Origin of the sequence: Paenibacillus sp. PL91, from assembly GCF_012935325.2 — a bacterium.
Taxonomy (GTDB): domain Bacteria; phylum Bacillota; class Bacilli; order Paenibacillales; family Paenibacillaceae; genus Pristimantibacillus.
Genome location: NZ_JABBYG020000003.1, coordinates 57,672 through 173,014 on the forward strand (window position 1 = coordinate 57,672; position 115,343 = coordinate 173,014).

Here is a 115,343-nt window from a genome sequence, read left to right on the forward strand (position 1 = left end):
TGGCTAAACATCTTCTGCGCGTACATTTGGTAGGGACGACTGATGTAGAATTGGGTAAGAAGTTCGTTATTGTGAATAGCATAGTACCCCACTACGTTAGATCCCTCTTGGATCATGTAAAAGGTCGATGCTAGAATATGCTCCTCCAAGAAGGAATCAAAAGGTGAAGCTAGCTCGTGGATGTATTCGTCAATAAGATATTGAATTTCATTGATAAGACATTTTTTTGTAATCATCCCAAACCATCCTTTCATGTCGGACTACTATTAATTCATAATAACCAAAACGCAGCCCTGTTTCGCCCCGCTCCCAAATGGGTAATAACCTAATATCCTATTGAAAAGGAGATGTTGAGCATGAACGACCACAATGGACTTAGCGACAAAATCAAAAGCGGCGTATCCAAGGCCAAGGGTGAAATTAAGGACCAGATAGGGAACGCCACAGGCAACTCCCGTCTTCAAGCAGAAGGTAAAAAAGATAAATTAAAAGGCGAGGTCCAAGAAAAAATCGGCGAACTGAAAAGCCGGTGACGGCAAGCAGCCACACCCGCAAGGCCTTCCGCCTTGCGGGTGTTTTAATGTTGTAAATTGCGAAATAAACAAAGGCTTAAGCGGTACGCTGCCCTTAATCGAGAAAAAAGCAGCCCGTTCTAATAGCTAGCCCCCCGTTAGTTAGGCGATGTCTCTGTGATTGAAACTAATGCTTTTCGCTATTTAGTGTTTGAAACAAACGCAACAAATTCGTCTTTCGTTAGACCAAACAGGATGGAATCATAATATCGTCCATTCGTAAAAAAGACTTGGCGACGAACTCCTTCTTGAACACATCCGACTTTTCTCAGCATTGCAGCCGAGGCTTCGTTTCCTTCAAGAACGTAATTGTTGAACTTATTTAGTCTTCGCTCGAAGAAAGCATATTTTAAAAGTATAGTTACGGCCCTTGTACCGTAACCCTTCCCTCGGTGGTCTCTATCTATTTGAATACCGATGCTAAACGTGCCGTTTCTTTCGTCGATACTGTTTAGATTAATCCCACCAACATTGTCACCGTCCAAGTTTTCAATAATAAACATGAGACGATTCGATGAGAAGTCAGTAAATTTTTCTGCAAAAGATTTTGCCTCTGTAACTGTAGGCGGCAATTCAACTGCACACTCTAAAAGGCGCCGTGCAGGGGTATCAAAACGGTTGATATAGTGATCTTCCCAATCCTCTGGTCGTATTGCACGCAATCTTAACGCTTCATCCTGCCAAAAATAATTGCTGTAATCGATATCTCGCATGGTGTGCCTCCAATCCGTTTCATGTTACTAATAATAACATACCCGATAGAGTCTAGTATTTCCATGGAAACGTTTCAACGTGGCAATACTAGCTTTTTTCTATATTTTACAAGATTCAAGGATAAACGAGAGGTTTATTATAAAGACATATGTAATTTGAGTTTAACTAGGTTGGGAGGCGGATCAAATGACTAAAAAACGAGCCGTATTATTGCTGATGATACTAATAATGGGGCTGTGTGGCTGTACCAGCGAATCGTCTACCGACGAAAGGAAAGTGCTTACGCTTTGGTACTGGAACCGCGGTTTGGATGACGAGCTTATAGCGTCCGTTGAGAAACAATTTCCTAATGTGCGAATCAACGCCCAGAAAATTGGAGGCGATTTCAAATCGAAGCTGAAAACGACGTTGGCCGCAGGATCAGGCGGACCCGACATCGTAGCCTTTAACGACTGGGTAACCGAGATGTTTCCCAATTCGGATCGCTTCTACGATTTATATGAGCTAGGCGCCAAAGATATTGAGAAAGATTTTCTGGAGTGGAAATGGCAGCTCGGGGTAACACCGGATGGTAAAATGATTGCGCTTCCGATCGACACTGGACCTACAGGCTTATATTACCGGGCTGATCTGTTCGAGAAAGCAGGAATTCCTAGCGATCCAGATGAGGTAACTCGTACGGTACGTACGTGGGAGGATTATTTTGCGCTGGGCGAGAAACTACAGGCTGCTCTAGGGGAAGACGTTAAGCTGACCGACAACATCGGCAGCATATATACGCAGGTTAACGCACAGAGCGATACGATTTATTTCTCCAAAGACGATACCTTTATCGGAGAAGATCCATCTTCATCGATGAAGAATGCCTGGGACCTGGCGGCTAAGGCGTCCCAATTGGGACTGCTCGCAGACGCCAACGGCGGTTCGTCCGAGTGGAACGCAGCGATGAGTAACGGTAAAATCGCTTCTTTTGTCGGGGCGGTCTGGAATAAAGAAGTGCTTCAACAAGCTGCGCCTGATACAGCCGGAAAATGGCGGGTAGCCCGTGCGCCTGGAGGCGACGGCAATAATGGCGGATCCTTTCTAGCCATCATGAAGACAAGCAAGCATCCCAAGGAAGCGTTTGAGGTTATGAAATGGATACAGAGTGCTGAGAATCAGGTCCAGACATTCCGCAATATCAACTTGTTCCCATCAACTATTGAATCTCTTGAGGACAGTGCGTTTCTGAAGAAAGAAGAATTTTTCGGCGGTCAGGCAACCGGTGAAATCTTTACCGAATCTGCCAGGAATGTAAAGCCTGCTTACTTCGGGCCAAAATACGCAAATATCAACGGTATTGTAAACCGGCAGCTTCAGTCCGTAGCTCTTCAGGGAAAAGATCCCGATGAAGCATGGGAAGATGCTCTTGCGCGTGTCAAGAAAGAACTTCTGCGCTAATTAAATGTTGTTTGTCTGGATAGTTAACTAACGAGGAGGTTGAAGCAAATGGCACAATCCTTGCATAACCGGCCACAGCACACATCAGGTCGACATGTTGGTCTGACTGAACGGAAAACCGGGCTCGCCTCTGAAATATGGAAGCACCGCAAAGAGTATATGGCCATCTCCCCTTTCTATTTGTTGTTTGCTATATTTGGGCTTTTTCCGATAGCCTTTTCCATGTACCTTTCTTTTCAGAAATGGGACGGAATCGGTAACATGACCTTTAACGGCTTGAACAATTATCAATTCATGCTCACGGATGCCGAGTTCTGGAAAGCCGTCGGAAACACTTTCCTAATCTGGCTATTCTCGACGATTCCGATGCTGTTCTCAGCTCTCGTAATTGCTTTCCTGCTGAATTCGACGTTGGTGAAATTCCGCACCTTCTTTCGTATCGGATATTTCATTCCGAACGTCACTTCACTGGTTGCTGTAGCGATTATATTCAGCACTTTATTTTCCAACAATTACGGTTTGCTGAACTACATTCTCTCTTTATTCGGCTTGTCATCGGTTGAATGGCTTAACAAAGCTTGGGGAATCCAAATTGCCGTTTCCCTAATGGTAATATGGCGATGGGTCGGCTATAATGCAGTCATCTTTCTGGCAGGTTTGCAAAGTATTCCGACCGTATTATATGAAGCAGCCAAAATGGATGGGGCATCCGGAGTACAATCCTTCTTCCGGATTACGGTTCCGATTCTGAAACCGATCATTTTGTTCACCGTCATCACCTCAACGATTGGCGGCATGCAAATATTCACAGAACCGCAAGTGCTGGTCGGCAACGACGGCGGCGTTAACGGCGGCGGGCTTACCATCGTGCTTTATTTGTATCGGGAGGCATTTATTAATAACTATTTCGGATATGGTGCAGCCGTCGGCTGGGGCATGTTCGTGCTGATCGCTTTGTTTTCAATCGTTAACTGGAAGCTCGTCCAAGGTAAATCGGATAATAACTAACAATCGGGGTGATAGATATGCCAACCAACAAATGGAAAACAACGCTGCTCCATCTCGGATTGATAGCCGGCTTTATCCTTTCTATTTTTCCTTTCTACTGGCTACTCGTGATGTCAACGCATACAACGCCAGAAATTTATAGCTATCCTCCAAAAATATGGTTCGGGAGCCATCTCTTCGATAATATATCGAGGGTGATGGCAAACATTGATTTTTTCGGCGCGTTTTTGAATACGCTGTTCGTTGCAGCCGCTTGCACCTTGCTGGTTCTATTCTTTGACTCACTAGCTGGAATAACCTTCGCCAAATACCGTTTTCCAGGGAAAAAGTGGCTCTTTATTCTTCTTCTCGCAACGATGATGGCACCGGCCCAGCTATCGCTCGTCCCTTCATTCGTCATCATGGCCAAGTTCGGATGGGTAGGAACGTACAAGGCCTTGATTATTCCGGGCATGGTAAATGCGTTCGGTATTTTCTGGATCAAGCAATATGCCGAGGATTCGATCCCATCTGAACTGATGGATGCCGGTAGAATTGACGGCTGCGGTTTTTTTCGCATCTACTGGAACATAACGCTGCCTATTCTGCGGCCCGCGCTATCCTTCCTGGGCGCCTTCACATTTATCGGTGTGTGGAATGATTATCTCTGGCCGCTCATTATCCTGACAGATGAGAGCAAGTTCACGCTGCAGGTTGCCCTATCTTCATTAAATGGAATATACACGACGGACTATTCCATGGTTATCGCAGGGACGCTCCTTGCTGTTGTTCCGTTAATTGTGCTGTTTCTCTTCATCAGCAAGCAGTTTATATCCGATATTGCAGCCGGTGCAGTCAAGAGCTGAATACGCCAAAGGCAGCTTGTAAAGCGTTGAAACCAGTATTCGAAAATAAATATTGCTTTGACTAAACAAAAGGGCTGCCGATATGATCGGCAGCCTCTCGTCATTACGCTATCGTGTCCCGTTGCTTGAATCAAGAACAAGGATTTCTTTTGCTTCAAAAGCTTTGCAGTTTTTTACTACCAATAGATTGTAAAAGGTGGCTTGCCGCTTACGTCAATGGGAACTTCCTTAGAAGAAATGCCTGCGGCGGCGCCGGTTATAATATCTTTTTCGAAGCCGATGCTGTCCAGCTTCATCGTACGCGTTGCTTTTAGAAGAAATTTGGGCTCGCCTTCTACGGGAAAGGTCAAGCTGCCGCCAGCTTTGCCCTTGTTAGCCGCAACGGCTTCTCTCGCAGCCGCTTCAACCTGTCCAGCCTCACGCCTAATGACATCGTATAGAAGCTCGCCATTCTTTCGCGCTGTGTATTCATCCGCGAAGTAGCTCTCCTTGGCAACAAGCAGCCAATGCTCTTCCTTATCAAAAGTTTCATCCTTAATCAAACCGCGCAGCTCTGGGCTGTCGATCAAGTCTTCAAGCTTAAGCGCCGGCACCGGCGGAATAACTGGGCCAGATGAACCGCCTTCAGCTTCGCTTCCACTCTCAGGCAATGGGGATTCTGCCTCTGTGTCAGGCACGGCAGGCTTAAGCAGCTCGCTGTATTCCAGAAGAAAGGCTTCAATTTCATTCTCCGCCTTGTCCTGCATAGCCTCCTCATATTCCTCCCGTATCGTCTGAACAGCAGTGAGCGATGCTGCATCGGCGATGTTTTGGGCTTGGCGCTTCTCAATAAAAACAGTAAAAAAATAAAATAAATAAACGCTGACGATGATTACAAGCGCCAAGGTGCCTATCGCTAGCAGCGACATGCTTCCGCGCTCATTCTTCACGGTTGCAACGATACCGCTCCGACAGGAATCTCCCTTCACTTTAAGCAACACCCTTCTTACTGTTCGTTCTTGTCGCTGTACGATACGATCCATTGCGCCGCTTCCGCTCTCGTTACCGATCCTTGCGGATTCAGCTTCGGCGTTTTGCCGAACACGGCGGTGTACGAAACATCTTCATTGGTTAAATATTGATCAACAGCCCTTATGAATATTTGGCCTACCTTATCCCCGTCTCCATAAGGCTTCAAGCTAAGCTCCGCAGATGCGAGCGGAATAATCGGATCGATTACGCTATCGGCGCTTTGATACCAAGCCCATAGCAAGCACAGCTCTTCGCGCGTTAGCTCCTTATCCAGCTTCATCGATTGATCCGGGAATCCGGTAATGACTCCGGCTTGGTGCAGCCCTTCTACCAGCTCAAAGTCTGCATGCTCCTTCGGCACGTCGATGAAGCTCGGTGCCGAAGGCTTATAAGGCTTAATTCCTTTGTTGTCATATCCGTACATCCAATGAATGAATTCCGATCTTGTAATTGCCTCGTTCGGCCGGAAATTGCCGTTCGTATCCGGTTTAATACTCCCGCTTTGCAGCAGGTCCGAAATGAACGTCTCAGACGGATGACCTGCGATATCATTAACCTGAACAGGCTCCGGCTGTACCGATTCCTCCGGCGTCTCCGTGTTTTGCTCCTCTTGACCGGACGGAACAGTGTCCGTCGTAGGAACAGGCGATTGCGCTTCGACGACAACGTCGTTTGAAGGCACTTCGCCTTCCTTGGTCTCAGCCCCTCCGAAGCAGCCTGCAAGCATAACGGAAGCAAGGCTCATGGATAAAAATAAGAAAGCCATTCTTTTATGCAACGATGATACACATCCTTTTCTCCGGCTGACGCTAATTCATATACCTCCACACCGCTATAATTACGCCGGCGGCTGCGACTAATCCGATTCGCAGGTTATAGGCTTTTCGCGTTTCAGCATCTGCTTTGACATACATAGCCAGCAAAAGCAACAGGCCTGGAATGTAAACGACAATCAATATTAGGACTGCGGCTTGGAAGCTCACATAATCATGATCGCCGGCCAAATAGCACATTATAAGAAAAACAACTGCAAAAATACCGGTATTCCACCATAAACCGCGAAGCAGCTGCTTATCCTCCAGCTCCCGGATCCGCTTCAGCATCCCATTCACTTCCCTAGTCCGAATTTATCCTTAACCGGCTCCTCTATCGCTTTCTCCGTCAATTTCTCGACGATTTTCTGCTTGTTTTCCATCTGTGTCAGCTTATCTTGGTTCTCCAGCAGCCTGTCAAACTGGTTTTGGGTAACCTGATGTCCGTCTTGGCCCCAGTGACGAACCGAATTCGGGTTCGCACCGTTATTCCAAAGCCGATCAAGCTGCACATTCGTCATTTTTTTGTTGCCAATGTTCGAGGAATCTACCGTGATGCCTCTGGCCTCAAGATCAGAAAGCGCCGTGCCTACCTGTTCATTCGTCCGCCAGCGATTTAACCGCAATCCAAGCAGCGGCTGCAGAATAAATGCTTTAAAAAAGCCAACCTGCGACGCATTCCCAGCATCCGCGTTCTCTCGCTTAAGCAGCACATTGATCGTCATTGACTCAAACGCGCTCGCAACAAAGGAGGACAGCCGTTTCCCAAGCTTGCTCAGAGCTTGCTTGCCGACGATATCTCCGATTTTATCAAAAATAAGCGCCCCCGCAACACTTTCCGCGAGCATCAAAGCACCTTCCTGCAGACCAGGCATTTCTCCTTCAAAAGCAAGCTTGCTGAATACGCTCGTTCCCATATTAAGCAAAACCGTAAAACCAAACGTTTTCGAAACGATCGCCGATTTGAGCGTTGCGACCGGCGCATGCGCTAATGCCGAAATACCGCTTCTAAGCGCGCTGAATGCCCCCTTCGCGAAGGTTGCTATTCGCGTGCCTGCGGCCCGCATAGCTCCCCGCACCCCAACATTCGTAATGAGCTGCCAACCGCCGCGGAAAGCCGCGGCAATTCCCGCTTGACCGATAGAAATAACCGATACCGCTGCCAGTCCGCCAATCCCGATCCCTTTCAGGAAATTAAAGGAATCCCCTGCATATAAAGCATATACAGCTCCCGCGATTATACCCGCGGCAGCCGCCACAATCAACAAAGGTACGCCAATCGTTACTCCAAGCACTGCCGCAACCGCTACGACGACAACAATGACGATAGCAGCTCCAATGGCGCCGGCCAATCCTCCCGTCGCCGCCTGCTTTACATGACCAAAGAAGGTCTCATACCATGGCTTGCTCTTTGGGTCTTTCGTGCTCTGCTCATCGGTATCCGACGTTTGGGTATCCGACGTTTCAGTATCCGATGTCTCCGTATTCTCTGTTCCTGTATTCTCTGTTCCTGTATTCTCTGTTCCTGTACTCCCTGTTCCTGTTTGACCCGTACCGCCAGCCTCACCAGTCTGCGGATCGGTGCCGCCTGGCGTGCTGCCGCCTCCGCTTGTTCCCGGCAACTGCGGACCCTGAGGATCTTTCGTTCCTTCGGGCGTCCCCTTGCTGCCTGGCTGCTCCGGGGATTGAGGCTTTGCTCCTTCTATACCGCCGACTTCCGGAGGCCCTTCCCCTTTACCGTCAACGGCTCCTCCGTCCGTACCGCCACCCGAATCATGGCCTGGAAGGTGACCGCTTCCGCCAGGTGAATCGGGCAATCCGCCCTTGCCAGAGCCAGGATCGGTATCGCCTACTTCATAGGTTGGGGGATTGCCTTTGGTGCCATCCGGTACGGCTGTATCCACAATAATTGGAGCCGCTGGGACGCTTTTGTCCGGAATCGTGTAGGAATCAAGCTGCGAATCAATATCAGCCTCTTCCGCAAAAGCGGAAGGAACAGCTGCACATATCCAAATTAGGATTGTCAACGCAAGAAAGAAGCGCTGTTTCAAGCTTCTTCGCACCGTAATCACAACCTCTCAGCCAGCGGGCTATTTCAACTCTTCCTTGCGCACCGTCACCTCTGACGAGACGGGAAGCGATATGCCGGAGGATCGAAATAATCCTCCTGTCACGATGGGAGATTCCAGCGTAACCTTGACGGTTACAAAGGTATCTGACCCAGAATTATACTCATGCTTAGATAGGCTGTTCACCTTATATTTGCCTGCTGCGTTGCGAACTGCAGCCTCGTAGTTCGCTCCAGACGTAAGTTCAACCATTGCAGCGCGCGCGCCTTCCATTGCAACTTGCTTAGCAACGACAACGGTCACGCCTGCATAGACGAATTGGGTAACGATGAGTATCATCAACAGAAATAAAGGCAGCACTCCAACAAATTCAATCGCTTGGGAGCCCTGCTCATTTCCTGTAAGCCGCCTCAAACGGCCGAGATGGTTTTCTCGGCCTCTTTTGCGGTTAAAGACTGATTTTATCGATAAAGTCCTTAAGTTTGTCAACCAGTTTTTTCGCAATTCCATCACCGTCGCTTCCAAACAGCTTAATCATCGCGAGAATGAGTACGACGGCAAGGGCAGCAACCCCGATGTATTCAATGGCTTGCGCGCCGCGCTGATTTTTTGTATGATTCCATATTTGAACTGATTTGCCGTATAGTTTGATTCCAAAATTCGTCAGCATGATCCGTTCACCTCCTCTCCTTATTACATGTTGAATGCATCCCAAGAAATGCCAAGACCTTCCGGGTTATACATAAAGTTAAGAACGAGCAATCCGATTACGCACAGGATGACAGCCGGTAGGATAACAAAGGTCGTAATAAGCGTTACCTTAGGACCGGCCTTCGCAGCCCTTTCCTTGATTCGCCCGATACGCGATTCGCGCATGTCCTCAGCAAGCAGCTTGAACGTATTGGCTATCGGTACGCCCAGCTTGCTGCCTTGAATCAAGGACAGGATAAGGGTCTCCAAATCCTTGCATTGATTGCGGTGCATTAAGCGCAGATAAGCCTGCTCTCGCGGCACCCCGATATCCAGCTCCTGCTGGAAGCGGCTCATTTCCTCCTGCAGAGGCCCATCCATCGTCTTCACGATTTGCTTCATCGCAGGATCCAATGGCACACCAGCCTGCAGCGTCACGCTCATGGCATCCATAAAATCTGGAAGCTCAATCGCGATTTGCTCCTGTCGCCGTGCGGCAGCCGAGCGAATCCACATCGGCGGAAACACAAGGCCTGCTGCAAACAAAACAAGAATCGTACCGCCGCCGCCTATGCCGAGCCAAGACAAAACCGTCCCTCCGAACAGACCGGCGAACAGGCACAAAAAGCGAAAGCCGTAATAGGAATCGAGCTGCAAGCCTCCCGGATAGCCGGCTAGCGCTATTTTCCGCTCCAGCTCCTCCTCATTCGAGAACATTCGAAAGCGGCGCCCGATCGGCGCAAGCTGCTTAGACCATGCGAAAATGCGCACAGAAATGCGATTTGTCCATTTTTCTTTCTTTTTCCGCTCCAGCTTGATCAAGCCCAGCCGCTTGAGCAGTGCTATGCGATGCAGGCGATATCGCCAAAATAACAGCATAGATAAGCACCAAACTGCGAATCCCGCATACAACAATGCTTCAGTCCACTCATTCATATCGTCACGCCTTTATATTGGATACTTTGCGAATCATCAGGAAACCTACCGTCATTAGCAGCAGCACTACAGCTATAAGGACCATGCCGGGCACAGTGAATATCGGCATAATAAATCCTTTAAACACCATATTGAACACGACGATCAGGAATACCGGCATTAACGCAAGCGTGAGCGCTATATAACGCGATTCCGCTGTCTGATTGCTAATCTCTTTGTTCATGCGCTCGCGCTCCTCAAGCGTTTTCGCCAAGTGGTCAAGCGCCTGACCAAGATTGCCTCCCGCCTGCCGCTGCACGATAATCGTCTGCGTTAGCAAGCGAATATCCTTGCTGGTAAAACGCTCATGCACGCGCTCGAGCACCAAATGCAGCGTCGTACCCATTTTGAGCTCCCTGGACATGGTTTGAAACAATAATCCCGCAGGCGGCTTCAGCTCTTTCGCTACGATATCAATTCCTTGCTGTACGCTCATGCCGGCGCGAATGCAGCTTGACAGCATGCGGCATACCTCGGGCAGCTGCCGGTTAATTAACTGACTGAACTTACTGCTTCGGGACTTGAGCCATTGCTTCGAGCCCAAATTGGTAACAAAGTAAGCAGCAAGCATATTGTAAGGCATGCCAAGTCCCATCATCCGTTCTACGAGTATAGAAAGCACGGCCCACAAAACGATCAAAATGAGCAGCCAATCGAGCGGGCTCAGCTTTAAATTAGAGGCTGTCAAACGGTCCTCTAGGCTCCGTCCAAACTCCGTTTGCTTAAAACGGAGAGATAGCCGATGATACGTTCCGCGCGAGGCCTTGGCCTCCTCCGTATGCAGCTCATCCAGCTTGCGGTAAAGGCCATTCATCCGCTTGCGCACGCTGCCTAGCTCATAAATGCCGAGCGTGCCGAGTGCTACCGTGAGAAATAAAACGATGCATAACCAAAGCTCGTTAGACATGAGTTACTTCCTCCTGGCCCGGGGCAAAAAAATCAATGCCAAGGTCATATCCGTACGCCTTCAGCTTCTCATAGCATTTCGGAACGTAGCCCGTAGTTTCGTACCGTCCGATGCTTTTTCCGTTTGTGCTCGTGCCAGTTCTAACATAGCGAAAAATATCCACGAGCTTCAGTTCGCCCGCTTCATCGACCGCCTCAGCGATGGATACGACCTTTCGCGAGCCGTCGGACAAACGAAGCGTTTGAACGACGATCTGGATTGCGGCGGCAATGAACGGCCTTACGACCTCCGCCGTCATCGAGGTATTGCTCATCAGAATCATCGCCTCCAAACGCGACATGGCATCGCGAGGCGTATTGGCATGCACCGTCGTCAGCGAGCCTTCATGACCGGTATTCATCGCTTGCAGCATATCCATCGCTTCGCCGCCTCGCACCTCACCGACAATAATGCGGTCCGGCCGCATCCTAAGCGCGTTGCGCACAAGATGGCGTATCGTAATTTCACCGCTGCCCTCCATATTTGCAGGCCTTGCCTCCAAGGAAACGCAGTTTTTGCGGCCCAGTCTAAGCTCAGCCATATCCTCGATCGTAATGACGCGTTCTCCGACGGGAATGGCTGCGGAGACGACGTTCAAGAGCGTTGTCTTTCCGCTGCCCGTACCGCCGGAAATCAGAATATTCATCTTTCCGGCCGTCGCTGCCTCAAGAAACTCGGACATTTTTTTCGACAGTGATTGAAATTCAAGCAGGTTGTGCATCGCGTACGGGTCCTTCTTGAACTTTCGTATGGTCAGCACAGGACCGTACAAAGCAATCGGAGGAATCGCGGCGTTAATCCGGCTGCCGTCTTCAAGCCTTCCATCTACAAGAGGCGAGCTTTCATCAATCCGTCTGCCGATCGGAGCGACGATTCGGTCAATAATATGGCGAATATGCTCTTGATTTTTGAACGATATGTTCGAAAGCGTTATGGTGCCTTTTTTTTCTATGTACACTTCATTCGGACCGTTTACCATAATTTCAGTAATATCCTCGTCCTGCAGCAGCGGCTCAAGCGGTCCATAGCCGACCGAATCATTTAGAATCATATCCAGCAGCTTCGTTTTGTCGAGCTGTGTAATGATGACTTTCTCCTGCTCCAGCATATCGGTTATGAGCTTCTCGATCGTCCGCCGCTTCTGAAAGTTGGGTAGCTTAATTAATTGATCCAGATTCGTTTCTTTTAAGAGCCTTTCCTTGTAATGGTTGAACAAGAAGTCAATATAATCTTGCGCGGTCTTTTCAATTTTCGGCGAATCCTCAAGACGACTGCTTAGCTGATGGAAGATGGACACGGTTCACGCCCCCTTCTTGCTTAAGCAATGCTGCAGCCAGAGTCATGTAATCCTTCGCAGGACCTTTGAGTCCCTTCACCTTCTTCTCGGTCAGAAGCGGCTTTCCAAGATTCATAGACGTTTGTACGTTGCGCTTTACGTCCTCTGACAAAACGCCGACAACAGGAATCATCGTCATCTTCTCCAGATGCTCCAGCGTGACGTCATTTTTTTTGCTGTGCCTGTTCACCACAATGGAAAGCTTCTCCTCGTGGGTCAAATGGTAGCGCTCCAGAATATCAAAAACGCCTTTCATCCTCACAATCGACGGCCGGTCCAAATGCAGCAAATACAGCACGCGGTCAGCCTGGCCCAACGCGCAGATCGATATTTCGTTCAGCTCCTTCGGTAAATCCAGCACGATATAATCAAAATGCGCGCGGCAAGCGGCGAATAAAAGCTCGATATCCTCGCCCTTAAAGTTTTCAGCCTCCTGCGGGTGAGCCGGCGACAGCAGCAGATGCACATCGGAAGGAGCCAGCTTATACAGGACATTATCCAACTGGCTGTAAGTCAGTTCCCTTAGCACAGACTTCAAATCGCCTAAATTGCGTTCGAACTGTATGTCGAGATATTGCTGCAAGCCGCCAAATTGCATGTTTAGGTCGATGAGCAGGACGCGGGCTCCGGACTGAATCGCAAGCCCTTGCGCCAAATTAATGCCTGCCGTTGTCGTACCCGAGCCGCCCTTGGCGCTATAAAGAGCAATAACCTCGCCGCCTTCTGAGCCGGTTGAGCCGGAGGATCTGCTCCGGTCCCGGTTATCCGAAGTTTGACGTACGGTTTTTTCCAGCAGCAGCTCGAGCTGCCCAAGCTCATCCGGAACGCGGAGAACGTCGGAAACTCCGCAACGGTACAGCTCGCGTATTTGCTCAAACTTGCCCTCGCGCGACATGAAAATGATAGGCGCGCTGCTGTTAACTTTTTTTAACTGCTGGATGATTTGCGGAATGCTCATCTCCTCGAGAGGTTCGGCAAGGAGCACGACTCGCGGCTCCAGCGGATGCAGATGCATATAGGCCTCTCTTGGCTTATCAATGGTTTCTCCAATGCTTAGGTTGAGAAAGTTGACATGCTGGACGAGCTGCTGCATCAGGCGGCTGTCATCTGTAATGATCGATATTTTGGCAGTGTTCACAGGCTTATTCTCCTCCCTTCGGCGGCGTAACGGCAGCTGGCGGCGTCTTTACAACAGGCTTGGCGGTTGCGGCTGCCGCTGGCTTGGCCGTTGGCTTCGGACTTGGGGCAGGCAACCCGGAGCCGGGTGCTGACGCCGAATCTGCAGCTATAGGCTCGTCGGCCTGAAGCGTCTCTTGAGAGGCTTTTGCATTGCCTGTTTTGAGCAGCCGCACCTCTTTGCCATAATTAAGTGCCCATATTAAGCTCTTCGTGTCCGCAAGCTTAAGGAGCACGCCAACGGCTACCGTTTCGTCTCCGCTCTTATGGACACTGCTTACCGTCACCCCTTTTAGGAGCACCTTCGTCGTTCTGCGGTCCGCCGCAGCTTCCTTGGCGCCGCCCTCCTGCTCGTAGGAAACAAGAATATCAACCTCGTCATAAGCGTCGATCTGATCATCAAATACGGACATGGGCGCGCGAAGCATAACCTGGCGGTACTCCCCCGACACGAGACTGTTGTCCCTAAGCATGACAGAGGTGATAACCGCACCTTTGGCGATCGGGACCATCGATACCTTCCCAACAAGCTCAGCAGGCGATTGAATTAAAGACTCCAGCATATACTTGCGAGGAATTTGCTCTTCTGTCAGCAGGTCTTCGGTTATGAGCTGCCCGGCAGGAATGTTATTTCCCGCGACCTGGACCATAACCAATTCTCCCAAGCTTTCTTTCGTTTCCTGCATATACGTGGAGAATAAAATAACGGCGACCAAACCTAACGCAATGGATACGAATAATAATAGAAATGCGCGTCTTTTTGACTCAAACATAGATTTCCAACACCCCTGGCTCTAGTAATAAGCTTAATCTCTTTTCTCATTCTCTTTTCATTCTTATGTAAATCTAGCTGTTTGACGGCCTCGCATCAGTAAGCCAAGGCAATCATAAGCATAGCGCTGAAGGCGATGAATGGCGCCATCGGCAGCTCCTTTACTTTACGCTTTTGAGGCAGCAGCTTCTGAAGCAGCAGAATCGGCCAAGCGATAAAGGCTGCAGCCAAAAAAGTAAGCATAAAAACCCATATACCTATTGACCAGCCTAAGCATGCGCCGATCATCATAAAAAGCTTGATGTCACCGCCGCCGAACTGCCCCTTGCTGACTACTGCGACAAGCAAAGCGATCACCCCCAGACCTGCTGCTCCTGCGAGCGGCTCAAGCATGGAAATATCCTTCGCTATGAGATGAAAAACTAGAAAGGCCACTGTGCCCGGCAGGGTCACCCAATCATAAATCATACGGCTTCTTAAATCGGTTGCGACACAAAACACTAATAGGCAGACCAGCAGTGTGATTAACGCCATTTGCATATACCAAACATCATCCTAACTTGCACCCAGGCAATATGTATCCCTTTATGTAATGATATTAAATAAATACAATAAATGTATGTTTTTTCAGAAGACGCAGGTTTAGCTTTTGTTTATTAAACAGATTATCGAAGTTTGAAACACCTAAAATCATTTTTATTGTAGAAATTCGAGTAGGCACATTCGATCCACGAATATCCAAGCGTCATTTAAAGAAATCATGCAGAGATTTTTCTGCATAATAATTCACACCTTTATAGTATTCGATAGGATGACTATATATTAGTCCGTGGTGGCTATCTAGTACTAAATTTCCATAGTACCTGTGATATAACCTTTACCAATCGATTGAATAATCTCCCTGATTATGGTTCAAATGTAACTATACGGTTCAGGACGGTTCAAGCCCCTTCCTTATTATGGAGCCTATTGCATTCAATCTAAGGATGATAGACTGGTTATATATAGTAAGAATGGAATGGTGAATCGATGAACGAAAAAATTATGGTCATTGAAGATGAAAGAAAAATTGCGGATGCAATTGCCTACGCCTTAAGAAGAGAAGGATATACCGTCGAGGTTGTTGATCATGGAACAGCAGCTCTGGAAAGGTTATATGCGTTTCGTCCGGATGCCATCATTTTGGATGTGATGCTTCCCGGCATGGATGGCTATGACATTTTAAAGAAGCTTCAGGATAAAGGACGTATCGGCGTGATTATGCTGACTGCCAAAGAGGATATTGTCAACAAAATTTTAGGGCTTGAGCTGGGAGCAGACGATTATATCACAAAGCCTTTTGATATGCGGGAGCTGCTTGCGCGTTTAAAGTCATTACTTAGAAGAATGCAGGCTGCAGGAGAAAAGCAAGAGCTTGACGAGATTAGGCTGGGTGAAATCGTGCTGCATGTAAGTAAACGAACGGCTTTGGCAAGCGAAAAGAAGCTGGACTTGACACCTAAAGAATACGATTTGTTGGCTCTACTAGTATCCAGCCCCGACAGGGTCTTTACAAGGGAGCAGCTTTTGGATTTGGTCTGGGGGATGGATTATATAGGCGGCACGCGAACCGTGGATATTCATATACAAAGAGTGAGGAAAAAGCTGGGATCGGATATCAGCGAAATAATACAAACCGTTCACGGTATCGGTTATAAAGCCTTGGGAGGTTACGGTGAGAATCAGCATAAAAATTAAATTCAGTATTTTTTTGGCTGCCCTATTGCTTCTTACTGTATTTATTTTAAGCTTGCTGGTGCTGGAAGGCATTAAAAAAAATCAGCAGGTAGAGGTTGAGCAGTATTTTGCCCAGCAAGCGACAACTGCAAACGTATATTTTATCCAGACCATTATGGCCGAGTCTAATAAGGTGCCTCAAACTTTCCTGGCATCGAAAGGCAAGGAATTTGCGGGACAATTGGAATTGATTAGCGGGCAATCGGTCGTGTTGTATGATCAGGATGGGACAATCGTTAATAAAGATAGATCGATTATTACATCCGATAGCATAAAAAAAACGTTAGCATTTGCACTAAATAATAAAACAGCCTATTTGACTGATAAAGATTCGTTATATTACATGACCCCATTACGAACAGGCAATGAGCAAGTGGGCGTTGTACAGTTCAATTACTCCCTGTCGAAGAATCTTGCATTTTACAATCAGATCAAGCAGTTGTTTATCTATATAGGAACGGGTGTATTTTTACTCAGCTTTATTCTGGCTTATTTTTATTTTAATTCGTTTGCCAGTGGAATCATCAGACTCAACGAAACGGTGGACAGAATTCGGGAAGGACATTTTGCAACAGACACGCTCGCACGAAAGGATGAAATCGGTGAGCTGAGCGAGGGTATTCGCGTTATGAGCGAGCAAATTATGAAAACGATGCGGGATAAGGATCAAGAACGTGAAAAATTAACACTGGCAGTCCATAAATTATCCCGGCTTGATAAGCAGCAAAAGGAGTTTATTGGCAACGTTACCCACGAATTTAAAACACCGTTAACATCAATCAAAGCCTATATCGATTTGCTCGAAATGTATCCTGATGATGAGAAGCTGATGGAAACAGCAAAAATAAATATCCAAAGTGAAACAAGGCGGCTTTATGAAATGGTTGAAAAGGTATTGCAATTGGCTGCTCTGGAAAAATATGATTTTGAATTTAGCAAGGAAAAGGTCGATGTACAGCAGGCTATCCAATTGGTACTGAGCAGCCTGAAAGGTAAACTGGATAAGTTTGGCATACGACTGGAAACGGATTTAACCGAAGCCTATGTCGAAGCTGACAAAGACTGTATGACCATTGTGCTTGTCAATCTCATGGATAATGCCATTAAGTACAACAAAGCAAGGGGCCATATTTTTGTAAAAAATGATTTGAAGGATGGTCAGGTTATCATTGAAATTGCCGATACAGGCATTGGCATCCCGGGAGAAGTGGTACACAAGATTTTTGAGCCATTCTACACCGTTGATAGAAACAGATCACGGGAAAACGGCGGCGCAGGACTTGGACTTTCTCTTGCTAAAAAGTATGCGGAAACACAAGGAGGCTCTATAGCTCTTGTGAGCACAGATAGGGCAGGAACCGTATTCAGAATCTCCTTTCCAGCTTATGAGCCGACGAAAACGAGAAAATAATTAACATTTTCGATGCTTTTGTTTACATGTTGGAAACATTCGTTTGTATTTTTGGAACAATTTCTTGATATTGTAGGTATCGAGGAGGCAATATATATGAAAAAAACAAAAATGGTCATTATGGGGTTTGTTACAGCGTTGCTTTTATTCGTTACAGCCTGTAGTTCAGAAGAGGATGCTAACAGGGTAATCATCAAAGAGCCCGGAGAAACGATAACGGTCATTGATGATGCCGGCAAGGAGGCAGGCGAGCCTGCTGTATCCGTGGAAAAAATGGAGCGTTATGAAAATGTGGAAATGACTGACTGGTTGGATGAGGAAACCGTCATCGTTTCAAAAGAAAACACGTCATTAGACAAAATGAAGCTGGAAGAATTGTCGGATTCATATCCTAGAAGCCTGTATTTGTACAACCTTAATACGAAACAATACGAGCTGCTAAAAGAACAGGATCATGTGTTTTTGGGAGGTGCGTCTTTATCTTCTGATAAAAAGAATTTGCTGTATCATGAATTCGAATTAGGTGATCCTGTCTATTATGTGTTGAACCTGGATACGTTGGATTCATTCGGTATCATTGGCAATCCTATTGGGGGGGCCGCCAGCGCCAAATGGGCTGATGACCAAACGATTATTGGCGCAGCTTACAGCGGGGGTGCTTATACGGCAAGTACCACAGGGAGCATCGCTCCAATAGCCGACTTAAATGAGGAAGCTTTGTTTATCGTTGAAAAAATGAAGGATAAGGTTTATTACAATACTAATTCCGATGAGTCCTTAAAGATGCTGAACCTGGCTACAAAGGAAAAGGCAAGTTTGAATATTGATCATGTTTACGGTATAGCCCCCTCGCCGGATGGGAATCAAATGCTGGTTTTGCAATCAAATGGCTCCAAAAGTGTTCTGATTCTTTGTGACGCAGATGGGGGAAATCGAAATACGATTGCTGAAGGCACGGAGCTTGGCGGGGTTTCATGGTCGCCGGATCAGCGGATGATTGCATTCAGCGAGAAGGCCGATGTAAACGGAATGACCGTGAAAGGGCTTTATCTCTACGATATGTTAACCGGCAAATCCACCCAATTAGCGGTAGATATCGAAAATGCAGTGACCTCTTGGAGCCCTTCCGGCAAAACGCTGGTTTATACAGAATGGAATGGCAATCAATATAACAGCAATATTGTCCATTTAAAGTATTCGTTACAAAAATAAAAAAACGATCTTTATTTGCATAACTTTTTGGGGCATACAGGCACAAAGGCAATTCATGCAGCAATTCTCGCAAGCACACATGTAATTATCAAAATGAATTGGATAAAACATGATCCGGCTGCCCGCTAATAACAGGGGCAGCTTTATTTGTATCCTCCATCAGCGCTTCGCCCCAGATACTTACAGGTTGCTTAACAATCGACGATCAAACGTATTTAGACAAAATGACGGTAATCGTTCAATTTTACCGATAATTTTGGTCTTTTATTTGGTATGCTTAGGTAACAAAACTCGATATAGTACCCCAATGTCTCCCCTGAATCCGAAATAAACTTCTTCCTATCGGCTTCACAGCAGTTGGTAGATGTCAGAATAAAATCATATTGCTTGTAAGGAGGCGTTTTGCTTATGATTCGAATGTTCAACAGGAACAATTGGTTTATGCGTCTGCTCATTCCTTATGTCCTCTTCTTGCTTCTGGCCTTATCATTGGGTTGGCTCATTTACGAGAAGACGCTTGAATTGGTCGGCAATGAGGCCAGAAACAGCAATCTGCACATGCTGGAACAGGTCAAATCGACGCTGGACGGAAGGCTCGCGGAAATGGATACCATCATCATGCAAGTGGCGAATGATCCGAAGGTCCTTCGATTCCAGCAGGTAAACGAACCATTCGAAGGAACGAATACTTACAAAGTTTTAGCTACCCAAAAAGACCTCTACAACTACAGCGTTTCCAACAAATTTATTTTGAATTATTTGATTTATTATCGCAACAGCGATTTCATTATTGCACCTTCCCTGATGTATGAATCGGACAAATTTTACCGGCTTGTACTGCAATATGAAGGGATGGATTACGAGCAATGGCATGCAGCTTTTTTCGAAGGAAACAACCGTAAGCGCTTTCTACCGGCAACAAACGCGACTTATTTGGGCAATCCGCGGTCGATTGTGACGTACAGCCATCCCCTGGGAAATCCGCCTGGCAAAGCTCAAGGCAGCATTGTGGTACTGATCAACAACAATGAGATCATGAAGCTTATTGGCGGTCTGGATATCAAGGACGGTGGATGGGCTTACATCGCAGACGAACAAGGGAACATCATCTCCTCGACAGGCACTTACACGAAGCTGGATCCAGCCTCAATGAGCAGCCAGTCAGGGTTTATTGCCGAATCCCGGCATACGGAGGGCAACATGATTACGTATACCCGCTCCACTTCGAACGGCTGGTATTACGTGCTTGCCCAGTCTCCGCATGTCGTGCTTGAGAAAGCGAATTACGTCAAACGAATTACTTTCAGTATGACATTGGTGTTTCTGGTCATCGGAATTGTTCTCGCCTACTTCTTCACTTCCCGCAACAGCAGAAAGTTATCGTACGTACTAGATAACAACCTAGTGCTGCAAGAAGAAATCGAGAAACAGGCGCCTTTGCTTAGAGCGACCCTTATCGATCGGCTTTTGAAAGGAGAACTTGTCGCAGGCGGTGAAATGGAGAAGCTGTTGAAGCATCAACAATTATCCACTCAGATTACATTCGCTGCCGCAGCAATCGTGCAGTTTGCCCCAGGTGACAGCTATGAAGGGGAACGTTTGAAGGAATTGGACAGGCTGAGGGTCATTATCAAGGAAATGCTCCGGAATGAGCACGCTTATCCGATTCATCATGATGTCGCAGAGGATAAGATCGTTCTGCTTTTTTTGGAGAACGATATCTCCACTGATGCCTGTATGCACCGAATGGGAGCGCTGTTCAATAAGATCACGGACGTATTCCTCTCCCAATTCCATCTCAGCCTGAATATCGCTTCAGGAGGTGTGTACACCTCCATGCTCGACGTATCCCGCTCATACGGAGAAGCCAAGCACGCACTGAACTATTCATTAAGAAAACAGCTACAGGGCATCGTATGGTTTCATCAGCTTCCGGATCTCTCGGACAGCCACTACTACCCGGGCGAAATTGAGACACGTCTGATGAACCACGCCAAAGCCGGTGACCTGAACGAGGTGAACCTGCTGATTGACGATATTTACGAGCGAAATTTCGTTAAGCGCAACCTGGTTCCATCTATTCAAAGGCTTCTCCTATACGATATGGCCGGCAGTCTGATGAAGCTAAGGCAGCAGTTATCGTTGGAGGAGGAAATCGATGTCCTGACGCTGCTAAGAAATGCCAACGATTCAGATGACCTTGCTTCAGTATTCCGGTACATCAAGCAACTGTATTCCAATATCTGCAAGGTACTGCTTGAGCGCAGGAAAAGTCAGAACGTCCGGCTCCTTCAGAGCATTCAGCACAGTCTGCAAACGATGTACATAAACGCCGATCTTAATTTGGATACCATCGCGGACCAGACCGGAATTTCCAAAGTTTATATATCCAGCTTCTTCAAGGAGCAGACCGGCGTTAATTTCTCGGATTATCTGGAAAACCTGCGTATGGATAAAGCACGTGTCATGCTTTCCGATACCGGGCTTACCGTCAATGAAATCGCCCAGCAAACCGGCTATAGTTCAACGAATTCATTCTGCCGGGCATTTAAACGGATCAATGGGATCAGCCCAACGGCATACCGCAGCTCGAACCCGAGTTATCCATGAAATCTTAACGATTGTATAACAGATACGCAAGTGCATATAACCAAATCGTAACGAATGAATATAAAAAAGCGAGTGTCGATATCCTCACTCTCTTCCTCCCGGTATAGTGAGAACCAAGAGAGGGGGGTGAAAAAATGAAAGCGCTACGATTATCAACCGAGCCTAAACGTTCTTCCATCCATGCTGCAACGCCTATCAAAAAAATGCACCGAGTCTGGCAGCTGTATGTCCTTATTGCTCTACCGCTGCTCTACATCATTGTCTTCAAGTATATACCCATGTATGGCGCTCAGATTGCCTTTAAGGATTTTGTCGTGTCCAAAGGCATCTGGGGAAGCGAATGGGTCGGTCTTAAGCATTTCGACCGATTTGTCCATTCCTATGAGTTCGGAAAGGTAATGAAAAACACATTGCTGCTCAACTTCTACAACCTGATCGCCGGATTTCCGTTCCCGCTCATGCTCGCGCTCAGTCTTAACTATGTGAGGCACCGCTGGTTCAAGAAATCGGTACAAATGGTAACCTATGCGCCTCACTTCATTTCAACAGTCGTCATGGTCGGGATGATGTTCGAGCTGCTGGATCCGCGAAACGGACTGATTAACAACATCCTGCAGGCGTTCGGCTTTGACGCGATCAATTTCATGGGCAATCCGGATTACTTCAAATCTATTTATGTCTGGTCTGGCGTCTGGCAAAGCGCAGGTTTTAACTGCATTATTTTTTTGGCGGCTCTCTCGAGTATCGACCCTTCGCTGCATGAGGCGGCCGTGGTGGACGGAGCCAGTCAGCGTCAGCGTGTATGGCACATCGATCTGCCCGGGATCTTGCCGGTAGCCATCATACTGCTTATTCTCAACATGGGCAATATGCTGGATGTCGGCTATGAGAAGGTGTTGCTGATGCAGAATCCGCTTAACCTGCGAACCTCGGAGGTCATCGATACGTACGTCTACAAGGTCGGTCTTGTATCACAAGCGATGAATTACTCCTACTCAGCAGCAATCGGGTTGTTTAAGTCGGTCATCGGCTTCCTACTCATTATTACCGTGAATCAGATCGCCCGTAAAACTAACCAAGCAAGCTTGTGGTAAGGAGGACTTCTACTTGGATTATGCCAGCATTAAACCGTCCGTCGGCGACCGCGTGTTTACCGTCATCAATTATTCGCTGCTGTCGTTGTTTTTTCTACTCGTTTTCTATCCTTTAATCTATATTTTAAGCGCTTCCATCAGTGATCCTTCTGCAGTCGTTGCTGGGAAGGTATGGCTCTGGCCGGTCAATCCGAATCTGATGGGCTACGAAGCCGTTTTCAAGCACAAGCTGATCGGTTCCGGATTTCTCAACTCGTTTTACTATACGGTGTTCGGTACGGCGATAAACATCGTTATGACGCTGCTTGCGGCTTATCCGCTTTCCCGCAAGGATCTTTACGGCAAGAACATCATAATGTTTCTGCTTGTATTCACGACGATGTTCTCCGGCGGTCTCATTCCCGGCTACCTCATCGTCAAGGATTTAAATATGCTGAACACGGTTTGGGCCATGGTGCTTCCGGGTGCGCTAAGCGTCTGGAACGTCATCATTACACGCACCTATTTTCAAACCTCTATCCCGCCGGAAATGCTGGAGGCTGCTCAGATGGACGGATGCAACGATTTTAAATTCGTCTGGAAAATCATCATCCCGCTTTCAGGACCGATTATCGCGGTCATCACCTTATTCTACGCAGTGGGACATTGGAATCAATATTTCAGCGCCTTGATTTTCCTAGACCGACAGCATATGTATCCTCTGCAGATCATCCTGCGGGACATTCTCATTCAGAACGACGTGAGTGCGCTTATGCTTTCTGATGTCGAGAATGCCGCAAGACGTGAAGCGCTCCGCGTGCTGTTGAAATATTCGTTGATCGTCGTCTCTACTTTGCCGCTTATGCTCGTTTACCCGTTTGTGCAAAAACATTTTGTAAAAGGTGTAATGATTGGCTCCTTGAAGGGCTAAATCACCACGTATGGGAGGGTCATGAAATTGAGAAAAAAGCTGACGCAATTCTGTATGATGATCGTTCTTGCCGCAATCATACTTAGCGCATGCTCGAAATCGGGCAACACGAATAATGAACCGGATACAACGAATTCTACGGTTGGCACGGAAACCGGTGAAGATCCGGTCAGCCCGGCCGGCCAACTGCCGATCACGAAGGAAAAAACGACGATACGCGTCATGGTCCCGGCCAATTCGGTCGTTGAAGATTTTGCAACCAATGAATTTACGAAGTATTTGGAAGAAAAGACGAATATTCATATCGAATGGGATGTCATCCCAAGCACATCGGCGGCGGAGAAGCTGAATCTCGTCATGTCGAGCGGCGAGGACTTGCCCGACGTCATCATGGGCTTCGGTGTGTCAAGCGCCCAGCAAATGATCTACGGCAGCCAAGGCGTTATCCTTCCGCTCAATAGTATGATCGACAAGTACGGCTTCGAGACCAAAAAAATGTTCGAGCAGATGCCTGTCGTGAAGGATACGATCACCTCGCCGGACGGCAATATTTATGCTTTGCCTCATACGAACGAATGTTTTCACTGCACGCTTCCACGCAGAATGTGGATCTATCAGCCTTGGCTCGATAAGCTTGGTCTAGCCATGCCGACCACAACGGATGAGTATTATGAGGTGCTCAAAGCGTTTAAGGAGAATGATCCGAACGGAAACGGTAAAGCCGATGAAATCCCAATGTCAGGATCTCCGACCGGATTCTATGCCAGTATCGATTCCTTCCTTATGAATGCCTTTATCTACAACCCTGGCGGTGATCGGTTGTATCTGCAGGAAGGCAAAGTCGTCGTGCCGTTCGACAAGCCGGAATGGCGGGAAGGGCTGCGCTTTCTCAATAAGCTGTATGAGGAGAAATTACTTGATCCTCAAGCTCTAACGCAGGACGAGAACCAATTGAAGCAGCTCGGAGAGAATCCCGATATCGCCATTCTAGGCGCTACCTCCGGCATGCATATGGGCGTATTCAGCGAATTTTACGGGGCAAGCAACCGTTGGCTGGAATACAAGACGATTCCACCGCTCAAAGGCCCTAATGGCGTGCAAATCGCTCCTTTCGAAGCGTATCATCTTGTTGGAGGCGGATCCTACCTGATTACGAAATCAAGCAAACATCCCGAAGCGGCATTCCGATTAGCGGATTACTTGTACAATGAAGAGGTCACGCTTCGCTCTGTCATCGGCCGTCCAGGTACGGAATGGGTGAAAGCGGAAGAAGGGGAAGTCGGCATCAACGGCAAACCAGCCGTATGGAAGCAAATCGCCGATTGGGGACAAGTTCAGAACTTCAACTGGGGCCAAACAGGACCATCCCTGCGCACGAACGATCTGCGGCTCGGAGAAGTGGCCAACCCCGACAAACCGCTCGAGATTGTGATGTATGAGGAAGCAAAAACCAAATATGAGCCTTATAAGCAAGAGCTTGAAAACGTACTGCCACCGCTGTTCTTTACGAACGATCAGGCGATCGAGATTGCGGATATGTCCAAGACGATCAACGATTATGTAAACGAGATGATCGCCCGTTTCGTTATCGGGGATGCCGACCTGGATAAGGATTGGGACGTCTATCTTGATAATCTCCAAAATATGCGACTGGAGAATTACTTGTCCATCTATCAAGACGTATTCGACAGCAAATATAAGTAAGATGTTATTAATCAGAAATCCATCGACGATACCAGACAATCGGCTGCTCATCTAAAATAAAAAAGAACCAGGGAACCACGTTAGTGGTTCCCTGGAGTCTTTAAAACATATTCACTTTCTAGATAACCAGTTTTCTGGAATGGTATCGATATCAACAGGGTGTCGATATCGTTCTCCAATTTCTTTAAATCGGTCCAAAACATTTGCGTCTAACAAGCCTTGCTGATTGGGTGCTCCATTTAATAAAAAGGATACGTAATGATTGTTCGCATCATAAATTTCATCCAGTGCCCAGTCAGCCGTTTTAAGCTCCATCGTCGGATCAGATGCTCTCCAGAACCATGTTTTCGTTAAAATATTACAGCTCGCCCCCGGACCTGCAAATGAGTCTTCAATTTCCTGCCCGGCAGCATTTTCATAAAAAACAACATCCGTATGATCCAGATTGGATTCACAGCTAATATTCATCAATAAACATCTCGGCTGCAGCCGCTTTACCCATTTATCGATTTCTTCGAAAGGAAGATCCTCGTATAAAGGGCCACCCCAATGGGCGTTCCAGCCGTCAATGATCAGGAACGGAATTTCACCGTAACCTGTTAACAGTTCTTCGAGCTGACTTTTAATAAATTGTTTGTCTTCCGAGGTACATTTTTTCCGGCCGATTTGATGATGCAAGTCCAGCATAGAGAAATAAAGTCCCGCTTCAATCCCTTCCTGTCTGAACGCATCGAGATATTCCCTTACGACATCCCTTTGATTAGTTGCATTCTTGACGCAATGCTCCGTGTATCCAGAAGGCCATAAGCTGAATCCTTCATGATGCTTCGCCGTAAGCGCGGCAAATTTCATCCCTGCAGATTTAGCGGCTTTCGCCCATTGTGCACAATCCAGCCGATCCGGGTTCCAGTCTATGGGATCAAATTTGAACATGCGAGGTTCATCATTATTCTCATGCCCGTATTCCCAATCTTGTATTTCCGTATCAGCAAATTGAAACGTAGCGCTATTGAAGTGTATGAACATCCCTAACCTTTGATTAACAAACCATTGCTGCCTAAGTACTAATTCTTTATTACCCATGTAGTCAGCCTCCCTAAATTGTTAAGTTAATATCATATGATATCTACCACTTTAAAGGATCGTTAACGATTGTACATCTGACAAAGACGACTACTTATAGTACAATTTCTATATTTGAAGCGGGAGGTGATGGCATGCTCGTACTTGAACTGAAGGTTCCGCCGCTTCCACTGCTGTCTACGATCGGCTATACATTATGGCAACCGGGAGTTGTTCATGCCAGACGTCAATTTGAAGTATTCGATATGATTGTTTGCACCAAGGGTACGTTGTATATGGAGGAGAACGGCGTTAAATATAAGGTAGAGCAAGGCATGATATTAGTTCTTGAACCTGGAAAAATACACCACGGCTACCGTCCGACCGTGACGGAAACTGAGGTGTATTGGATCCATTTTCAATATCCGTCGTCCTTTCAGCCTATGCTCGTAGAGAAAAATAACTGGCAGCAGCCCCTGCTTAGGCCAACGGATCAGGATACAGAATCCCTTTCGGCAATGATAGATATTCCGAAATTCGCCGCCGTAGATTTGCGAACCATCGTGCCGCTATTGACGGACATGCTTAAATTGCATAGCGTGCTTACGGAATACCGTTCCTTCGAGTTGCATATTCTGTTCGAACAGTTTCTCATGCAGTTGCATAACGGGATGAGAAAGAGCAATCCACAAGCTCGATCCTATTTTCTTGGCGAAATGGTGGCTTCCTATTTGGCGGGCCACTTGGAGCAGCCCTTCAATTCTGTACAGATGGAGATCGACTTGCATTATCATTTCGATTATTTGGCACGATGTTTGAAGCAATATTCGGGAATGAGCCCGCTGCAATACAGGCATCAATTGCAAATTGATCGGGCCAAACGGCTGTTGTCCCACTCGGACCTGACCCTGATCAAAATAGGGGAACAATGCGGTTTCCAGGATATCAACTATTTTATACGTTTGTTCAAACGTCAAACTTCATTCACACCGGGAGAGTACCGGAAGCAATTTCAGGTGTTCCAAGTGGAATAAGTAAGGGCATGGGGCTGCATTTTTTATTATGCTAACTACTGTCCTACACAGCAATTGGAACAGATTCTTGACATTCAATTGTGTCATGAATCTGTTCCGATTAAAGAACTGAAATATGAAATGACTATCGTTGCCCGTTAGTGAGGCAACTGATTAACCTTAGGTTTATAAGAAGCAACAATCATACAAATCAACACGCTTATCACACCACAGATGATATAGGTATGCGTGTAGTAAGGCGCTGCTTCACCACGGATGAACATCATCGTTGTTATCCCATTCATCGATCCGTCACCGCCTCCAAGCACTAATAAATAGCCAATTAGATAAATCAACAATCGCTCACAAAGGACAGGAATTATACTTACCCATAGTGCGGCAGAGCGTTTATTGACAAAAACTTTACTCGTATACACTCCAGCTAAGAGATATGGAATGATCAGCAGCGGTATGCCAGCAAAGGTACCAGATAAATCCCAATTATAGTCTATAGGTTCTTTAAAGATGGCCCTATACAACGTAAACATTGCATACATCGTAAGAAAATAACTAAACGTAATAACCATCCAGCCAGCAACTATCTTGCCTACCATTTATACACCTCCACTACTCCATTTTCTTTCTATACTATACCCTACCATATCTAGAAAATGCCAAACGACCGCTCCCCGGTGGAAAACCGAGAATCGGTCGCAGCATAGTCTTTAGAATGAAATTTAATATTATCGATTACTTGCTAGCCTGCAGCAAATTCAAAATGATTGTAATCGCCTCGGCCCTTGTTGCTTGCGCATTGGGCGCAAACTTGTTGCCTGTTCTGCCCTTCAAGATTTCCGCTTCCTTCATGGCGTATACAGCACTCTTAGCCCAGATCGGGATTTCGCTGTCGTCTGCAAAGCCGGTCGTCTCCACGTCTGGAAACTTCACCCCTCCAGCTCTGGCAATCATGACCGCCAGCTCCGCACGCGTTACACTTGCCGCAGGACGGAAGCTTCCGTCGTTATAGCCGGTTATGATTCCTGCTTGCAGCGCTTGCGCGATTGCTTCCTGAGACCAGGCGCCGATCTTTTCACCATCGATAAAGCTGAGCTCGGCCTTGCTGTCAGCTAGCTTCAGACCGTTCATGAGCATGACTACAAACTCGGCACGTGTCACAGTTGCATTAGGCTTAAACGTACCATCCGTGTAGCCTTTGACGATGCCTAACTTCACGGCTGCCGCAATGCTCGCTTGCCCCCAATGACCGTTAACATCTGTGAACTTAGGAGCTTCCTCCGTACCATCATTTTCCTCAGTTTCACCGTTTGACTGATTGCCGTTATTGCCGTTATTGCCTCCATTATTACTTCCGTTATTGCCTCCGTTGTTGCCTCCGTTATTGCCACCGTTATCGCCGCCACTGGTATTAATAACTTGTACTTCGAGATTGGCGTCTTGTCCTTCGCTAAACGTAAAAGTAAGGTTGGCGGTACCTACTCCAAGAGCTGCCAAATACGATTTCAATATCGTTACCTTATCATTAAGCAGAATATAGTCTACATTAGCTGTCAGCTGTACCTCTCCATTATTCACTCCGATCAGCATATTTCCGTTTAATTCCATATCTATCACGGCGTCCAGCTGCTGTGAAGGATTCTTGTCAAAAACGACAGACGTCGGGCTAATTGAGGAATCAGATGCTGCCGCTTCTTTAAAAGTAAATACATTGAAATCGTAAACGCTCGCCCCGTTTCCACTCGAATCCGTTATATTCAACCGAATATATCTGGCTGAAACGGCTGCTTCCTTCCGATCCTCATTTATTTGTTGTGTCGTGGCTGCACTGGTTTTGTCAGCATACGTTGTCCAGCTACTGCCGTCTGTGGAGTAATCAATTTTGTATTTGTATCCCGCGTTCAACTCAAAGCTGGTTTTAATGCCTGTTATGTTGTAGGCATCGCCAAGATCAACCTTCAGCCACTGAGGCACGGTTAAGCCTTCCTGCTGAGTCCATCTGGTGGTTGGGTCTCCATCTACAGCAAATAACGGGCTTTTGCTTTGTGAAGATGCAACAACCGATTTACTTAAAGCGATATCGATTTCTTCACCGCTTATTTCGATCACGCTTACCTCTAAATGCTTGTTATCGCCTGAACTGAATTCAAAAGTCAGGTTGTTCTTTCCTTCGCCTAGCGTTGCAAGATACGCCTGATGGATTTTGATCTCATTCCCTGTAACACTGTAGTCGACATCAGGGCGCAGGTAGAGCGATCTATTTTTGATGCCAGTTAACGTATTGCCGTGAAGATCCATTCCAACGGTTATATCTGACTGGCTATTCGGATTTTTGTTAAAAGCAGCTGATGTTTTATCAATGGTAGAACTAGGATTTATCTGGGTACCAAACACGCTAAACTCAAATATACTTGGGCCCAGACTATACAACGCCTTTATTTTCATATACCTTGCCGAAACAGCATTTTCGTTGTTGTCCTGATAGGTTTGCTGCGTCGTTTCACTTGCTGTTCGGTCTGCATAGGTGTGCCAGCTTTGCCCATCCATGGAATACTCGATTTTGTACTTATATCCACTAGGCAATTCGAACATAGTCGTAACGGATTTCACGGCATACACGCCCTGCAAATCAACCATAAACCAACCTTCGGTATTCCATATCCCTTCTTGCTGAGCCCATCTTGTACTTGTATTCCCATCGACGGCATTAGCAGGCTCCAAGCTTTGCGACGAAGCCGTTACCGGCTTGTTAAGAGCGACATTGACGGATCCGTCATCTTCAATGACATTCACCTTCAGGACAGGGTCTTCTCCGGCTGCAAAATCAAACGTCAGGTTATTTTCCCCAGTTGGCAGTGAATGGAGATAGGATTTATAAATCACTACCTGATCCCAAAATAATTTGTAGTCTTGATCAGGAATCAACTGGGCCGCCCCGTTTTTGATTCCATCCAGCTTCCCGCCGTTTAATACCATTTTGACCTGCACGTCAACTTGCCTTAATGGATTTTTATCGAAGGTGACTTCATTCCGCTGAATCAATGAATTGGATTCGGGAGGCGTGCCGCCTTCTCCAGGATACACGCTGAATTCATAAATGCTTCCACCCCAATCGTGAGACAGCGTAATTCGCATATACCGCGCCATTACGTCATTTTCATCCTGATTGGTTTGCTGGGTCGTGGCAATTGCTGTCTTGTCGGCAAACAGCTCCCAATTCTCACCGTCCGCCGAGTATTCAATTTTATATTTGTAGCCTGTGTTTAACTCAAACATCGTACTTGTCGAAGCGATGGAATATACGTCTCCCAGGTCTACCGTCAACCACTGGGCATCGGTTCTTCCTTCTTCCTGCGCCCATCTCGTGCTCGTATCGCCATCCACCGCAAATGCCGGGTCTTTGCTTTGCGAGAATGCCGTTACCGGTTTTTTCAATGCGAGATTAACAGGCTCTTGAGGTGCCGGAAGCGGAGCTTTCCAAGGGCCTGCCGCTGCTATAATGTCCTGCGCTTCCTGCGGCCAGTTTTGGCCTGCAACGCTTATGTTCCCATAAGCCGTGCTTGATGAATTCACTCCGCCAAAGTCAACATTGTAATAGTTATACCTGATGATATTGTCGTGCGCGGACCCCGAGAAAGCATGCTCCGTATTATCGATCACGTTTCGCTCAACCATCCTGTAACTCGTTTGCCCATCCAAATAGACGCCCATGATATGGTTCCAGGCCGCATATTCACCTTGCCTCATGTTTTTTATATAGTTGTGGTAGATATTGGAGTATCCATCCATACGGCCTAGCGTGTATATGCCGCCTCCGTCCTGTATAAGCCTTACTGAATCATGGATGTAATTGTTATGCACCTGATTATTCGTCATTCCATGACCGGTATCCGACCAGTTCCAGCCGATACTAATGCCGGAATACGGCAGGTTACTGATCTCATTATTTGCGATTGTCATGTTTTGGGGCAGCATGGCTCCAATCCCAACCATATCGCCGTAATCGAGCCCTACATGATCGATTGTGTTGTTTGTAATGGTATCATATTGGCTTTGGCCATCAGGCAGCGTATAAGAAGGATCTTTTCCTTCGTTGTCATCCCACAGATCGCCAACAATGCCCATAGCAACGCCGCCCCCGGCATTATCGCTAAATTTGTTCCCGTTTATCGAGGTGTGATCGGTGCCTTCATACCCCATAATGCCCCAGCTTCCCGCATATTGAAAAATATTGTTACTGATCGTAATATGGCTCGTGTATTTTAACTCAAGCATTGCTCTGGATGCGGTATAACGGGCTGTATTTCTAATTTCAGTGTTATTGCCTCCAGTGACGGACTGATATCTGAAGCCAGCCTGCACGTCTACATAGCCATAACTCGACGGTGCCAGCCAATTGCTGTGCATAAATGTGATGCCTGAAAATTCGATGTCATGAACTTTGCTGCCAGGATTGCCTTCCACATTTATAACCGTCTCCAGCTTAGGAGCGATGATTCGAGTGGTATTGATCGTTTCACTGCTTCTTGGTTTGTAATATACCGTTTCTTCAGCAGTATCCAGATACCATTCTCCTTCTGCGTCCAGCAAAGATAAAGCGTTTTCAAAGAAGTAAGGCGAATTCCCCTGACTATGATGATTATACGAAAACCCACTTTCAGGGAATTTAAAGTCTACTTGGCCTGTCGTTTCGTTAATGCTGTCAATTCGGCCACGTACTTGACTCCAGCTTTGCAAAACAACCATTTCAGCAGCTGTCCCGCTTAATTCGCTGGCCCACGAGCGTGCATCCTCATCAATAGCATAAGGATATTCGCCGTTCTTTGCCCTGTAATATGGACCTTTGACTATATCGTTCGTCATATTGGGCTGCCGAGCCCGGATTCCCCGATCCTCGCCAACATATATCTGCCTGAAATTCCAGTCTACACCTGTCTTTTTATAGATGTTTTTATCACTGTCGTATAGTTCCCAGCCAGCACTAATGTCGACGCCGCCGCTAATGACAGGAGTCGCTCCCGCTGCTGCCGTATAGATAACTTTGTATCCGTTGTTACCGGAATCTAAGCTGTCGAACGTTAAGGTTTCATCTAACGGATATTCACCATCCTGCAAATAGACATAAATATCATTTGTCATTGTGCTGTTTATTTCGCGTACAGCTTCTCTTGCTTTTTCAATTGTCCTAAATGGTAAATCTGAGGTCCCGCTGTTGCTGTCATCTCCGAGCGGCGATACGTAAAAGCTCTGCTGTTCAGCGGCTTGAACCGGTTCAATCGCACCTGAGAGTGAAAAGCTTGTAAACATCATATATATGGCTATTAGCAAAGCCAGCTTTCTTTTCATAGATAGACGCCTCCTATGTTTCTTCACGTTTTTTATTGCTACCCCTTCAATGAGCCTTCCGTCAGTCCCGCAATAAACTGCCGTTGCATGAACAGATAGAGCAGAAAAATCGGCGCCGAAGCCAATACGACCAGGGCAAACACATCCTCCCAGTTCGTGCTGTACTGCCCAACGGCTTGAAAGATTCCCGTCGTTACGGTATAGCTCTTCGTAGAGCCTAAAATAATGACCGGATTAATAAAATCATTCCAAATCCATAAACATAGGAAAATGACAGCTGAGGCAGTCGCAGGACGCAGCAGCGGAAATAATATTTTCCAAAAAATCGTAAATTGGCTTGCTCCGTCAATCTTGGCGGACTCATCCAGTTCCCTCGACAGCGTACGGATAAAGCCTACAAATATAAATACCGTAAAAGGAACATAAAAACCGATATTATAAAGAATCAACCCCTGTGGCGTGAACATCAGCCCAAGCTTCGCAAGTACCTTCACAAGCGGAATCAAAATCACCTGCGGCGGAATCATTAAACCTGACAGAAGCAGCAAATAACATACGGACAGGAAGCGGTTGCTCACGCGGGCAAAGACAAAGGACATCATAGAGCACAATACGATAAGCAGAACAACCGATACCGATGTAATGAGAACAGACGTCCCATATGCCTTAAAAATATTAAAGGATGGCGTCACTGCCGATCTTATAAAATTGTCTAGCGTCAGGTTGAGCACGGGCAAAGAAAAAGGGTTGTTCAAAATGTCCGTTCTTGTCTTGAATGCATTGACGACAGCGATATAGAACGGAACAAGCAATAACAGAGACAAAGGCATGAGGAATAGATGCCTGATAGAATGAGAGAAATTTCTCCTCATAGCAGCCTCTCCTCTCTTCTTCGCAAATAGATCGTCAAGGAAACCGATAATAGGCTTACGATAATCAGCATATAGACTGCAAGACTTGCAGAGTAGCTCAGCCGGTTGGCGCTAAACCCAACCTTGACCACCTGGTAGGCGATCGTTTCAGTCGCTCCGGCCGGTCCGCCAGAAGTAAGGATGGCGACGCGGTCGTATTCCCTCATAGAACCGGTAAACATAAATATAATGCTCATCGTAAATGCAGGTGCCAGCATGGGAAATGTAATATGTCTGAACTGCTGCCATCGATTGGCCCCGTCCATTTTGACCGCCTCATACAAGCTGCCCGGAATCGATTGAAGCCCTGCCAAATAAATGACAATAATAAATCCGGTAGACTGCCAGATGGCGAGAAAGGTAATCGTCCATACAGCCAGATCCGGATTCCCGAAAAACTCGATACGCTCCGCCCCAAGCTTCTCCAGCAGGTTATTAAGCAAGCCGTTATAGCTCAGAATGCTCTTCCAAATAAAGCCGATCGAGACGGTGCTCAGCAGCAGCGGGAAGAAGAAGACGGATCTATAAAAGTTAGTCATCCGGCCTTTATGGTTCAGGAGAACCGCAAAGCCGATTCCAAGCATATTCACGACCAGGGTTGCCACAACCGTTATAAACAAGGTGACCAGCAACGCCCGTGCAAAGGCCTTGTCATGAAAGGCTTCCACATAATTGCTTAATCCCGCAAATGGATAGGAAGGGCTGAGGCCATCCCAATCGTAAAAAGAATAATAAACTAACAGGATGATAGGGATCAGCAGGAAACAGAAGTAAATGATAATTCCAGGTGAAAACATTAACGCATAAGACCATCGATCATTTTTAAGCAAATTGTATCACCGCCAAGTATCTTAATGATGCCATTGGGATCGGGGCGAGACCTGTTGTTCGCCCCTTCTGCCGCAGCTTTATTTATTGTTTTTATCCCAATATTCGTCTAGTGATTTCATCCCCTTCTCCACGTCTAAATCACCGAGCATCATGCTTTGTGCAACTTTGTTGTATTGGTCCTGAATGCCTGCAACAGGCACTTTGCCGACTTTATTGTTCATATGGCCAACCATCGGAGGATTGTTAAGCAGCAGCTCGTAAATCTCCGTTTGCAAAGGGGACATTTCCCATTTGAGCGGCTCCTTCAAATTCGAGAACAAAGCATCTGCCTGCAGAAAGCCTTTATGGGCTTCCGGGTCGAGCATCATAAATTTAGCAAATTTCAGAGCTTCTTCCGGGTGATTGCTGTTTTTGGCAACCGCATAGCCGCCCGCATTCTCTCCGCCCAGCAAATATTGCGTGCCATCCTTTGTAGGTGTTGCAAATACGCCTACCTCAAAATCCTTGTCCGCAACGGCTTCAGCCGCACTGAACCATGAGCCCATCGGATACATAGCTCCCTTACCCTTCAAGAACTCCTGCTCAACCGCCGTGTAGTCGATGCTTAAAGCACCTTTGTTGAAATAACCCTTCTCAACAAGATTGGTATAATAACTGGCTGCTTCCTTCCAATTCGCATCTGTAAACTTCACTTTATTGTCGAAGCGATCTGCGTACCAGTTTTTATTGTCCTTATAAACGGTAGGCGATGTCATTACCGAAAACGTAAATCCAGCCGTCCAATCGCCCGCTGTAAGCAGCGGCGTAATATTTTTTGCTTTCAGTTTCTCAGCAGCCGCTTCCAGTTCCGCCCATGACTTCGGAGTAGAGGCAATACCTGCTTCAGCAAATAGCTTTTTATTATAGAAAATAAGAGATTGCGGCTGTCTGATTGCCGAAATATTGTAGAGCTTGCCATCAATCATCTCAGCCTCGTAGTTATTAATTTTCTTAATGTCATCGTCAATCGGAATTTCAAGCAATGCGTCGGCGTCTACGAACATTTGGATCGTTGCGTTCTGGACAACGTCAGGGAAGTCGCCGGATGCAAGCAATGTTTTCAGGTAGCTGTCAGGCGATCCTTCATTTGCTGGAGGTTGAATACGCTTCACTTTGATGCCAGGGTTGGCGCTTTCAAACTTTTTAATCAATTGATCGTAATATTCAACCGTCAGATTCGGAGTAATCCATGATTGAAATACGATTTCAACATCCTTGGCCGCTTCATTATCCGTACCCTTCTCCCCGCTGTTGTTAGCGGACTCAGTTGGTGCGGACTCCTTCTCGCCAGAGCTATTATCGCTATTGCCGCCGCAAGCCGCCAATACCGTAACCAGCATCATGATCATACAAAGCGCAAACCACTTTCTCATTTCGACCACCTCTTCTTCTCTTTTAATAACCTCAAATCTATTATAGGAAGATGCTGCTAAACGTTGCCACAGTATAAATTCTACTTTAACTAGACCAATTAAACTCCTTTTTTCGGGTTCAATATACACGCCATTCCGTTCTTAAGCGCACGCTGCCCCCACTGCAATTAAATGTTGTCCTATTAAAACGATTTACAACAATCGCTAGAGTAAAAAACATATTTTCACTGGAAAAATTGTATGTCCACGACTCTCGCGTTCGTAAGAATAAAGAGAAATAGCACCAGACTCCCGCCTTTCCTTGCATTAGCTGCTTACGGCTGAACAGTTGACAGCGCTTTAAATTTGTTCATAAAATGACGGTAGATGAGTTAGCATTCGCTAGCAAACCTGAATCTGTCAACACGAAGGAGCCGGCTCCATGTGGATGAAGAACTTGTACCGTGAATGGATCGGCAGATTTATATTTCGTAAGCTCAATATTGGTATTGGCGCAGCCTTGCTTATCGTATTTTTGCTGCTTGGCCTCGTCATCTACAATAACTTCTACTCGATTCTGGAGAAAAAAGAGCATGAACTGCTGACCTTTCGCACAGAGAAGCTAAAAATTCAATTAGTTGATATCATGGAGCGGTTCAACTATGATTCCATGAGCATCTATCAGAGCAGTAACATGCAGACGAGTGTGTACGAGTTGTTCCTCCCTGACAATATTCCTAGTAATATGGAGGACAGGAGAGCGGTAACCGAACAAAATCATCTTAAAAACGTGATGACGCATATGCTTTCCCGTAACCCCTATACTTCCGCAGTTATGATGTATCGACTGCAGGATGAACGATTATTTGTAGAATCACAGCAGCAAAAGTATCGTGTCAATCCCTCATATCCGTATAAGCAGTTTTTTGAATCATTCCCAAAGTCTTATCGGCATCCCTATTTCGGAAGCGCCGATCATTTGTTGGCACCCGCTGACAGCATGCTTTATATCGTCAATCCCATTTATAATCCAACGAGCATTCATCCCGATCAAGTGTACGGTTACCATCTCGTTACCTTAAATACACGCACCATGACGAATGAGTTCGATTCCCAAAGCTCGGACTACAGACTTATTATTAAGCAAAAAGACGTCTTGCTGCTGGATAGCAGGCCGGATGAACCATCCGCTTGGAACGAATCCGGTGATTTAATCTCTCACCTCTCGATTGATAAATACCAAATAGAGATTATAGGCATTAGCTACAAATCCAATTTGCAAAGCAAGCTATCGGACATCGCGGTACGCGTATTATTCATTCTTGGCCTAAGCTGGCTCGTCTGCATCATTATCATTCATCTCATTCAGCGGTTTATCGTTGGGCGATTTAACCAGATGAGCAAACACTTCAAAAAGGTGCAGCGTAATCCGTTTACTCCTCTAATGTCCGTAAACGGTGAAGACGAAATCAGCGAACTGATGCTTCGTTTCAACCGGATGACGCAGGAGCTGCAAAACCATATCAGTCAGGTGTACATAGCCGAAATACGGAAGCGCAATGCAGAGTTTATCGCATTAAAAACCCAGATCCATCCTCATTTTTTGTACAATACATTGGAATCCCTGCGCATGCAGGCCGTCATTAGCGAGCAGCCCTCTCTGGCTGAGAAGCTCTACCATCTTGGAAGGCTGTATCGCTGGATGCTACAGCCAACTGACGACCTCATCTCGGTGCAGGAGGAGCTCGCGCATACGAATTACTATTTGGAGCTGCTTATGCTTGGCAAGTCCAACCGCATCGCGCTTCGGGTAATCTCTGAGCTCAATTTGGAAAACTGCTTCATGCTCAAATTCACATTACAGCCTGTCATTGAGAACGCGATACAGCATGGCAAGCTGGAGCAATATGATGATCCTGTGATTACGGTAACGATCAAGAAAGAATCCAATCTGCTCATAATCGAAATTCATAACAACGGCAAATATATTTCCGCTGAGGAGCACAGCCGGTTGCAGCAGCTGCTGGAGATGGCAAATACATTTCCCGAGCAGCATCTGGGACTTAAAAATATTCACGAGCGCATCAAGCATTATTACGGTAATGAGTACGGCTTGTCTCTGCCGGAGCAGCAAGCTGAAGCTAAGCCCTTTCGGCTGATTATGATTTTCCCCTATAAACGTTAGCCAGCTTTCTTGAGGAGGTTTACGATGACAAGTCTACTAATTGTCGATGACGATCAATATATAAGAGAAGGCTTGAAGCGGTTAATTAATTGGAAGGCGCTTAATATTACGCAACTATCCGAGGCAGAGGGCGCTTATGAAGCACTGGCGCTTATGGAGGTGCATAAGCCCCATATTGTGCTTACAGATATTCGTATGCCCAAGGGGGACGGGCTGCATCTGATCGAGCAGATCAGACTAAGGAACTGGAATACCTCTATCGTCGTGCTGAGCGGGTACAACGAATATGCTTACGTGCGGCAGGCAATGAAGCATCAAGTCGAAGATTATTTGCTCAAGCCAATTGATGCATCAGAGCTTACTGAAATTATAGCATCCTGCACCGAACGCTTTCAGGGACAATATATGGCTGAGCAAATGCAGCGCGAGTCGTTTCAATTATTAAAAAATAATATATTGCTTCGCTGGGTGCAAAACCGGATTCAGCATGATCAGCTGCGTGAGAAGCTGAAATTTCTGCAATTGCCTCTGCTGATGAATGAACAATACCAAATTTGCATCATTGATTGGCGTGATCGGCAGGAAGGGGAGCTAACCCAGAATGAGGAACAATATCGTTCATTTGCTATCCTCAATAGTGTGGAAGAGGTGCTGCAGGAAAGCGGACGTGGAATTGCCTTTCTAAATGAGAACAGGCAAATTATTGTCCTGCTCACAGACGAGGGTAATGATGCTGACTACTTCAGCGCTAGCAATCATAGCTGGATGACTGACATTTCCAAACGGTATGGAGAGATACTGAAAACACCATGGATCAATTATTTTGGGAATGTCACCTGCCTGCCTAGTCAATTGTATGAATCGTATAAAGAAGCGCTGGCTCTTTGCAATAATAAAGAATGGTTAGATACAGACCAGGAAATTAACTTGATCTCACAGAACCCGATAACTAGACAGGTTGAACGATTTGTACAGAATAATTATAGTGCGGAGCTATCCTTGCAGCTGCTATCGCTGCACTTCAATGTAAACAATGTCTATCTAGGAAGATTATTCAAGAAGGAAACAGGACAATATTTCAACGATTATCTAAACCGTGTCAGATTGACCCATGCCAAGAAGATGCTGGCCGTTACAGCATTAAAGGCCTCAGAAATCGCTACTGCAGTCGGTTTTCTTGATCCTAATTATTTCTATCGCAAATTCAAGCTGGTGCACGGCATCTCCCCCTCTGATTATCGGTTATCTGTTAACAACCATACGGAGCATTAGTGGATTGCGGTTTCAAAAAAACTCATTAGATGCTAGCAAACACAACGGCAGCCACTTGGATCGGCTGCCGTCTCTATCTCTGAATATGAAGCTAAATCCGGAAACTATCTTTATTTACTAGCCAAAAACTCATCCAATTGACGCTGTATCTCAGCTACATATTCATCGATCCCTGCTGCTTTTAGCTTCTTAATAGCCTTCGGATACCCCGTTTCAAAATCGACAAAGCCTGAGCGTATAGCAGCTAAGTCCTTGCCTGCGACTTCTTTTAGGGCAGTTTCAATCAATTTTACTTTCTCATTATTAAATCGGAAACCCAATGAAGCGGATAAAATCGCCTTGTCATCCCAGCTTTTATAATTATCTATAGACTCTTGTGCGACATCCGGTCCAAACATTTGATAATTCTGGTTTCTAAACATCCATTCATAGAAAAACTCACTAGGGGTCAGCTTTTTGATTCTTCCATCTACTATCTCGTAATCCTTGCCTTCGACACCATAAAGTGCTAATTGATAATTTTCTTTGGATTTATAAATCCAATTCACAAATTTTATAGCACCTTCTGGGTTAGGGGCAGTTACAGGTATGCCTAAAACTTCTCCACCTGTTGCTGTGATATAACGAGGTTTATCGTCTGCCAAAAGATAAGTTTTAACTCTGGCATCCGGTGCATTGGCTTTTATTGCATCAATAATTTCCATTTCCTTACCTAGAGATCCTTCAACCCATAAGTATAAACCTGTCTGCATGCGAGAGTCTCTTTCATTATATTTAATGGTCAGATCCTCCGAATATAGCCCTGCATCATACATACTGCGGTTAAATTTCGCTACTTCCTGGAAAGCCTCCGACTCATAATAACTATATGCTTTTTTGCTATCTTCCCCAAATACAACTAAATCTTCCACTGCGATCCAGTTATATTGCTCATCGGCAAAATACCTGGTTAGAGGTTTGAAGACAATATCAGCAGGCCCTTTCATTTCCGGAAACTTTTCTGCCGCCCTTGTTGCAAACTCCTTTAAATCATCAGGTGTTTTCACTTCGCTCATGCCAACTGCCTCTAGTATATCCTGACGTACAGCTACCAGCTGATACATGGCGGATGATGGAGCATACGCAGATGGAATGCCTTGAATTTTGCCATCAATCATTGCACCTTGAAACTGTTCCATTGGCAACACTTTAAGCATATCCTGGCCATATTCCTTAATTAGATCATCTAACGGCATACTTTGCTTCTTATTAACAATTGTAGAAAGGTCAGGAAGGCCATCCCAGTATAGATCAATAGGTTCATTTGCAGCCAGCATGATGTCTTTTTGTTCCCAATACTGGGCCCATGGTACAAATATAACTTTCACCTTTAATCCAAGATCAGCTGCCATCTTCTCTGAAAATTCATTTTCAAGAAATTCAGTCATACGATCATTTTCGTCCCCAGGGTACAAAATGGTTAGTGTTTCAAGCTTCCCCTCAACCTCCTTCTTGTCACTGCAGGCTGCTAGTATAGAAATGGACACTAGCATTAAAACCAAAAAGATGAGCATTTTCCTTGTTTTCATTGATAACCCTCCCTTTATAATGGTTAATATATGTGAAGCCTAATAGGCTGCAAACCATATATCGCTTATTCTTTTACTGCGCCAGCCATAATACCATGAACGAAATACTTTTGTATAAAAGGAAATAGAAAAATAATAGGTCCAATTGTGATAACGGTTATAGCCATTTTCACTGTTTCTGCGGGCAGCGTTATGTTGCCTGAAGCACCCGATGGAATACGGCCGGAGCTGATCGCATTTACGTTGGATAAGATATTGTAAAGATAGTATTGCAACGGAAACAAATCTTTATCGTTAATGAAAATGAGTGCATTCCACCAATCATTCCAATAATTAAGCGCATACATTAAACCCACCGTAAGCAGTGCGGTCTTGCTTAAAGGAAGGGCAATTTTAATATAAATAGTAAAATAATTAGCTCCATCCATCTCCGCAGCTTCATATAAAGACGGTGAAATGCTTGCAAAATACGTACGCATCAAAAACATATTCCAAACGCTAAAAACAGAAGGAATGATTAATGCCAAAATACTATTTTTCAATCCGTAATAATTCACGCTAACCATGTACCATGGAATCAAGCCTGCTGAAAAAATAATCGTAAAATTACTGATAAAGGCGATTATATTGCGAAACCTCAGCTTTTTTATGGATATCGAGAATGCAATCATACTTGTTATCAGCAATGCGGATACCGTGCCTACTACTGTTACAAAGATGGTTACGCCATAAGATTTCAGTATCTTCATTCCACTATTAACAAATATATATTTATACGTATCCAGACTTGGAGTTAGAGGGATGATTGAATAGCCATTTCTAACAATTTCCTGTTCGGATGAAAAAGAAACGCTAAGTGTTAATACAAGTGGGTATAGACAAACGAGTGCAAATAAGCCAATAAAACAGTATGCCACGCTCTTTACGAGTCTATCTCCAAGCAATCGATTAGTTTCCATTATTAAAATAGACCCTCTCCATCGTTTATTTTCTTAGCCGATTTATTTGCTGCAGTAATTAGAATTAATCCCATAAGCGATTGAAATAATCCGATTGCAGTCGAATAAGAAAAGCCCAGAGTACGCATAGACTGGTAAACATAGGTATCTATTACCGTCACCTCGTCAATTAATACCGGGTTATTACCGACAATGCCATAAATCATGCCAAAGTCACCATAAAAGATCCGTCCAACACTCAGTAATGTTAAGACAATGATAGTCGGTTTTAACATAGGAATCGTTAAGAAAACAATACGCTGCAGTTTATTAGCGCCATCTACTTTAGCTGCTTCATACAAGCTTCCATCAAAGTTAGCCATTGCAGCCATATAAAGAATAGAACTATACCCGCTCCACTTCCAAACACTCGAAAAAATAATGATCCATTTCCAATACTTTGGTTCTGAATACCATCGGATTGGATCAGCTCCAAAGAACTCCAAAACATGGTTAGCAACACCCACATCCGTCGAGAAGATCCCGTAGAGTATAGCTCCAACTACAACCCATGAAATGAAATATGGAAAAAACATCATGCTTTGAGCAACTCGTCTAAATGCTTGATGCCTGATCTCGTTTAAGAAAACGGCAATACTGACTGGAACAATAATGCCTAATATAAGGCTGAAAAAATTTATATATAAGGTGTTATAGGTAACCTTCCACCCCATGCTGTTTTTAGAAAAAAAATAGGTGAAATTATCCAGGCCAACAAATTTGCTGCCAAATATTCCATCAACTACATTAAAATCAGTAAATGCCATCCATATCCCTGCAAAAGGGATATAGCAGAACATAATTAGCACAATAAGAGCAGGCACACACATGAGATACAATATGCTGTTTTTCTTTAACTCATATAGAAATCCTTTCACCATTAAACTCATTACATCACTACCTTTGCATCGTTATTCAGCGACTACCCTCAATTGTTCTTGCAGCTCTTTCTTAAGATGGTCGATATCAATCACAGTACCAGTAACCCTTGCCTTTTCAGCTGCATATGCCATAATATGACTTTCTACGGACCTATCTATGGAAGATCTGCTATTGCTGTCTTGGTTTTCTAAGTTATCCAGGAAGTCGATCATCAGTCCGGTATCGCCGCCATTATGTCCGCCTGTCATGGCAGCCGGCCGGATGACTGTTTGCTCGCATTGTTCAGCTATATTAGAGGTAAATCGGGTTACTTCAATAACATTTAAGCTGTCATCTCCTCTAATTTCTCCATGCTCACACATAATTTTAATCGTTCGATACATTTTATTTGTAAATCCGCTTAAATTAAAAGTTACCGTGACGCCATTTTTAAACTCAATTACGGTTGCCTGATGATCACAAACATTATTATCAGATCGATAAACACAGCGTCCGTATGGACTTGTTTCGAAAGCCTTCAACAATCCTTCTTCTGTCTGATCCACTGAGATGGTAGTAGCCGGCCATTGTCCTCTTATTGGGAGATATGCTTTTCTTGCATCGAATCGGCAATCTGCAGCAGCCTTACAGTCTAAGCATCGATCAGCGCTATTGGCTGGTGCATTCTCTTCTTTAAAATAAGTCAGGTTACCGTAAGAGGAAATCCGCTTCGCATCACTGTCTACTAACCAAGATAGAATATCCATGTCATGGCAGGACTTCTGCATAATGATAGGGCTAGCCAGGTCGCTTCTTCTCCAATTGCCTCTTACAAATGAATGAGCCATATGATAATTTCCGACGTTCTCATTATGTTGAATGGTTATTACCTTTCCAAGCTCATTGCTAGCAATGATTTTCTTTATTTCCGCAAAGAAATTTGTATATCTGAGTACATGACAAACGATAACTTTGCGTCCTTTTTCATTCGCTTTTTGTTGTATTCTTAAACATTCCTCAGGGCTCGGTGAAATTGGCTTTTCCAAAAGAATGTCATAGCCAAGGTCAAGCGCCTCCATCGTCTGCGTATAATGATCTCTGTCCATAGAAGCAATAATTAGGGCATCGCAAATTTTCCCTAATCTATAAAATTCATCTACTGATCCAAATTGTTTCTCCAGAGGGATTCCAAACTCATCTGCTGCAGCCTTTCTTCTGGTGTCATTCGGTTCAACCACCGCCACAATTTCTGCTCGTTTGCTTGCGTACTCTGAGTAGATCATACCTCTTTGCCCTGCTCCGATTAATGCTAATTTCAAATCAACTACCTCCAGCGTATGATTTTTTGCCTTAGATAACCTCTATTTCTACTCCGGCACTTTAGGGTCTTCCAGTGGATAATATCCTTCCGGATAGTACGTATCCCAAATATTCAAAAGTGGATCTTCACTTGTTATTTCGACTTTTACGGTACCTGCCTCATAGTACCCATCCTGTTCGTTGCTTTGCATATTTAGGCTGATATAGGATCGGTCTCTGTAAAATAACGCCAGGCTTAGTGTGTAATTTCCCGGCTGCATATCCGGCAACTGTATAATCTCGTTATGGACAAGGTCTCCTGTTAACCATGATTGTGTTGCAGCATGCGTTGGGAGTTCATAAGATACATCCCCTTGCTCCAATTTCACCCATAGGCTGAATTTACGGTAAATCCTAGTGCTCCCAGTGTTAACAAACCAGAATCGAAGCGGCAAGCTGCCCCGACTTGAAACGGTCTCTGGATAAGTCAGCCTACGTAGGGCAAGGTCACATCCAAGCTCTATATTGAGATTTGAAAGACTTGCATGCCATCGATATGCCTCGCGTCTAATATTTGGACCGCATACATTATCGGTCACATGAAGGACAACCGGGTAACTCTTCCATACATGTTGCAGCTTTTGTTTGGCAAATGCTTCGCAGCATGCAATCCAATTATCTTCACTGCCCTTTACCAGCAAACCAAATCCACGGCTATGTTCTCTTAAATAATGAATCAGTCTAAAATTGTGCAGATCCGCAAGAAGTGTTAGTGCATCAAACGAATCCATATAGGCATTCCATTCTTCCTTCCCGTCAGCCAGTGTCGATATAACAACGCCCGCAAGGCGACTGTCTGGATCTATATAACTCCCAACTTTTCTTATTAAAGCAGCAAAACAGTCATTAGCATGGCCCTTTACCCATAAAGGCAAATCCGGCTTGAGTACAAGTATAGGATTTATTGCTGTGTTAATGGCTTCCTTTACCTTTTCGAGTCTATACGCTCCTCTAGTTGGCTCCAGCTCTTTCCATGAAAATGAAACATAATGGAACTGACCATTTCTTGAATGATTTTCATTCCTCGGTAATGGATAAGGCCGGACTTTTATTGCTTTATACTTCTCGTAGTTTTCAAGCGAATATTTACCCATCCAATTGCCTCCCTTACAAATGGCTGTCTACTGTTTCAAGAAATTTTTCGATATCGGGAGCTGATATATATGGCATGCTTCCAATCTTTTTGATATCTTCCTTCAATACGATCATGCTTAATGTATTAAATCGGGCTCCGGTCTTCATATACTCTGCAGCTGCTTTTTGCAACGAAGTTGTTAATCGGTCAGGGTTGCGACCAGGATCAGCCTCCCGGTCTCCAAAAGCTTCATAACGCAGCATGCCGTCCCCTTCAAATGTTGGATAATTATAAAACTGCCTTTGGACTAGCACGATATTGCTTTTTTCATTGTCTAGCAGGAGTGATAATCTAGTATCATAAAGCCAGCTTGCGCTCCAGAAGCCTTTTATAGATAGCTCGGGATAATATTGGGCATAGAAATCGATTGCCATTGCCATTGAATTTTTCAGCCTGTCGGGTGTATAACCTGGCCCAGATGGAATGTGAAGCGCTAATAGGGTATCCCCTTGCTGAAGAATCGGTTCCCATTCCTTCTTTTCTATAGATGTCGGTTCTCTTTCAACGAATCCCATTGGATTAATCCGATTAGCTGTGATGCGATCAGCATTTTCGTCCCATATAGAAGTGAAATGTCCTCGATGATCAAAAACATCATTGATCCCATTCCTTTGACCATCGCTGCGAAACTCTTCTCCCGCATGCCGAAGTGCAATGACTTTTTGCGTTTTTACATGGCGAAACATGGTGAAGTGATCTTCGAATCGGTGCGGTATAAACAGAAATCTATCTAATCGAAAGATGGAACAAGTATAAAAATTCATATCCCACGGGAAGTCACGGACTTTAGAATCACCATGTGCAACTAATTTTTCTAATTGGGCGACAAGGGGCTGATGAGGTATCTTCTCGTAATACTCGCTCGGTATTCCGCGCTTTTCCAACCTTTCCATTGAAGGGGCCATACAGGCTAGCAGCAAAAGAAACGAATATAAATCTCCATATTGCTTCATACATCCCGGAGTCATATTCGTATAAAAGTCTTCATCACAGCGATTACGCGCAGAGCATATATCTTCCACTAAAAATGTGGTAAAAAGAAATAATACTTTGTCATTTTCTATTGCTTCAATCCCCTGAACCAGCAATTGCTGTGTATGCTCAGGGATTTGATAGTGCTCAAAAATATCAGATAAAAATTTTCGTGGAATTAGTATGGTCTTGTTATCCGGTTTATAGCGTTTATATTTTTCTTCTAAGCCTTCAGGCAGATAATCAAAATTGCAGTACGCAACAGACTCTTTGAAATCCAATCTAATCGCCATTCATTACTCATCCCCTCTTATGAATAGTTTTCCCATTTGGTAATAGCCGTCCGCATTTCCTTCGATCGCAAGCTTTATATTTCCGATCTCTTTCACACCGGTTTCTATGCCAATTTCTAAAATATAATCTCCTTCTGGAACATCGCTCGGTATAGAGAAGCTTTCCTCCCAAGCAATATCTTCATCCGGCAACCATTCTCTTATATCTTCTCTACTAAAAAGCGTATACGTCTGATCATTGCCTGTAAGCTTCAATACAAGCGGATAGTGATTATAAATAGGAGCGACTCCTACATTAGCCCACAAAGCAGTAATGTCCAGATTCCCGCCCGCCTTCACTTCAGAGTCATAAGTGAACTTTCTTAATTCGAAGCGGTACCCCATCTTTTTTAACCATTGCGTTACATTTTCTTTCCAAGGTTCCGGTACGATCGTTCCTTTGTTATTGAAGGAAGAAATATGCCATTTGAGCGTTTCCTGAATGATATAATCAATATCCCAGCCCTGAAGATACCAGTCATTCATATGCCAGCAAGCTTCAAATAAAATCGGTGCTTTCTCCCAAGCATCTTCCATTTTAAAATTCTGTATATTCTGAGGGTAGAAGTCGGTCATATGTGACCATTCTTCTCCATGAAAACCGCCCATATCTCCTAAGCAATCAACACGAAAGCCCACTTTGGCCTTTCGATCCGTAATAATCTTCATAGACAGCGGGTCATGCAGAAGTGCTTGGAGAGGCGTTATTTTAAATCCATCCAAATAGGCATCTGTAATACATTGAATGGCCTCCGGCTTTAAAAACTCAGTTCCTCCTCCTTCCCCCCATGCCCCTACAATCGTCAAATCGATAGAGCTTATAACGGGATGCCCGTCATACTTTAAAGCAAAAGCTTTTATAAAGTCAGACCAATAGTCAACATATCGCGTTGTCAGAGGATCTACTCTCCAAAACGGAAATTCGGGCTCCTCCGGGTTTTCCGCTCGGAACCATTCCGGTATGTCATCTTCTTCGCTTAGCGCGTACGGCGAGCAGCGTACCACTGCGGTACAGCCAATGGATTTAGCATAGTCCAATTTATTTTCCAGCAACCCCCACCTGTACACGCCTTTCGCGACTTCTATATCCTTCCAGCGCACACTGCAGAAATATACTTTGCTATCCGGATGATTGTAAGTGCTGCTGTCTTCAGTAAACTTAAATTTCTCTTTCTTTTCCCCTCTATTGTCGTACACATCACCGATGTCGCCCATTAATCCAGGTGCTGAAGTAAAACCAATGCCGGGATTGCTTATTAAGCTATCGATTATTGCAGGGTACACCGTTACTGATTTATTCATGTCCCATCATCTCCCAAACAGGAATTTTCTAAAGTAAACAGCATTTGCAATTTTGTTACGTTATATGTTACGTTATATGTGTGTTTTGTTTAGTAATCTTATGGTGCAATTATAACATTTCTAACCAAACCTGCAAGTGAAATTTACATTAGGCTAAAACTAATTTTATGATGACATAGACTATCGTCCGTATGTTACTATATAGTTTAATAGGTATACATAAGGACAAGCTTGTACCAACGTAATTTTTACGCAACAAAACACAAAAAGGCTAATGACGGTTCACAACGTAACATTGCGATCATTAGCAATAAAGGAGACTATGCATTTTTATGAGTACGATTAGGGATGTTGCTAAATTAGCAAATGTGTCCACTGCCACCGTATCTAGAGTTTTAAACAATGATACGAAATATAAAATCACAGATGAAACTCGCGAAAGAGTCTGGCAGGCTGTTACACAGCTTAACTATAAAATCAATGTGAGCCCCAAGCGACAAGCAGCAACAAAGAATACTCCCACAAACAAAGCGCACATCAAAATTGGGTGTGTGTTAAGCGTTACAAAAAATAAGTATAACGATCCTTATTTCATGTCTATATTATCCGGTGTAGAAGAGCGATTGCTTCAAGCAGGGTATAATATTGCCTTTATTCGGACTGGACCTGAATTAGATGATAAAAAGATATTGTTTAATACATTTAGTGAATCCATTACAGGCCTTATCCTAATGGAATCCTTAAATAGCGAAACATACGAGTATGTTCGCAAACAGGTCCCGCATATTGTTGGTATCGATACAGAACGCTGGGATATCGATAATGTAGGCTATGATCATTACAATGTTGCTTCACTGGCAGTAAGCCATCTTATTGAAAAAGGTCATACGAATATTGGATATATAGGTGGAAGCGGAATAAAGAGTAACTTAAAAGAAAGCCGGCGATATCAAGGCTACTATTCCACCATGCATGCTGCCGGAATGTCCGTAAATCCCGATTGGGTAATTGATTGCTTGTGGGATGAAGTTGTCTGTATAGAAAAAGTCAATCATTTATGCAAAACAAATCATTTACCTACTGCCTTTTTCGCTGCCAGCGATTTGATGGCTATGGCAGCCCTTAACAGCTTATATAACAACGGCGTCTCTGTGCCTGATGAAGTGGCCGTAATAGGCTTATCCAATATTGAAGTATCTAAGTACTCCAATCCTCCTTTATCTACGATTGATGTGCCCACGGAGGAAATTGGCATGGTCGCCGTCGACCTTTTATTAGATCGAATAAATGGAAATACACTGCTGCCGAAAAAGGTTATTTTACCTACACACTTGGTCATACGCAGTTCAACTTAAACAAAAATCACACACATCTGTTTCAATTTTTAGTGAAATGGTTAATTAATATAGTTACATCTATTATCAAATCCTAGAATGGTATAAGTATAAAACGCTCTCACGTTGGATCGAGGATTAAGCCAAATAAAAAAGCATATGGAGGCCAACCGTGCATCGAGTCAATCTAGACCCTAACTCTTTTAATGAACAGGTATTTAAGCATGCTTCCTTTGGAATTGCTCTTGTAGCAGTAGATGGATCTATCCTCACAGTGAATCCTGCTATCACTAAAATTTTAGGATACTCCAAGAAGGAATGTCTTACCCTTAAATTTGGCCAGCTCTCCCATCCTGATGATCCCATACAGGGAATCGAAGATGTTGAACATTTAATGGGAGACGCAAAATCGGAAATTCAGATCGAGAATCGATGCGTCGGTAAGCATGGCAAGATCCTGTGGGCACTCATATCCATTCGGGTTTTCAGGGACGATGCCGGAAAGCCGCTGTACTATCTTTTACAACTCGTTGACATTTCTAGTCAAAAAGAATCGGAGCAGAAGCTTCAGGAAACGGTTGAACGGTATACTTCTCTCAAAAAGTATAATCACGATGCCGTCATCTCGCTGGATCTGCAGGGTAGAGTTATTAACGCCAACAATATGGCCGAATCGCTTACGCGCTATAACGTTCAAACCGAGTTAATCGGTATGGAGCTCGCACTCTTAATCGGTCAAGCCAATGTCACCCGGATTATCGAGAACGCACTTCACGACACCACGGTTGAACAAGATATTACTTATTTGATGATCAAAGGAGGCGAAACGGTAGATGTGCTTACTAGTATCGCCCCTATTTTCGTGAATAGGCAAAACATTGGCTTTTATTTGATATGCAAAGATATTACGGAACAAAAGCAGTTACTCATTGCCAAGGAATCAGCGGAAAATACCAACAAAGCTAAAAGCGAGTTTTTGGCCATGATGAGCCATGAAATCCGAACGCCGATGAACGGTGTAATCGGGATGACGGATCTGTTGCTAGAGACAACCACCTTGGATGAAGAGCAGCGGAGCTACGTTGAGATTATTCGCACAAGCGGGGATACGCTTCTTGGCATCATTAACGACATCCTGGACCTGTCTAAAATCGAGGCAGGAAAGAGCGAATTGCAAGAAATGACTTTTGAGCTTCGAAACTGTATAAGCGACACCTTTACGGTTATCTCCCCAAAAGCTGTCGAAAAGAATCTGGAATTGACCTGTACGATCGGACACGATGTACCCGAATTCATCTATGCCGATGCGGACCGTCTTAAGCAGGTCCTTCTCAATCTTGTTGGCAATGCGGTGAAGTTCACACCAAGCGGCTCGGTCTCGGTGTCCGTAAGAAAAGTAATCAAGGAATTTCAAGATCCCCTTCTTGCCATTACCGTATCAGACACCGGAATCGGCATCCCGCCGGAGAAGTTATCTGATATCTTTGAGCCCTTTACCCAGCTCGATCATTTTATGACCCGGAAGCACGAAGGGACGGGTCTCGGTCTTGCGATCAGCAAAAGAATTGTTGATCTTATGGGCGGCGAGATTCATGCGGAAAGCGACGGCAAGCACGGTTCTACCTTTACGTTCCATATTAGGTACGGAGCGCAAACTCAAGCTCAGCAGGGCAGCTCATCAGATGCCAAGATCGCTAGTAATCGGAATGCGAAGATCCTGCTAGCGGAAGATAACCCAACCAATCAATTGGTGATTACCAAAATGATTGAAAGTCTGGGACATACCGTAACGATTGTTGAGAACGGGCGGCATGCGGTCGAAGTGGCTGTTCATAACCACTTTGATTTGATTCTGATGGATCTCCATATGCCTGTAATTAATGGGGTAGACGCTACCATAGCTATCAAAAAAAAACTGCATCCAAACCAGACCCCTCCAATTATCGCCATTACTGCAAATGCCCTAAAAGGCGATCGAGAAAAATGTCTAGCAGCAGGGATGGATGATTACATCAGCAAACCAGTTAGAAGAGATGTCATTCTTAAACTGCTAACCCAATATCTCAGCTACAATAAAACCTACAGTTAACGATAGTTTCAAAGAAAACGGCTCGGGTATGACCTCTCTTTAATGCCGCTATCGTCGGCAAAATTTATTCTGTATATCCAAGAACTTGGAGACCTGATGCTTGAATGAGATTACATATTTAAAATGAGTAAGGGAGACAATGTAATTTGAATTTAAAAACAAGGAGGTTGAATATATGTCTCGAGAAAACAATCCGCAGAAAAAACCAAGCCCAGGCAATAACAAAGACTCAGAGGTAGCTGAATCAAAAAAAGCTAAAAAATAAACGACAAAACTGGCATTGAATATGCCAGTTTTTTAATACTCATACAAACTGCTGTGTCGAGAATGCCTGCATATATTTTAGTTAGGATACGCACAATAAAATGTATGCAAGCAAAATATAAAAGGAGGCTTATTCCGATATGACAAATAACGAGAACCAAAAAAATAATAAGCATGAACGTACAGATAATAATGGGCAAAGACAGAATAAAGTTCATGGCGGTGAATTTCGTAATGGACGACTGAGCCAGATAAAGAATAATAACCCGAATGGCGAAAATGTGCCTAATGAGTTTATTAGTGAACAATAATATACCAGGTTTTATATAAAGTTCAACCCTTTACTGTTAATCTTAACAAGCTATTAGCAGGCATAGCTTAATAAAATGAGCAGGCCACCGAAGCGCCTGCTCATTCATGTTCTGGTTTTTAATCTAGAGCTAATTTCATACCTTCGTGACTAGATACAAACCCTAGTCGTTCATAGAATCGATGAGCATCATTGCGTTTTTTATCCGTTGTTAATTGAACTAGTCCACAGCCGTATGCCTTTGCGGAATCAATGGCGTGGCGAAAGAGAGCTTCCCCCACACCCTTTCTACGATATGCTTTGTCCACACGTACACCCTCTCTGAGCACGTGTCATTCCTAATCGAGCAAGTCCAGGTATGAATGTCAGTTGAAGACAGCCGATGGCTCCTGATTGCCTAAGACAACACCGGAATTTCACTTAGATCGCGGTATATCCTTTTGCCCAATGCCTCACCCGTTTTAACCATCTCATCAGCTCCCTTGGACGGTCCTCCTATTCTAAGTACCGCATCGCAGTGGGATAACAGTCGAACTGCCGATGAATGAAACATGCGGTTGAAAATCTCATCACCGATCCGCTTTGACCCAGCCGTTTCCATTAAGGAAAGGGCATACCACTCACCGAGAACAGGCATATGTCCTATTTCATAAACACGTAGTGCCGTTTCATTCATTAGCTGCAAATTGGCCTCGATTAGCATCGAATCATCCCCCGTGTTGGAACGGTAAGGCCCCGCTACCAGAATATGCTGAGGCTTGCTCATAGGCTGAAGCAAACCGTGAAGCTGGGCATGCTGGAGCAGCATAATCGTTTTTGCATCTCGTATTTCACCGTTTTCCACCATATCCAGCGCTTGCCCGAAAGGCAGCTCCAGCACTTCGATCTCCTCCTGTTCTTTTTCTGCGCCTCCGCCCAGGCCCGTTTGCATATGCGAGGCATATTCCGCTACAAAGAAATATAATATTTCCGTGACCGATCCCGGAGACATGTAAGCCTCCCCAACCTTGTGAACGTTAGTCACCCGAAATCCGGTCTCTTCCTCTGTTTCACGGCGAATGCAATCCTCCGGTGAGTCCTTATCCAGTAGTCCGGCGCAAGCCTCGATAAGTATCCCGGTTTCATTACCATTCATATAAGTCGGCATACGAAATTGCCGGGTCAGAATGACGGTTTGCTTTTCCCGGTTATACAGCAGAATCGCAGCGCCGTTACCGCGGTCATACGCTTCTCTGGCTTGCGTTTCCCAGCTGCCGTCGCGTTTTTGATACTTGAAGGTCATTTTCTTCAACACATACCAATTATTCGATAGAATCTCTTCTTTCACCAATTCAATGTTCGGTTTCATAAGTATTTCTCCTTATCCTCATACCTTTTTTTGGCTCTAAAGAATCCCGAATCCTTCGTAATGTAGAGACTTCCTTTTTCCGCTATCTTATCCCGCAAATAAGTTGTGAACTGTTCGAGCTTCGCGCCGACAAGAACCTTCCTTGCGTTCATCGGCGTTGAAGTAATGTATTGGATGAGAGGCTGCTCATCGTTAATCTTCATGTAATCCTCAAAGCGGGCCTGTTCGATTTCCGTAAAATAGTCCTGCAGCATTTCTCTGCCATTATCCAGATGATAACGCTCCATCACAGGATCCAATACCTGAATATGTGGATCGAAAGCTTGAGTCAACTGCTCGATTTCTTGCAAATGGCTCTTGCTCATCGTTGAGGTGTACAAGCATCCGCCAGGCTTTAGAATACGGTGCATCTCCGATACGGCCCGGTCAATATCGAGCACATGATAGAGCATGTGATTAGCAATTACGATATCGAACTCATTGTCGTGATAAGGAATCGCCTGGGCGTCCGCAATCAGTAATTTGAACCGTCCGCTGTGCGCCCCCAAACTCATCTTGGCTTCCTCTAGCATCCCTGGCGACAGATCCGTAAGCGTGATGCTCCAGGTTTCGGGGATGAGGTCCGCATTTCTTCGCCATAATGCTGCATCACCGCAACCGAGCTCCAGTATTTTTAGACCGGGAGACGAACCCAGCTGCTCAAAGAACCACCGGTGCCATCCGATTTTGTTCCAACTAAACTGATCGTACAGCTGTATTCTCGCCTGCAGCCGAAACGCGTTATGGTACTGCTCGCTCCAATCCTTTTCCTTATGAATCGTTTGGATGATGAGCGCTAAACCTTCCCAATCCACTTCCTTTCCCTGCTCATCCACCATATTCAGCGCTTCTTCAATCGTTTTAGATACGTACAGCATATGAGCAATCTTGTGCTGGATGATGTCTTTTTGCATCTTCAATGAGCTTCTCAGATCTCGTTCAGGGGCGGTATCGTTCAGGATGATTTGACTGATCTCGGATAGGGATAACCCGATGTACTTAAGCATTTGGATCTTTTGCAGCCGTGCCACATCTTCTTTACTGTAGAGACGGAAGGAAGCATCGTTGTATTTTGCAGGCTTTAGCAAGCCAATCTTGTCGTAGTAGCGGAGCGTTCTAGTAGTCATCCCTGTTCGCTGCGCCAGCTGACCTGTGGTCAAATATTGGAGTTCCCCTGGCTTCAAGCACTCGTCCTCCTTTCGTGATTTCTATTATATCTGGTGACGTTACGTCACCTTCAAGGGAAATTAAAAATATTCAAAACGCGAACTAAATGGTATATTATTACTCGAAATGAATAATTAGTGAAATGAAGGAGGATGTCATGAAAACGTTTCGATTAAGAATGCCGAACTTGCTCATTATAAGCTTTTTGATGATGCTTTTCATTCCCCAGTTTGCTTATGCGCAAGAGAGCGGAGACATACGGGAAGCAGCCGATCCATCAACGATTATCGGTGGGGTTAGTCCGGCAGACGGCGCAATGATTACCGAGAGCTTTACGATCATCAGCTTTGCACTTGGGATTCCACTAGCAGATACGGGCTCGATCAATATTATAGTTGATGGCCAACAGCTTATTGAACCGAATTATTTGCATGGTATGGTGTTTACCTATTGCTCTAATTTGCAAGAAGGCAAACACTCCTTAATCATTCGTGTCTTAGATCATGATAGGAATTTATTGCAGGAATACAGCGGAAGCTTCAATGTGCAGCTTTCGTTATGGCAAGACAGCATCTTGGAAGCCTCGAATATCGAAGCGACTTCACTCCGTTTATCGTGGACGCCCGCTAAAGAGAGCTTGGGTTACAGAATATATGGAAATAGCATACTCTTAGGTGCAGTGAAAGGAAATATAACCTCATTTGATGCAACGGATTTGTGGCCAAATACGGCATACACCTTTAAGGTGGAAGCGGAGCGCTCTGACGGCAGTTGGACGACGGATGGTCCTGCCATTTCGGTCTCAACATTCCCTCAGGATCGTTCTAATCCGATTATCGAATCGGTGTCACCTGCTGATGGCGTTGAATTAACGTCGGCCTGGCCGAAGATCACGGCCAAAGTATATGACGAGGACTCAGGCATCAATCTTAGCATGAGTATGGTTGGAGTCGACGGTAGAATTGTGCCGTTCAGCTACGACGAAGCCTCTAAGACGCTCTCCGCAATTCCGCCCAGATTGCCAAGCGGCACACATTCCCTTCTGATCTTTGTCACGGATCACGACGGTAATCAAACGAGGTACACGACCAGTTTTACCGTAAAATATGAAGCAGTAGCACCATTCATCGAATGGAGCAATAAGATTCATGCCGCGCTTAACGCAGGTGATCCGGCAGATGTAGAAGATGTGCGCAGGCTAAGCGCTGAATTTGCCGAACTGGACGACATAACCGACCAGTCCTTGATTGATCCGATCTGGAACAAAATCAAAATCAAGCTGCCTGCATCTGTTGACCAGGCCCAGTTGAAAAAGAAACTGTTTCATATCATTTTGTCGATTGGTTCGCTCCCCTATGATCAACAGGAATCCGGCTTAGAAGCTATCTTGTCTGATCCCGAATTTGTGCAGACACTGCAAACTATAGCAGCCGCAGGCGGAGAAAAGAACCTGACGATGGAGGATATTCTTACGTTCATGTTCGGGGATGGCGTCAGTCTCAGAGGTATCGAAGGCCATGTGCACTATTATCTATCGGAATTGTCTCCCATCGAACGATTTGCCCTTCTGGGAGATAATCAGAAAATGATGGACGTCCTGATGAAAGCAATAACGAATCAGCTTAGCCAAACGAGCTATTACAAAATCAGCTCGATTTTGAGAAATTTAAACGTCACTTCTCAAGATGTTCAATCGACGTTACTGAAATTCCAGCAAAAACTGAAACATGACGGACCGGCTGTTCATGCATGGACAGCTGCTTATATCCGCTCAATGGCGCAGTTATCGGTTAAAGTTAGCAACCAAGGCTATCAGCACCATTACAGTTTGAAAGTCGCTTCCGTTGATATTCCGCCGCAAGCATTATTATGGAAGAAGGTATCCGGAAGCGCTCTTTTCAGTATTACGCCAGACGGCGTCGCGTCCATTCCGGAAGAGGCGTATATTGCAACCGCTGTTATTCAAGCGGCGATCGTCAACCCATCTAACGAATCGAATAAAGTTATTTTCCAGAAAGAAGTGACCATAGTCGCCGACAAAGACCCAACCGTAATTTTCCAGAGCATTATGCATGCTTTTGAAAGCAAGCTGGTTATCGTACAAAGTAAGCTTAACGTTGCGACAACGCACAAAGAGCAAACGCAGCTGATGCTGGACTTGATGAATGCAGGGAAAGAGGCCACCAAACAAATAAAATCGTTAAACATAACCGAAGCAGTCAAATCGGATGCCCTCGACACCATCACAAACAAGATTGTACAAGCAGCGAGCAGCTTGCTGATCGTCTACTAAGGTGCTGCGCCTGCCACTAATACTGAAAACAAGAGGAGCAGCTACCGTAGTAGCTGCTCCTCTTTCCTTCTTCTTACAATTCTAAAATAGGTTCGATCCGCTCAATAACATCCGCGCTCGACACATTCGGCTGCCGCAAAATCCAGGAAAGCGCCAATTGGCCAACCGTCAGCTCAAGCTCGGAGGCCACTTTGCCCAGCTCTCGCACTTTTCCGCAATCGCATGCGCTTCCACCATTTGAGCGGTTATTTGAGAACAACGCAGAAAACACTTGTATATGCGAGTAACATAGGGAGCATTTTGAATCCGGCTGAAATGGCTGTTTAGGCCCATTCCACTTGTTTCGACAAGTCGGATAAAATAGGAATAAGTTGAGGTAAAGGGAGAAGATTACGCATTGGAAAACAAAACTACACGAAGCAACAAACGTTCAAAGGGAAGCTTGGCGTCATTTAAGAAAGCAACGTTATCACTTTATCTGGCCGTCGTCATCATTCTCGTAGCCACCTGCGGAATACTGTACAGCAAATATACGAATCTGGTCGATACCAATCTTCAAACAGCGGCTGCTGAGCAATCTGAAACCAATAATCAGTCTGGAAATAGCGATGCCTCTAATTCTGATTCGTCAAACTACGGGCAAAATGGAAATGAATCAATAGCTGATGAGCCAGTACCTGCCGGCACCGTCGACGCTGAAGAAACGCAAGAACCTACTGAGGTAATTGCGGGGAACACGAAAATCCCCGAGCCTACAGCAACCGAATCACCGGTGAAAAACATAGATGAAGCGGTAACAACCGTTCCGAAACAGGCGGAAAAACCAAGCCACGAACAGCCGGAGAGCAACAACAAGCCAACTGATAAAAGCCAGGGCGTAAAATTGCCTACAACCTATGTGGTCCAAAAAGGCGATACCCTGCGAGCAATATCAGAAAAATTTTACCAAACCAAGGACCATTACGCGCTGCTTGCTGAGCATAACCACATTTTTTTTATTAACGATATGAAAGCCGGCGACACGCTTACCATTCCTGCGTTGTTCTCAGGGAACGATTCAACAAGCGGCAAGCCTCAAGAAACCAAAGATTATTCCAAGATTACACTGCCGGCAACCTATTTAATTCAAGCTGGTGATACCCTCTCCGGTATTTCCAGAATGTTTTATAAATCAGCAGAGTATGTGGATTACATTGCAAGTGAAAATAAACTGGACAAAAACGAAGGACTGAAGGCCGGAACCAACCTTGTCATCCCTTCTCTTAAGAACTACACGCCAGATAAAAACATCGGCTCTGGGGACAACTCGACGGAATTTGAAGCAACCGAGCATACCGTGCAAAAGGGCGAGACGCTCTACAGCATTTCCAAAACCTACTACGGCACGACCAAACACGCCATGTTCATTGCGGACTACAATCATATTTTCGATATTGATCAGGTAAAAGCAGGCACTGTACTGAAAATTCCTAAGTCATAATCAATTTAAAAAGAGAGCTGCCGCCAAGCGAGGCCGCTCTCCGCTCTTCTCTGCTACCTTTGCTCAACTAATAAGTTGAGTAGTAGAACAATAACAATAAAATGTCAACACCGTTTATTTCGTACATATAAAAAAGGCTGCCTACAATAATTTGCGGCAGCCTTTTCATATTCTATTGCGGGATTGACTTAGATTCCATAACAGTATTTACAATTTGTTCAATCTTGATCATTGCATCATCCGTACTTGCTGCCGTTACAATCGACGATACTTGTTCATCATGTTCGTTAGATGAATACGAATACTTAGGATCATAGTAATAAGTGAGTAGCAGCTCAACAGCTGAATGATACTTTTCACTCATTAAGCATGCTTCGATTTCAGCCGCAACAGGAGTATGAATTCTTGATTTAATGATTCGGAAGGACCTCATACACTCATCTATATTTTCCCAAGGCTTGTAATCTTCTATAATTTGGTTTACACGGGCTTCAAGAGGCAGTTCCAAACTTATATGGTGTCCTTTTGTTCTCAAATCTGCCATGAGATCCGGAACCGTAATATTGCCAATTCGACGGCTCTCCGCTTCAAACAATACATAGGGAGATTGCTCATATGCAAGTAAATCATCAAGTAACAGCGAGTCAAATGTTTTTTGATTGTTAGCTTTTAAACCGATTGCACCGAAAATGGAGCCTCTATGACCAGCCAATCCTTCTAGATCCAAAACGGAATGACCATTTTGTTTCATTTTACGCAGAATAGTGGTTTTTCCACTGCCAGTGTTTCCGTGTATAACGAATGTCTGAGGTTCAAAGCGAATCTCTTTCAATTGCTCCACAACATATTGCCGATATGCGCGATATCCTCCTGATATCCGATAGACTCGGATTCCCATGAGAGACAATACAGTCGCTGTTGTTTTACTTCTCATACCGCCACGCCAACAGAAGACAGCCTTATTCTCGGATATATTGGCAAAAGTTTTGATGAAAGTCGGCAGTTTTGCTGAAACAATTTCTAATCCTCTCTCTTTTGCAGCTTGGACGCTTACTTGCTTGTAGAGCGTCCCTATTTCCGCACGTTCTTGATCGTCAAATATTGGAATGTTAAGACTTCCGGGTATTGATGCTTCATTGTATTCGGAAGGAGATCTTACATCGATAAGAACGAGTTCTCTCCGGTTTCGAAGTGCAGAACATTCCTCGATCGTGATGTCTTGAAACATAGTTTAATGACTCCTTGTTGGTTTATCTTAAAGTACCACGATTTGGTTAGAATTATCAGCTGTTACTTCTCCAATTATACTAGCTTCCACTCCTGCTTGCTTAAGCTCATCCAGCATTTGCTCCGACTGCTCTGCGGTAACCGAAATTAACAAACCGCCTGAAGTAACCGCATCGCAAAGAATCCATCGATCAATCTGATCCATAGCCATTGGGAAAATAACGTCATTTTCAATATGTGTAAAGTTATTCTTCGTGCCGCCAGGAACAAATCCATTTTCGGCAAGTTCCCTGACACGAGGTAATTTGGGTACCGCTTCGTTGACAATCGTTATTCCAACTTCGCTTCCTTTGGCCATTTCTAACGCATGTCCGATTAACCCAAATCCCGTTACGTCTGTACATGCATGTGTATCATACTTATTCATAATTTCGGCGGAAGTTTTATTTAATGTGGCCATCACACGAGTAACCCGCTCAATTTCTTCCGGACTTAATTGTTCCTTCTTAATAGAGGTTGTCATAATTCCCACGCCAATTGGCTTAGTTAAAATCAGCTTGTCTCCGGGTTTAGCGCCTGCATTGGTTCTAATTTTATCAGGATGAATCAAACCCGTTACTGCTAGCCCAAATTTAGGTTCCTTATCATCAATAGAATGACCACCTACAAGTGTAGCGCCGGCTTCTTTCACTTTATCCGCTGCTCCCCGTAGAATGTCTGTTAAAATGCGCTTATCCAGCGTTGCAATGGGGAAGGCAACGATGTTTAATACCGTTAGCGGCTTTCCACCCATGGCATAGATATCGCTTATTGCATTAGCTGCAGCAATCTGTCCGAAAGAATAAGGATCATCTACGATTGGAGTGAAAAAATCTACAGTTTGAACGAGTGCCAAATCGTCGCTTATTCGAAATACACCTGCATCATCGCTTGTTTCAATGCCCACAAGCAAATTTGGATTTCGCTCCATTAACGGAAGATTTCCAATGACCTGTTTTAAATCAGCCGGACCAATCTTGCAGCCACAACCTCCCTTGCTGGATAGAGATGTTAGCTTTATGGTTTCATTTGAGTCCATTATATTTTCGTCCTCTCTTGCTCTTCAATAGTAATTAATAATGAAATCGTACCTGATGTTTAGTGTGAACGCAAATTTAGATTTGCCTGACTCTGCTGAATAGTGTGTTATAATCCTCTTTAGTCACTATTCCTATTACACACTTGTTGGAGGATATTATGTCATCGCTTAAAAGCTCGACTGCAGTTTCTCAAGAAAAAACACGAAAGACATGGTTATTGATCTCTATCTTCATGGCGATTACCATTATCGGTTTAGCATATGTGAAGTGGTGGCCATACTATGGTAAAGCTTTATTGGCAGCGGACCAGCATTCGATAGGAACATCTATCCTTAAAGGGATAGGTGCTGATCAAACGATGTCGTTATGGCAATCCGCTTTCCAATTCACCATTACTTATTTTAAAGCGGTGTGGAAGGCTGCATTGCTTGGCATGATCGTCGCTACATTGATCCAAGCATTGCTTCCAGTAAATTGGCTTCATAGCCTTCTCGGGCGCTCCTCTTTGAAAAGTACATTAATAGGCGGAGTTTCTTCTCTTCCTACCATGATGTGTTCATGCTGTGCTGCACCAATCGCAGTTGGGATGCACAAACAACAAGTATCCATTGGGGCAAGTCTAGCTTTCTGGTTAGGAAATCCTTTATTAAACCCTGCTACCCTCGTGTTTATGTCGTTTGTTCTATCTTGGAAGTTTACCGTTCTACGAGTCGTTTTTGGTCTTCTAGTTACATTCGGCATTAGTTTCGTTGCAAATCGATTTGCAAAGACGAGCAAAGTAAACGATTTGGTTTCATCTCAACTGTCGCCTCCTTCAAACGAGCATCAATCTTTATGGGTACGGTGGTTAAATAGTTTTGGAAAAATGCTTCTTCAAGTCGTTCCGGCATACGTCATCTCTGTTTTCATTCTAGGAGCGTTGCAAAACTATATGTTCCCTATGTGGATCAATGTAGGCATCATCGCCATCATTCTTTTTGCAATCATTGGGACACTTTTCGTTATTCCGACAGCAGCCGAAATTCCGATCATACAATCATTTCTTTCCATTGGCGTAAACGCAGGCCCTGCAGCTGCATTGCTGATCACACTTCCTGCAATAAGTTTGCCGTCGCTTCTACTCGTTTCAAGAGCCTTCCCGCCAAAAGTGCTAACATTCGTTACCCTCTCCGTCATAATCCTTGGGGTATTATGTGGTTTCGTTGGTGAATTATGGTTATAAATTTGAAAAAAGCCGGTAGATTGCTATCGGCTTTTCAGTAATCGCAATATTCCTTCGCTTCGTGAACGTGCTGCGCTCTCGCTCAGCGACATCATTGTTCATCGTGTATCATTACATTCGTGGCGCGATTATGATTTCGTACGGTTTGCTGGCGCACCTCATTGATCCTCTCTCAAGAACGATGATTAGGAATGCCTCACGCAACGAAAGAACAATTTTAAAATTCTTGTCTTTATTTAAAGTGACCTCGCGGCTTTTTACCGCTCCATCTTTCGTCTACCTTCTCGTTTACCGATTGGTATCTCGCATCTACGCTGATTCGATACTGGTTCGTCTTATTCTCGAGCGAACAATGAAGCAAATACATGCCGAAAATGAGAACATCTCCTGCTTGAAAAGTCGTTGTCGCCCACTTGCCACCGAATTTTTCCGTAATCACAAGCGGATCATCTGTATAATGCCCAATACCGTCCCGGTCCGAATCCTTCGAGCCGTATGAGTGTTTTAATTCTTCAAATCGGTGCGAACCGAGACAGACCGCAAGGCCACCCTTCTCAAACGAAACGTCACCTATAGGTGACCATACGGTGTATACATGCTGCGTGCCTCTCCCCATATATACAATGTCATAATGAGCCCCTGTGAAATCTCCCTTTCCAACAGCTCTAAGCCATTTGTACTGGTAAGTGAGAGATTTCTCGCGAAGGAAATCATCGAAGAAGCGCATCACATGCTCCCCGTTCAACAGATTTAGCAACTCAGGTAAGTCCTCATTTGTACCACCCATAAAAATACTTCTACTGCCATCGGCCATGACTCCTTCCTCGAGCAGCGTATCCCGAGCTATCTTCCCGGTTCTGTCCATTTTCTCCAAAATAGTCATTCGGGCTCGAAGCACCTGTTCCCGGTCATGAAACCCGCGAATCAGCAAATATCCGTCATCTTCCATTCGCTGACGCAGCGCCGCCATATCATGTATGATATCGTTTGAACTTCTCAATTCAGTTAAGTGTGGACCATTCATCTCTAATTCGCGACTGCCTACCTTGACCAACATTGCGAAAAACACTCCTCTGCTCATTTGTAACCAAGCTATTTTCGATTATGCATGCTGTCTATATGTTGATTGTAGGATCAATCAATGTGTTCATCCATGGATGGCCGTATTTATTTCATGTATAATTGTACAAAAATTGATTTGTTTTTTTGAAATAACTAATTGTTTCAATGTATAATAGAACACGTAATTGAGGTGGTGGATTACAATGACATACATGAACATCCCTTATGGAATATGGGAAAAATCAGATATTCCCCTTTGCAATTTTATTTCCATTTGGAAAGTGCAAGCAAACGATTCGTATCAAGTTAGCAAAGGAGAGGGATTCAATGCCCCCGGCTTGTTTATCACTTATAAAGGAGAAGGAACTCTTTCTCAATCAACAGACAGATATAAACTACATGCAGGTTCATATTTTTTCGTTCAGGAGGCTATTCCGTCTACCTATAGATGTCAAAATGATGATTGGAAGTTCTATTTTCTTGACTTTAACAGCCTGGACATGCCCCACTTTCTCCAGCTTCCAGTCTGTGAGGTCGTTTCAACGGGTAAACTAACTGAGGCCATTCAACTATGTGAGCGAATGATTGACAATCTGATCGCGCAGCCGACCGGTTACGCTTATTCCGCTAACATGTTGCTTCAAGAAGTATTGCTTCTCTTCGCCCGAGAACAATCGATTGCGGATACGTTCCGTCATACAGAGTTGAACAATATCCTTATCTATATGCATAAAAATATTGACAAACCGTTCCGGATCGATGAACTTGTAAAAAAAAGCGGCTTGTCCCGCACGTCCTTCTTTAAACGTTTTCGTTCCATAACCGGGCTATCCCCAAGCAGCTATATTTTAAAGCTAAAGCTAGAGTCGGCAAAAGCATCCCTCGATACGACAAATATGTCGGTTAAGGAAATCGCATCTTCCCTGCATTTTTATGACGAATTTCACTTTTCAAAACTGTTTAAAAGAAGCTACGGATTATCTCCGAGCGCATTTCGCCGCCTGAAAAATTCGGGACAGCAGCATGTGACGTTATAACTGTTAATAAAAATATTAGCCCAGCATTCCCTCGAATTGCCGATGCAGTCAAATCGGATGCCCTCGACACCATCACAAACAAGATTGTACAAGCAGCGAGCAGCTTCCTGATCGTCTACTAAGGTGCTGCGCCTGCCACTAATACTGAAAAGAAGAGGAGCAGCTACCGTAGTAGCTGCTCCTCTTTCCTTCTTCTTACGATTCTAAAATATGTTCGATCCGCTCAATAACATCCGCGCTCAATACGATACCGGACGCCTTCGCGTTCTCCTCTATTTGCTCGGGGCGGCTGGCACCGACCAGCGCGCTCGACACATTCGGCTGCCGCAAAATCCAGGAAAGCGCCAATTGGCCAACCGTCAGCTCAAGCTCGGAGGCCACTTTGCCCAGCTCTCGCACTTTATTGATTTTCTCCTCGGTCACATTTTTCCGCATGCCATCGAGCTTCGCGGCCCGGCTATCCGCAGGAACCTCATTCACCGAGCTGTACTTGCCAGTCAGCAAGCCTTGAGCAAGCGGCGAGAACACGACTTGTCCGATGCCGCCGCGCTCTCCGTATGGAATGACTGCCTTCTCGATATACCGGTTAAACATATTATAGATCGGTTGGTTTACTACAATGCGATCCAATAAATAACGATCCGCGATCGCATGCGCTTCCACCATTTGAGCGGTTGTCCATTCGCTGACGCCTACGTACAGCACCTTGCCTTGACGCACCAGATCATCTAGCGCCCGCAGCGTTTCTTCCATCGGCGTGCTCGGGTCATGGCGGTGACAGTAATACAGATCCACATAATCTGCGCCAAGACGCTTCAGGCTGGCATGGCACTGCTCCATAATATGTTTGCGGGACAAGCCGCGGTCATTGGGACCGTCGCCCATCTGGCCGAACACCTTGGTCGCAAGCACGTAGGATTCACGCGGAAAGGTCCGAAGCGCCTCACCCATCAGCTTCTCAGCCTCGCCCCTCTCGTACACATTCGCCGTATCGTAAAAGTTAATGCCCAGCCCATAGGCTGTTTGTATCGCTTTTACCGCATTTTCGCGTTCTACATATCCTCCGTATGTCAACCAGCTTCCTAGACTGATCTCGCTTACCTTCAATCCACTTTTTCCTAAATGACGAAATTGCATCTCAACTCATCTCCTCAAGAATGGTGTAATAGAATGGAACGGCTTTTTTTAACGCTTTCAATTCTATTCTAGAGAAGATTGTTTCAATATGTAAGTAGTGAAAAAAAAGTCACTATATTATAAAACCTATACATACTATACTTGATGTAACTACTCTATCAGGCTATTTCTAACGTTGGCTTGCGCAAAACAAAAAGCATGCAGCGGCTGCTCACTAGCAGCACTGCATGCTTTCTTTATACGATTATTTTATGATTCCGTATGCTTCTTCTTGCTCTCTATGCGATCGAGATGACATGCGTTTCCCCAGGCGCGACCGCAATTTCCGCGTATACATAACGTCTTCCAAGCTTGTCAATTCCACACGCGCCACGGACTGCCTCTCCATTGTGAAGCAAAGCAACCGGGGATTCAGCATCATTATAAAACTCCGCCCGCCATACGAGCGCTTCGGCAGAGTGGCCCGTGAATTCCGTATACGTTCTGCCCTTATGCTTGACGCTAACCATTCTTCCAAGCACGGAAACCTCCGAGATTTCCGCCCAAGCTAGCTCCTCTGTTAATCGTGACACCGTAGCTACGGTCGAGCCGCCATCCGCCGAGATGCCCATAAGCCCCGAGACGACTGCACCTACGGCAGCAAAAGATACCTCGGGATATTCGCGTCTCTCAAGCGCAGGGTCCATCAGCTCTTTTAAGCTGCGCAAGCCCTCGCTGTCTTCGCCGCACCGGTAGTAAGTCTCAGGCAAATAGGACATGCCCTCGACATTGGTAACGCCTTGCGCATCCATTTCGCGAAGCGCGCCCTCCCGTTTCTCTCTGTCAACAATCGCTTCATAATAGAGAGGCAAAAACTGGCCCTCTCCGGACTCTGCCCCGAGAAAGGTGCCGTCATGTCCCATAGCGACGAAGAAGCAGCCGCTTTCCCCATCCCACCACTGCTGCTCCAGCAGCTCACGGAGATGCACAGTTTTGGCAGCGTATTCCGCATATAGCTCGCTGTTTCCCAGCTTTTTTTCCATATCGGCATAAGCCTGATAGCCTGCAATCATCAGAGCGATCAAATCGGCTCCTATTTTGGGATAATCGCCGGCTTCATTGTAGCTCGATAGCCCTCGTCTTCCATAAGATGGATCATACTCTGGAATACCGTCTCCGTCCTTATCCCATGTCTTCACGTATTCCGTCACGGATAAGCGGTAGAAATTTTGAAGAACCGGATCTTCCAGATAGGAGCGGTCACCTGTCCATAGGTACTGCCGGTAGCAAGCTTCAATGACGTCAAAGTTAGCGGGAAGATTGTACCAGAAATCATCATCATTCTCGTAATCTACCGGCGCAGGCACATTGTCACCTGTTATTTCCCAATACGTGCAGTAATCTTTGCCCTTGCTAATATTCTCGGCGAATCGCTGCATCATATTGCGGGTATGCGCTTGCAAGCCGAGCACGGAAGCGCCCATGCTCTGGTGGGAAACATCCCGCATGCAGAATGCATTTCTTCCCGGCAAGGCCGCCTCGTACCAGAGTCCGACGGGATCGCTTCCGTCATGCGCATAAGCCAGCGCTTGCCCTTTCGCCCATTCAAAGCCGCGGTTCAGCGCCTCGTCTTCCGAGCGGAATGTTATTTTGCTTGAGACCTTGTCCATCACTGTTTATCCTTTCACGGAGCCTATCGTTAAGCCCCCAATGAAATATTTTTGCAAAAACGGGTATACGAGCAGAATTGGTACCGTAACCAATATCGTCGTCGCTGCGCGAAGCGTCAGAGGAGATAAGCTATTGAACTTCTGGTAAATCAATTGCTGGTCCATAATTTGCTGAGAAGCTTCTACCTCCAGCAGCAGCCGGCGCAAGTACACCTGCAGCGTATCAAAATGCCCGCTGGAGTTGTACAAGACGACATCGAACCATGAATTCCAATGCCCTACCGCAGCATAGATGAATACGGCGGCGAACACCGGAAGCGACATCGGGATAACCAATTTAATATAGATAGTGATTTCAGTCGCCCCGTCCAGTCTCGCAGATTCGAACAACGCTTCCGGCAGCTCCGAAATGTAAGAGGCCATGAGCAGCATGAAATACGCGCTGATCAGCGTAGGAATCCAGTAGACGTTGAAGGAGTCTGTCAGGCCAAGCTGGACCATCAGCAAGTAAACCGGAATAAGCCCTCCGTTAAAATACATCGTGACCAGAAAGAGAATGCGCATAAATTTGCGCCCGGAAAAATGCCGGATGCTTACGATATAAGCAAGCAGTCCCGTTACGAACAGGCAGGTCGACGTTCCGACAATAACGCGCAGCACCGACCAGCCGAACCCTTCAAGCAGCTTATGGTTTTGCGACAGCAGCACATAAGCATCGAGCGAGAACTTTCTCGGGAAAATATAGATCCCGCCTCGCGCAGCATCTGCCCCGTCATTCAGGGACAGCGCCAGCAAATTCAAGAAAGGGTAAGCAACCATTGCGCCAAATATTAGCAAGACAATAATATTGATGATATCAAAAACCCGTTGAGATACCGGTACAGATCGTGTGTTCATCTATATGCTCCTTTCTAGAATATCGAGGTTTGCATCAATCGTTTCGAGAGCCGATTCGCGAGCACCACCAGCGTAAGGCCGATCAGGCTCTTCATTAACCCGACAGCCGTACCGTAGGAGTAATTGCCAAGCTGCACGCCAAAACGATATACATACGTATCGATAACCTCATGATAATCCCGGGTAGTTGGACTTCCCAGAAGCAATTGCTGCTCGAAGCCTGCATTCAGAATGCCGCCGAGCGCGAGTATGAACAGCAATACGATTGTCGCCCGGATCCCTGGCAATGTAATATGCCATACGAGCCCGAAACGTCCCAGCCCATCAACTCTTCCCGCTTCGTATTGCTCACGGTCGATACCCGCTATCGCGGATAAATAGATAATGGAGCTAAAGCCGATATCCTTCCAAAGGTTGCCTGAGGTGATAATCGCCCAAAAGTATTTTCCTTCCCCGAGAAAGAGGACCGGCTCTTGGATGAAGCCAAAGCGCTGCAGCAGATCGTTCACGATGCCGTCGCTTCCGAGCAGCGTGAACATAATGCTGGCTACAACGACCCAAGAGATGAAATAAGGAATATAGGAAAGCGATTGAATCGTTTTCTTAAACGCGCGGCTCTTAACCTCATTCAATAGCAGGGCAAGAATGATCGGCGCCGGAAAACCTATGCAAAGGTTCAACAGGCTGATCACGATCGTATTGCGCATAATCATCCAGAAATCAGGCTCTTGGAAAAAGCGGATAAAATTGTCGAAGCCGACCCAATTGCCAAACAAGGTCTGGCCGGGAACGTAATTTTGAAATGCTATGATTAACCCGTACATGGGAAAATAAGCAAAGAGCAGCACCCACAGAATAATCGGCAAGCTAATCAGCCAAATTTGTCTCTCTCTGGAAAAGCGTCTAAGGTAGTTCATGATTCGGCTTCCCTCCTGCTCTCCTCTTTATTTCAACAAAGCAATATTCTTTTTATATTGTTCCGTACGGAATTCCTCGATATCCGAAAGTCCGATCTTGATCGCTTTTTCACGAAGCTCGTCGAAGTTTTTGATCGCTTCCGCTTCGGATTTGGACATAACCGCCTTCGCAAAGCCCGTTTTAATCAGCTCTTCGATCTGCTGGTTCTTAATCGTAAGCGGATTGTCGTTGGTAAAGCTTACACGACGCTCCGTGCTGTCATAGATCGTATCGCCAACATTTTCGTGCATGAGCTTTTTCCACTTGTCATCCTGAATGAAGTTCTGATCATACCAAGCCGTGCTCTTCTGATCGTCGCTCAGCAGACCCTGCGGATACGCAAGCCAGAATGAATTGCTGCCATTGGCTGCTTCCGTTTTCTCAAAGTCCAGCTTGCCATCAAGCAGTGCCTGCTTCGTTGTTTCGTTAAACGTCCATTTGCCGCCCTCTTCAAAGTTCCAGTAGGAATCCTCAATGTTCGGAATGCCCCAAGCGAGCAAGCGAGTGCCGATCGGAGTCATCATAAAATCAAGGAATTTAATGATTTCCTCCGGCGATTCCGCTTTGTCCGTCAGTACCGTATAGTTCCAGCCGTGCGTATCTTTCGGAGACAAATAAGCTTTCTCCGCACCCGCTGCTTTAAAGGCAATCTGCACATAACGCTTGTCCTCTTTATAATCGGCATCCGTTTTCAGCCATACTTCATGGCCCGCATTCCATGACTGCCACCAAGGACCGATATGTCCGGCTATTCGTTCACTGGAAAATTTAATTCTCCAATCCTCAAATTTGTTGACGAACGCATCTGGGTCCATCATGCCGTCAAGGAAGAACCGGTTGTAGTAGAGTACAGCTTGCTTGCCTTCCTCCGTGTTTAGCCAGTGAGTCAAATTGTGGTCTGCATCCTCTTTGTAGCCATCCTTGATTCCCCAAAAGCCGAGCGCGTTGTTGATATTAACGTCGGAGTTCCAAGATAAAGCGTACGTTTTCTCGCCATTGGCGTTGGTCGGATGCTTCTCTACCATCTGCTTGAGCACATTGTAGTAATCCTCAGGCGTCTCGATTGCCGGAGCGCCTAGCTCTTGATACCAGTCCCACCGGATATGGGCAGTGAAATCGGGAATCGGCAGATAGCCCCAGCCCCGCGGGATGCCCCACAGCTTGCCGTCTTTATCAAGATAGGACTCGTAACGCGCACCAAGCTCTTTTTTGATATTCGGCCCGTATTTATCTACGAGTGGTGCCAGATCCATAATTTTACCTTGGGCCTTCCACTGTGAGATCGCGGAATCATCCATCGCAGCAATCACCTCCGGATAGTCGCCGGATACGAGCATAAGGTTCAGCTTTTCTTTCGGATCAACATCCAATGACGATCTGGTGATATCCACATTGAATTTTTCCAGCAGGTAATCATGGAACGCGGCCTGCTTTTTATTTATTTTGTCTGGATTGTCCTGATCGGCCTGATAGAAGTGAATTTTCGTTGTTTTGGCAGGGATCTCCCAGCCAAATTCATTCACTGTACCAGCCGCAGCGGACGTTCCTTCTCCCGCTTGAGGAGCGCTGCCGCCGTTGTTTGAGGCTTTTCCGCTGCACGCCGATAAAATCAGCACTGCGCTTAATAAAATGGCCATCAATGTAGCCGCTTGCCGTTTCATAGATGAATCCCCCTTGTAAATAGTTGTGCTTGCCCATTCATTGTAGTAAACCGGGAATTCAAATAAAATGGCATTTTCGTTACCTATATGTCGTTTTCATTATCGATGTTAGCGGTTTCATTACACTCATGCTTGCTGCATGTTTTTTCGATACTCAGAGGGTGACAGCCCAACCTGCCTCTTGAAGCGCTTCGTAAAATGCGGATAATCCGGATAGCCGCAGCGCTGGCCTACCTCATACGTTTTCAAATCGCTATGCTCCAGAAGCTCCTTGGCATGCTCCATTCGAATTTGCGTCAGGAAAGCAATATAGGACATACCCGTTTCTTCCATTAGCATATGGTAAAAATGGGTCGAGGAAATGCCAAGCGGAGCAAGCACCTTCTCCAAATTGAGCTCGGAGTCCGCGAAATTGGCTTTAATGTAATCGATAGCCTGCTGAATAACGCCGCGCTTGCCCCAGTTGCGCTTGTCCCTGATTTCATTTAGCAGCCTATCCAGCCACGCCTCAAAAGATGCTAAGGCCTGTCCGTAGCTTTGCCCCTCGTAAGGTAACTCCCACGCTTGATGCGGGAATTGCGGCTGCAGCCGGTTACTTATAAGGGAAGCCGCATCACGAAGCAGGGGAACCCGCTCTTCCTGCATAAATTCGGTATCGTCCAGCAGCCCGGAGAGCCCGCGCAGCTCCTTGCGCATTCCCGGCTCATTGGCAATCCACAGCTCATGGCCGATTCGTTCTGCCGCCGAGCTGATCGGGGCGATTAGCTGATTTTTTATAATGGCAGTCTGCCTTGACTTCTTAAAATGCTCAAATCTCTTCTCTACCAATAAGGTAACCTGCTCCTGCTTCATCGGCTTCAAAATATAATCAACAACGCCGTGCCGCAGCGCTTCCTGCGCATATTCAAACTCGCCGTAGCCCGACAAAATAATAATATCCATATCAAGCCCGTCTTCGCGCAGCCGCTGAATCAGCTCAATGCCATCCATAACCGGCATGCTGATATCCGTTATAATCAAATGCGGCTGCTCCCGCCGGGCAATCTGCAGCGCTTCCGCTCCATCGGATGCTTCCCCGACGATTCTATAGCTTCCATTCGCGCCAGTTAAAATTTTATATAAGCTTCTCTTGCTCATCGCTTCATCGTCTACGAGAAGAATTCGGTATGTCATAGCCCTCTCCTTTGCTTCCTTCATGATGGTCTTCAATCTTCAGGGGCAATAGAATATCGATACATGTACCGTCTTCGCCGGATGCGGCGATGAACAAGCCATACGGCTCTCCGAACAGCAATCGTATTCTAATATGCACATTTAACAATCCGATAGACATTTTATGATCCGACGAAGGCTTATGCTCCATAAGCTCCTCAATAGACAAATCAAACAATCGGTTGTAGGCGCTTAGCACACCTTCATGCATGCCTTTTCCGCCGTCTTCCACCGAGATGAGGCAGCCGGCAGCCGTCTCCATTACAGATATGCGGACATAATTCGGCGAAATTTTATGCTTTTGGAAGCCATGTTTAAAGCAGTTTTCCACAATCGGCTGAAGCGTAGAACGGACGGATAAAACCCGGTTGCCTAGCGCTTGATTGATTTCAATCGAGTAGGCCAAGGATTCATAACGCTCGGCTTGGATGGACAGGTACGCTTCAATATGCTGTTTTTCATCCCACAAAGAGACGATATCATTTGGATTCAGCACATTGTAACGGAACATATCCCCGAGGGATACGATCATGCGGCTTATTTTGTCGTTGCCCTCGACAATGGCGCTGGAGTTAATGAATTCCAACGTGTTGTACAGGAAGTGAGGGTTGATCTGCGCTTGCATCGCATGCAGCAGCGCTTCCTTCTGCTTCACCTCCAGCTCCTTTTCCCTAAGCTCGGATACGTGTACGATTTCAACCAGCCGCTTGATTTCACCCACCATCTTATTGAAGCCGCGGTAAAGGCTGCCGACCTCGGCGTTCTTGTTCTCTGGCGCACGAACGCTAAGCTCGCCAAGCTCCGCTCGCTTCATCAGGCGCAGCAGCGTGAGCAGCGAATTGCTTAGCGAGTACATGACTGCGCTTGCAACGACCATCACCAGAAAAAACAACAAGAGCGATACCAAGGTCGAAATTCGGCTAACCTTCAGAAGAGACGCATTAAGCTCAGCGAGCAGAACCTCAGAGAACAAGGTAAGCCCGGTACTGTCGGAGCGGAAAAACACCACCAGTTTATTCCCTTCTGCCGTTGGTACGGTAAACGTCCCGCGCCGCAGCTCTCCCATTTCCTTGATATATTGCTCCGGTATGCTCGTTTCTGCTCCATAACCGCTTGGATGATAGGCCGTTTTCTGCTCGGGATCGGCAATCCAGATAAAGCCTGTTTTGCCGATTCTGACGTTTTGAGTAATATGGATCACTTCATCGAGCTTTAGATCAACAATCAACATGCCCCTGTCTTCATCGATGTAATTCAAGCTGCTGAATTTGATTGCCATCGTGAGGAAGGTCGGGCCCTCCACTTCCCGCTCCAGCCCCATAATGACAAATTTGCCATTGTCTTTGATCCGGTCATCATAGATGCCAAACCTTCGCTCTGCCGACATAAAGCTCGATGAGGATACGGCGATCCCTTTGCCGGTGACCAGCGAAATGCCGTGAATATCCTCTCTATTGGTCATAAGGGGATTAAGCAGCTTGCGCTCTACTTGCTCGGATAGCCGAAAGCGTTCAAAGGAATCCGACATCGATCCGTTCAAAAATTGTGATGTCAGCTCATTCACCAAGAGAGGATACATCAGACGTTGTATTTCTTTAAAATACGTGTCTAGGTGGTCGTTAACCTGATTTACCAGTTGAAAGCTCGAGCCAATTGCATTTTCTTTAATCGCTTTGTACGATTTCTCATACCAAAACTGGCCAAGCAGAGGAAGAGGAACATAGAGCAGCAGCATTAAAATAATAATTTTCTTTTGAAGCGTAGCATTCATAAAAAATCCCATGTCGTCTGCCCCTCTTTGCAAAAATAACAATGATGTTATGCTACCCATTATAGTGGATAATTTTGAGGACAAGACAGAATTGCGTGTGCTCCATGCGATTTATTATGAAATTGACATATTTCTGATGAATATGACATGAATCAGAAAGGCAGCGTAGTTTATCAATCACCTTTATGTATAGTCGAATTTTTCTCCTTGCTAGAATGCTCAATATTTAAGTGAATACGGACATCACGGATCACATTCTTTTTTAACAGGCTTGTATCGTCTGGTGTGATAGACCTCCACTGCTCGTAGTGATTTCGGTACATGTCATGTTCAAAATTATAAATATCCGTCTTTTTCTCCACTCCTGTTTTTAAAGTGCTCCGGATTTCTTCCTCGATAACCTCTGAGGCCTTATCCGTTAATTGCTTCAGCTCCAGCAAGTTTTTGTTAGTGCGGTTTACCATATAGGCCGTCGCTTTTATATCAATGTTATAGCGGGGGTCACCGCTCGACTTGTCTAGTGATAGCTTCGTTTTTGGTTTATCAACCACGATTTGAACGGCAGGTTTTTTCGTATTCGGAACGGAAACGCCAGCACGAACCGTCCCCTCCTGAAGCCACCGAAGGCCATTTAACTCTTTTATCGGAATGTAGCTTCTAAACTTGTCCTGTTTAAGGAATATCGCCCCATTCATCATCAGTTTAGGTTCGGTTTTATTTTTTTCGCTCCATTGTTTTTTATTTAAGGAAAGCGTCGGAATGCAAGTGGTAAAGCCGGGCTCGTTAATCTGTCCAATTAATCGGTGCAGTTTGATCGGTGCAATAACAGAAGACTGGGAGTAAATCCCTTTCGGTTCATGCAAAATGGTACTAAGCGGAGACTGTCCAAAAAAGCCTCCTGCTGAGAGGATATCATTGATTGGTTCTCTCGTTCCATACACCCAGGGCGTTAGACGAAATTCATAATAACGGATAACACTATCGTAAAAGTCTTTTATTCCTTTTTTGAAAGCCGATTCGCTAATCACGATAGACGTCAAATGCCCCCAATAAATTCTTTCTTGCGCCGTTTGATATAGATCAAAGAAGGACTCTTCAAAAGTATCTCCCACGCCCTCGCCCACCCAAACTCTTGAAGCTGTTTTCATTCCATCGCTCGTTTTCGCAACAGATTGAAAATCAATGAATTGGATGTAACCATGGTACTTTCCATCCTTATAATCCACGCCTATTGCGGAAGCATAACTCAACTTTTCAATATCTTTGATGTCGGTCGAACAGCCTGATGCGAATAATAAGCTAACCGTCAACGTTAGAATGCACAGCAGGTTACGCTTCAACCCTCTCACCTCTTTTGTTTATTGATCATGGACGACGAAAACCGTGATCTGCGGAACGGATCAATGACAAACGCTGCCAGCCAATCCTTGAATCGCAAGGAAGATATCGGTTCTAGATAAGCGAGCCCGAAGGATTCGAGACGGCAGAGATAGATTAATATCAAAAACATGCTCAGAAAAAAGCCGTAGATTCCCAGTAATGAGGATACGAGCAAAATAAACGTTCTTATCAGGCTGACCGTGCCGGACAACGACTGATTCACCAAACAAAACGTGGATACGGTAGAAAGGGCTACGACAACGAGCAAGGTCGGCGATGCAAGACCGGCGCGGATAAGCGAGTCTCCGATAATCAAGCCTCCAACGATTCCGATCGTTTGTCCGACGGCTTTCGGCAGCCGAATACCGGCTTCCCGCAGCAATTCAAATTGAAACAACAGGAGAAACGCTTCTAGAAAAGAAGGCAGCGGAACCCCTTCCCTCGAAATAACCACCGTAGCCAGCAGGAAAAAGGGGATCTGATCTAAATTTACCGATGCAAGGGCAATCCAGAATCCCGGCAAAAAAATACCGATTAACAGGCCTAAGAGCCGAAGAATCCGTTGAAAGATGACAAAATGAAAAGGGAAATGGACGTCTTCGGGTGTTTTTAACAACTCAAGAAAGTTGCTCGGACCGATGAGGACCATCGGCGACCCGTCTACGACTATCGCGAATCTTCCGCGCAGCAGCGTTTCAATGACAAAGTCGGGCCGACCGATATAATCAATCAAGGGAAATAACGAGAAGGTTCTATCCGACAACCATTGCTCGAGCTGCCCGCTGCTAACAATGCTTTCTGCGTTAAAGGTTTCCAAACGTTTGCGAACATCGGCAATCATTTTAGGGTTTGCTTTATGGCTTAGATAAAGCAAGGATATTTGCGTCTTGCTTAAGCTGCCAATAAAGAACTGTTCGCTGAACAATAATCCGGTTTGCATCCGTTTCCGAATCAGTGAGATATTTGTATATATGTCTTCTGTGAATGCATCCTTAGGCCCTTTGATTGAAATTTCCGTATTGGACTCCTGTAAAGAACGCTGGGGGACTTTAGAAATATCGACTGTCCAAAAATAACAATCACCTTCCCGGTAAATGATCAATTTGCCGGTAAACAAACTAATGACCATTTCTCCGAATGACCGATTGATCTCTAAAATAGGCATTTCGTCCGTATATACCGGCACTACTTCATCCAGATCGACATGCAAACGATTAATATAATGACATGCCCTAGAAAAGTATGCATTCAACTCCGTCTTCTCGATCATGCCTTCACAATAAAAGGCCGTTAATTGATCTGAGAAGTCCAATTGCGGAAGAAGCGGAAACTGGACATCCGAATAATGCGAGAATGCTTCTTTCAATTTGCTTGTTAACAAACTTCCGCTGCGTAATTCTGTGTCCTGCTCTTCGAATAACATCGATTCTTCTTGCGACTTATTCATTTTTCTGCTCCTTTCCATTGCGGGACAAAGGTTATCGTAAAAAGAAGTGCGGTTAAAATAATGCCGAACCAGAGTGAGTAGTCATAAAAATAACTTTGAATAATCTTCTGCATCAAAATGTCGCTGACCTTTAGAAGTGAAGGCATTGAAATGATGGCTGCACTTATCAACATAACCGCTTGGCGATATTTTTGGGATTTGGCACCAATCAGTTCAGATAAGAGATGAATAATCAGAGCTGTTCTCACAATGCTGCCTGCCATTAATTGAAAGACAGCTAAAAAATCAACATGCGAGATATTACTTCCGACCATGACCAGCCTCCATTGTTCAAAAGCGGGGAATCGTAAATTTTCAGCTTGAAAAGGGCCAAACGAAGCGATTGCGCCAATCGTAGGTCCCATGATTAGTCCCACCAACATAGTCAGGAGCAGAAAAATGGTTCCATAGTTCAAGGGCTTTGTTAGCTTATGCTGAATCAAAAGCAAAATAAGCAAATCCATGCTGCCGCCAAATACGACGATTCCTCCGGATAGTTGAGTATCAAATCCTTCCTTAAGGAAGGGCTGGAGCATGCCATAGTCCTTGCCATCCATCGTCATTATGGATACTCCGAAGCCTAGCAGAATCACGATAGGCAATAACATGGTAGACATATAGACAAGCGTTTTGATTCCCGCCCTTGCCGCACAGTATGATATTAATATAAAGCTTAGTGTCACGACGATATCATGTGTATTGGGAAGAAAGTAAATTTTTACGGTCTTTGCTGTATCAAAAACGATCATGTTTCCTGCAGCCAATAAATAAAGTACGACGCCTCCGCTTACCACCCACAAGCCGAGCTTGCCCGTTCGGAATTTGAGCCAATCCGAAAATGATAATGAACGCATCGATTTCAAAACAAGATATAAAATGAAGCTCCATCCAATCAGTGCCAAATAAGCGACTACTATACTGAACCATGAATCGCGTTCCGCCGCTCGGAGAAGATGAGGGATAATTAGCACATGGTTCGAGATCCCAAGTGATAAAAGCAATAAAAAGACGATCTGAAGTCTAGAAAAGGATCCCTCCATTACTGCTCCCCTCCTCAAAATTTTATAATTTTCTACATCTGGTATAGTTTCCCTTCAACTGCTCGATTATGCATTGGACTGTTGGATCGACCTGTCCTCCACTGCTGCTGAAATACGGGACATCATTAAAAACCCGAACTCAAATGGCCGGGTTTCTCCTAAGTCATATTATGGGCTTAAACCATTAATTTTTATCTAAAACACCGTTAATTGCCTTAACCAATATGTGCAGCCCTTCCTTTAACTCTTCTAAAGTCGCATAAGCATAAGATAAGCGAATGTGATGAAAATCCTTTGGATCATAAATGTAACCGGGATTGATCAATACCTTTTGCTTGATGAGCTGTTGAAACAACGCTTTGTGGACGATCGGTTCGTTAAATCGGAGCCAAATATAAAAGCCGCCTTTCGGCTTTTCCCATGCTGCGATTTGCCCAAAATCTTTCGTCAAAATCGTTTCCACAAAAGCAGCCCGCTTTTGTAATTGCTGGCGTAATCGGCCTACATGTGACTCGTATAAGCTGGATGTAAGCCAGTGCGTTACAATTTGCTGCGAAAAGGCACTCGAGCCATAATCCGTTTGCATTTTAATATCAGCTAATCGATTGATGACAGGTTCTGGTGCTACGACCCAACCGATTCTTAAACCAGGGCTTAACGTTTTAGACACGCTCCCTATATATAGCACTTGTCCGGATTGATCCATTGACTTTAAGGATGGAGGGGCATCCTCGAAAGCTAATTCGTGATAAACGTCGTCTTCAATGATAGGGATATGCAATGATGTACAAATTTCTAGCAATGCTCTTCTTTCTTCAATAGATAGAATGCGCCCGGTTGGGTTATTGAGTGTAGGCACCGTATAAAATAATGATTGTTTTTTACCCTTTAATGCTTTCAGCGTCTTTTTCAACTGCTGTTCTATTGATACAGAAATTACACGCATGCCTGCCGATTGAAATGGGTGAATCGAATTCAAATAGGAAGGCGGTTCTTGAAACACATTCGATCGCTGTTCAAGTATGCCTAATGAAATAAGCTGCAACGCTTGAAGCGCGCCAGATACGATGAGGATGCTCTCTGGTGATGCATGTATGCCTCGTTTTTGCAAATATTCACTCAATGCAACACGCAGCTTCTTACTGCCTTTCGGCTCTGAATAGCCAATATCTCTAGCATGCAAGGATATCGTTTGCAAAGAATGCTCAAGCAAAGCTGTTGGCAGTAAATCGGGGGAAAGCTCGCCCGTACCCAGCCGAATCATAGAAGGGTCTTGCTCGTGCTCATTGATTAATTGGATTGTATGAAAATTCGGCTCGTGAATGCTCGCATGAATATGCTTATGCCAATTTGGCTGTTCGTGGTTAAGGAGCCTATTCCAGCTATTATTGGATACGTAAGTACCTCCGCCCAATTTGCTCTCTACTATCCCGTTTGCTTTTAATTCGTCGAGCACTTGAATGACGGTACTTCGATTTACTTCAAGCATTTCGGATAGCTTTCTTTGAGAAGGGAGCTTCGTGCCGATCGTCCACTCGCCTTGCTGAATGCGAGCGCTAATCCAATTATAAATTTGATCATGGAGTGAAAGGTGGATTGTACGATTCGGTTTCCATTGCAAAAGAATCAGTCCCTTCAAAACTGGTTGGGTCCAAAAACCATCCAATTGGTTGTTCTATTTCATTTGTAACATAGTTAAAGTGAAGAAGGAAGGGAGTTAATAGGAAATGGAAGCCATACTTCATGGGATTTTATTAGCATTTGGGCTTATTTTGCCATTAGGCGTACAAAACGTCTTCATTTTCACGCAAGGGGCAACACAACCAAACATTTTCAAAGCCTTGCCGGCAACCATAACGGCTGCGCTTTGTGATACGCTGCTCATTTTATTCGCCGTGTTCGGCTTGTCCATCCTCGTGCTTCAACTTACGTGGCTGCGACTTGGATTATTGATCATCGGTATTGTTTTCCTATCTTACATGGGATATTCCGTATGGAATTCGAAGCCTGCGAGGCGCGATCCAGGTAGTCGCTTGCCGGCAAAAAAGCAAATTGTATTTGCTCTGTCCGTCTCTCTTTTAAATCCGCATGCGATCTTGGATACAGTAGGCGTGATTGGCACAAGTGCACTGCGATATGCTGGACTTGAGCAAATCCTATTTACAGCTGCTTGTGTAGCCGTATCGTGGTGCTGGTTTTTCGGCCTGACATTCGCGGGCGCTGCTATCAAAAAATTAGATGGCTCTGGTTCACTAATGATTATATTTAACAGGTGCTCCGCTATTTTTATATGGTGTACGGCGCTGCTGCTTTTGAAAGGCTTGTTTTGATAGCATTGAGCAAGTTAATGGTTCATCCTAATCACAAAAATAAGGCAAGGCGGATTAAAATAATCCACCTTGCCTCTTTTCTATCTTTCCGCCCCTTACCCGAACCTTTTAGCAGCCACTGATTAATCGAAGTAGACTGGCTTTCCGGTTTCGGCCGAAATATATACGGCTTCCAGGATAGCCGATACAACCATCGCCTCTTCGGGCTTAACGAGCGGCTCAGTATCATTCACGACACTGCTGATCCATTGCTTCGCTTCATACTCGAAATCAGTCATATTTTCGCCTCTGAATTGCTCTCTATTATTCGGGTTCACATCTATGGCGTTTATAAATAAGCTGCCGTCCCTCTCGCCGTTAATTCGCAGACCGTCGGTAAAATCCGCGCCGCCCTTGGTGCCGCACAAATAGGAGCCGTCAGGCTTTGCGATATTAAGCGCCCAGCTGGTTTCGATCGAAACGACGGCGCCGTTCTTGAATTTTACATAACCAAAGGCGGAATCCTCCACTTCAAACTGCTTGGGATCCCATGAACCCCATTCGTTTGCCGCATTTTCCGTATCCTTCAATTTATGAAATACGCTGCCTACTACGCTCTGAGGCTCATAATTGTTCATTAGCCAAAGGATGAGATCGAGCGAATGGGTACCGATGTCGATCATCGGGCCCCCGCCTTGTTTTTCTTTATCCAAAAACACGCCCCATGTGGGAACGCCTCTGCGTCTGGTCGCTACCGCTTTGGCATAATAGATTTCGCCGAGCTCATCATTTTCAATCATTTTTTTTAGCAGCTGCGACTGTGCTCTGCTTCGGTTCTGGTATCCAACCGTCAGCTTCTTCCCAGTCTTTACATGGGCTTCGTACATCGCTTTCGCTTCGGCTCCCGTCTTTGCCATCGGTTTCTCGCACATGACATGCTTTCCGGCTTCCATCGCATCAATTGAAATGACGGCATGGGAAATATTTGGAGTCAGCACATGGATAACTTCAATCTCTTCCATCGCCAGCAGCTCTTTGTAATCCGTGAACACTTTCGCTCCGGGCACCCCATATTGCCCTGCTCCTTCGCGCGCTCTTTCCTCGATCAGATCGCAGAAGGCGACCATCTCCACATTTTCTATCTTTGCCAAGCTTGGCATATGCTTGCCGTTTGCAATCATTCCGCATCCGATTATTCCTACTTTGACTGTACGCATCGATCAATTCCCTCCCGGCTGCTTGAAGTCAACCGTTCTTCTCTCGCGATGGGCGATGTAGGCCATTTCAAGCAGCTCTGTCAGCCTCGTTCCATCCTCCAGCCCGTATGGCATCGGTTGGTCGTTCAATATGCCATTTACCCACTGTGTCAGCGGAAGCGGCTGCTCCTTGGGAAGCTGACGCGGAGAAATCCAGCCTTGCATCGGCGAATCCGTATGTTTGGAAGCGAATCTCACTTGATCCCCAGAGATGATCAATGTTCCTTCCGTGCCGTACAGCTCGAAAGCCGGCGGCGTTAAGTAGGTGACTAAGCTTGTTTCCAGCAGCGCTACCGCATTGCCAGCAAACTCAATTGAGCACTGCGCATGATCTTCAACGGCTCGCCCCGTAAAATGACTAAACATGGAGGTTATGCGTTTCGGTTGTCCGAGCAGCCAGCTTGCCAGATACATAGGGTGGCACCCGAGATCCATCATGGCCCCTCCGCCTGCTTGTTTCTCATCGTACCAATAATCAGGCAGCCAATTATTTAATGCTCCGTCATGGCCGTTCCGAATGCGGAGAGTTGTAATAGCGCCGAGCACCCCGTCATCCACTAGCTGCTTGGCGAACAAGTGATGAGGTCTAGTACGGGCCGGAAAAGAAATACAAAACTTAACGCCAGCTCTTTGGACGGCAGCCGTTATTTGATTGCATTCCGCCACGGTAAGCGCCATCGATTTCTCCGTGAAAATATGCTTGCCCGCATTTGCGGCGGCAACCATTACCTCGGCGTGCATGCTGGTAGGCGCATCGACGACGACGGCATCCACGTCCTCGCGCTTCAGCAGAGCATCCAAGTCGGACTCGAAATCTGCTCCAAGCTCTGCCGCCCAGATACGTCCCCTGTCTTTGATTTCATCCCATACGGCCGTGATGTTTACGCTTCCAAGCGATTGCAGGTGTTTGGCGTAACCATCGGCATGAACATGCCACTTGCTGATCATCGCGACATTCAGCATTCCTTATCCCTCCAAATTAGTGTTGTGAAATGGCAGCACATTGCAAGTCATTGTTCTCGCGTCTTCTTAATCCTCAAAGGCCGCTATTGGGTAGCCGGCTCCGAACGGCGCGTCCGGCCGCTCGTATTCTCCCGCCAAATAGCGGCGCTGGGGCGTTGTACGCTCCAAATAATCCTTGTCGTTCGTAAACCGATCGGAGAACCGGACCCAAGGCGGACTGTATATATAATGGGCGGTATAACGGTCATAGTCTCCGTCATGCATGTATGTACGATGCCAAACGGCGTTGTGGAACAGCAGTACGGAGCCGGCAGGAGCACATATAACATGTCCGATCGGCAGATCGGATTTGCTTTGGCGAATGTCTTCCGGGAGCGGCACCTGGGACCTGTGGCTGCCCGGAATCATTTCCATGTTGCCCATCCTCGGCAGCGATTGATCGGTGAGCAGATAGGAAGCGCGCAGCTGCAGAAGAGGGATCGGATAAGCCAAATGCTTGAAATCATAGGCTCCCGAGCCGTCTTGATGCCATCCGCCCGCATCACCGAATGCCGGCTGCTTCGTGCACCAAGCGGATTGAAGAATGAAACGGTCGCCATAAATGGCTCTTACTTTCGGCAGTACAGCAGGATGATCAATCAGATTGTCCAGCGCGTTTTCCGTCTCGAATCCTCGCCCAACCTGTGCCCATCCCGTCGTCCCTGCTTTATCATGAAGGCGGACAGCTGCCTCTAGACATTCTTGCGCTTGTTCAGCCGATAATACGTTCGGAATAATAAGGTATCCCCATGATTCAAACATGAAACGGTCAAGCTCCGTGAATTCACCGGGCTTGGATATGGCATTTAGCCCTTGTCGCTGCTCAGCAGTCATGCGATAACCTCCTGACAAATTACATGAGTTCAAAGCCATTGACACCCATTCGAATAAGGCGGGACATGAAGTCGTCACTGCGTAACGCTAACGTGAATGACACGCCAGCAAAAGATTTTCACCTCCAATCTATATCAAACCGCATATCCTATATATAGAATATGAAAAGGATCATAAATAAATGCAAAAAAAGACTTGAAATATTTCTTATTATTTCAAGTCTAATGATGATCCTGCCTCTCGAGCAGCTTTTCTTCTGCCGAACAAGCTTTCGCATTTCAAAATTGTATATATTGAATATGTTTTTTAATACGTAGGGACACAGATCCATTCTTTTGAAGAAAACTTACACTTCCTCAGATCACCTAACTTCATTCTCGTGTCCAAAAAAGCACACTAAAAAAACGCCGAAGATTTCTCCCGGCGTCTTAATAGAAAACATATTTTATTTCACGCAGATAAATCCTTATCTTCTTTCACTATCAGCTTATCATGCTCACGCTTCTCGATCCAGCCGCCGACTCGGATAAACAAGAAGGCTGTAATGATCGTGAAAATGACAATGCCATAGAAGCCTGCTCCTATTCCGATGCCTACTCCTCCAGCGAATAAAATCATTGCCGCTGAAGTCAGACCTTTCACTTCAAAGCCGGTTTTCATAATGAGCCCTGCGCCTAGAAAGCCTAGTCCAGACACAATCTGAGCGGCCAAACGCATCGGATCCATCATTGTTCGCTCATGCATATGCCCGTAGACCACAACGCTTTCAATGGAAACAATGGTAATCAGCGCTGATGCGACCGTAACGAACGTATAGGTTTTCACGCCTGCCGGTTTATTCTTATGGGTTCTATCGAATCCGATAAGAAGCCCTAAGAATGCGCTAATAAAAATACGGAAATAAATTTCATACTCCGAAAAAAAAGAAGATAAAAATGCAATTAGATCTGTCATAGCTTGCCTCACTTACTTTATAATCTTGGCTTCTTGTTTCATATCGATGAACAAGAGCTTCTTTCAACGATCGTGCTGTTCACGATCCAATGATCCTCATAATCGCCGTCTAGGACAGCGAGCTTGTGCATAAGCAGCCTAAGGGATTGTACGCCAAGCTCCGCGGGCTGCAAATCCATGCCCGTCAACGAAGGCGTAACTTGATGCATCATCGAGAGATCTCCGCAGATCACGAACAATGAAATATCCTCCGGAACGCTATAGCCCAAGTCCTTGATGGCATTCATCGCGCTAAATGCTGTTCGATCGTCATCTGCGATAATCGCCGTCACCTTTTCTTTGCGTGTGCCGAGAATCGAATAGGTTTCGTCATATCCGTATCTCATATATTCGTCCGAATGAATGCACGGCTTGTAATGAATCATATGCGGACGAAACTCGATTTGATGCTCGTTTAATGCATTTATATAAGCCTCCGTTCTTTCGATGGAGACCGTCATCTGCTGTCCTGCATTAAGAAACATGATGTCGCGATGGCCGAGACCGACTAAATAATTGCATATATCGCGGATGATTTTGTCATTGTCGTTATTTACGGTTGAAACTTCATGAAGGTTTTCGTTTAAAATTTTGCCCACCGTCACAAACGGAATCTGATTCTGATGCAAAAGATTGATCCGCTCATCGTCTTGCGTAGGACCGAGCACGATGGCTCCGTCGATGGGATAGCTTGCGAGGGATGGCGTCTTTACCTCCTCTGCAGCGATCATATCCAACAGTACCCGATAGCCATAAATAGATGCTTCCAATATTACGCCGTTAATGAATTGATTGTGGAAAAAGTTAAAAAAAAATTTGCCATGCGGAATCGTTAATCCTATAGCCATCGTTTTCTTGGTCACTAAGCTCCGCGCGATGTGATTAGGAACATAATTTAATTCCCTGGAAATTCGGAGCACTCTTTCCGTTACTTTTTTGCTCGTAGGTCTTTTCTGACTGAAAACATTAGATACCGTGCCTTTTGAGACACCAGCCAGACGGGCGACGTCATCGATTTTTGCCATTTTTGCTGTAACATCCTCTCAAAGCTTGTTCAAGGCAATTCGCGATTAAGCACCTCTACCAAATCGATCAGTTCAAGAGGATCATTAATCGTGTAATCCGGAATTTCCAAGTCATCTGCAGGCGATTTCGGATATCTAGTCGTCCAACTCAGGAAAACGCTGGTCAGTCCAAGCTGGTTTGCCCCTCTTACATCCCTGCTCAAATTGTTTCCGACCATAATGATCCGGGAATAGTCCTCCTCGCTAAGATCCATAGCGCCCACCGCCGCTTTAAACATTCGAGGGCTCGGCTTGGAGGCTTTCACCGGCTCCGAGTAGGTCAACGTTTCAAAATAATCGTATAGCCCGTTTTGAGTTAGTAAATTTTTAAAGGATTGGGCCGTTCCGTCTGCTACGATTGCCAGTCGATAGCCTCTGTCTGCAAGTGTTTTCACCATAATATCCGCTCCGGGAATCACATTCCCTTGAATGACTGTACCCTCTTCATCGCGAATTTCTGTGCCTTCGTCAATGATCGTGTCGCCGCAGTCCAAAAAGACGATTAATTTCTTTTCCTCCACATCAGGTTTCATTTGCTCTATCATTCTGGACACCCCTTAAATTCAATTCCTCCGCATAATGACAAGCCGTAAAATGATTATAACCTACTTCACGAAGCTCTGGCACTTGCTGGATGCATTTATCCGTTCTATACGCGCATCTCGGATGGAAATGGCAGCCGCTTGGCGGGTTAGCCGGGTTCGGCACCTCACCCTCCAAAATGATTCTATTTTTCTTCAGCTCCGGGTCTGGCTGCGGAACCGCAGACATTAGCGCTTCTGTGTACGGATGCATAGGCGTTCCGAACAAGGAGTCCGTAGAAGCCAGCTCTACGATACGGCCCAGATGCATGACCGCAACTCTATCTGAAATGTTCTGCACGATAGAGAGATCATGCGAAATAAAAATGTACGTGATTTGAAATTGCTCCTGCAGATCCTTAAGCAAGTTAATGATTTGGGCTTGAATAGACACGTCCAAAGCGGAAACCGCCTCATCGCAGACGATCAGCCTCGGCTGCGTAATAAGCGCTCTAGCGATCGCGATGCGTTGTCTTTGTCCTCCTGAGAAGGCATGCGGATAACGTCTCAAATAGCTGACATTCAGCCCCGTCTTTTCTGCGATCTCTGTCACTTTTTGTTCAATTTCCGATTTGCTCAGCTTGAAGTTGGCAATAAGCGGCTCAGAAATAATGTCAAATACACTCATTCTCGGGCTGAGCGAGGAATACGGATCTTGGAAAATCATTTGAATATCTTTTCTGTATGTTTTGGATTTCTTTCCTTTCAGTTTAAGAAATTGTACTTTTTGCCCATCTTCCGCGTGGTAAATCACATCACCGGAGGACGGGTCCATCCCTCTTACGATGCAGCGCCCTAACGTTGTTTTGCCGCAGCCGGATTCACCGACAATGCTTAAGGTTTCGCCCTCCATAAGCTCGAAAGAGATATCGTTCAGCACGCGCACCTGCGCAGGCTTGCGAAATAAAGCTGCCTTGGATTTCACTTGAAAATCCTTATTCATATTAACTACATCAAGAATGGGCTTGTTCATTGGGACTCTCCTTCACGCAGATCCGAATACAGAAAACATCTGACCGAATGATGATCGGAAATCCGGGTTTTAGGTACAGCTTTGCTATTGCATATGCCTTCAATTCGATCCTTGCACCGATCGTAGAATCCGCACATCGGCGGCATATTGACCGGCATGGGAACGGAGCCTTCGATGGAGTCAAGCCGCCTGCTCTTGTCCCCGCCCAATCTTGGCATTGATTTGAGCAAGCCCTTCGTATAGGGATGCTTCGGATTATAGAAGATTTCTTTCACAGGCGCCTGCTCGACGATTTTGCCCAAATACATAACAGCCACCTCGTCGCACATTTGCGCGATGATGCCTAGATCATGCGTCACAAGCAATATCGCCATGCCGAGCTCCGCTTGGAGGCTTCTCATTAATTCCAGTACTTGAGCTTGGATCGTCACGTCAAGCGCGGTTGTAGGCTCATCGGCAATCAAGAGCTCCGGATTGCAGGATAACGCCATCGAGATCATCGCCCGCTGACGCATGCCTCCTGAAAACTCATGCGGATATTGGTCGAACCTCTTCTCTTGATCCGAGATCCCCACCTTTGCAAGCATTTCAAGCGCAATTTTTTTGGCTTCTTTTTTGTTTTTGGTACGGTGGATCTGTATCGCTTCCATGATCTGATTGCCAATCGTATACATTGGAGAGAAAGCGGTCATCGGCTCTTGGAAGATCATAGCTATTTTTCGGCCTCGAATGGATCGAATCCGTTTGCCGGTCGGGTCCAATGACAGCAGGTCTATTTGTTTGAATGCTGCCTCCGTATCAGAATGGTACATAATGCTGCCTGTCGTCTCGCATTCTTTGGGATTAATGCTGATGATGGCTCTGCTAGTCAGGCTTTTCCCGCAGCCGGACTCCCCAACAAGCCCCAACGTTTTTCCTTTATGGATTTCAAAATCCACCCCGTCTACTGCCTTCATTTCCCCGTTATCCATCTGAATTTGAATTTTAAGGTTTTGAACGGATAATAAGGGCTTCTCGGTTTGAGACGCTTGCGTTGACATGCTATCCCCTCGCCTTGCGTTTGATTTAGTGAGTTATTTTTTGTATGGGTCCGCGGCGTCGCGCAGTCCATCGCCAAGGAAATTGTAAGTTAATACCGTTAGAATAACGATACCCAGCGGAATTAGCTTCCAAGGGTACAAAGCCACATTTTCGATCTTCTGGGCTTCTTGAAGCAGTACGCCCCAGCTTGTAGCGGGTGAACGAATGCCAAGTCCTAGAAAGCTCATTGCCGTCTCGCCTAAAATCATGCCGGGAATGGCTAGCGTCGTCGCCACAACCAGATAGCTTATAAAACCGGGCAAAAGATGCTTAACGATGATTTTTGTATTGCCTACGCCCGCAATCTTCGCGGCGATGACATAGTCTTCATTTTTTAAAGCGATAAACTTGCCTCTTACCACCCTTGCCAGATCCGTCCAACCAATGAAGGCAAATATGATGACGATGTACAAATACATCGTCACTACAGGTATCCTCGGCGGAATGGCAGCGGATAAAGCCATCCATAAGGGCAGCGTAGGGAAGGATCGGATAATTTCGATAATGCGCTGAATAATCGAATCCAACCAGCCGCCAAAATAACCGGAAATTCCTCCAATGATTAAGCCAAGCACGAAACTGATTCCAACTCCGACAAGCGGAATGCTAAGCGAGATTTGACTGCCCAAAATAATACGGGAAAATAAGTCCCTGCCCATGCCATCCGTACCAAGCAAGAAAATCCGGCCAGGCTCCTCCACGCCTATTAAATGCGTAGACGTTGAAAATAGGCCAAGAAACTTATACTCTTCTCCCTTGACAAAGAACTGCAGCGGATAACGTTTTTCTGTATTCGATACAAATACTTTGCGCATCGTTTCCGGGTCACGTGTGGACTTGAGCTCATACACGAATGGCTTGATATGGAACTTGCCGTCCGCGTCCATGAATCTGAAGCCCATCGGAGGAGCGTTCACATATTTGCTGTCATAGCTTTGTAGACCGTAAGGCGCAATGAATTGCGCAAATAGCGCGACAATATATAGGGAAGCAAGAATGAATAAGCTAATGCGTGCGAGCTTATGCTTCTTGAATCTGAGATAAATCAGCCGCCACTGCGAGCTGTAGTTGGCATCCTTGATTTTGGCCGGCTGAATAATGTCCGGTTTTTGTCGTCTGAATGCAGGAATTGTTTTCATAGGCTAGTTTCCCCTGAACTCTGTACGGATTTTTGGATCGAGCCAAGCAAGCAGAATGTCTGAAATTAAAGTCCCGAGCACGGTTAAGAGAGCCATGAACAGCAGCCACGTGCCTGCGAGGTACATGTCTTGCCCCAGCAGCGCGTTATACATGACCGGCCCCTGCAGCGGTAAATTCAACACGATTGCGGTAATGGTCGCGCCAGTAAATATGGACGAGAGCGACCAACCAAACGTGCTCACGATTGGATTCAAAGCTGCGCGCGTAGGATATTTGAACAATATTTTCATTTCAGACAAGCCCTTGGCTCTGGCGGTAACGACGTTCGGTTTATTTAACTCATCCAGCATCTGGCCTCTCATGATACGAATCAAGTCCGCCGTGCTTGCAAGGCCGATGACGATGACAGGAATAATCATATGCTTCATAAGGTCCAGCACTTTGTCCATCGACCATGGCGCATTTACGTATTCACTTGAAAAGAGGCCAAGCAGCGGGTCGCCGAACCAAGTATACGATAGGTACATTAAAATGATTGCGAGAAGAAAATTGGGCGTTGCCATGCCGATAAAGCTTAATCCGGAGAAAAAATAATCGCCCGCGGTGTACTGCTTAACGGCTGTGTAGATGCCGATCGGAATAGCTACCACATAATGGAATACCATAGTGACAAGCGAAACGACCAAGGTGAGACCCATATATTGCTTAATGACATCGGTTACCGGTTTGTTGTAATTAAATGAAAAGCCAAAATCACCGTGCAGTACGATTTTTTTCATCCAGACAAAATATTGCTCGTAAACGGGGCGGTCAAGTCCTAGATTTGCTCGCATCTCATCCATTTCAGCTGTTGTCATTACATCCCCGGCTGCAGACATCTTTGCGGAGTAGTTGGAAACATAGTCGCCAGGCGGAAGCTGTATGATATAGAAGACGATAAACGAAATAAATATAACAACGGGTATGACCAATAGGATTCGTTTTAATATATATTGAAGCATGTCATATCCTATCCTCTCTGTCGCAATTCAATCGAACTCAAGGAGGGATAGCAGGGAATCTGATTCCCTGCTATCCTGCCAGCAAGAAACGTCTATTATGGCTTGATGAAAAATTGCGATGGATGGCCTTGGCCTAGCGAACGGTATTCATCCGCCCATACCGCATCGGTTGGGATGTTGTGAATGCTGTTTGAGGCTATTACCAGTACGGGCGTCGGGCCCGCATAGCCGATGACCCATTGGTTTTTCTGATGAAGCTTAACAATTTCATTGCTCAATTGATTGATTTCATCTACGCTTTTGCTTGCTTTGATTTTGTCCCAGTATTCAAGAATTAAAGCGACATCTCCCTCAGGCTTAACTCCTTCCTTGCCTCCCGAAGAGCTGTATAGGCCGTAATGGCCGAACCATGGCGTGATGACACGAAGCGGTACGAGTGTATCCGGGCGGAACGCTACGTTAGCGACAGAGATGTTCTCGGTAGTCATCGGTACCTGATTCGCGTATTTCATTTCAAAGTGGGTACCTTGATCGACAATCTTAATGTTTGTCTTAAGTCCCATATCCTCATAATATTTTTTAAGCAGCTCCAGAAAAGCTTCGGTATCGGTGTTGGATTCAATAACGGTGAGCGTTAAATCCGAGCCGTCCTCATAGGTCCGGAAGTTATCTTTGTCCCGTTTGGCCAAACCAATCTCATCCAGCAGCTGGTTCGCGCGCTCCGGATCGAATTCCGTCCATTGGTTTGCCCAGCCTTCTTGATAGCCGATAACGCCTTCCGGAACTGAAGCCTGCACGGGTTCTGCCAAACCATTGGATACGATTTCGGTAATTTCCACGCGGTTAACGCCGACCGACAGCGCCTCTCTAAAACGAATGTCCTGAAACAGCTTGCGCAGCTTAGGGTCCTCTGTTGTTTGGTTTAACTGGATTCCCGCACTGGACCATGCCGGCTGCGTCCAAGGTATAATACGGTAATCGCCTTTCTTCTCATTTTCTTTCAAAACGGTGAAATCCTTAGAATCGAAGGCCAGCAGATTGTAATCGCCAGCTAGCGTACCGAGTACCTTTTGGCTTGGATCCTGAATTTTCGTCGCAACGATGCGGTCGATATAAGGCAATTGCTTTCCTTCTTTATCCGTTTTCCAGAAATAAGGATTCCGTTCCATAATGAACTGGTCACTGTTGGGATCGGTTTTCGCTACCCAAGCCCGAAGAGTCGGAATTTGTGAATGAAGCCAGAAGTAGTATCCCGTTTCGACCAGGAAAACCTTTGGATCCTCATAGCCCCATTGCTTCGTAATTTCCAACGTTTTGTCTTCGCCTACGAATTCCGGAAGGATCGTTTTATGGAAATGAGCGGGTGCAAAAAACCATTTGTTATCGATTGCTACACGCTCCAAAAACTGTACGCTTGGGTATTTATGAGTGACAGTGAACGTATAATCATCGACTTTTTTGACTTCGGCCAGTGCTTTGTCGCCCGTTGCCGGATCGACCGAATAATACGCATCGTAGATCTTTTTACCGAACGTTTCCTTCGTCAGCATATGCTCCCAATAAAATAGAACATCGTCAGCTGTAAAAGGAACACCGTCCGACCACTTCATCCCTTCTCTGAGGTGAATGGTGAATACGGTGGAATCCGCATTGACTTCATACCCCTTGGCCACGTTGGGCTCCACCTTGTCCCCCTCTTTGTTGAAGCGGAATAGCGCTTCCTCCGTTGGCTGTCCGACCGCCCATTTGTCTCCAGGCCCCGTCCAAGGCATTTTCCACTCTCCGCCGTATTGTCCGATCTCCTCCACAACATCCTCGATCTTAATATCGTCCTGAACCGGGAGACGCTCCGCCAGTGGCGGCAACGTCCCAGCGCTGACCAATTCAGCAAGCATCGGCGCTTCTTTTGAGCCTGTACCGTCAATTGGCGCTTCCTCTACAACTGCCGACGGTTTGGGACTTTCCTTCGCTTCATTAGGTCCTGAATTATTAGTGCAAGCTGCCAAAACGATTGCCATGATCACGATCAGCATGAACAAAAACCTGTTTTTTTTCAAGTAAACCCCTCCGAATTTGAATTATCATTCTAGGCACAAGCTAAAACAGAACACCGCCCCCGTGATTATTAAACCGGTTTAATAAAGATTTAAAAATTGTCGGCTATGTAGCGTATTGCTCCTGGTAGTTAAACCGGTTTAATTGAGGTTAATTGTTTTGTAAGCGCTTTATTAAAACGCTTTATTTGTATAATACATGGCTTCCAGATCAGACGCAAGAACATTTAACAATAATGGAAAATTTTTATTTCATACCGATCTGCGTCCTCTTCGGTACGAATGCTTCCTTTTTTTTAACCACCTCCGCTATACGAATTGACCTATGCTACCCGTGTTTCACCGCCTCATTGACTATAATGTCCCTTTGTAATTGGAGTGTTTGTCCCACATGTTTTTATAGTAAAACTAGCAAGAGGAACCGAAATAATAGATATTCACGCACATTCCTTATTGGCGTCATAAAAAAATCCCCTCAGTCAGCAGTGTTTCGTTCATTTTTTCATGAACTCTTTTTTCACTGTTCCCTGTGGGGATTATTCCAACGAGAGCAAATAAGGACTTTTTGCTGTGGTTCCTGTTCATTCATCCAGCTTCGCGCGAGCCGTAGACGCCCGTACCATCAGCTCCGTCCGCAGCGCGATGCGGCGCTTGTGGGCCGAGGCCTCTTGCCCGAATTGCTCCAGCAGCAAATCAACGGCGGCAGCCCCCAATTGCTCCATCGGCTGAGCGATCGACGTAAGCGGCGGATCGGTTACCGAAGCCAGAATCGTATTGTCGAAGCTGACGACCGACAGCTCCGAGGGCACCCGGAGCCCCGCTTCCTTGGCCGCTTGGAGAGCGCCGACGGCGAGCAAATCGTTGCAGCAGAAGATCGCGGTTGGACGATCGCTGCCTTTCAGCATGCGAGCAGCCTCCCGCTTTCCGTCCTCCATCCGGTGCTTGCAGTGCTTCATATGGCGCTCCGCCAGAATGACACCGCTTTCCTCAAGCCGTTCCTTAAAGCCCATCAGCCGATCCCGGCTGCTGCTGAGCGATATGCTCTCACACAGGACAGCCATGCGGCGATGGCCCAGCAGCAGCAAATGCTCTGCCGCAGACCTTCCGCCTTGCCAATCGTCCGCCACCACCGTATGAACGGGAAAGTCTGGCAGCTCGCGGCCGATGGCGACGATCGGCATGGACTCGCTCAGCTCGCGCAAAGTGTCCGCATTCCCGAGCCCCGTACCGACCATTATGCCGTCGATGCGCTTTTGCTTAAGCACCGAAATATATTGTTCAATCCGTTCATCTCTGTTATCCGTGCTGCAAATAATAACGCTGTATCCGAGCTGATGCCCCCGGTCCTCGACCGCTCTCGCCACTTCCCCGTAAAAAGGATTTGCAATGTCCGGGATGAGCAAGCCGAGCGTATAGGTATGCTTTCCAGTTAAGGCCGAAGCGATAACGCTTGGCTGGTAATGAAGCCGCTCCATAATGGCGAACACTTCACGCCTTCGCTCCTGGCTTATTTTCCCTTTTGCGTTGATCACCTTGGATACGGTCGCTATCGATACGCCAGCTTCGCGGGCTACATCGTAAATTGTCGCTTTCATGCGCATTCCTCGCTCACTCATGTCGTCCTAATCTCTCTATTATGCTTGGAGTAAGGCACAATTGGCAATGACAATCGCTCTTGGCTCAGCATGCAGCCGGCAGCCTATTTCTTCAACATCACTCAGAGTCTGGTTCATGGAACTGCAAGGCAGTACTGTTCCGCACTCTAATGACGCTTCCATGCCTTCTATCCGGCGGGAAAGTCATCATATGCGTAATGTTTTCCCAGTGAATCAAGTCCGAGGATCGCATCGCGCCATACTCCCGAAAGTGGAACAAATCGTATAGCATGATCCATTCCCGTCCGCCGCTGCCGTTTACAGCCTCATACAGCGTCGGCCCTTCGGATAATGCGGGGGTGATGAGTCCGGAAACGCAAGTTGGTTCGGGCAGATGCTCTTCATTTTTGCCAAATGCGAGAGAGCGAATCGCCTTGTAATCCGTTTCCGAATTGTTGAGGCCGCGCTCGTCTTTGAATAGCAACAGATATTGGTCTCCCAAATCCGCTACCGTGGCGTCTATCACATTGTATCCGGGGTCAAAATAGAGCTGCGGCGCCGTAAAACGCTCGAAATCATCCGTTAGCACCGACCAGATCCGGTGATCGCGAAGCTTGCCGGCTCCCGGCTGCGCAACGGTGGACGACCAAAAAATCCGATAAGAGCCCTTCGCCTCATCGAATATTATTTCAGGTGCCCAGCAATTGAGCGTTCCGTCCACGTCCGCCATAACGGGCAGCGATTGGATTCCCTTCCAGCGCATTAGGTCGTCCGACCACGCATACCCGATCGTAGTTCCTTCCCAGCTGTCCGTCCAAACCGCGTGAAACCGCCCGGTCTCATCCTCCATCACAAAGGGATCGCGTATTCTTCCTCCGGCATCCTTCCCCTGAAGCACAGGGCTGCCGCCATTCCATTCCTTCCATGCGTATCCGTCTTCGCTGACGGCTGCATAAAGCGATTCGTCATCCGTTTTGAAATACGAGAACAAATATATGATTTCGCCCCCCAATCGCAAACGGCAGCGGCTTTCCCGAACCGTTCGCTATGTTTTGCTCAGACCAAAGCATTGCCGTCATGGGGCGGCAATGCTTGTTCAGCGGAAAAAGTTTATCCTAATATATAACAGCTAATTTAAATATACTTATTATTCTTCCCGCTGCTGCGGGACCGTTTCTTGCAAGGAAGTGCAGACCGGCTTGGCAGCCGCGTTCTTCAGCTTGCTGATTTCCACACCCGCCAGCATCATAATGCCGATGCCGTGGTTGTCGTTCACGACTGTTCGCAGGTCGTACATGTAATAATCCGGCGAATAAGAATACCGCGACCCGCTGCATACGCCGTGCACATTGCCCTGCCGGTCGATCGCCCCGCTTGTCAGGCCTTGCCATGCTTTATGCGCTGCGGCCGCATAGCCCTTCGACCCGTCGAGCCAGCCGAAACGCACGCCCCTCGCGAAAGCATAAGCGAACATCGCAGTACAGGACGCTTCCTCGTAGGCTTCAGGCTGGTTGAGCACTTGGCGCCATAAGCCCGATTCCGACTGAAGCGCCGCGACTCCCGCACACAGCTCCCGGAACATAACGAGCAGCTCTTCACGGTCTTGGTGATCGCCGGGCAGCTTCTCCAGCAGCTCGGACAGCGAGAACAGACACCAGCCGTTGCCGCGTCCCCACGGCACGCGGGTCGCCTTGCCGTATTTAAAGTCGAACACATGCGACATGACGCCTTCCGGCTCCATAAACAAGTAGCGCTTGTACAGCAAAAATTGCTTTGCCGCTTCATCCCGCGCTTCCTGCTTACCCGTTGCCTCGGCGTACCGGATCAGGAAAGGGGCACTCATATACAAATCGTCCGCCCACATCGTATCAGCCGAATATTCGCCCGGGCACAACCGGTAGAACGCGCCATCAGGGCGGCGCTCCAGCTTCTCCAGCATAAATTCCGCGATCACATCCGCAATGCGGAGAAAGCTTTCATTCCTCGTCTGCAAATAAGCCTCAAGCATAGCCGAGCCGAAGGAGCCGCAGTTGTCCAGCATCTTGATTATGACGAGCTGGTGGTTCACGGAAGGAAATCCGTATTCGTTCCTGTCCCATAATGAATACGTATACAGGTCTGTGCAATTGCGGATATGGCCGAGCGCGTATTCAGACAAATCATCCCGATTAAGCTCGCGGGCAGTCCGCAGCATCCCATACATCGTGACGCCAAGCGGATAATCCCAGCGCCCGTAATTCGTGGCGCTGCCCGTCGTCCATTTGTTGCTTAGCATCGCGTTCTCATAGTAAGGCCTCACCCTTGTTTGCGGCGCATCGACCATCCAATACGTAAATCCGGCTGCTCTGCCCTCGGAATCGATGGCGGGATAAAGCGCAGCCGTCGTGCATACCGCCTGCGGATCCAGCTCAGCTGCCGGGTCCAGCGGCCCAGCGTAAAGCCACGCGCCTTCGCCTCCGTGAATCGCAGCAGGCAGCCCCAACTGCAGCAGTCTCCCTCCGGCATAAGCGCTGCATTCAAACCCCCAGCCGCCCGGGCTGCTTACGCTTCGCACAAGCAGCTGACGTAGTCCCGGAGCAACGAACACTTGCATGCGGTAGGAGCCGGCCGATACAAGCTCGGCTACCTTTCTTCCGTCCAGCCATATGGAGGTTGGCCCTAAGACTCGGCCCTCCAGCACGACCGACTCATCCACGGAAGGCACCTGCAATTCGCACCAGCCGTAAGCTGCAGCAGGCTGAACAGGAACGCCGAACAGCCGCTCGCAGTTAGGCAGGCTCTCTTCCTCCTGCGTCCACTTCAGCCGCGGATGCCAGGAAAAGCCGGTTTCTTCTTCTGCCAGCTTGAAATCGGGAAACCCCTTTTCCGGACCGAAAATCCGGCTTTTCGCTGTTTCTGTAAATACCCAGCCTGCCTTTCCCGACCTGCCTGCAAAGGGAGCAAGCACCTGCAGGATGCGAACCTTCGCCTCATCCGCTCCAAAGCGGCAGCCAAAGCCTGCAGCCGTCTTTTGCGCTTCTACCAGGAAAGCATTCCAGCCCTTGCGCAGCAAGAGGGGGATAACCGCGCGCGCGTCAGGCTTCAACTCGTCTACCGCACTTGATCGGTACAGCTGCTCTTCATTGACGTACAGCCGAACCGGGCCGAGCGGCTCCATGACACCGTCGATCGAGCGCTCGTCGTCGCTCCATACGAGCCCGTATGCGTAAGCGAATTCGCCGTCAGCCGCTTCCGGCAGCTTAACGGAGAAATCCATATCGTAAAGCCCATCCCCCGTTTGCAGCACGCCCGTTTTGGCAAAAGCGCGCAGCGCAAAGGGTACGGGAGGATTCGCGCCTGCGTAACGGCCGGCGAGCAGCTCAAGTATACGGCGCTCATCGTCGCCGAACCCGTATCGCGCGCTTTCACGCGGTTCCATATATGCGGTCATGTCCTCATTCCTCCCGTTTGCCTTCATTCCGGTCCTGACTACTAGACAACCTGATATCGAAAGTTTTGTCATATGGCGTCATCACGTTCACAAGCAGCGTCTGGCAATCCGCCGGATAGCTTGTATTGTTAATTGCCTTGGCCCGGTGCTTATGCGCCCCTCCGTCCAGCTCGATCCAATCGTTCCCGGCAGTTAAGCGGACAGTCCCCTCTTGCCAGAACACGGTTCCTGCAGCTGCCGGCGCAAGTCCCTCGCCGGATAATGAGCCTTCCTTATGGAACACAAATGAAATTTGCGTCATCAAAATTTCCGGCTGCTCGCAGCGCACGCGAATGCGCCAGCCTTGCTCGCTCTCGGTCAGCTCCACCTCGACCTCGTGCTGCTGCTCGTGCGTAACCTCGCGCAAATGATGCGGCAGCAAATACCAAGGACTGACCGGCCCGTGGGCGGTTTCTGGCAACTGGCTCTGTGCGACAGGGCCATAGTAGCCCTTGCGCTCTGTCGCCGTTAACCGGTAACCGTGCTCCAGCTCCTCCAGCCGCTTCAGCTTGACGAAGCCGGGTTCAAAGGAAGTAGCGATTTGCACGGCAAGCAGCCGTGCCGCGCCATGCCGCAGCGCAAAAAACGAATTCGTCTCCGTAATGACGGTCGCGCTTGTCGCCCCGCTCCTATGCCGCGCGACGGGAGCGCCGAAGTCCGGATGAAGCCGGCTGTGATAGATTTTCCCTCCGTGTCCGGCCGCTTCCATTCCGCTCAAGTAACGATCGCGCGGAAAGCCGCCGTTTATAACGACCTGATAGGTGTCCGGCAGCTCTGCTGGCTGGATTGAATTCTCGCGAAGCTCCGGATAGCACAATAAACCAAGCAGCGCGTTATTGGGAAGTCCCCCCGGATGCGTCAGCGCTTCGCCCGCAAGCTCCGCGATAGCTTCAAAGAGCGGCTCATTGTCGCAGCTTGCCATCAGCTTGGCCGAAAGAAAATAAGTGCCCATGTTGTATGTGCTGCCAAAGTCTTGGCGGCCGGAGTAATCGGTCACCACTTCGCCATCGGGATGAATCATATACGCCATCATCCGCAAATTCCGGCGTACCGGCTCCAGCAGGTCGGGCCTATCAAAAAGCTCCGCCGCATAAATAAGGACGATATCGCTGACAGCGTTATAAATGCCGTTGCTGCGCTCCGTCCACTCCCCGTCTTCTGTGCAATCGATTCCTTCCGCGAGCCATTGCTCCGCTCTCGTCTTAAGCTCCGGCTGCCCCGTCAGCTTATACATAAACCCGAGCGCCGCCGTAATAACCCAGCGATGATTCGGGGTGTGGCAGCCTCCTGTTAGCAAGGCAGGGATGGTACGCTCAAGAAACGTCCGGATATCCTCCGCCGCTTGGCGCAAAGGCTCCCACGCATCGCCTTCAAGCAGCAAATAGACCTGCGCTAGGCCGCTAACGACGAATGCGGTATCCGGAGGCGAGTGCATATTCGTCCATGGCGGCGAAATCGTTCCGTCGGCATGCTGAAACCGCAGCATGTACTGTGCGCTCAACTCCAGTCGGTGAAGCAGCTCTTGATTATGATAAAAGCGTGAATCCTCGTTGATGAGTGCCGATGCCCAAAAAGCCATAACCATCGGCGTTCCGCCGTGGCTAGGCCATGCGATGCCGTTCACGGGATCAGTGACCCCTCCATAAAAATGGCTTTTGCTATCAAGCACCTGATGATCCAATCCTTCTTGTACATAACGGTCATTAATAGAAACCAGCTTGTCGTATACGTCCATTTGTCTTCCCACTCTCTCCTCGGCAGTTGTTTTCCGCCTTCAGGCTATGCCTGAAGGCCTCAAGATTTATCCCTTCACCGCTCCGAGCATCACGCCGCTTACGAAGTAACGCTGCAGCCACGGGTAAACGATTAGAATCGGCACAGTTGCGAATATAACGCTCGCCGCCTTCAGGCTTTCCGGAACGACGGTCGCCATCTGCGCACCTTCCATCTGCAGAAGTTCGGTGATCATATTGTTTTGTATAAGCTGATAAAGCTTCAACTGCAGCGGATAAAGCTCCGGACTATTGATGTACATCAGCGTATCCGTAAATCCGTTCCAGCGGCCCACCGCGTAAAACAGGCTAAGCGTCGTAATGACTGGAAGCGATAAAGGCAGCATGATGCTGAGCAAAGTCCGAAAATGGCTGCTGCCATCGATTTCCGCAGACTCCTCCAAGCTTTCCGGAATGTTATTGAAGAACGTAATCAAGATGATTAAATAAAAAGGATTGATCAAACCGGGCAGCACGAGCGCCCAGATCGAATCGAGCAAATTTAAATTTCGGATCAATATATACTCTGGAATGATGCCGCCACTGAAAAACATCGTGATAACGACGACGGTCATGAAGACCTTGCGGCCTTTCAGCTTTTTTTTGGACAATGGATAGCCGATCGCAATCGTCATGAGCATGCTGAGCACGGTGAATAAGCCCGTCAATAACACTGTAAATCCAAGCGAGCGAATCATTGATGCGTCAGAAAATACTTTCACATAAGCTTCCAGATTTAAATCGACCGGAAAGAGACTAACCTTGCCGGAAAGAATAGGACCTGCCGAGCTTAGTGATATGGCTGCTATATGAAGAAATGGAGCCAGACATATCAATGTGCAAACGAGTAAAATGATAAAGTTGGCGGTATCGAACACACGGTTGGCGGTTTGCTCTCTCATAGCGTCGCTCCTTTCAAATGATCGAATTCAGGATGGATAGATTGTTGCAATCACTCCTACATAATGCCTTCATCCGTAAGCTTCTTGGAAGCATAGTTTGCTCCGAGCACAAAGACAAGACCAACGACAGCTTGGAATAAACCGACAACCGTCGCGAGCGTATATTGGCCGGATTGGAGGCCGATTCGGTACACAAACGTGCTGAGCACATCAGCGTACTCACGTACTGCCAAATTGCCGATAACATACGGGCGCTCGAAGCCGATTGAAATCATATGGCCCAAATTAATAATGAGCAGCACGACGATAGTTGGCTTTAGGCCAGGAAGCGTAATATGCCAAATGCGCTTCAGCCTGCCCGCCCCGTCAATGCCGGCAGCCTCGAATAGTTCTTTGTTAATGCCGGTAAGGGCAGCCAAGTAAATAATCGTCCCCCAGCCTGCACTCTGCCACACGCCGACTAGCAAATAGGTGATGAGCCAATCGTTTTTATCCGTCAGAAACGGAATAGCGTCAAAGCCAATCGATGTAATTACGTTATTGATCATGCCGGATTCCGTGCCGAATACTTGATAGACGATTCCGCCGATAATGACCCATGAAATAAAATGCGGAATGTAGAGTATCGTTTGCGACAGCTTCTTAAACCACAGCGTCTTCATCTCGTAGAGCATGATTGCTAAAATAAGCGGCGCTGGAAACGAAACGAGCAAATCGAAAAAATTGAGCAACAGCGTGTTGCGCAGCGTCAAATAAAAATCGCGCATGGCGAACACTTCTTTGAACGCCTCAAAGCCGATCCATTCGCTTCCCATTATGCCTTGAAAGAAATTAAAATCCTTAAACGCAATTTGGATCCCGTACATCGGTCCGTATTTAAAGATAATGAAATAAGCCATCGGCAATGCCAGCAGCGCGTACAGCTGCCAATACCTGCGGAAATAGGCGTTATTGCTCATAGCGGTCTCCTCCTTATGGATCGGTTTTGGCGCAGGGACAAGGCAATTCCTCATCCTCGTCCCTTCGCCGTCGCCGAGCCTGATCAGCGCATTATTTCGCCTGCATCTCTTTATAAACAGCTGTTCTCTCGTCCAGGATAGCCTGGCCGCCGCTTGCCATATAGTCCTTCAGCATCGTTTCATAGACGCTTTCGAACTGCTCTGTCTTCGCCATTGTTGTTTTTACGATCATCTCATTAAATTTGTCGAGCAAGGTTGTGCCATATTTCGTTTGAGCCTCGATCGGTCTGTCCATTAGCACTGGCGGAATCACATCGGTATTGGCTATCTTTTGCGCAAGTTCCACCTGCTCCTGGAATTTCTTCGGCATTTGCAGCGCTCTTGCCTTCAGATTTTTCTCCATGCTGCCCAGCTGCTTGCCGTTCGAAATAATAACCATATCGCCTACATTGTACAAACGGTTTACCGCTTCCTCAGTCGGGTTTTCCTTGACTACCGGGATTTCGTCGACCATCGTATAATTTTCGCCTTCAACGCCGTTTTGCAGGTTGAACAAATTATCGCCGCTCGTCATCCATTCCAAATATTTGATTGCCTCGGCCGCTCGCTCGCTCGATTTTGGAACCATGATGTAAAGGCCGTTTGGCGCGTACATCGGCTTGGCATGCTTGCCTTCTTCATTGGTGTATACGTCTACGGAAACGAGCTTGGCGTCCGGAACGTTACTCAACAGCGTGTCGTTAGAGCCCTTCTCGTAAAATGGATTGATATCGTCCTCGCTAAAGAAGCCGATCTTCCCTGTTGACACGCCTTCGCCCAATTTCTTCTTATCCTTGTCGAGACCAAAATCCTTGCTCATCAAGCCTTCGTTGTACAGCTTGTTCATAAACTGCAGCGCATCTTTAAAGCCCGGCAGAAGCGTCGGATAGTCATTCGAGCCTAGCTGCTGCGTCAGCGTATATTTTTGTTCCTCGGTCATTGGCTTAATGAAAGACCAGAGCAGCGGCTCGTATTGAGCGGAAGCGATCGTCATGCCGAGTGGAATAACCTGTCCGCCCGTCTCGCCTGGGTCCTTCTCCTTAAACGCTTTCAACGTTTCATAAAGCTCTTCTGTCGTTTGCGGGACCGGCATATTCAGCTTTTCCAACCAATCCTGGCGGATGAAGGAGGCATACTTGCCTACGTTCGACCGCTTAGCCGGGATAGCGAACTGCGTACCCTCGAATTGTCCATAGCTGAGTACCTCATCACCAAGGAACGCTTTCAAATTCGGCGCCTCGTTTAGCAGGGGTCCGAGATCGGTCAAGCCGCCTTGTTTCGCATAACGGTTAAATGTATTTGGATCGTAAGTAAATACGATGTCCGGCACGTTGCTGCCGCTTGCCATCAACACATTCAGCTTTTCAACCTCTTCCGAACGCGGTACCGGTACGAACTCCACATTAATGTTGTTCGGATCACCGAAGTTTTTTTGAATAAAGTCTGTCATATAGTTGTCCGTTATCGTGGAACCAACCGGCGAGTTGCCTCTATCGAACACCTCTACCTTAAGCGTAACCTTCTCCTTTGAAGCTCCCCCATTCGCATCGCCTGAAGCTTCCTCTTTCGTGTTTGCCGAGCAAGCCGTAAATAATAATGAACAAGCAAGCCCTACTGTCAATACCGCTTTCTTCGTTCCGAGTGTCCCTTTTCTTTTGTTGCATCTAATCATCGTTCCAAGCCCCCTCTTTGAATGATGTATTGCCGTACCGGGCAGGCTACTCGACATATAAGGATAACGCTTTCAGCTATGTCGCTGCAGCCCGATTCGGGATGACCACAGTATGGCATGACATCCGAAGAGGCAGCAATAAACTAGTTTCCAACCGATAAACTTTCGTGATTTTTCCCATTATCTGTCATCAATGACTGTAGTCGTGCAATAAACAATTTTCAAATATCCCCGTTGTTATGGGGTTTTCCGGGCTTAAGCTTCAGTTTTCTATAGTCTCCCGGCGTTACGCCTGTGATTCGCTTGAACACGCGGCCAAATGTAATCGAGTTCGCATATCCAACCTGAAGGGCAATATTTTGCACCGACTCCTCCGTGTTGGCCAGCAGCTCCTCCGCCCGCTCCATACGAAGCTGAACGATAAAATCAACAAACTTCATATTAAATTCTTCTTTGAATAAATAGCTGGCGTATTTGCCTGATATATGGAACCGGTCGCTCAAATGCTTTAAAGATAAATCGGGGTTTTCGAAATTTTCCTCGATATAGGTTTTCAGTTCATTTATCATCGCGCGATGATTTTTAGTTTCACTGTGTGCGACATAGGTGCGGTATATTTCCGTCAACCGCTCGAAATAATGCGTTTTTAATTCGTCAAGGGTCGAGGTCTCATCCGCTGCTTGCTGCTTGGCGTCCGCCTCCGGCCCCTTGAAATGCCCATGCAGCTCATCGGACATATCCGAAAGCTCACTACCTAGCATATCCATCATCGTCAGTAAAACCATCCTGATATCCTCATCCTTCATGCGATCCTTCTCCAAATGCTCGAACAATCGCTCCAGATGCGAACGCCATTCGCCCGTTAAAAGTCTGAACTCCCTTACGAGGCTGGACCCATGCTGCAAATAGGCATACCATTTCCGTCCCGCCTCATAAGGCAGATCCTCGCTCATTACGACCGATTGCTTGCCGAGGGACAATTTATGTAGCAGCACGTCAACTGCAGCCTTGTAGGATAGTCCGACCCGCTCCCATTCCTTCTCCACATGTCCGACGCCAAATAGCAGCGATAAGCGCAAATGCTCAGCCACCCATATCCGGCCTTTGTCTGCGAATATCCGAATTTTCTCCATTGCAGGCGAGTTGCCTCCGTTCAAGCCGACGATCATGCCCATCCGGTTCTCCGCAATCCATTCAGCCCATCCATACATGCCGTCGGCCTGCGCCAGCTCTTGGAGCACATTGGTTAACGCAAACTTCAATGTATGCTGGTCCCGCGAGGAGAAATCGCTGCTGAAATCGCGATAGCGTCCAATCTCGACGACGATGAACGCCAATTGCTCCGGCTTCTCCCCCGAGGGAAGCAGACCCAGCTTCACCAATCGCCCCGCAACATTTTCAGGCCCGCTGCCTTGCATCATATCGTGGAACAGCTGCCGCCGGCTTACGAGCAGATTCTCGCGCTGCTGCTTCTCGAAATCCGCCGTTTGCTGAATCAGGCTCTCCAGCGTATGGTCGATCATGGACAGCTCATCCATCTTCATCCCGAACGCATCCTCGCGGAGCTGAATCGATTCGATCCTGTTCATCATGACACGGATCGGCTTATAGTTTTTTCTAGTGATATAAATGATGTATAGGATGGCAAAAATAACCGTAAGCAGGCCGATTACAACCCACACATAAGAGATGACGGAAACCCACATAAACAGCTGTCCGGCGGTAATTCCGCTCTGAAAGGTCCAGCCGGTCAGCTCTAAGGAGACGCTGTTCAGCACTTTGCCGCCCACCGCATTGCCGGATTGATCTGCGTGCCTAGTCGAAAACAGCGGATTGCCGGATGCATCAAGAACATCTACGAACGAGATGTCGCCATTATTCATGGACCGGATCATTTGCTCGACCGCATACATATCGACGTTGATGACGACGAGTCCTTCGGTACCGAAAGGCAGCGGCTCTCTTTTATAAATGGAAATGACGCGTTTATCCTGCTCTGTGCTGAATTCCTGGTAAGACCGCACCATCGACCATCCTTTGTTGTCCGGATTAGCCAGCGCCTGCTCAATGAACGTTCTGTCGGCGAACGCTTCCCACTTTACAAGCCCGCTTCGCGTCAGCACCTGCTTGTCCTCATTCCGGTATACATAAATCGAATCGAGCAAGCTATCGCTTGCAATAAGCGTGCGCATGCTGTCAACGACATCAAAGATGACCTCACTATTCTCGTCCGTCAGCCCGATATTCAGAAAATCACGGTAACGGTCGTTTTTTCCTACCTCCTCCAGCACATCCATCTCGATATCCTTAAGCGAACGGGACAGCCGGTCCGCCATATAGCCTGTCGTAATTCGATCGGCTTTGACCGTCTCCTTGTGCGAGATATCATTGACGACAATAAAGGACAGAAAGATCAAAATCGTCACCGTAAACAAAAAAATCGGAAAATAGGAAAGCAGCATGCGGCGGTACCAATTCCTCTTCATCTCTACAACTCCTCATATAAAAGCACGAATGCCTATCTTTTTAGAGAAAGCGCTTACCTTGCTTATTTTAAGAGATTGTAGATGAAGATTCAATGGCAATAAAAAAGGAAAGCCTCACTAGCGTGCTAGATTAAACAAAAAAAGACAATTCCAGATGACCTGGAGCTGCCTTTTTCCAACTTACTTATAATTATTGCTGATTTAACCATTCATTAATATACTTTTCATGGGTGCCTCACCAACTCCTGTATACACGATGCTATTCAATCTCCAACATCGGTACGATCAAGCTCTTCAATGTCTTCCTCGAATTTATTATATAAGGCTAACGGAATAAGCGTCACTTCATAAAGCCTCATCAGCTCTTTCCCATCTATTTGCACGGGCATTATGGACAGGTCATGTTCACCGGCAGAAATAACAACCTCAACATTTATAATTGCAGTTTCCTTGGCATTTTGTGTAGGATGGATGCGTTCCTCAATCGACTGATTGCCGATAGCAATTCGTACCACTCCCGTATCTATCCCATCGACTGTGCTGTATTTTAGGCCAAGCCGGTATTTAACGAGCTGATTTGTACGGATCTTCCATGTCACCCGTTGATTCATGCTTGTCCAATCGCAAATATAGTCATTTCCCTTCTTGCCGTCTCCATACCTAATGCCCTGACTTACCTCCGCATCGAAGCTCCTTAAGATGTTAATGCTCTTTTCGCTAAGCAATCGGCTCTGATGAACCCTGATTGTACCATCCACTTCCACAGCTACAACGCTGTCAACCGGGTCGGGCGCCTGGCATGGCACATGAATGAGCCAGTCGTAATAGTTCAGCCTTTTGGCTTCCAGCGGCTTGTGCTCCTTGTCGGCAAGCAGCCATGCTTTGCGAATTGGGTTCAATAAACCTCCAAGCACCAATTCCCCATCCGCTGGCCATTCAAAAACGTGAAGATAAAGCGTATTTTCTTTTTGCGTCGACTCGCCCCATGCCTGTACGCTCAAGGGGGTTCTTATGGTCCCGTAAATACTCTCTCCATTCCTCTCAAGCCATGCACCGATCTCCCTCAAAATCGTTACATCCCGTTCATCGATTTCACCGTCGCCCTTCGGTCCAAGGTTCATCAGCATATTGCCGCCGCGGGCTGCGGATTTGGCTAATAATTGGATAAATGCCGAAGCCGGCTTGTGGCTATTGTCATCAATCGAATAACCATAGGATTCATTAGTCGTCGGAATGCTCTCCCAATCTCCCTCGCAAGGGAAAATTTCAAGCACTCGGTCCGCAGTATTCACATAGTCCGCGAACGTAGGAAATCCGCGACCTGCCGCAAGACGCCCATTAACGACAACATCGTCGCTAGCCTCGCGTATCGCCTCCAGAATCCTTACATTTTCCGATAACGGCAATTTATGCGGGGTATCAAACCACAAAAGATCTGGTTCGTATTTATGTATCAGCTCCAGAATTTGCGGAATCGCTTTGCGGTCAACATAATAGTCCGCCGTTCTCGGCACAAGCTCCGGATGCTCGGAATGCCATAGCTTCCCTTCACCCTCATACAGCCGAAGATCGCCGCCCGGATTCGTATACTCCCAGTCATTGCCCGGCGCATCGGGATGCTCCCAGTCAAAAGCATGGGAATAATAGAAACCGTATTTAATTCCGCGCCTTGCACAAGCTTCTTTAAGCTCAAGCAGCGGGTCGCGCTGAAGCCGGGTCATGCGAATATCAAACGGATACGCATCCGAAGGATACATGGCAAATCCGTCATGGTGCTTCGCGGTTATGACAACATATTTCATGCCAGCAGCTTGGATTAACGAGGCCCACTCTTCTGCGTCAAAGAGCTCGGGATTAAACTTGTCGATAAAGGCTTCCTTGTATTCCTTTAGTCCGATTTTTTTCGCCCTCATTAAATGCTCGGCATAACCTTGCGATTTCTCCCCTTTCCATCTCCCGCCCGTTAAAGAGTAAACGCCCCAGTGAATGAAGCACCCAAAGCGCGCCTCACGCCACCATGCCAGCCGGTTCTCCATATTGGCCAGCGACTGCGGCCACCATCCATCCAGCGCATGCTTAATTGCTTGCTTATCGCGTTCTTCCGCCTCCAGTACGGATGGCGTCAAACGCCTTACCCTCACCGATCCTATTTTCAGAACCGGATCACTATTTTTCAGCTCTATATCTTCTTTGCTAATCATCCCACTCAGAACGCTGGAGTCTCCTGCGTAATGGTCTTGTGCATAAATGACGGCCTGAAAGCCATTGGCCACTTCTATTGCGCTTATTGGACTATCTTTCAAGCCAAGCGCCCGCAAGCGTGATTGGGCATACTCGCCAATTGATAGTTTTATCTTTATGTCTAGGACGTTAATAAGGACTGCAGCCGTTTCATAATCATCATTCATATTTAATAAACCTCCAATCGTAAGAGTGATCTCCTTCTCATTTTGCTGACGTCTCTATCCTGCTCCTTATTATCCTATCCACGATTGCTAAAGTATTTAGATGGATTTCCGCTTCTTTACAGAGATTTCCGGCAAAGTTAACGAGGAAGCGCTAGTCGCTCAACCTCCGTAAGCCGCTGCGCTCATTGACAGGCACAACATTGGCGTTTACCCTTAAAAAAACGCTTTCACATGAAGCGATGCATGCCATAATGAAAAAAAGGTGGTTTGACGGATGAGTACGCTATCATCGATTGTTTCCATTAAACCTTCAATAAGAGCCGCCCATTATCACACCTATTCCGGGACGCTGAAGGAGAAAAACCGTTTCGGCTACTGCTGTGCTTTTCACTTGATCGATAAAGGAATCGGCGCTTTACATATGAATGGACAGACCTACCCGCTAAAAAAAGGAACGCTAATTTTTATTCCTCCCGGAACGAAGCATTCCTTTCATATTTCCGAGACTGAGCCGATCGCCTCTTATGATATGTACTGTGATTTTTTTGAAAAGAAAGCAACTCGAATTCATCTTTGCTTTGATCCCGAGGATTTTTCTCCTGATTTGATGACGGAAATCGCTGACAGTATGGACATTGGGCCTTTAACGGGGGCTCTTCAGCTCACTCGCTACCCGGAGCTTATTCAAACGTTCATTAATCTGGTCAGGCTTAATCGGGTCGATATTCATTTTAAGGAAGAGATCGTGAATAGCCTGCTCTACAGCTGGATTCTCCAACTAATCAATTTGAAAATTTCAGATAACATCCCGGACTATCGGATTCAAAAAATTATCGACCTGATGGAGCAGTTTCCGGGTACAAACCCTCCTTACGAGCAATGGCTTGCTATATGTCATCTAAAAAAGTCGCAGTTTTACAGCATTTTCAAAAAAATGACTGGCCTTACTCCAAAAGAATGTTTTGTGCGGATCAAAATGCAGCGGGCCTACGCGATGATCCATGAAAGCGATAACTCCATAACCGCCATAGCTGAACAATTGGGTTATTCCAGCATCCATTATTTTTCGAAGCAATTCTCAGCGCATTTCGGTATTCCTCCATCCGATCTGCGTAAACAAACTAACGTGGAATAAAGGAATGTATTGACTGTTCTTTTCCATTCTAATAATTCCCTAAGGCCTATCCCAGATGCTCGAGTATAGATATAAGCCTCATAGCAGAATATAAACCAGTACTTAAAAAAATAAATGAGGTGGGATAAGCAAATGAAAAAGTTTTTATTAACGATTGGATTTATCGGCTGTCTAATGATGTTCTCGGCAGTTCCGGCGTCAGCTGAAACCATGGGTACAAACAACAATACACCTGGTGAAGAGATCCGTCATGATGTCAACCGTGGCATCAACAATACCAATCGTGCATTAGGAACCGATTTTGACCGGATCGGACGCACCAATTATAACGGAACAGCAATGAACGCAAACAACGCTAACCGCGCAAACAACTACAGAACAACAGCAGCAACAGACGATGATGGTTTTGATTGGGGTTGGCTTGGCCTTCTAGGTTTATTGGGGCTCGCTGGCATGAGAAACCGCGCAAATGATCGTGAACGTGACCGCGCTTAAATACGGTAAATAAACTTGCACCCCCTCCGCTTAGATTTGCAGAGGGGGTGCTATTTTCAGCTTAATGTGAAGAATAGTTCGAATACCCTGTCGATTGATTGTTCGTATTCATAAACGCCATTGGAGCTTGCTGGTATGAAGAATTTGCAATTTGATTGCAAATGCTTGAAATTTGGTGAAGCTGTTGGATAGCCGTTTGATGACCTTGCAAAGCGGTTTGAATAATATGTGCGGCTTGCTGCTCGCGTTGAGCGATTTGTTCAAGCAAAACGGCATTGTTTTGCTCCTGCTTTAATAATTGCTGGTACTGCGCAGAAGCTTGGTTTGTCTGCTGGATCAATTGTTGAATCATCTGTTCTGCATGCGCTAGCTGTTGGGAAATTTGATTGTTCGGTTGAAACTGGTTCATTGTATTTCCTCCTGTACGTTAATTTGGCAACTACCGTATTATGTTTATTTCTGGCGAATATTATGCTTTGCAGAAGCTTAATCTTCATCATATTTTCCGTGAACCGTCACACTTCAATAATAACCGGAAGGATCATTGGTCTCCTCTTCGTCTGACCGTATACATACCTGCTAATGGATTCCTTTAAATTGTGCTTTAAAATAGACCACTTTCCGTCATTCCCATTTTCCTGTAAATCTCTTACCGTCTTGATGACTAATTGGCTGACCTCTTTCAATAAAGCCTCGGACTCCCTTACATAAACAAAACCGCGAGAAATGATATCCGGCCAGGATAATAAGGAGCCCTCCATGCGGCTTAGGGTAACGACTACGACAAGAATGCCATCCTCTGCAAGGTGCTTGCGGTCACGAAGGACTACATTTCCAACATCTCCGATTCCCCATCCGTCAACAAGGGTGTTGCCTGCTGCAATTTTACGTGTCTGGCGAGCCGTTTGGTCTTTAATATCGAGCACATCACCGATATTCATAATGAAAATATTTTCTCTCTCCACGCCTACGGACTCAGCCAAAAGACGGTGCTGGTACAGCATGCGATATTCCCCATGAATCGGAATAAAATATTTCGGCTTCATAAGGGTTAGCATAAGCTTCAGCTCTTCTTGGCTGCCGTGTCCTGATACATGCATGCCGGTTGAAGCGCCAGAGCCATGAATGACATGCGCGCCCAGCATATAGAGATGGTTCAATGTGCTTGATACGCTTCGTTCATTTCCGGGGATCGGGGACGAGGCAAAAATAACCGTATCTCCCGGTAATATTTCGATATGCGGATAGGTTGAGCTTGCCAGCCTGGATAATGCGGCCATAGGCTCCCCTTGGCTGCCCGTGCATAATACGGCCAGCCTTTCTCTAGGCAGCTCATTCGCTTCTTTTGCTTCAATTAACATGCCTTCCGGCACCCTTAAATAATCAAGCTCCAACGCGACGGCTACGACGTTAACCATGCTTCGTCCAAGCAATAGCAGCTTCCGATTCGTTTTTTCGGCAGCATCGACGACCTGCTGCAAACGGTTCACATTGGAGGCAAAGGTAGATAAGAACACTCTGTTTTCTGCTTTCTGGAAAGCTTCCTCAATGCGTTCACCTACGACTAGCTCTGATGGCGTGAATCCAGGGCGTTCCGCATTTGTGCTCTCGGATAATAAAGCCAAAACGCCACTTTCTCCGATATGAGCCATTTTATGAATATCGGGAAACTGTTTGTTGACTGGGGAAAGATCGAATTTAAAATCTCCGGTATGCACAACCCTGCCTTCAGGCGTTTCAATGACAACACCAAGGCAGTCCGGAATGCTGTGATTCGTCCGAAAGAAAGACAGCTTCAAGCTGCCTAACTCGACTAAAGATTCAGAGTGGATCTCGTGCTGAGCGATCCCTTTGAGCCGATTCTCCTTCAGCTTCCCTTTAATTAAACCAAGGGATAATGCTGTTCCGTAAACGGGCATATTCATTTGCTTCAAAATGTACGGAATGCCGCCGATATGATCCTCATGCCCATGTGTAATCACTAGAGCACGAACTTTGTCCTTGTTCTCTAACAAATAAGAGATATCAGGGATTATCAGATCAATTCCCAAGAGGCTTTCATCCGGAAATTTGGAGCCGCAATCGATAACGACGATATCGTCTGCATATTGAACGACGTACATATTTTTTCCAATCTCATATACGCCGCCGAGCGAGAAGATGGACAGCTTGCTCTCCGTCATTTCCTCGCTTATCTCTTTCTGCTTCATAGTCATTCCTCCCGTCTACCGTTTGTTATTGTTTCCAACATTCAACAAGTATTATTGTAAAGACAAGTCTCATTTATTCATTCCATGGAAAACGATAAGCCTCGAATCCGAACAAAAAGGATGAACGGGGGCTGAATGCCCTCATACAAAGCAGCATAAATTTTGAACACAAAAAAAACCGGTTGAGACAGCATCCCTCCGGCTTTGTTATTTACTCAATGATCAGGCTTCTGGGATGCAGCAAGCGCCGCATAAGCCTACGCTCCTACATGGCAGTTACATCTCGCTCTTTTAATACCTTTGACTCCATCTCCCTCAACTCTGCTTTAAACGCTTTTTCAATTTCGTTCTTGTCCCCATACACATATAGATTATCTTCTTCACGGATCAACAGATCGAAACGACGGATCTTCTTCCGCTCTCTCTCGACAAGAAGAATGGTAAAGTGTTCAGAAGAATGATTGATCTCACTTATCTTTTTACCTATTAGGTTTGACTGTCCGCTTATGTTTATCTCTGTAAATAAATCAGTCTTCTCGTCTATATACAACACTTCATGAATCGGCAGCTCGTGCAATTCGAACTCCTTTTCCAAATAATGCTCTGTTTTCTTAGTCAGAAAAGCGCCCATCCGTTTGTTTTTTATAATGATTAAGACTGCTCCCAAGGATGCACTTGCCCAAGCCAGCTGATAAATGCCGAAGCTTTGTGATAAGAGCTGGCTAACCGAGGAAATGATGACCGCAAAAGAAAAAACGCCGAATGCAATTAAGCAGACAGCGATACGACGGCGAACGGGATGTCTGATCACTAGCTCCGACTCTTTTGTCGTAAAGCCAGTAGCCGTTAGCATAGAAACCGCTTGGAACCGGGCAATATCTCGATCAAGCCCTGTCATAACAAGCAGTGATGCGGCAATTTCTACAACCATCAAAATAACTGCACCATAAATAATAATAAACAACCATCCCATTTGAATCGCTCCTATCAAACAACGCTTAACTCTGTCTTATAGGTTACCCGATTGAAACGAGATAGAATCGCTGAATTCATACCAATATTCACCTTAAAAAATTATTTTTGATCCTTATCGGAACAGTCGAAGCATATTAAAGTTTTGTCATCTAGTATTATTCCATTAATAAAACCATCGTTGCAGAATATTTGCTTCTTGCATTCCTTACAGCAGCCAACCAGTTCCTGCATTTCGATTACCTCCCAAAACTCTCGAGCTTGCTTGCTATTCATTCTCGACTCGACTATTAACTAGAAAGAACCACCGCAGACCCGATTGTTCCATGATTCGATTTGCGGAATAGACTTGGGATTTGCTCCTGAAGGATGGATTACGCAAACCTGCTTAGGTGCGGCTCCTATGCTAAATGTTAGTATTGCACTAAAGCAAGGTTGCATCAAGCTGTTTTAAAAAAAGGCTTCTGTAACTCTACGAAGTGCCAATACCTACTACGCCATTTGTTCATAGAATAGAAAGAGAATTAGCAGCAAGCATGTTTTGCCGCCTCAAATAGGAGCGATAGAAAGGAATGCTGAGCTTATATGGGATGCCAGCTTGGACGGGTTATTATCGAGAACAACGAAGGAACGATTATTTTTGGGAATGTCGGAACGATAAATATCAATATGACTTCCGTTTCCACCGAAGGAACGAATAGCTCCTCTAGCGATACAGCTTCCGCCAATAATGGTGAATCGTCTCAGGATGCGGCAACCGATGCGGAAGCCGGGATGATATCCAGTAAGGCATCTGGTACGGTATGCCCAAAGCGCCTCAGAAAAAACCGACACAAGCGGCGGTAGTTGATATTGCGGCAACATAGTACGTGCAATAAATTGCTTAACTACCGCTAATTCTGAATCATTTTCACCCTCCTATATTCATGTATATTTAAATTGGTCTAATTCATCCCTAAACACTTTTGCCTATTTCTGCGAGGAAGGCTACCACTCATCTTTGATGAGCCCATATATGACTCTATCGAGATATTGGTCATTTCTATCCCGTAGCAAAATAAAAAGAGCAGGCGCCGCAGCGCCTGCTCAATCATGTATATTCAACTATCGACTATATAATCGCTAGTATTACACTTGCAGGGAATGCTTTGCACGGGCGATTTCCGTCGCTTCAACCATGTTGCGCAAGGAGTCGATCGTTTCTTCATAGCCCCGCGTTTTAAGTCCGCAGTCCGGATTGATCCAGAAGAGCTTCGGATCCAGCACGCGCAAGGCGCGTTCGATCATACTCGTCATTTCCTCTACGCGCGGAATTCGTGGACTGTGGATATCGTAAACGCCTAAGCCGATGCCCAGCTTATAAGTGTTAAGCTCGAAGCTATGAATCAGCTCGCCATGACTGCGCGATGTCTCGATCGAAATGACATCCGCATCCATAGCTTCAATCGAATCAATCATGTCATGGAACTCGCAATAACACATGTGCGTGTGAATTTGCGTCGTGTCCTGAACCGTACAAGTGGTCATGCGGAACGCTTTGACAGCCCAAGCGAGGTATTCCGCTTGATCCTCTTCCTTTAGCGGCAGCCCTTCGCGAACGGCAGGCTCATCCACTTGAATCATGCCGATGCCTGCTTGCTCAAGCGCTTCAACCTCTTGTCTAAGCGCATAAGCCAGCTGGTACGCGATTTGTTCGCGCGTAATATCATCACGGACGAACGACCAGTTCATGATCGTAATCGGACCTGTGAGCATTCCTTTAACCGGACGCTCGGTCTTCGTCTGTGCATATTTGGTTTCCTCGACCGTCATCGCTTCCTCGAACGCGACATCTCCAAAAATAATAGGAGGCTTCACGCAGCGGGAACCATAAGATTGTACCCATCCATACTGGGTAAACGCGAAGCCTGCAAGCTTCTCGCCGAAAAATTCAACCATATCCGTTCTTTCAAATTCGCCATGCACAAGAACGTCCAGCCCGATCTCTTCCTGCAGCTTAATCCAAATATCGATCTGCTCTCGGATAAAGTTAGCATACTGCTCATTATTCCATTCACCCTTGCGCCACTGTTGACGCGCTTTGCGCACCTCTGCTGATTGCGGGAAGCTGCCAATGGTCGTTGTCGGAAAAATCGGCAGCTGCCATTTTTTCTGCTGTGCAATATGCCGCTCTGCGAAAGGCAGGCTGCGCCCTGGATTTAGAACGCTAATAGCTGCAACTGCCTGCTGAATGTCATTGCGATTACGCTCACCCGACTGTTTAAGCGCCTGTAGAGCCGTATCGCATTTTTCCAGCGCATCTTCAAATTCCGCCCCGCTTGCAGAGATTGCTTTCGCCAGAAGGACAAGCTCGTCCAGCTTCTCATCAGCAAATGCAAGAGCGTTTTTCAGCTCAGGCAACAGCTTCGACTCATTTGTTACCGTGACCGGAACATGAAGCAAACTGCATGATGACTGTACGATTAGCCGATCTGCTGGAACGATTTCAGCAAGCTCCTCTAGCAATGCCAGCTTCTCGCGGAGTGGCGCCTTCCAGATGCCGCGGCCGTCGATAACGCCTGCCCCTAACACCTTGTCCGCCGGAAAACCAACCGCTTTAATCGAAGCAAGATTGCCGGACAATCCGTGCACGAAGTCAAGTCCCACTCCGTTGACAGGCAGCGCTATGATATCACTATAGCTCTCTACTGATTCAAAATAGGTTTGCAGCATGATGTTCAGGCTTGGCGCCGCAGCGGCAAACGTCTCATAGATCGTCTTCAAGCGCTGAAGATCAGCGTCGTTTAATTTCGTTACAAGAATCGGCTCGTCAATTTGTACCCATTGAACCCCTTCACTTGCAAGCTCTTGCAAAATCTGCACATAAAGCGGCAGCAAACGCGCAAGCCATGCATCCGTTTCCGAAGCGCTGTACCCTTTAGACAACTTCAGGAAGGTTAGCGGTCCTACGATAACCGGCTTGCCCTCGATACCAAGCTCTTGCTTCGCTTCACGATAAGCCTCTAAAGGTTTGTTTTCGGTAAGCACAGGTGCTGCCCCGTCCAGCTCGGGCACGATATAGTGATAGTTGGTGTTAAACCACTTTGTCATTTCGCTTGCTGTTGCATCCTTCGTCCCACGGGCAATCCCGTAATAAGTAGGCAAAGGCACAACGCCGCCCTCATAGCTGAAGCGTTTCGGAATAATGCCAAACATAGCAGCCGTATCCAGAATATGATCGTAATAGCTGAAATCATTGACCGAGATAAGGTCGACACCCTTCTCCTTCTGCTTGCGCAGATGGTTCAAACGGATTTCTTTAAGCTTGCTGTGAAACTCCGATTCTTCAAGCTTTCCGGACCAAAACGCTTCGAGCGCTTTCTTCCATTCACGATCTGCACCAATACGCGGATAACCCAACACACTACTCTTCACCATCTTGCAACACTCCCTAAACAAATTGTTACAAGAAAGATATCACGTATTCGTTGGTATAGTGTAACTGGATTAAACTATATCTAGTTATAGCTTAAGGCTATATCAAAGCTTTTATTGGGCAGTCGCTTGTATAAGTGCTTCCACATATGCCGCTCCGAGCTTCGACAGCGACGTATTTTTATGGGAAATCCAACCTACATTAATCGTTTCATCAATATCCAAGGGTACAGGGATAATTTCATTGCCGTTTAGATCGGCGCTTAGAACGCCTGTCGATATCGTATATCCGTTTAAGCCAATCAATAAATTGAATAGCGTCGCCCGGTCGTTTACTCGGATGCTTTTCTTATGTGACATCGTACTCAGAATCTCTTCTGAAAAATAAAACGAATTATATTCGCCCTGGTCAAACGACAAATACGGGTAGTTCTGCAGCTGGTCGATGGTCACGATCGATTGATTCGCAAGCGGATTATGAATACTGATGAAAATATGCGGCTTAGCAGTAAATAAGCTGACGAATTGCAAGTTCGCGGTTTTGAGCAGCTTATTGATGACATTGCCATTGAACTCGTTAAGATACAGAATCCCGATCTCGCTGCGTAAGCTTTTGACATCTTCAATAATTTCGTAGGTTTTGGTTTCTCGTAAAGATAACTCATATTCATCGTGACCATGCTCCTGAACCAAGTTTACAAATGCATTAACCGCGAAGGCATAATGCTGGGTAGAAACCGAAAAATGCTGC

94 protein-coding genes and 1 pseudogene (2 of these 95 cut by a window edge) are annotated in these 115,343 nt (G+C 46.3%); 25 read left to right on the forward strand and 70 right to left on the reverse strand.

From position 1 onward, the window contains the following. Window positions 1-236, reverse strand: partial view of a GNAT family N-acetyltransferase gene (locus tag HI950_RS08985; RefSeq protein ID WP_169083951.1) — the 5' portion only. 535 nt of this gene lie to the left of the window's left edge; 236 of the gene's 771 nt are visible here — the first part of the coding sequence; the start codon lies at window positions 234-236; the stop codon falls past the left edge of the window. Between the two features lie 120 nt (window positions 237-356). Between HI950_RS08985 and HI950_RS08990 the strand changes: the two genes are divergently transcribed. Further along, window positions 357-533 (forward strand): CsbD family protein, encoded by a 177-nt coding sequence (locus HI950_RS08990; protein ID WP_169083950.1) that lies wholly within the window; start codon window positions 357-359, stop codon window positions 531-533. Between the two features lie 179 nt (window positions 534-712). On the opposite strand, the gene HI950_RS08995 is transcribed toward HI950_RS08990, so the two are convergent. Further along, window positions 713-1,285 carry a GNAT family N-acetyltransferase gene (locus HI950_RS08995; RefSeq protein WP_169083949.1) on the reverse strand — a complete coding sequence of 191 codons (573 nt, stop codon included), beginning with the start codon at window positions 1,283-1,285 and terminating at the stop codon, window positions 713-715. A 187-nt stretch (window positions 1,286-1,472) separates the two neighbouring features. On the opposite strand from HI950_RS08995, the gene HI950_RS09000 reads away from it, so the two are divergent. The 3 genes from HI950_RS09000 to HI950_RS09010 all read left to right on the forward strand — a co-directional run bounded on the left by HI950_RS09000 (window position 1,473) and on the right by HI950_RS09010 (window position 4,579). After that, on the forward strand, window positions 1,473-2,726 hold the full coding sequence (locus tag HI950_RS09000; RefSeq protein ID WP_169083948.1) for an ABC transporter substrate-binding protein: 1,254 nt from the start codon (window positions 1,473-1,475) through the stop codon (window positions 2,724-2,726). 159 nt (window positions 2,727-2,885) lie between these two features. Further along, entirely contained in the window at window positions 2,886-3,734 is an 849-nt protein-coding gene (locus tag HI950_RS09005; RefSeq protein ID WP_223285209.1) for a carbohydrate ABC transporter permease, read from the forward strand. A 17-nt stretch (window positions 3,735-3,751) separates the two neighbouring features. Further along, window positions 3,752-4,579, forward strand: a complete 828-nt coding sequence (locus HI950_RS09010) for a carbohydrate ABC transporter permease (protein ID WP_169083946.1) — start codon at window positions 3,752-3,754, stop codon at window positions 4,577-4,579. Between the two features lie 176 nt (window positions 4,580-4,755). On the opposite strand, the gene HI950_RS09015 is transcribed toward HI950_RS09010, so the two are convergent. From HI950_RS09015 to HI950_RS09070, 12 genes are all read right to left on the reverse strand, one after another. After that, window positions 4,756-5,601 (reverse strand): pilus assembly protein TadG-related protein, encoded by an 846-nt coding sequence (locus HI950_RS09015; RefSeq protein WP_169083945.1) that lies wholly within the window; start codon window positions 5,599-5,601, stop codon window positions 4,756-4,758. Continuing rightward, the gene (locus HI950_RS09020; protein WP_169083944.1) at window positions 5,565-6,368 is read right to left on the reverse strand and encodes an S-layer homology domain-containing protein; all 804 of its coding nucleotides are present in this window, start codon (window positions 6,366-6,368) and stop codon (window positions 5,565-5,567) included. Before HI950_RS09020 ends, HI950_RS09015 begins: the two co-directional genes overlap by 37 nt. A 31-nt stretch (window positions 6,369-6,399) precedes the next feature. Next, complete coding sequence (locus HI950_RS09025; protein ID WP_169083943.1) at window positions 6,400-6,693, reverse strand: hypothetical protein; 294 nt, start codon at window positions 6,691-6,693, stop codon at window positions 6,400-6,402. A 5-nt stretch (window positions 6,694-6,698) separates the two neighbouring features. After that, the gene (locus tag HI950_RS09030) at window positions 6,699-8,465 is read right to left on the reverse strand and encodes a proline-rich domain-containing protein (protein ID WP_169083942.1); all 1,767 of its coding nucleotides are present in this window, start codon (window positions 8,463-8,465) and stop codon (window positions 6,699-6,701) included. A 27-nt stretch (window positions 8,466-8,492) separates the two neighbouring features. After that, window positions 8,493-8,981 carry a TadE/TadG family type IV pilus assembly protein gene (locus tag HI950_RS09035; RefSeq protein WP_169083941.1) on the reverse strand — a complete coding sequence of 163 codons (489 nt, stop codon included), beginning with the start codon at window positions 8,979-8,981 and terminating at the stop codon, window positions 8,493-8,495. After that, complete coding sequence (locus HI950_RS09040) at window positions 8,920-9,141, reverse strand: Flp family type IVb pilin (protein WP_169083940.1); 222 nt, start codon at window positions 9,139-9,141, stop codon at window positions 8,920-8,922. Before HI950_RS09040 ends, HI950_RS09035 begins: the two co-directional genes overlap by 62 nt. 23 nt (window positions 9,142-9,164) lie before the next feature. Continuing rightward, window positions 9,165-10,097 (reverse strand): type II secretion system F family protein, encoded by a 933-nt coding sequence (locus HI950_RS09045; protein WP_169083939.1) that lies wholly within the window; start codon window positions 10,095-10,097, stop codon window positions 9,165-9,167. Window positions 10,098-10,101: 4 nt separating this feature from the next. After that, window positions 10,102-11,043, reverse strand: a complete 942-nt coding sequence (locus HI950_RS09050) for a type II secretion system F family protein (RefSeq protein ID WP_169083938.1) — start codon at window positions 11,041-11,043, stop codon at window positions 10,102-10,104. Next, entirely contained in the window at window positions 11,036-12,379 is a 1,344-nt protein-coding gene (locus tag HI950_RS09055) for a TadA family conjugal transfer-associated ATPase (protein ID WP_169083937.1), read from the reverse strand. The genes HI950_RS09050 and HI950_RS09055 overlap by 8 nt, the downstream gene beginning before the upstream one ends. Beyond that, complete coding sequence (locus HI950_RS09060; protein ID WP_169083936.1) at window positions 12,345-13,556, reverse strand: AAA family ATPase; 1,212 nt, start codon at window positions 13,554-13,556, stop codon at window positions 12,345-12,347. The genes HI950_RS09055 and HI950_RS09060 overlap by 35 nt, the downstream gene beginning before the upstream one ends. Before the next feature lie 4 nt (window positions 13,557-13,560). Beyond that, entirely contained in the window at window positions 13,561-14,367 is an 807-nt protein-coding gene (locus HI950_RS09065) for an SAF domain-containing protein (protein WP_169083935.1), read from the reverse strand. A 95-nt stretch (window positions 14,368-14,462) separates the two neighbouring features. Then, window positions 14,463-14,906, reverse strand: coding sequence for a prepilin peptidase (locus tag HI950_RS09070; protein WP_169083934.1), 444 nt, complete (start codon window positions 14,904-14,906; stop codon window positions 14,463-14,465). 489 nt (window positions 14,907-15,395) lie between these two features. On the opposite strand from HI950_RS09070, the gene HI950_RS09075 reads away from it, so the two are divergent. From HI950_RS09075 to HI950_RS09105, 7 genes are all read left to right on the forward strand, one after another. Next, window positions 15,396-16,103: a response regulator transcription factor gene (locus tag HI950_RS09075; RefSeq protein ID WP_169083933.1), complete on the forward strand. Its 708-nt coding sequence runs from the start codon at window positions 15,396-15,398 to the stop codon at window positions 16,101-16,103. Beyond that, window positions 16,081-17,553, forward strand: a complete 1,473-nt coding sequence (locus HI950_RS09080) for a sensor histidine kinase (RefSeq protein ID WP_169083932.1) — start codon at window positions 16,081-16,083, stop codon at window positions 17,551-17,553. Before HI950_RS09075 ends, HI950_RS09080 begins: the two co-directional genes overlap by 23 nt. 96 nt (window positions 17,554-17,649) lie before the next feature. After that, on the forward strand, window positions 17,650-18,765 hold the full coding sequence (locus HI950_RS09085; RefSeq protein ID WP_169083931.1) for a TolB family protein: 1,116 nt from the start codon (window positions 17,650-17,652) through the stop codon (window positions 18,763-18,765). A 408-nt stretch (window positions 18,766-19,173) separates the two neighbouring features. Further along, entirely contained in the window at window positions 19,174-21,375 is a 2,202-nt protein-coding gene (locus HI950_RS09090; RefSeq protein ID WP_169083930.1) for a helix-turn-helix domain-containing protein, read from the forward strand. 134 nt (window positions 21,376-21,509) lie between these two features. Further along, entirely contained in the window at window positions 21,510-22,469 is a 960-nt protein-coding gene (locus HI950_RS09095) for an ABC transporter permease (RefSeq protein WP_169083929.1), read from the forward strand. A gap of 13 nt (window positions 22,470-22,482) precedes the next feature. Then, window positions 22,483-23,379 (forward strand): carbohydrate ABC transporter permease, encoded by an 897-nt coding sequence (locus HI950_RS09100; RefSeq protein ID WP_169083928.1) that lies wholly within the window; start codon window positions 22,483-22,485, stop codon window positions 23,377-23,379. Window positions 23,380-23,400: 21 nt separating this feature from the next. After that, window positions 23,401-25,083 carry an ABC transporter substrate-binding protein gene (locus HI950_RS09105; RefSeq protein WP_223285192.1) on the forward strand — a complete coding sequence of 561 codons (1,683 nt, stop codon included), beginning with the start codon at window positions 23,401-23,403 and terminating at the stop codon, window positions 25,081-25,083. Window positions 25,084-25,194: 111 nt separating this feature from the next. Here the strand turns inward: HI950_RS09105 and HI950_RS09110 are convergent, their stop codons facing one another. Continuing rightward, window positions 25,195-26,166 carry an alpha-L-fucosidase gene (locus HI950_RS09110; protein WP_169083927.1) on the reverse strand — a complete coding sequence of 324 codons (972 nt, stop codon included), beginning with the start codon at window positions 26,164-26,166 and terminating at the stop codon, window positions 25,195-25,197. Window positions 26,167-26,300: 134 nt separating this feature from the next. Here HI950_RS09110 and HI950_RS09115 point away from each other — a divergent pair, with 134 nt between their 5' ends. Continuing rightward, window positions 26,301-27,179, forward strand: coding sequence for an AraC family transcriptional regulator (locus HI950_RS09115; RefSeq protein ID WP_169083926.1), 879 nt, complete (start codon window positions 26,301-26,303; stop codon window positions 27,177-27,179). A gap of 137 nt (window positions 27,180-27,316) precedes the next feature. On the opposite strand, the gene HI950_RS09120 is transcribed toward HI950_RS09115, so the two are convergent. The 5 genes from HI950_RS09120 to HI950_RS09140 all read right to left on the reverse strand — a co-directional run bounded on the left by HI950_RS09120 (window position 27,317) and on the right by HI950_RS09140 (window position 35,673). After that, complete coding sequence (locus HI950_RS09120; protein ID WP_169083925.1) at window positions 27,317-27,772, reverse strand: hypothetical protein; 456 nt, start codon at window positions 27,770-27,772, stop codon at window positions 27,317-27,319. Between the two features lie 136 nt (window positions 27,773-27,908). Then, window positions 27,909-32,519 carry a X2-like carbohydrate binding domain-containing protein gene (locus HI950_RS09125; RefSeq protein ID WP_169083924.1) on the reverse strand — a complete coding sequence of 1,537 codons (4,611 nt, stop codon included), beginning with the start codon at window positions 32,517-32,519 and terminating at the stop codon, window positions 27,909-27,911. Window positions 32,520-32,557: 38 nt separating this feature from the next. Continuing rightward, the gene (locus tag HI950_RS09130; protein WP_054027446.1) at window positions 32,558-33,391 is read right to left on the reverse strand and encodes a carbohydrate ABC transporter permease; all 834 of its coding nucleotides are present in this window, start codon (window positions 33,389-33,391) and stop codon (window positions 32,558-32,560) included. Next, the gene (locus tag HI950_RS09135; RefSeq protein ID WP_169083923.1) at window positions 33,388-34,260 is read right to left on the reverse strand and encodes a carbohydrate ABC transporter permease; all 873 of its coding nucleotides are present in this window, start codon (window positions 34,258-34,260) and stop codon (window positions 33,388-33,390) included. Before HI950_RS09135 ends, HI950_RS09130 begins: the two co-directional genes overlap by 4 nt. Before the next feature lie 78 nt (window positions 34,261-34,338). After that, complete coding sequence (locus HI950_RS09140; protein WP_169083922.1) at window positions 34,339-35,673, reverse strand: ABC transporter substrate-binding protein; 1,335 nt, start codon at window positions 35,671-35,673, stop codon at window positions 34,339-34,341. 421 nt (window positions 35,674-36,094) lie between these two features. Between HI950_RS09140 and HI950_RS09145 the strand changes: the two genes are divergently transcribed. After that, complete coding sequence (locus HI950_RS09145; RefSeq protein WP_169083921.1) at window positions 36,095-37,837, forward strand: sensor histidine kinase; 1,743 nt, start codon at window positions 36,095-36,097, stop codon at window positions 37,835-37,837. A gap of 24 nt (window positions 37,838-37,861) precedes the next feature. Then, window positions 37,862-39,109: a response regulator gene (locus tag HI950_RS09150; protein WP_169083920.1), complete on the forward strand. Its 1,248-nt coding sequence runs from the start codon at window positions 37,862-37,864 to the stop codon at window positions 39,107-39,109. A 110-nt stretch (window positions 39,110-39,219) separates the two neighbouring features. Here the strand turns inward: HI950_RS09150 and HI950_RS09155 are convergent, their stop codons facing one another. The 7 genes from HI950_RS09155 to HI950_RS09185 all read right to left on the reverse strand — a co-directional run bounded on the left by HI950_RS09155 (window position 39,220) and on the right by HI950_RS09185 (window position 47,636). Continuing rightward, window positions 39,220-40,677, reverse strand: a complete 1,458-nt coding sequence (locus tag HI950_RS09155) for an ABC transporter substrate-binding protein (protein WP_169083919.1) — start codon at window positions 40,675-40,677, stop codon at window positions 39,220-39,222. Window positions 40,678-40,742: 65 nt separating this feature from the next. Further along, window positions 40,743-41,636, reverse strand: a complete 894-nt coding sequence (locus HI950_RS09160; protein ID WP_191296769.1) for a carbohydrate ABC transporter permease — start codon at window positions 41,634-41,636, stop codon at window positions 40,743-40,745. A gap of 2 nt (window positions 41,637-41,638) precedes the next feature. Then, window positions 41,639-42,565: an ABC transporter permease gene (locus HI950_RS09165; protein WP_169083918.1), complete on the reverse strand. Its 927-nt coding sequence runs from the start codon at window positions 42,563-42,565 to the stop codon at window positions 41,639-41,641. Window positions 42,566-42,586: 21 nt separating this feature from the next. Beyond that, complete coding sequence (locus tag HI950_RS09170) at window positions 42,587-43,855, reverse strand: Gfo/Idh/MocA family protein (RefSeq protein WP_169083917.1); 1,269 nt, start codon at window positions 43,853-43,855, stop codon at window positions 42,587-42,589. Between the two features lie 48 nt (window positions 43,856-43,903). After that, window positions 43,904-44,989 carry a DUF4832 domain-containing protein gene (locus HI950_RS09175; RefSeq protein ID WP_169083916.1) on the reverse strand — a complete coding sequence of 362 codons (1,086 nt, stop codon included), beginning with the start codon at window positions 44,987-44,989 and terminating at the stop codon, window positions 43,904-43,906. Between the two features lie 13 nt (window positions 44,990-45,002). Further along, window positions 45,003-46,295, reverse strand: a complete 1,293-nt coding sequence (locus HI950_RS09180; RefSeq protein ID WP_169083915.1) for an acyltransferase domain-containing protein — start codon at window positions 46,293-46,295, stop codon at window positions 45,003-45,005. 3 nt (window positions 46,296-46,298) lie between these two features. After that, window positions 46,299-47,636 carry a DUF4832 domain-containing protein gene (locus tag HI950_RS09185; RefSeq protein WP_169083914.1) on the reverse strand — a complete coding sequence of 446 codons (1,338 nt, stop codon included), beginning with the start codon at window positions 47,634-47,636 and terminating at the stop codon, window positions 46,299-46,301. A 332-nt stretch (window positions 47,637-47,968) separates the two neighbouring features. Here HI950_RS09185 and HI950_RS09190 point away from each other — a divergent pair, with 332 nt between their 5' ends. The 3 genes from HI950_RS09190 (at window position 47,969) to HI950_RS09200 (ending at window position 51,634) form a co-directional block, all read left to right on the forward strand. Beyond that, window positions 47,969-48,991, forward strand: coding sequence for a LacI family DNA-binding transcriptional regulator (locus HI950_RS09190; protein ID WP_169083913.1), 1,023 nt, complete (start codon window positions 47,969-47,971; stop codon window positions 48,989-48,991). A gap of 151 nt (window positions 48,992-49,142) precedes the next feature. Beyond that, complete coding sequence (locus tag HI950_RS36645) at window positions 49,143-51,059, forward strand: ATP-binding protein (protein ID WP_169083912.1); 1,917 nt, start codon at window positions 49,143-49,145, stop codon at window positions 51,057-51,059. A 404-nt stretch (window positions 51,060-51,463) separates the two neighbouring features. Next, window positions 51,464-51,634, forward strand: coding sequence for a hypothetical protein (locus tag HI950_RS09200; protein WP_169083911.1), 171 nt, complete (start codon window positions 51,464-51,466; stop codon window positions 51,632-51,634). 118 nt (window positions 51,635-51,752) lie between these two features. Here the strand turns inward: HI950_RS09200 and HI950_RS09205 are convergent, their stop codons facing one another. The 3 genes from HI950_RS09205 to HI950_RS09215 form a co-directional block, all read right to left on the reverse strand. Beyond that, window positions 51,753-51,962, reverse strand: coding sequence for a GNAT family N-acetyltransferase (locus HI950_RS09205; RefSeq protein WP_317618322.1), 210 nt, complete (start codon window positions 51,960-51,962; stop codon window positions 51,753-51,755). A gap of 68 nt (window positions 51,963-52,030) precedes the next feature. Then, window positions 52,031-52,981: a GDP-mannose pyrophosphatase NudK gene (nudK, locus tag HI950_RS09210; protein WP_169083910.1), complete on the reverse strand. Its 951-nt coding sequence runs from the start codon at window positions 52,979-52,981 to the stop codon at window positions 52,031-52,033. Then, a complete protein-coding gene (locus tag HI950_RS09215) occupies window positions 52,978-54,204 on the reverse strand; it encodes a MerR family transcriptional regulator (protein ID WP_169083909.1) in 1,227 nt (408 codons plus the stop codon). Before HI950_RS09215 ends, nudK begins: the two co-directional genes overlap by 4 nt. A gap of 140 nt (window positions 54,205-54,344) precedes the next feature. On the opposite strand from HI950_RS09215, the gene HI950_RS09220 reads away from it, so the two are divergent. After that, window positions 54,345-56,480, forward strand: a complete 2,136-nt coding sequence (locus HI950_RS09220; RefSeq protein WP_169083908.1) for a fibronectin type III domain-containing protein — start codon at window positions 54,345-54,347, stop codon at window positions 56,478-56,480. Between the two features lie 73 nt (window positions 56,481-56,553). Here the strand turns inward: HI950_RS09220 and HI950_RS09225 are convergent. Further along, window positions 56,554-56,691, reverse strand: a pseudogene (locus HI950_RS09225) (aldo/keto reductase); the annotation flags it as partial. Between the two features lie 186 nt (window positions 56,692-56,877). Between HI950_RS09225 and HI950_RS09230 the strand changes: the two are divergent. Further along, window positions 56,878-57,960, forward strand: coding sequence for a LysM peptidoglycan-binding domain-containing protein (locus HI950_RS09230; RefSeq protein WP_169083907.1), 1,083 nt, complete (start codon window positions 56,878-56,880; stop codon window positions 57,958-57,960). A gap of 172 nt (window positions 57,961-58,132) precedes the next feature. On the opposite strand, the gene mnmH is transcribed toward HI950_RS09230, so the two are convergent. Beyond that, window positions 58,133-59,188 (reverse strand): tRNA 2-selenouridine(34) synthase MnmH, encoded by a 1,056-nt coding sequence (mnmH, locus tag HI950_RS09235; RefSeq protein ID WP_169083906.1) that lies wholly within the window; start codon window positions 59,186-59,188, stop codon window positions 58,133-58,135. A gap of 27 nt (window positions 59,189-59,215) precedes the next feature. After that, a complete protein-coding gene (gene selD, locus HI950_RS09240; protein WP_169083905.1) occupies window positions 59,216-60,265 on the reverse strand; it encodes a selenide, water dikinase SelD in 1,050 nt (349 codons plus the stop codon). Between the two features lie 158 nt (window positions 60,266-60,423). On the opposite strand from selD, the gene HI950_RS09245 reads away from it, so the two are divergent. After that, entirely contained in the window at window positions 60,424-61,488 is a 1,065-nt protein-coding gene (locus tag HI950_RS09245; protein ID WP_169083904.1) for a permease, read from the forward strand. Window positions 61,489-61,720: 232 nt separating this feature from the next. On the opposite strand, the gene HI950_RS09250 is transcribed toward HI950_RS09245, so the two are convergent. Beyond that, window positions 61,721-62,545, reverse strand: coding sequence for a phytanoyl-CoA dioxygenase family protein (locus HI950_RS09250; RefSeq protein ID WP_169083903.1), 825 nt, complete (start codon window positions 62,543-62,545; stop codon window positions 61,721-61,723). A 586-nt stretch (window positions 62,546-63,131) separates the two neighbouring features. On the opposite strand from HI950_RS09250, the gene HI950_RS09255 reads away from it, so the two are divergent. After that, window positions 63,132-63,587, forward strand: a complete 456-nt coding sequence (locus HI950_RS09255; protein WP_187768060.1) for an AraC family transcriptional regulator — start codon at window positions 63,132-63,134, stop codon at window positions 63,585-63,587. A 195-nt stretch (window positions 63,588-63,782) separates the two neighbouring features. On the opposite strand, the gene HI950_RS09260 is transcribed toward HI950_RS09255, so the two are convergent. The 11 genes from HI950_RS09260 to HI950_RS09310 all read right to left on the reverse strand — a co-directional run bounded on the left by HI950_RS09260 (window position 63,783) and on the right by HI950_RS09310 (window position 78,398). Continuing rightward, on the reverse strand, window positions 63,783-64,724 hold the full coding sequence (locus HI950_RS09260) for an aldo/keto reductase family protein (protein ID WP_169083901.1): 942 nt from the start codon (window positions 64,722-64,724) through the stop codon (window positions 63,783-63,785). 278 nt (window positions 64,725-65,002) lie between these two features. Then, entirely contained in the window at window positions 65,003-66,373 is a 1,371-nt protein-coding gene (locus tag HI950_RS09265) for an MGH1-like glycoside hydrolase domain-containing protein (protein ID WP_169083900.1), read from the reverse strand. Window positions 66,374-66,379: 6 nt separating this feature from the next. Beyond that, window positions 66,380-67,270, reverse strand: a complete 891-nt coding sequence (locus HI950_RS09270; protein ID WP_169083899.1) for a carbohydrate ABC transporter permease — start codon at window positions 67,268-67,270, stop codon at window positions 66,380-66,382. Between the two features lie 14 nt (window positions 67,271-67,284). Continuing rightward, complete coding sequence (locus HI950_RS09275; protein ID WP_169083898.1) at window positions 67,285-68,187, reverse strand: ABC transporter permease; 903 nt, start codon at window positions 68,185-68,187, stop codon at window positions 67,285-67,287. Window positions 68,188-68,214: 27 nt separating this feature from the next. After that, on the reverse strand, window positions 68,215-69,888 hold the full coding sequence (locus tag HI950_RS09280; protein ID WP_169083897.1) for a type 2 periplasmic-binding domain-containing protein: 1,674 nt from the start codon (window positions 69,886-69,888) through the stop codon (window positions 68,215-68,217). A gap of 126 nt (window positions 69,889-70,014) precedes the next feature. Then, window positions 70,015-71,061: a response regulator gene (locus HI950_RS09285; protein ID WP_169083896.1), complete on the reverse strand. Its 1,047-nt coding sequence runs from the start codon at window positions 71,059-71,061 to the stop codon at window positions 70,015-70,017. Continuing rightward, window positions 71,030-72,883, reverse strand: coding sequence for a sensor histidine kinase (locus HI950_RS09290; protein ID WP_169083895.1), 1,854 nt, complete (start codon window positions 72,881-72,883; stop codon window positions 71,030-71,032). Before HI950_RS09290 ends, HI950_RS09285 begins: the two co-directional genes overlap by 32 nt. 161 nt (window positions 72,884-73,044) lie before the next feature. Next, window positions 73,045-74,181, reverse strand: a complete 1,137-nt coding sequence (locus HI950_RS09295) for a Ger(x)C family spore germination protein (protein ID WP_187768061.1) — start codon at window positions 74,179-74,181, stop codon at window positions 73,045-73,047. A 35-nt stretch (window positions 74,182-74,216) separates the two neighbouring features. After that, a complete protein-coding gene (locus HI950_RS09300) occupies window positions 74,217-75,698 on the reverse strand; it encodes a spore germination protein (protein ID WP_223285193.1) in 1,482 nt (493 codons plus the stop codon). Beyond that, window positions 75,695-76,777: an endospore germination permease gene (locus HI950_RS09305; RefSeq protein ID WP_169083893.1), complete on the reverse strand. Its 1,083-nt coding sequence runs from the start codon at window positions 76,775-76,777 to the stop codon at window positions 75,695-75,697. Before HI950_RS09305 ends, HI950_RS09300 begins: the two co-directional genes overlap by 4 nt. Window positions 76,778-76,961: 184 nt before the next feature. Beyond that, a complete protein-coding gene (locus HI950_RS09310; protein ID WP_169083892.1) occupies window positions 76,962-78,398 on the reverse strand; it encodes an aminotransferase-like domain-containing protein in 1,437 nt (478 codons plus the stop codon). A gap of 106 nt (window positions 78,399-78,504) precedes the next feature. On the opposite strand from HI950_RS09310, the gene HI950_RS09315 reads away from it, so the two are divergent. Further along, the gene (locus HI950_RS09315) at window positions 78,505-79,107 is read left to right on the forward strand and encodes a LysE/ArgO family amino acid transporter (protein ID WP_169083891.1); all 603 of its coding nucleotides are present in this window, start codon (window positions 78,505-78,507) and stop codon (window positions 79,105-79,107) included. A gap of 122 nt (window positions 79,108-79,229) precedes the next feature. Here the strand turns inward: HI950_RS09315 and HI950_RS09320 are convergent, their stop codons facing one another. The 20 genes from HI950_RS09320 to HI950_RS09415 all read right to left on the reverse strand — a co-directional run bounded on the left by HI950_RS09320 (window position 79,230) and on the right by HI950_RS09415 (window position 106,366). Continuing rightward, window positions 79,230-80,303 carry a Gfo/Idh/MocA family protein gene (locus HI950_RS09320; protein ID WP_169083890.1) on the reverse strand — a complete coding sequence of 358 codons (1,074 nt, stop codon included), beginning with the start codon at window positions 80,301-80,303 and terminating at the stop codon, window positions 79,230-79,232. 3 nt (window positions 80,304-80,306) lie between these two features. Then, entirely contained in the window at window positions 80,307-81,305 is a 999-nt protein-coding gene (locus tag HI950_RS09325) for a Gfo/Idh/MocA family protein (RefSeq protein ID WP_169083889.1), read from the reverse strand. Between the two features lie 66 nt (window positions 81,306-81,371). Continuing rightward, window positions 81,372-82,178, reverse strand: coding sequence for a phytanoyl-CoA dioxygenase family protein (locus HI950_RS09330; RefSeq protein WP_169083888.1), 807 nt, complete (start codon window positions 82,176-82,178; stop codon window positions 81,372-81,374). Between the two features lie 450 nt (window positions 82,179-82,628). Then, on the reverse strand, window positions 82,629-83,132 hold the full coding sequence (locus tag HI950_RS09335) for an MgtC/SapB family protein (RefSeq protein WP_169083887.1): 504 nt from the start codon (window positions 83,130-83,132) through the stop codon (window positions 82,629-82,631). 38 nt (window positions 83,133-83,170) lie between these two features. Continuing rightward, window positions 83,171-84,196 carry a LacI family DNA-binding transcriptional regulator gene (locus HI950_RS09340; protein ID WP_169083886.1) on the reverse strand — a complete coding sequence of 342 codons (1,026 nt, stop codon included), beginning with the start codon at window positions 84,194-84,196 and terminating at the stop codon, window positions 83,171-83,173. A gap of 29 nt (window positions 84,197-84,225) precedes the next feature. Next, on the reverse strand, window positions 84,226-84,780 hold the full coding sequence (locus tag HI950_RS09345; protein WP_187768062.1) for an HAD family hydrolase: 555 nt from the start codon (window positions 84,778-84,780) through the stop codon (window positions 84,226-84,228). Then, window positions 84,758-85,789: an ABC transporter ATP-binding protein gene (locus HI950_RS09350; protein ID WP_169083885.1), complete on the reverse strand. Its 1,032-nt coding sequence runs from the start codon at window positions 85,787-85,789 to the stop codon at window positions 84,758-84,760. The genes HI950_RS09345 and HI950_RS09350 overlap by 23 nt, the downstream gene beginning before the upstream one ends. Beyond that, window positions 85,786-86,829 (reverse strand): ABC transporter ATP-binding protein, encoded by a 1,044-nt coding sequence (locus HI950_RS09355; RefSeq protein WP_169083884.1) that lies wholly within the window; start codon window positions 86,827-86,829, stop codon window positions 85,786-85,788. The genes HI950_RS09350 and HI950_RS09355 overlap by 4 nt, the downstream gene beginning before the upstream one ends. Before the next feature lie 33 nt (window positions 86,830-86,862). Then, the gene (locus HI950_RS09360; protein WP_169083883.1) at window positions 86,863-88,008 is read right to left on the reverse strand and encodes an ABC transporter permease; all 1,146 of its coding nucleotides are present in this window, start codon (window positions 88,006-88,008) and stop codon (window positions 86,863-86,865) included. A gap of 3 nt (window positions 88,009-88,011) precedes the next feature. Further along, the gene (locus HI950_RS09365) at window positions 88,012-89,010 is read right to left on the reverse strand and encodes an ABC transporter permease (RefSeq protein ID WP_169083882.1); all 999 of its coding nucleotides are present in this window, start codon (window positions 89,008-89,010) and stop codon (window positions 88,012-88,014) included. Between the two features lie 95 nt (window positions 89,011-89,105). Beyond that, complete coding sequence (locus HI950_RS09370; protein ID WP_223285194.1) at window positions 89,106-91,067, reverse strand: ABC transporter substrate-binding protein; 1,962 nt, start codon at window positions 91,065-91,067, stop codon at window positions 89,106-89,108. Window positions 91,068-91,645: 578 nt separating this feature from the next. Continuing rightward, window positions 91,646-92,659: a LacI family DNA-binding transcriptional regulator gene (locus HI950_RS09375; RefSeq protein WP_169083881.1), complete on the reverse strand. Its 1,014-nt coding sequence runs from the start codon at window positions 92,657-92,659 to the stop codon at window positions 91,646-91,648. A gap of 118 nt (window positions 92,660-92,777) precedes the next feature. After that, on the reverse strand, window positions 92,778-93,650 hold the full coding sequence (locus HI950_RS09380) for a glycoside hydrolase family 43 protein (protein ID WP_187768063.1): 873 nt from the start codon (window positions 93,648-93,650) through the stop codon (window positions 92,778-92,780). Window positions 93,651-93,806: 156 nt separating this feature from the next. Further along, entirely contained in the window at window positions 93,807-96,089 is a 2,283-nt protein-coding gene (locus HI950_RS09385) for a glycoside hydrolase family 88/105 protein (RefSeq protein WP_169083880.1), read from the reverse strand. Between the two features lie 4 nt (window positions 96,090-96,093). Next, window positions 96,094-97,875: a hypothetical protein gene (locus tag HI950_RS09390; protein WP_317618323.1), complete on the reverse strand. Its 1,782-nt coding sequence runs from the start codon at window positions 97,873-97,875 to the stop codon at window positions 96,094-96,096. Between the two features lie 54 nt (window positions 97,876-97,929). After that, the gene (locus HI950_RS09395) at window positions 97,930-98,802 is read right to left on the reverse strand and encodes a carbohydrate ABC transporter permease (RefSeq protein ID WP_169083879.1); all 873 of its coding nucleotides are present in this window, start codon (window positions 98,800-98,802) and stop codon (window positions 97,930-97,932) included. A 56-nt stretch (window positions 98,803-98,858) separates the two neighbouring features. Further along, window positions 98,859-99,761 carry an ABC transporter permease gene (locus tag HI950_RS09400; RefSeq protein WP_169083878.1) on the reverse strand — a complete coding sequence of 301 codons (903 nt, stop codon included), beginning with the start codon at window positions 99,759-99,761 and terminating at the stop codon, window positions 98,859-98,861. A 91-nt stretch (window positions 99,762-99,852) separates the two neighbouring features. After that, window positions 99,853-101,472: an extracellular solute-binding protein gene (locus HI950_RS09405; RefSeq protein WP_187768064.1), complete on the reverse strand. Its 1,620-nt coding sequence runs from the start codon at window positions 101,470-101,472 to the stop codon at window positions 99,853-99,855. A gap of 221 nt (window positions 101,473-101,693) precedes the next feature. Next, entirely contained in the window at window positions 101,694-103,958 is a 2,265-nt protein-coding gene (locus HI950_RS09410) for an AraC family transcriptional regulator (protein WP_169083877.1), read from the reverse strand. Between the two features lie 263 nt (window positions 103,959-104,221). After that, the gene (locus HI950_RS09415; protein ID WP_169083876.1) at window positions 104,222-106,366 is read right to left on the reverse strand and encodes an alpha-L-fucosidase; all 2,145 of its coding nucleotides are present in this window, start codon (window positions 106,364-106,366) and stop codon (window positions 104,222-104,224) included. 274 nt (window positions 106,367-106,640) lie between these two features. Here HI950_RS09415 and HI950_RS09420 point away from each other — a divergent pair, with 274 nt between their 5' ends. Together HI950_RS09420 and HI950_RS09425 are read left to right on the forward strand one after the other, a co-directional pair. Beyond that, window positions 106,641-107,501 (forward strand): AraC family transcriptional regulator, encoded by an 861-nt coding sequence (locus HI950_RS09420; protein WP_169083875.1) that lies wholly within the window; start codon window positions 106,641-106,643, stop codon window positions 107,499-107,501. 132 nt (window positions 107,502-107,633) lie between these two features. Next, complete coding sequence (locus HI950_RS09425) at window positions 107,634-107,996, forward strand: WGxxGxxG family protein (RefSeq protein ID WP_223285195.1); 363 nt, start codon at window positions 107,634-107,636, stop codon at window positions 107,994-107,996. A gap of 61 nt (window positions 107,997-108,057) precedes the next feature. On the opposite strand, the gene HI950_RS09430 is transcribed toward HI950_RS09425, so the two are convergent. From HI950_RS09430 to HI950_RS09440, 3 genes are all read right to left on the reverse strand, one after another. Further along, window positions 108,058-108,405, reverse strand: coding sequence for an AMP-dependent synthetase and ligase (locus HI950_RS09430; protein ID WP_187768065.1), 348 nt, complete (start codon window positions 108,403-108,405; stop codon window positions 108,058-108,060). A 106-nt stretch (window positions 108,406-108,511) separates the two neighbouring features. Continuing rightward, window positions 108,512-110,206: a ribonuclease J gene (locus tag HI950_RS09435; protein ID WP_317618324.1), complete on the reverse strand. Its 1,695-nt coding sequence runs from the start codon at window positions 110,204-110,206 to the stop codon at window positions 108,512-108,514. A gap of 265 nt (window positions 110,207-110,471) precedes the next feature. Continuing rightward, a complete protein-coding gene (locus tag HI950_RS09440) occupies window positions 110,472-111,179 on the reverse strand; it encodes a TrkA C-terminal domain-containing protein (protein WP_169083873.1) in 708 nt (235 codons plus the stop codon). Between the two features lie 584 nt (window positions 111,180-111,763). Here HI950_RS09440 and HI950_RS09445 point away from each other — a divergent pair. Then, entirely contained in the window at window positions 111,764-112,024 is a 261-nt protein-coding gene (locus HI950_RS09445) for a hypothetical protein (RefSeq protein ID WP_169083872.1), read from the forward strand. Between the two features lie 282 nt (window positions 112,025-112,306). Here the strand turns inward: HI950_RS09445 and metE are convergent, their stop codons facing one another. Continuing rightward, window positions 112,307-114,595 (reverse strand): 5-methyltetrahydropteroyltriglutamate--homocysteine S-methyltransferase, encoded by a 2,289-nt coding sequence (gene metE, locus HI950_RS09450; RefSeq protein ID WP_169083871.1) that lies wholly within the window; start codon window positions 114,593-114,595, stop codon window positions 112,307-112,309. 111 nt (window positions 114,596-114,706) lie between these two features. Further along, on the reverse strand, window positions 114,707-115,343 hold the 3' portion of the coding sequence (locus HI950_RS09455; protein ID WP_169083870.1) for a LysR family transcriptional regulator. The gene runs 266 nt beyond the window's last position; 637 of the gene's 903 nt are visible here — the last part of the coding sequence; its start codon lies off the right edge, out of view; its stop codon occupies window positions 114,707-114,709.

Excerpts from the sequence above, each read along its gene's own strand:
- nudK (WP_169083910.1), bottom strand. The coding sequence starts at position 52,981 with ATGAAACCGAACATTGAATTGGTGAAAGAAGAGATTCTATCGAATAAT.
- HI950_RS09180 (WP_169083915.1), bottom strand. The coding sequence starts at position 46,295 with ATGGCGATTAGATTGGATTTCAAAGAGTCTGTTGCGTACTGCAATTTT.
- HI950_RS09340 (WP_169083886.1), bottom strand. The coding sequence starts at position 84,196 with ATGGCAAAAATCGATGACGTCGCCCGTCTGGCTGGTGTCTCAAAAGGC.
- selD (WP_169083905.1), bottom strand. The coding sequence starts at position 60,265 with ATGGACTCAAATGAAACCATAAAGCTAACATCTCTATCCAGCAAGGGA.
- HI950_RS09025 (WP_169083943.1), bottom strand. The coding sequence starts at position 6,693 with ATGCTGAAGCGGATCCGGGAGCTGGAGGATAAGCAGCTGCTTCGCGGT.
- HI950_RS09050 (WP_169083938.1), bottom strand. The coding sequence starts at position 11,043 with ATGTCTAACGAGCTTTGGTTATGCATCGTTTTATTTCTCACGGTAGCA.
- HI950_RS09115 (WP_169083926.1), top strand. The coding sequence starts at position 26,301 with ATGCTCGTACTTGAACTGAAGGTTCCGCCGCTTCCACTGCTGTCTACG.
- HI950_RS09245 (WP_169083904.1), top strand. The coding sequence starts at position 60,424 with ATGTCATCGCTTAAAAGCTCGACTGCAGTTTCTCAAGAAAAAACACGA.
- HI950_RS09000 (WP_169083948.1), top strand. The coding sequence starts at position 1,473 with ATGACTAAAAAACGAGCCGTATTATTGCTGATGATACTAATAATGGGG.
- HI950_RS09010 (WP_169083946.1), top strand. The coding sequence starts at position 3,752 with ATGCCAACCAACAAATGGAAAACAACGCTGCTCCATCTCGGATTGATA.
- HI950_RS08995 (WP_169083949.1), bottom strand. The coding sequence starts at position 1,285 with ATGCGAGATATCGATTACAGCAATTATTTTTGGCAGGATGAAGCGTTA.
- HI950_RS09110 (WP_169083927.1), bottom strand. The coding sequence starts at position 26,166 with ATGGGTAATAAAGAATTAGTACTTAGGCAGCAATGGTTTGTTAATCAA.
- HI950_RS09315 (WP_169083891.1), top strand. The coding sequence starts at position 78,505 with ATGGAAGCCATACTTCATGGGATTTTATTAGCATTTGGGCTTATTTTG.
- HI950_RS09300 (WP_223285193.1), bottom strand. The coding sequence starts at position 75,698 with ATGAATAAGTCGCAAGAAGAATCGATGTTATTCGAAGAGCAGGACACA.
- HI950_RS09265 (WP_169083900.1), bottom strand. The coding sequence starts at position 66,373 with ATGGACAAGGTCTCAAGCAAAATAACATTCCGCTCGGAAGACGAGGCG.
- HI950_RS09095 (WP_169083929.1), top strand. The coding sequence starts at position 21,510 with ATGAAAGCGCTACGATTATCAACCGAGCCTAAACGTTCTTCCATCCAT.
- HI950_RS09285 (WP_169083896.1), bottom strand. The coding sequence starts at position 71,061 with ATGACATACCGAATTCTTCTCGTAGACGATGAAGCGATGAGCAAGAGA.
- HI950_RS09185 (WP_169083914.1), bottom strand. The coding sequence starts at position 47,636 with ATGAATAAATCAGTAACGGTGTACCCTGCAATAATCGATAGCTTAATA.
- HI950_RS09360 (WP_169083883.1), bottom strand. The coding sequence starts at position 88,008 with ATGAAAACAATTCCTGCATTCAGACGACAAAAACCGGACATTATTCAG.
- HI950_RS09275 (WP_169083898.1), bottom strand. The coding sequence starts at position 68,187 with ATGAACTACCTTAGACGCTTTTCCAGAGAGAGACAAATTTGGCTGATT.
- HI950_RS09420 (WP_169083875.1), top strand. The coding sequence starts at position 106,641 with ATGAGTACGCTATCATCGATTGTTTCCATTAAACCTTCAATAAGAGCC.
- HI950_RS09440 (WP_169083873.1), bottom strand. The coding sequence starts at position 111,179 with ATGGGATGGTTGTTTATTATTATTTATGGTGCAGTTATTTTGATGGTT.
- HI950_RS09160 (WP_191296769.1), bottom strand. The coding sequence starts at position 41,636 with ATGGAAACTAATCGATTGCTTGGAGATAGACTCGTAAAGAGCGTGGCA.
- HI950_RS09305 (WP_169083893.1), bottom strand. The coding sequence starts at position 76,777 with ATGGAGGGATCCTTTTCTAGACTTCAGATCGTCTTTTTATTGCTTTTA.
- HI950_RS09155 (WP_169083919.1), bottom strand. The coding sequence starts at position 40,677 with ATGAAAACAAGGAAAATGCTCATCTTTTTGGTTTTAATGCTAGTGTCC.
- HI950_RS08990 (WP_169083950.1), top strand. The coding sequence starts at position 357 with ATGAACGACCACAATGGACTTAGCGACAAAATCAAAAGCGGCGTATCC.
- HI950_RS09415 (WP_169083876.1), bottom strand. The coding sequence starts at position 106,366 with ATGAATGATGATTATGAAACGGCTGCAGTCCTTATTAACGTCCTAGAC.
- HI950_RS09375 (WP_169083881.1), bottom strand. The coding sequence starts at position 92,659 with ATGAAAGCGACAATTTACGATGTAGCCCGCGAAGCTGGCGTATCGATA.
- HI950_RS09425 (WP_223285195.1), top strand. The coding sequence starts at position 107,634 with ATGAAAAAGTTTTTATTAACGATTGGATTTATCGGCTGTCTAATGATG.
- HI950_RS09125 (WP_169083924.1), bottom strand. The coding sequence starts at position 32,519 with ATGAAAAGAAAGCTGGCTTTGCTAATAGCCATATATATGATGTTTACA.
- HI950_RS09290 (WP_169083895.1), bottom strand. The coding sequence starts at position 72,883 with ATGGGATTTTTTATGAATGCTACGCTTCAAAAGAAAATTATTATTTTA.
- HI950_RS09145 (WP_169083921.1), top strand. The coding sequence starts at position 36,095 with ATGTGGATGAAGAACTTGTACCGTGAATGGATCGGCAGATTTATATTT.
- HI950_RS09200 (WP_169083911.1), top strand. The coding sequence starts at position 51,464 with ATGACAAATAACGAGAACCAAAAAAATAATAAGCATGAACGTACAGAT.
- HI950_RS09385 (WP_169083880.1), bottom strand. The coding sequence starts at position 96,089 with ATGACCGCATATATGGAACCGCGTGAAAGCGCGCGATACGGGTTCGGC.
- HI950_RS09325 (WP_169083889.1), bottom strand. The coding sequence starts at position 81,305 with ATGCTGAATGTCGCGATGATCAGCAAGTGGCATGTTCATGCCGATGGT.
- HI950_RS09165 (WP_169083918.1), bottom strand. The coding sequence starts at position 42,565 with ATGAGTTTAATGGTGAAAGGATTTCTATATGAGTTAAAGAAAAACAGC.
- HI950_RS09085 (WP_169083931.1), top strand. The coding sequence starts at position 17,650 with ATGAAAAAAACAAAAATGGTCATTATGGGGTTTGTTACAGCGTTGCTT.
- HI950_RS09250 (WP_169083903.1), bottom strand. The coding sequence starts at position 62,545 with ATGTTGGTCAAGGTAGGCAGTCGCGAATTAGAGATGAATGGTCCACAC.
- HI950_RS09345 (WP_187768062.1), bottom strand. The coding sequence starts at position 84,780 with ATGATAGAGCAAATGAAACCTGATGTGGAGGAAAAGAAATTAATCGTC.
- HI950_RS09220 (WP_169083908.1), top strand. The coding sequence starts at position 54,345 with ATGAAAACGTTTCGATTAAGAATGCCGAACTTGCTCATTATAAGCTTT.
- HI950_RS09255 (WP_187768060.1), top strand. The coding sequence starts at position 63,132 with ATGATTGACAATCTGATCGCGCAGCCGACCGGTTACGCTTATTCCGCT.
- HI950_RS09130 (WP_054027446.1), bottom strand. The coding sequence starts at position 33,391 with ATGAGGAGAAATTTCTCTCATTCTATCAGGCATCTATTCCTCATGCCT.
- HI950_RS09260 (WP_169083901.1), bottom strand. The coding sequence starts at position 64,724 with ATGCAATTTCGTCATTTAGGAAAAAGTGGATTGAAGGTAAGCGAGATC.
- HI950_RS09175 (WP_169083916.1), bottom strand. The coding sequence starts at position 44,989 with ATGGGTAAATATTCGCTTGAAAACTACGAGAAGTATAAAGCAATAAAA.
- HI950_RS09445 (WP_169083872.1), top strand. The coding sequence starts at position 111,764 with ATGGGATGCCAGCTTGGACGGGTTATTATCGAGAACAACGAAGGAACG.
- HI950_RS09410 (WP_169083877.1), bottom strand. The coding sequence starts at position 103,958 with ATGAAGAGGAATTGGTACCGCCGCATGCTGCTTTCCTATTTTCCGATT.
- HI950_RS09035 (WP_169083941.1), bottom strand. The coding sequence starts at position 8,981 with ATGGAATTGCGAAAAAACTGGTTGACAAACTTAAGGACTTTATCGATA.
- HI950_RS09140 (WP_169083922.1), bottom strand. The coding sequence starts at position 35,673 with ATGAGAAAGTGGTTTGCGCTTTGTATGATCATGATGCTGGTTACGGTA.
- HI950_RS09190 (WP_169083913.1), top strand. The coding sequence starts at position 47,969 with ATGAGTACGATTAGGGATGTTGCTAAATTAGCAAATGTGTCCACTGCC.
- HI950_RS09040 (WP_169083940.1), bottom strand. The coding sequence starts at position 9,141 with ATGCTGACGAATTTTGGAATCAAACTATACGGCAAATCAGTTCAAATA.
- HI950_RS09355 (WP_169083884.1), bottom strand. The coding sequence starts at position 86,829 with ATGTCAACGCAAGCGTCTCAAACCGAGAAGCCCTTATTATCCGTTCAA.
- HI950_RS09075 (WP_169083933.1), top strand. The coding sequence starts at position 15,396 with ATGAACGAAAAAATTATGGTCATTGAAGATGAAAGAAAAATTGCGGAT.
- HI950_RS09330 (WP_169083888.1), bottom strand. The coding sequence starts at position 82,178 with ATGACTGCTGAGCAGCGACAAGGGCTAAATGCCATATCCAAGCCCGGT.
- mnmH (WP_169083906.1), bottom strand. The coding sequence starts at position 59,188 with ATGTTTCAAGACATCACGATCGAGGAATGTTCTGCACTTCGAAACCGG.
- HI950_RS09005 (WP_223285209.1), top strand. The coding sequence starts at position 2,886 with ATGGCCATCTCCCCTTTCTATTTGTTGTTTGCTATATTTGGGCTTTTT.
- HI950_RS09320 (WP_169083890.1), bottom strand. The coding sequence starts at position 80,303 with ATGCGTACAGTCAAAGTAGGAATAATCGGATGCGGAATGATTGCAAAC.
- HI950_RS09105 (WP_223285192.1), top strand. The coding sequence starts at position 23,401 with ATGAAATTGAGAAAAAAGCTGACGCAATTCTGTATGATGATCGTTCTT.
- HI950_RS09435 (WP_317618324.1), bottom strand. The coding sequence starts at position 110,206 with ATGAAGCAGAAAGAGATAAGCGAGGAAATGACGGAGAGCAAGCTGTCC.
- HI950_RS09335 (WP_169083887.1), bottom strand. The coding sequence starts at position 83,132 with ATGACAGATCTAATTGCATTTTTATCTTCTTTTTTTTCGGAGTATGAA.
- HI950_RS09270 (WP_169083899.1), bottom strand. The coding sequence starts at position 67,270 with ATGAACACACGATCTGTACCGGTATCTCAACGGGTTTTTGATATCATC.
- metE (WP_169083871.1), bottom strand. The coding sequence starts at position 114,595 with ATGGTGAAGAGTAGTGTGTTGGGTTATCCGCGTATTGGTGCAGATCGT.
- HI950_RS09365 (WP_169083882.1), bottom strand. The coding sequence starts at position 89,010 with ATGCTTCAATATATATTAAAACGAATCCTATTGGTCATACCCGTTGTT.
- HI950_RS09405 (WP_187768064.1), bottom strand. The coding sequence starts at position 101,472 with ATGATTAGATGCAACAAAAGAAAAGGGACACTCGGAACGAAGAAAGCG.
- HI950_RS09350 (WP_169083885.1), bottom strand. The coding sequence starts at position 85,789 with ATGAACAAGCCCATTCTTGATGTAGTTAATATGAATAAGGATTTTCAA.
- HI950_RS09430 (WP_187768065.1), bottom strand. The coding sequence starts at position 108,405 with ATGAACCAGTTTCAACCGAACAATCAAATTTCCCAACAGCTAGCGCAT.
- HI950_RS09280 (WP_169083897.1), bottom strand. The coding sequence starts at position 69,888 with ATGAAACGGCAAGCGGCTACATTGATGGCCATTTTATTAAGCGCAGTG.
- HI950_RS09150 (WP_169083920.1), top strand. The coding sequence starts at position 37,862 with ATGACAAGTCTACTAATTGTCGATGACGATCAATATATAAGAGAAGGC.
- HI950_RS09120 (WP_169083925.1), bottom strand. The coding sequence starts at position 27,772 with ATGGTAGGCAAGATAGTTGCTGGCTGGATGGTTATTACGTTTAGTTAT.
- HI950_RS09065 (WP_169083935.1), bottom strand. The coding sequence starts at position 14,367 with ATGTTTGAGTCAAAAAGACGCGCATTTCTATTATTATTCGTATCCATT.
- HI950_RS09045 (WP_169083939.1), bottom strand. The coding sequence starts at position 10,097 with ATGAATGAGTGGACTGAAGCATTGTTGTATGCGGGATTCGCAGTTTGG.
- HI950_RS09400 (WP_169083878.1), bottom strand. The coding sequence starts at position 99,761 with ATGAGCAATAACGCCTATTTCCGCAGGTATTGGCAGCTGTACGCGCTG.
- HI950_RS09015 (WP_169083945.1), bottom strand. The coding sequence starts at position 5,601 with ATGGATCGTATCGTACAGCGACAAGAACGAACAGTAAGAAGGGTGTTG.
- HI950_RS09090 (WP_169083930.1), top strand. The coding sequence starts at position 19,174 with ATGATTCGAATGTTCAACAGGAACAATTGGTTTATGCGTCTGCTCATT.
- HI950_RS09070 (WP_169083934.1), bottom strand. The coding sequence starts at position 14,906 with ATGCAAATGGCGTTAATCACACTGCTGGTCTGCCTATTAGTGTTTTGT.
- HI950_RS09395 (WP_169083879.1), bottom strand. The coding sequence starts at position 98,802 with ATGAGAGAGCAAACCGCCAACCGTGTGTTCGATACCGCCAACTTTATC.